Origin of the sequence: Paenibacillus sp. BSR1-1, assembly GCF_030403775.1 — a bacterium.
Lineage (GTDB): Bacteria > Bacillota > Bacilli > Bacillales > Cytobacillaceae > Neobacillus.
The window spans coordinates 288,357-403,699 of record NZ_JAQMWQ010000004.1; the positions used below are offsets into that span (position 1 = coordinate 288,357).

Sequence of the window (115,343 nt, forward strand, 5' to 3'; positions counted from 1 at the left end):
ATTTGGGAAATGACTACGATTATCAAAGTACGTTTATATAATTGCTTTTGCTTTTCGGGAGAATCTAAGTAACTTTGTAACCAGGCCGGGTGACTCTCTAAAGCTTTGGATTCATCAGAATATTGATTCATCACTTGTCCTCCTTTCTTAGGAATTCTTTATTCACTTACCTCCTATTATATTACATTAAAAGAGGAGAAAATAAGTTTTTGAATGGTCTTTTTATTTTTAGAAATAGGCCTTGGATCGGCGGTGTTGTTATACAACAAAAAATATCTGTAATATATCAAGTCAAAAATATTATCGTAACCAAATCTTTACTAAATACTTATAACGCCAACGAAATGACCATTATTACACCATGCAATTTTTCCATAGTAAAAAACTGTTGTAACTGTTTTTATAACCTGTTACAATAAAAGTTGTAATTTATTGAAAATTTTTAAAATTCTAATTGTTAATTCGGTTTACACAGATGGGAGGAATATTATTGTCAAAATTGCCGAAAATCAATGAATTAGGCTTCTTTGAAATCCGCCTCGAATCCATTGGAGGCTTAGGAGCTAATTTGGCGGGAAAAATGCTATCCGAGGACGGCGTTGTTGGAAACGGACTGAATGGAGTCGGTTTTTCATCATACGGATCTGAGAAAAAAGGCTCCCCTGTCAAAGCACACATTCGTTTTTGTGACCCTGATACCAATATTCGTGACACCACTCCCATAGAACGACCTCATGTTGTTGGCATTTTCCATGATGCCCTTTTTAAAACCATCGATTGCACGAGCGGGATCTATCCCGACAGCACCATCTTAGTGAATTCTCAAAAATCCCCTTACGAACTAAAAAAGCTAATGAAAATACCTGGTGGAACCATCGCTATTATAGATGCGACTGGAATCGCTTTGGAGGAACAAACAAAAGCGAACACCGCCATGCTCGGTGCTCTGTACCGGATTCTGGATTTCTTAGACCCAGAGTCCATGAGACAGACCATTCGGCGAACATTCGAGAAGAAGTATCCTCACTTAGTCGAACCAAATATCCGCACCTTTAACAGAGGGTATAATGAAGTCGAATTTAAAACCTATGAACTTGATGAAGGGGCAGAACCAAAACCATTTAAAAGACCGGAACCGCTCCTCGGATATAAGACACAGGCCATTGGCGGGATGATAACAAATCCAGGAAATAGTATTTTAAAGGATTTAAGCATATCACGTGCCGGAATGCTCCCGCATTTTCATGAAGAAAAATGTATTAATTGCGCAGCATGCGATACAGCCTGCCCCGACTTTTGCTTTGTTTGGGAAGAAAAGGAAGATAAACGTGGCCGCGCCCAAATGTTCCTTCAAGGGATTGACTACCAATATTGCAAGGGCTGTTTGAAATGCGTACATGCTTGTCCTGTTGAAGCACTTACTGGAGAAAGGGAATATAATGACGGTTATGCTGATAAGAACCGTGTACCGCATTTGTTTGATTTGGCGATTCGAAATTAAGGAAAGGGCGGGATTTTCATGTCCATTGAAGTAAATCAAGAAAATCTATCTGTTCCAAAAGGGACAGTTGAACAAAGTGTTGTATTTGAATCAGGCAATGAAATGGCCGCCTATGCAGCCCACCAAATTAACTATCATGTAATGGGATACTATCCAATCTCTCCTTCCACTGAGGTTGCCCAATTCCTTGATGGGATGAAAGCCAAAGGGGAACATGATATTGTGCTGATTCCTGCGGATGGAGAGCACGGTTCAGCCGGTATCTGTTACGGGGCTTCAACTGGCGGCGGACGAGTTTTTAACGCCACAAGCGCCAATGGATTTCTATATATGTTAGAACAGCTGCCGGTTCAATCCGGAACCCGTTTTCCAATGGTGTTGAATTTAGTCAACCGCTCAGTTTCCGGGCCGTTAAATATACATGGAGATCATTCTGATTTATATTTCGCTTTGAATACCGGCTGGCCCATCTTGATGGCCCGTGATCCACAAATTGTCTATGACATGAACATTATCGCTATTAAACTAGCGGAAGATCCTGAAGTCAGACTGCCTGTCATCGTTTCATTCGACGGTTATTTCACCTCCCATCAAAAACGGCGGGTGCAAGTTGTAAAAAATAGAGCGGATGTTCAGAAATTTATCGGTGAGACTCCAAGGAATTTTCCTCATGCATTAGATCGGGAAAATCCGGTGACCATTGGTCCATATATGAATGAACCGGACTATATTAATAATTGTTTTCAACAATCTGAAGCGATGTATAATGCGGAACATGTCTTTGAAGTAATTTCAAAAGAATATGCGCAATTAACAGGTCGGGAATATCCAGTCCTTGATTTATATCGTATGGAGGATGCTGAAGTAGCTGTATTTATGTTAAATTCAGCGGCCGAGGTTTGTAAAGATGTAGCCGACAAGCTTCGTCTACAAGGAATCAAAGCCGGGGTCATCTCCCCTAATATGATTCGTCCTTTTCCGCAAAAGAAATTGGCAGAAGCATTGAAAAACGTGAAAGCGGTAACAGTAGGAGACCGTGCCGACTCCTACGGAGCACACGGTGGGAATATGGCACTGGAATTAAGAGCTGCCCTGCAAACAGTTGGAAATGCTCATACAAAAGTGGTTAACCGTGTTTATGGATTAGGAGGCAAAGATTTTTATGCCGATGACGCTGAGCAGTTTTACCAGTTAGCTCTGGACGCAGCTCATAAAGGACATGTGGAAAAGAGTTTTGACTATTTTGGGCACAATCCGGGAGCCGCTGAATTTGCACCGAAACGAGTATTAAATCCAATGAAAAAAGAAGATTTGAATACAGGTTTAATTACCGTTACTCCTGATGAAACGACCGGAGAACTAAAAGTGAAAATTCCGCCGATGCGCAGCCTAACAAAAAAGCCAAAACGATTGGCTTCTGGACATGGAGCCTGCCCTGGCTGCGGAATTTTCTCTGGATTAGAGCTGTTTTTCAAAGGGATTGAAGGAGATATTGTAGCCTTATTCCATACCGGATGTGCCATGGTCGTAACGACTGGTTTTCCTTATAGTTCTCACAAAGCGACTTACATCCATAATTTATTCCAAAATGGTTCTGCTACTCTTTCTGGTCTTGTGGAAATGTTTCATGAACGAAAAAGGCGGGGTGAATTTGCTGAACTCGGCCTGAGTGATGACTTTACCTTTGTAATGGTTACTGGTGACGGTGGAATGGATATTGGCATGGGTCCTGCCATTGGTACAGCCCTAAGAAACCATAAAATGATCATCCTTGAATATGATAATGAAGGCTATATGAACACAGGCAGTCAGCTATCCTACTCAACTCCAATGGGGCATATGACAAGTACCTCAAGTGTAGGCACGTTCCAAAAAGGAAAGCCATTCCATCATAAAGATACCGCCCAAATTATGGCTGCCACTCATATTCCATATGTATTTACCGGAACTGAAGCGTTTGACCGCGACCTATTAAAGAAAGCCGCAAAGGCTCAATGGTATGCCCAAAATGAAGGATTGGTTTACGGCAAAATATTAATAACCTGCCCATTGAATTGGAAGTCTAAGGACGAATTAGGCCAGACAATCGTGGAGGCTGCCGTGAATTCCTGTTTCTTCCCTCTCTATGAAGTGGAACGAGGAATTACAACCATCACTTATGATCCTGAGGCTAAAAATAAACGGTTAGACGTTAGCGAATGGTTGAAGCTGATGGGAAAAACGAAACATATGTTATCAGAGGACAGCAAAGACATGCTACAAATGTTTGATGATGAGGTCGAGCGCCGCTGGATGAGGCTCAAAGCTAAACACGAAAGTCCTTATCTTTAATTCTATTAATAAAAGCTGAAGTCAAACCGGGCTTCAGCTTTTATTTACATTTCTATAATTTTCAATCCATTCTCTAAACATTTCATTTAAAGCTCCCTTTTTTTGACTTTTCAACCATTCCACTTGGTCGATTGGGAGTTTTAATTTTAAACTAACTTCTTCAATCGGCATTTCAACTTTCCTGATTTCTTCTAAAGTAATTCCTTCTTCTATATTTGGAAACCAAGCATCATTTTCGTTCACCTTATTGAAATCTTCATATTCATAAATGTCATCGAGCTCACAAAATAAATTAAGCTGCGGTAGACCTCCTGAAAAGACTTTTACATGCATAATGGAATTTATGATTCTACCATCCTCCAACTCTATTTCCATAATAAGGTTCTCCATCTTTTTATATTTTTTCACAGTAACCTCACTGACAATCAGATCTAATTCTAAAGTGATTCCTGTGCTTGATTCAAAAAGATAAATGGCACTTTTAAACACATGAATACTTTCACCATCGATTATTACTGTTTTTACACTCACCATAAACTGTTCCCCCACACAGATGTTTCAACGGATTTATATTAGATACTATTATGTATTATAAATTAAAAATAGCTATCATTCGATGACTAAGTGATTATTTTTAAAGCTTAATTCTTTCAGATCCAATGGAACACAGACGTTCACATGTTTATGCTCCACCGGAAAAATATTTTTAACATTTTTTACAAAATATCGTCTGCCGCCCCTCTTTTTCAATTTCTTCAAAAAAGACTACCTTCCAATCGCAAAATTCTGCTAACAATTCTTTTGATTCAAGCTTATATTGATTGGATACTCTCTGATTTTCATCCAGAGGAGACTGATAATAGGTTTCCATAAAAAAATAACCATCTTCTCTTATGAGGTTCTTAACAATAGGGAATAAGGAGCGATCTAGGTAATAAGAAATTACTATTAAATCATAAGGGCTGTTAGGCCATTTTAAATTAGTCAAATCCGTTAGATTGGTCACTTTGGGCTGTAACTTAAGATTATTTTTTACAGAATAATTGTGAATATAGTTGATAGCGACATCCGAAATATCCATTGCCTCAACGGAATAATTCATTCGCGCAAGGAAGAAACTGTTACCACCTAAACCACAAGCTAAATCAAGTGCAGTGCCCCCTGAAAGATTGGGAGACAGGTTCTTTAATCTTGGATTAGGGCCAGGCTCTTTCAGCTGTTCAATTCTTTCTTTATGCTTCAAATTCCATTTTGTTTTTGTGTCCATTTGTAAGCTCCTATTATAGGATAAGTATAAAAAACTTTTTTTGGTCACGTATCTTTTGCGTGACCATTTTTTCTGTTCCCTCCTTTCCGCGGCCACAAAATATCTATTAATTAAAACGTTTACAGGTTGGTCTAAATCTCCTTCTTATTCAATATTTATAAGGAGAAGTTAATTTCCTATAAAAAATCCGAATAATAAAGGAGAGTTCAAAGGTGGTTGTTATTCATTTTTTAGAAAATAAATCTATCGTTTTAAGTCAACTGCGATCAACGATTCCTTCGGTCGATGAGCCGATAAAAATAAAAGGAAAAAAAGGAAAAGTTGTCGATATTAAGAAAATTGATGAAAGAGTCATTCATGTATACGTAGAATTTGAAAAAATTGTGGTTAAAAATCAATCTGCTGCAAAAGAAGTCAAAAACAAAAAAAGATAAATTAGTTAAGCCAGCGAGTTCAAACACGCTGGCTTTACTTAAGATTCAATACCAAAATGGTCCTTAACTAATTCTTTAAATCTATTTTTATCAATTTCCTGTTTAGTAACTTTTCCATTATCCCATTCTGTAAAAGAAGTATCCGTTAGAATCATATTCCCTCTATCCGTAATCCTTGTAATTAATGGTTTTTTGTTAAAAGGGGATTCCGGGTGCTCTATGATGATTTTTTGTACTTCATTTAAATTAGATACATCTTTTATTACATCTGTTGAATCAAAAGTATATCCTAAATTCCAATCTTTGTCTTTATGCTTTAATTTCATAAATAAAACATAATCTCCGTGATCATTATTAAATTTCTCAATTCTAAATTCGCCATTACCAGAGGTGACAACCTCACCTGTCAATGGTACAGGTTTTAAGGGTAAGTTGCCTCCAAAACCAGTATCAATTAGAAATTGTTCCCCATTGCAGGTGATGACAATGGCCACGTGTGTCCTCCCAAATGTATTCCATCTCTGACCAATTTGGTCATATACCACTCCACGAACAATGTTTGCCTTAAAACCATTTTCAACTAAAAATAAGTAAAGGATGGAATTTAGGTCATAGCAAAGCCCGCCTTCGTTTTTATCGATTATTTTGCTTATTAAATTCTCTTTTGTAATTTCAGTTGTCTTTTTCCCGATGACACACAGATTTTCAAAAGGGATTGATTTAGCAGTCTTTTCTAAGACAAGATCCAATTTTTCAAAAGTAATGACTTCCTTCTCTGGCAAACCGATTCTGTTCCGAAATTGAAGATTAAAATCACTCATTTGCTGATCTCTCCCTAAAAATCAATATTGGGGCTTAATAAATTTCCCGTTGCATACAAATATTTTAATTTATCTAAAGGTATAGCTTCAACTTTATGAACTTTTTTAGCTATAATATAGGGGGTTGAACGATCCTCCAAAAAAAATTTAAAATTTTTTTCAAAAATCTTCACTTTAAAAAGCATAAAATTCAAAAAACATGTTATATTCAAGTAAATTAAAAATTGGAGTGTGAAAAATGAAACTACAAGTTAATCGTACTTATAATTTTAATGCAGGTCCATCCGCTCTGCCAATTTCCGTTTTAGAAAAAGCTCAACAGGAATTGATTGATTTTAGAGGAACAGGAATGTCTGTAATGGAGCTCAGCCACCGCAGCAAACCTTATGAGGAGGTACATAATCAGGCAATCAACAGTTTACGAGAGTTATTGTCGATTCCGGAAAATTATGAAGTACTTTTCCTGCAAGGAGGAGCAAGCCTTCAATTTTCAATGATTCCTATGAATTTTTTATCTGCAGGAAAACAAGCCGCATATGTCATGACAGGATCGTGGTCTGAGAAAGCATACACAGAGGCAAAATTATTTGGTGAAGTTTACCATGCAGCTTCAACGAAAGAAGGCAACTACCGAAGCATTCCAAAGGTTGATGAATTGCAGTATAATCATGACGATGCTTATTTGCATATTACATCTAACAATACTATTTACGGCACACAATGGAAGGAATATCCAACAACAGGAGAAGTTCCATTAATCGCAGACATGTCGAGTGATATTCTTTCAAAGCCAATCGATGTCAGCAAGTTTGCCCTCATATATGCTGGTGCACAGAAAAACTTAGGCCCGTCTGGTGTGACCGTCGTCATTATTCGCAAGGATTTGCTTGCTCAAGCAAACACAAACATCCCAACCATGTTAAAGTACGGCACGCATGCAAAGAACAATTCCTTGTATAACACACCACCAACCTTTGGCATTTACATGCTTGGAGAAGTCTTAAACTGGGCTAAGGAGTTAGGCGGATTAAAGGCTATTTCTGAACTGAATGACAAAAAAGCGAAACTAATTTATGATGCAATCGACTTTAGTGATGGTTTTTATATTGGTCATGCTGAAAAAGACAGCCGTTCTCTCATGAACATAACATTTAATTTAAAAACCGAAGAATTAGAAAAGCGTTTCTTAGCTCAGGCAAAACAAGAAGGATTTGTCGGAGTTAACGGCCATCGCTCCATTGGTGGATGCCGCGTATCAACTTACAATGCCGTGCCATTTGAAGCGTGCCAGGCTTTCAGTGAGTTTATGTTACAATTCCAAAAGGAAAATAATTAGAATAAATGAACGGACCCCATTAGCAGCATTGCTATGGGGTCATTATGTTTACTTTTAAACGAAATTCTTTTCAAATTGACTTTCCAGTAATTTAATCCGGTTATACAATTCGTTATTTACAGGAGTAGATAGTCCGTATTTTACCGCTAATTTTATTACAGTTCCTGAAAACAATTCGACTTCGCTTAGACGTCTGGCTTCAATGTCTTGTGCCATGGATGGTTTTCCATCAGGACTTAGTGTTGCTAAAACGCTTAACCAGTAATCTAAATCTGCTTCAGTTAAATAAATTCCTTCTTTTTCAGATAAAACAATGACCTCCCGCATTGCTGCAATCATCATCTCTCTTGCTTGCCCTTCTCTTTGAATCGTCCCGTAATTGCCTTCGTGAACAGCTACTGTTTGATTAACACCCACATTTAACATAAACTTGCCCCATTGTCTAATAACCATATTGGTATCGACCTCATATGGGAAGCCTGTTTTTTCAAAAAATGCATCCAGTTTCTTGACCTTTTCAGATTTCAAATCTGGTTTACTTTCCCCGAAGCAGAGCATCCCCATATGATCGTAAGTGAGTTGATTGCCCACCTTTACGGCATCCATCCCTTGGGCCACACAATACAAAATTTTATCCATCCCAAAGGCCTCACCAATAATGGCTTCACTTGTAATCCCATTTAAAGCTGATAAAATTATCGTTTCCTCACCAACATGATTCTTCACGGCATGAATGGCATCTTTTAACCCATCATTTTTAACAGTAAAAATAAGCAAATCGGCTGGCTCGGTTACTTCTTCGGGAGTAAGATAAGTGAAATCAAAGCGCTCTCCATTGCAATAAACTCCTTCAGCTTGATATCTCTTTATCCGCTCCTCATCTGCGATGATTCGTAAATCTGCTTTAGGCAGCTTCTTGGCTAAATGATGTCCAAATAAAATCCCTAAAGCACCTAACCCAATAATCGATACTTTATTAATCTCCATACAAACGAAGTCCCCTTCTAACTTTTCTTAGTTTAATAGTAACATAATTATCAGAATCTTATGTTTTAATGAAATTCTTTTTTCCATCATAGGAATGGTACAGGTAAGAATTTTTTTTACTTTGAGTCTTGTAATCTGGGGAGGAAATTAAATGGAATTAGTAAGTAATACGCCAATTGATTCTATAAATCAAGTGATTGATATGATGACTGAAGAACTCGATATTTTTCAAAAATGTGGTGATCACCGGGTGGTCTTTCATCGTGTGTATTTATTAATGACCAAGGAAATGAAACGACGGCTATCATCTGACTTTTTCGAAGACCCCGTTTGGATGGAGCGCGTCTTAGTTGGGTTTGCTCATTATTATTTCAATGCAGTAAATTCATATAAAATAGGACTTCCTTGTCCCCCGGCTTGGGAGCTGGCTTTCCGTCAAGCTTCTAAAAAACAAGGTTTTGTCCTGCAGGACGCGTTACTCGGCATTAATGCTCACATAAATAGCGACCTGCCGATGGTCATGTATAATATATTGAATGAAGAGTGCGCCTGGCCTGATGCTCGGAGGATGCTCCACCGCCGCCAAGATCATGAGCGGATTAACAAGGTTCTGACTGATTTAATGGATCTTGTTCAAGATGAATTGTCGTATTATTATGCACGCTTTATCCGTGTCATTGATTATGTGATGGGCCGCAAAGATGAAACACTCTCCTCGCTGATTATGGCTCACTGTCGATCGAATGTATGGTACAATACGGAACTGCTTCTAAACGCTTCTGATGAAGAACATCGCGATATACAGCGACGCCTTATTGAAAAGGATGCCCTCTCAATCGGCCTTAAAGTTTCTAACGCATTCCCCTTTAAAATAACAAAATTTATCGCACCACTGACAAGAAGAAATCGTTGGTTTTAATTCAATCACTCCCTTTCCATTTCTTTTAGGTGCAGCCTTTTTTTGACATATCCCCTAACTTTTAGCCTGTTTATGATTCAACGAACGAGCTGTTGAATAATAACATAGGTTAAAGGCGGGTGATAACTGTGACGGGAGCCTTCATACTCATCGCTTTTGGGTTATTCTTTCTTCTGTTAGGATGGATTTTTTGGGGAATGGAAGAAGATAATGGAGAAACATTCTGGGAAGCTTTATTAGTGACATTTTCAAATATTTTTTCAGATTTTCTTCTTACAAGTTTTCGAACAGTTGCTTTAATATTTTGGACCATTGGCATTTTAGTAGTGGTACTTGGCCTTATTTCCATAAAACACCCTGAAATCCTAAATACACTCTTACATCGATGAATCTTTGTTAATGTTTGCCTGGCTTCACCTACACTAACTATTTTCGTCGAACTATGCCAATCAACATAACATTCTTTAACGATGATGAAAAAATGCCAAACCCTATTATTGTTAAAAGGCTTGGCATTTTTTATTACCAACTGGCAATGGTTACTTGGCGGGTCGGTCAAATCATATTTGGGGAATCTGTTTGTAAGCTAGCTTTTGAATGACTTCCTGATGCTGCGGATATTTTGCCAAAAGTTCCTCTTGTGTAAAAAGTTCAAAATCCACAAAATCAAAGCCTGGTGAAACCATACAGCCAACCAATGAGTACGAATCATTTTCCTTTATTGAGGAGCCAAAGATTGAATTCTTGGGAACCAAAGCTTGGAGGACTTCTCCTTCCTCTAAATTCAATCCCAATTTAATTTCTTTATATTCACCATTTTCATGAATAACGTGGATGGTCAACGAACTCCCGGTATGAAAATACCACAATTCATCTGATTTCAACCGATGAAAATGGGACACATTTTCAGACGTAAGAAGAAAATAAATGCTAGTATAAAGCTTTCGGTTCCCCTCGAATTGAACAGTTAATTCATGATCGGAAACTTGTTCCCCAGATTCATAAGTACGTTTGTAAAAACCCCCTTCTGGATGAGGTTCGAGTCCCAGCTTTGTTACCCAATAATCAACTCCATGAATTTTCATCGCAAAAGTCCTTTCCTTTTTATGTACAAAAAATAAATCCACCAAAATAAACTATACCAAACATCTCATATTTAAAGGAGCTTGGATGACCAAGCTCCTTTAAATGCTTTTGTAGTTTACATGTTTGTTTGTTCTGCATATTTTTTAAAATTATCTAAGATGGCTTGCCAGCCCTGCTGCTGCATTTCAATTGGATTCATGGTTTCGGCATCAAAGGTTTCAATGATTTCGGTTTCGTTGCCTTGACCTTTAAAAGTGATATTAACTTTTCTCCCATCACCTAGAGTATAGGAAATACTCTCATTTAATTTTACCTCATCATAAGTACCGCCAAAATCAAATCCAAAGCTGCCATCTTTCGCTTCCATTCTGGAAGAGAACTTCCCGCCTGCCCTTAAATCATTTTCAGCCTGTGTCGTATGCCAGTCATCAGAGGCTTGGTTCCATTTTGTAATATGTACTGGTTCTGTCCAATATTCCCATACTTTCTCTACAGGCTTCTTGACCGTTGCTTTTACCGTTACTTTCGCATTATTCGTTGTTTCCAATTCATTTTCCGCCTCTCTGAATATCCTCAAATTCACAATTGCTAGTACCACAAGTTGCATGAATCTATTATACTAACCATCCATTGTAACCGCAAACAATTAATGTCCACCCCACACGAACATTCGAGGAGAATTGTCCATGAACGGTGCCTGACACCATGATGTGACACCAAAAAATATCCCTTCGTCTCGATGAATCTTAAATGATTCCAAAGGCTAAAGAAGGGATATTTTTATTTAGTTCATTTTATCTTGGACTCCTAAATTCTTATTTTCCCTTTTTTGCAAAATACCCATGGGAATATAGGTGATAATACACACCATAAATGCGACAATTTCTAAATTAATATAATACATGATCCCGCTGCCGAAATAGGTTAGGATTGTTTCCGTTTCAGATGGATTCGCAATGAAAAAAAAGTTCGTACCAAGCAATTGATTCAAGAAAAATATAGGTACTGCGATTAGGTTGATGGTTAAAAAGCTTGATAAAATTGCTTTTCTAGGAACTCTGTAACCCTCAAATAGAATAAAATACATAACGGCAAAAGGAATGGCTGAATGACGAAGGAAATATCTTATAAACTCAAAATGGGGAAATTGGTGGACTATGTCTGGTGAAATCATACTTAATATCGGTGGAAGCAGCCCGATAAAAAGTAACAAATTAAATGCTTTTTGGCTTCTTTTGAAATATAGATACAGAGCGAGAAAGGTACTTAGGGAACAGATATGCAATGGAAGATCGCTAAGCTCATATTCATGAACTAAAATTAAATACAATTGAATGGATAACTCACCAAATAGCAACAGCGCAAATACTGTCCATTTTATCATGGCTTGGTAGGGCTTGAGCTTTTTGCTGTAATACACGAAAGCAAAAAATGTAATAAAAAAGATGATTAACGTAACTATATGGGGGATGGAAAACAACGTGAAATCCTGCATTCCAGTAACAGAAAACATGATTTCATCACCTCATTCTGCCAATAAGGGCTGTTTACCTCCATTATATTCGCAACAAAAAATCAAGTTACGATTTTATTTGTTGATAAAAAATAGAGCGGTCACCTAAAAAGGAACCGCCCTAAAAACATTCTATATCTTATTCAAATAAAGGTGTGACTGCTTTTTCATTGTGAACACGGTCAATCGCTTCTACCAGCAATGGCGCAACGGATAAAGCAGTAATTTTATTAATCCTCTTTTCTTCTGGGAGCGCAATCGTATTTGTTACCACTAATTCTTCGATAGGTGAATTTTCTATTCTCTCAATTGCCGGACCGGAGAAAACAGGGTGAGTACAGCAAGCAAAGACCGCTTTTGCCCCCTTTTCCATTAAAGCCTTTGCACCTGAGGTAATGGTTCCGGCTGTGTCAATTAAATCATCAATAATAATCGCATTTTTCCCCTCGATATTTCCAATAATGTTCATGATTTCAGACACATCATGTTCTGGCCGTCTACGATCAATTAAGGCAAGCGGAACATTTAATAGCGTCGCCATTTTTCTCGCTCTTACTACACCGCCATTATGTGGTGCGACAATGACGATATCATCTAATTCTTTTTTCTGAAAATATTCGGTAAGGATAGGAATTCCTGTTAAATGTTCAACCGGGATGTCAAAAAAGCCTTGAGTTTGTACAGCATGAAAGTCTAAGGTAATGACCCTGTTCGCTCCGGTAGTTTCTAAAAGATTGGCAATTAATTTCGCAGTAATCGGCTCACGCGATCTCGCTTTTCGATCCTGACGTGCATAGCTATAGTAAGGCATAACTACGTTAATGGTTCGGGTCGAAGCCCTTTTCAAGGCATCAATCATAATTAGAAGCTCCATAATATGCTCATTATTAGGCTCGGAAGTGGATTGCACAAGAAACACGTCACTTCCTCGCACACTTTCCTCTATGCTTATTTGAATTTCTCCATCAGCAAATCGTTTCACGGAACATTTCCCCAGCTCACAACCCAAAAGTTGTGCCATCTCACTCGCCAATTCACGATTTGAATTTAATGAAAACATTTTAAAACTCTGTTTAAGTTGATAAGACACCTTAAATCCTCCATGCTCGTTATTTATCATTATTAATCTTGTCCATTTATCTATTTTACATGAATGGAGGCCTAAACGACACCATTTATCTCTGCCATTTTTTTAAATTAATGAAAACATAAAAATTATTCAATTTCAAAGAGGATATTCACATATTGTTGTAGAATTCTGAAAAGTAACAACATTTTGTGAGGAGTGGGGAGAGTTGAAAATAAAAGTAGTGATGGATAGTGGAAAAGAATATGTAATTAACGAAAAGGATTTTTCATTAAATGACTTTACCGCTTCTTTTTATACTGAATCCCCAAATGGATCAAGAATTTTGAATAATACGCTTGTTTACTTGGACGGTGAAGAAAAAATCGTCATAAACCCAACGCATATTTCGTCAGTTGAGGTTATTGAAAAGTGATAAGAAATCCCTCTAATCTGATAGAGGATTTTCTAAAGTTACGCGCTTTTTTAAGCATGGCGCATCCTTGTATAAATATAAAAATAAAACGCTAAACTCAATTAAGGATTGAGTTTAGCGTTTTTCGTTTGTTTTATTTGGTAATGAAAAGACAAAATCACATTTTAATATAAAAATATGATGATTGAAAAATGGCACAGTATCAAAAGCAAGTGCCTTTTATTGAGCCTCTTTTCATGTTTTTTATAAACAAGCTGTAAAGTCCCTGCATATCCTAATGTTGAACAACCATTGACAGGGGGTGAATTTCATGGGTCATCATTGTCATTGTAATGGTCATTGTCACTGCAATATTTTTGGCGTTTTCCTTGGATTTTTAACAGGAGTGATATGGCTGCTGTTTGCACTACTGGGGTACATTACTCATTTATGTGAACTAATCGGTCTTGGGGGAGTACTTGGAAATATTTTAAACATCCTAATTGGGTTAATTGGATTCCTTGCTTTTCTTTTCTTTGGTTTATACGTATTTAAAAAAGCCTGGCACTATTGTAAATAACTATTGAATAACAAGAGTTTGGGGAACCCTTTTGTTGCTGACAGTCTCTTCTTAGAGACTGTCTCTTTAAATAAAAAAAGCTGTCATAACAGCTTTTTCTTGCTTACTCTAATTTTTTAACCATGTTATACCAGATTACACCGCCATGTTCCGATCTCGAAACACCCATGTTGATATATCCATATTTCTCATAGAAGCCAATTAGGTCTTCTTTGCAGGTGAGTGTAATTGTTTTACGTTTGTGTGCTCTTGCTTCTTCTTCAATTTTCGCAAGTAACGCTGCTGCCACGCCGCGTGTTTGAAAATGCGGTGTTACTGCTATTCCTAAAACACTTTGATGTCCGCCAGATGGGGGATTTGTCTGAATTTCACTGAATAAGTCATCTGTAATGAATGGTGATTTGATAACGGGACCATTTACAAAACCTACAATAAAACCATCCTTTTCAGCAACAAAGAAACTATCCGGTATGATTTGAATACGCTTTTGAATCGCTTCTTTTGTGGCAGCCTCTTTTTTTGGAAAGCACAGGTTTTCAATGATATTAATTTCAGGTAAATCTTCTATTTTTACGTTTCGTATATGCAACATTGAATACATGCCTCCAAAATAAATTAATAGTTTTATATAATAATTTCCTCTCATACATAATATCACGTGTTTTCCACCATAAAAACAAAAAAAGAGGCATTCTTTAAAAAAGAATAACCTCTTCTACCTTTTGGGTTCATAGGGCTTATAATTTTGCTTGTACTGCCTGAAGCTTCCGTTCCATTGTATTTTCTTTGTCACGGCGATCATCAATTCGAATATTAGTACATACTCTTTGCAAGCCTTTCTGAAATGGAACTTCATGAATTTCCTGAACGACTTCAAGTAATAATTTTAAATCTCCTTCTATCAAAGTGCTCATTGGGGTTAGTTGATACTTTACTCTCCCCTCATATTGACGAAGAACTCTTTGAATTTCAGCTACATACTCACTAACACTTGGTGTCCCTGTACCAACTGGAATCACGGTAATATCAATAATAGCCACACTTTAACCTCCATTACGGAAAATTACTGTTTTGTCTGCTTTCAAAAATATCCTACCACTAGTAGTCCATGAACTCCAGTACCAACCATTATTTAACTGGAGTTAATTGGACAGATTCGTGAGTTTCGATAATATCCCCCTCGTTACAGAAGAATGTATAATCACCAGTTCCAATTCCTCCTGCACTGCCAAGAATTGTATTTACTTTTGCAGAACCGCTGTCCCCATCATAAACAAAGAAGTTAGAGCCGCGTCCTAATGCATGTGCTACATATCTGCCTGCCGGGATATCTTTGCCTACAACATATTGTCCTGAACCTAATTTCTTTGGTGCCCCTTCTGCTTTTTGCAGCTGGCCTGTAGCGGAGGCTAATTTGGCTTTAGTATCTTTAAGCTGTGCCTCTGCATCTGATAGTCCTTTTTTAGCTTCTGCCAGCTTGGCATCGATATCTTTACGGCCGTCAGCCAGTTCCTTATCTAGTGTGCCTTTAATATCCTTTAGTTTCGCTTCTGAGTTTGTCAGTTCTTTTTGTGCTGAATCCTTTTTATCGATGATGGTTTGCGACTCATCCCTATCTTTTTTTAAGGATGAGACATCTTTCTTTAACTTGCTAATTTCTTTATCCAACGCCATAATATCCATTTTTTTATCATGAACCGTTGTCTCTGCTCCGCTTGAGCCTATTCCTGCTCCAATAAAGATTAAGACAAACGCACCTAGGATTATACCGGCTATCTTTAAATACTTTTTCACTGTAAATCCCCCTCGTATATTTTTATCAAATTGCCTTACAAACTGAATTATATAAAAAAGGGTGCACCAAAAACGGCGCACCCTTACGAATATAATTGATTCATTTTCTCAATTTCATCTTTCATCTGCTTTACTAGTGATGGCGGAGATAGGATTTTTGCTTTGCTGCCCCATCCGCGGAGCCAATTGTAAAAGCCTTCTCCGACAATGGCTTTGGTTTTTAGAATAAAGGTATCATCATCAACCTTCTTAATATCCGCGTCCAACCCGAATTTATCGATAATGGGATTAATAAGACCTTTATCTTTAAACTCAATCTCTACCCATTCCCCTTGTCCGGAGAACATATGAAAGTTGATATGCAAGTATTCGTCGATATTATAGTCCTTACTTTTGAAGCGATGTTCCGTTACTTCTACAGCTCTCATTTTATCGACGCGATAATTACTAAGGCCAACCTTATTCTCCTTTTGGCCAATCATATAATAAAAGCCTTGATCCCATATGAGGCCATATGGGTGGTAAATATATTCCTGCCCATTCCGATTTAGCTCAAACGCGCGGTCGATATTGAATTTTCCATATATAAATGTAATCACTCTTTTTTCATCAATGGCTTGATGGATCTTATCAATATACACCTTTGTTAAATGATAAATATGATTCATGGATTTGTTGTATTTGATCGGGCTTGGCAATGTTTTGGCGATATGCTTGCTCGTAAGCTGGCTTAGTTTGCTAATCATATTTTTAGCCTGCTCCTCTGTCACAAAACTGGCCGAAAGAATCGCATCAACCAGCATTCTAAGCTCATACGTTTCGAACAGCCTCGATTGATGACTATAAACAATTTTTCCGTACTTTCCCCCTTCCTGGAGAATTTCAAATCCGCTCTCATTTAAGGATTCGATATATCGTTTAATTCTTTTTTTATCAATTGGATCATTGGCGGCAATAGCAAGCTGCAGTTTATCGATTAAATCCGTCATTGATAATTTGTGTTCTTCATCTGTCTCTTCTAACAGGATTTTTTTAAGAGCCAGTATCTTTGTTGTATTTGGAACATCAGCCATGGGGAATCCTCCCATTAAATTATTTTTCTATTGGTCCAGTTTAATTGGAATAATCATTTCAATAATAGTCCCTTTATCATCGCTCCAAAAATGGACGCAGCCGTTATGATTTTCGATTATTTGCTTGGATATCATAATGCCTAGGCCTGTACCGTTTTCTTTTGTTGTGTAAAAAGGCTCTCCAATCCGTTTTAGAATGTGGTGCGGAATTCCGGCCCCTGTATCCTTAAATAAAATCTTAATATTATTTTCATTATGTGGTTTTATTTCTATAGTAACCATGCCTCCATCGGGCATCGCTTCAATTGCATTTTTTAAGAAATTGATAAAAACCTGTTTTAACTGATTTTTATCACAGTGAATCATCAGATCCCTGCATTCATTTACTATTTTGATTTGGACATTATTTATAATCGCCTGGGTATCAATTAATGTTTTCACATCTTCGATTATGGAGTGCATATTTTCTATTCCAAATTTTAAATCCTGCGGTTTGGCAAGCACCAATAGCTCGCTTAGAATGAATTCAATCCGGTTTATTTCCGATTGAATAATGTCAAAATACGTTTTTTCCTCTAATTGGTTCTCCATTAATTGTAAAAACCCTTTAATTGCAGTGAGTGGATTTCGTACTTCATGAGCAATTCCTGCAGCCAGTTGACCAGCTATTGTTAGTTTTTCTGAATTTAATAAGAGTGCCTGAGTCTTTCTCTTTTCTGTATTATCACGAATAATAACATGCTGTGCCGGCTGGTTTTGAAAAAACGTTGGGATTCCTTTGATTTCCCCTTCAAAGCTCGAACCATCCAATCGAATAATATTGAATGGTTTAAATTCTGTTGTGTTTCCTTTAATAACACTGGCAATCCGTCTTTTTGCTATCTCATGTTCAGCTGGATGAATCAATTCTAAGATAGATTTCGAAATGAAATCTTCAGGTGTTGAAGCACCTAATAGACCTACTCCCGTTTCATTAATAAACAATATTGTTTCATTATTGACGATAATTACGGCATCTGGTGAATGTTCCACTAAATCCCGAAAAGCTTTTTTCCGGCTCCATAATGCTTCCTCCGCTTGTCTTCTTTCTGTTATATCACGAATGACGCTAACGACTTCTAAAATATTTTTTGTGTCAGGGTCAATGATGGGGTTACAAATGGACTCAACCCAAAGGTAACTTCCATCTTTTTTCTGGAAACGGTATGAATTTCTTCCGATTTCAAGACTGCTAATTACCTCTTTACGGTCAAGAATTGCCTTCTCTTTATCTTCTTGATGGAGTAATACAGAAGAATGCTTTCCAATTAAGTCTCCAGATGTATACCCCAGAATATTTTGACAAGAAGGGGAAACATAGATAATTTTCCCTAACATACTTGTGCTCAAGATCATATCTAATACATTGTCGGTCAATACACGGTGAAATTCTTCTATTTTTCTAACCTCTGACTTTTTCCTTTTTATTTGTGTGACATCCTTAGCAATCGTATATAATCCAACAATGGTATCCCTTTTACCTATCGGAATATTCGTAATATTCAAGTCAAGGATTTCCCCATCTTTTGTGGTCATTTTACAATCAAAGTTTTGTACTTCTCCCAAAGTAGCTTTATGAAAATAATGAAAAACTTCATCTAAGCTTTCAATTCTAAAGAACATTTGAAGCTTCATTTGGATGGATTCTTCAGTACTATATCCGGATAATTTCTCAAAAGCTGGATTTACCTGGACGACATTACCATCTAAATCAAAAGCCAAAATGGCATCATTATTGCCAAAAAACAGTGTTTCATTTCTACTAAAATTTTCATTTACATACTCTATTAATAGTTGTCTCTTTTCCGCTTTAATAATTTCAATAGGACTGTTCATCTCTCTCTATCAGTTCCTTTCCCCAAATTTATATATAAAAAAAGCCAAGATGAGGTTAAATCTCATCTTGGCTTGTGTTTAGCTCAATCACATTGTCTAACTCACTACCGCCGCTATTAAGTTGGTGTCAAGACAAGCACAATGGCACTCTTATCGAGACTGAAATCCCAATCCACAAATATATCAATTACTTTTGTATTGAGAATCGCTTCAAAATTATTGCTATTATGTAATAATCTCTTTTCAAGATTTCGTTTAGCCAATTTTAATGTTTCGGAACCTCCCAATCGAATTAATTCCCTTTCGATGGAAACGAGAATTCCTTTTCTTATCACGACTAAAGTTCTTTGATTTAATCGAAAGGATAAAACTTCTTCGGGATCCTTTTGAGCTTGAATACTAATTCTTTTGATTTCCTTGTGAAGATTTTCTCTTCCTTCGAAATCATCGCTCTTCATTTCATTCGTTTCCGAAGAAGAAGAACTAATGCCAACGAAGACACCGCTTTTATTTTGAAGGCTCCAATCATAGTAAAATTCTTTAATTTCCATCCCTGTTAATATTTTTATATAGGCCTTAAACTCGGGAATTAGGTTTTGCATTAACATATCCCTCGTTTTATGAACAATGGACTCTTGATTTTGCCCTAATAGGACAACTTCAGACGGAGTGATAAAGTTTCGTAAATAAACAGACATAATGGACTGATTATAGGAAACAAACACCGATTCAGGTCCTTTTCCAAAATTTTCACGAAGTGTTCGGCCAATATAACTGGCAAGCTCCATTTGTACTTGTTTGTTTTCCAAAAAAATCATTCCTCTTATTTAAGATAAAAGCATTATTTCTTTTATCCCAATTTATATTCTAAGTTTTTCCATTAAACTTTTCAATATATTTCCTATTAATCACTTGCAATTAGTAACCTTTGTCTAATACATAAGTACTACTTTAAAATTGGAATTTTGTCAAAAAAAAGAAGCAGTCAGCAACTACTTCAATCAGTACTTTCACTAAAATAAGGAGGAAGTACAAATATTATGTTTCTAAATTAGAGAATTTATTCCCAGAAAAGCTTTGAGCCGCTTAAAATTTGCATTTTGGACATGGCTGAAAGTGGTTTTTACTCTTACCACAGTAATGACACTTATCAGATTCCTGGTTTCCATTTTTATTTTTCCATTGATCAAAAGTGATTCGTCCAGAACTTTCATCGTTTAAATACTTTATATAATCTTTTCCATAAATATGAATCAACTGTATCACCTCCAAGTGCTCACTATAAATGTATGCGCTTACATGGTTTGGAAACACTGACTTTCATAAAAAATATTTACCGAAGGAAGACATCTATATTGTAGTTTCGACCATTGAGAATAATGATGTTATAACAGATTAATATCAAATAAAACCACGGTGATAACTATGTTTTATTTATCTATAATGATTTTTCTTTTTGTTTGCATTATTTTGTTTTACATTTTTAAAAAAATCTATATTAGAACTTCCACTATGGCCATTGTTATGGCAATTGGGATTGTTACCCAAGGAATTCTATTAAATTACTTTGGGACCCAGTTTTTCCAGCATATTTTTGGAAAAATTCTAACCATTATAAACCTTTCTTTATGGTTTGCTTTCATTTTATCTTTCGTCATTGCCTACTGGATGGTAGATTTGGAGTCTGGGTCGTTATGGCTCTTCTAATGTTTGAGGTAATACTGAGTTTTCGTGATGCTTTATTAACTTATAAGAAATCTACTAGAGAAATAGGTAAAGAAAAATGAAGTAACCTCCCCATTTTGATATGGGGAGGTTTTTTTAATACTTATTACACATTTTTTAGCGCTTATGTCGTATTTTTGGACACTAATTACCTATTTTATTGAATTTTCGACATTTACTGGATTTTACATGGTAATCCTAGTTTTTACTGACTTTAGATCATTCTATTAAAAAACCATTACCTGAGAAAGGTAATGGCTTTAATAAAATTATATAGCTTCAGAAAACTTATTTAGTGTTTTTGACTTTCGCTCAGATTGACCTTTTTTCAAACTTAACATGGCCATAAATGAGATACAATAAAGAACGGCAAGATAGCTCATGGCAATGGTTACATTCGCATGTTCTAAAATGAATCCAACTAAAATGGGAGATAATCCTCCAAGCGCTCTTCCAAAGTTAAAAATGGTGTTCGTGGCTGTGCTGCGAATATCAATTGGATAATGGTAACTGATTAGTGCACCATAGCCGGCAAACATTCCATTTGAAAAAAATCCAACGATGGCACCGCCAATTAATACCCCTGCGCTGCCGGACGCATACGAATAGAAAAACACTGCTACTGCTGAGGCCAGTAGGAAGATTCCATATGTTCTCTTCATACCTAGACGATCCATAAATTGACCAAAGGTTAACATTCCTACTATCATTCCAACTGCCGTGCTGATGGTCCATAGAGCCGAACCGGAAACTGATAATCCTTGTGATTGCTGCAGCATCGATGGCAGCCAGATCATCAAACCATTATAGCCTGCAATTTGCACTGTCGCCATAATGGCTAGGGAAATGGTGGTTGCTGCAGTTTTTCGATTTGCAAATAATTGCTTCAACTTTCCTTGCTTATCAATGTTCTGATTCACTTTTTTGGATTCCAGCCACTCAGGAGATTCATCTAAATTCTTACGCACGATAAAGGCAAAGATAACTGGAATTACTCCAATGAAAAACAATCCTCTCCACCCCCACGCAGGAAGAATAATTGCGCTTAATAGAGCAGCAAGGATGACACCAAATTGAGCACCGACACTGACATATGATGAGGCACGTCCTTGTTTATTCTTTGGCCATGCTTCTGCGACAAGAGTCATGCCGATTCCGTATTCCCCTCCGGCACCTATTCCAGCAATGAACCTAAAAATGTATACTTGTTCAATATTGGTCGCCAAACCGGTTAAAGCCGTTCCAATGGCAAACAAAATTATTGTATAAGTAAAAACTTTTACTCTACCAAACTTATCCGCAAGGATTCCGAAAATCATTCCTCCAAAAAGCATTCCTAAATTAGTAATAGAAGAAATAAGTCCGCCAGTTGCCATGCCAATATGAAATTGTCCAATAATCATCGACATAGCGAAGGATATAAACATAATATCCATTCCTTCAAGGGTTAAACCTGCTACTGATGCTACGACTGTTTTTTTCTGATAATTCACTTCTGCATTCTCCTTCCAAGCCTCTCTGGACTATGATTAAAAGATACTTTTGCAAAATAAAATACCCTTCCGTCCAAAAAGACAAAAGGGTATCATATATCAAAAATTATATACGATGTTAACTTTCGCCTTTTTGGCCTCTCTGGACCAAGTTAAAGGGAATTTATTTTTTCTAATACTAACATGATAATAACCAATTTGACAATAAATACTCCATTAATTTTCTTTTTTCGATATTAAGACAAAAAAATTTACATAAAATTTAAATGGTCTTCATATATTGCAATGGATAAGAAAAGTAGAATGTGGATGAAAGGTGGAGTTTACATGGAGAACAATGCTCATGTTTTTTATAATGGGAAGAAATATATAATTCTATATAAGTACACTTCTGGATACTGCGAAATAAAGGAAATTGGAAGTTTTTTTAATATTGAATTGGTTCATTCATCTGAGTTAGAAAATATAAACTAAAATCTACGCAAAAATTTAATTACAAAGGGGGAAGCTTAAAATATGGAAATTTGTTAAAAAACATTTAATATGTTTTGGAGATGTTCTATGGAGAAGACTCAAGACAGCATGTCACAGAATATTGCACTATCCTATTTGAGAAAGTATGTAAATATAAGTATGTCAAAGATTCCACGAATCACTCCAGAATCCATTGGTTTAGGCATATTACTCGCTTTAGTGGGAGGGTTTTTGGATGCTTACACCTATGTCAGCAGGGACGGTGTTTTTGCCACTTCCCAAACAGGGAACATTGTATTATTGGGCGTGGAAATAGCTCAAGGTCATTGGAGACAGGGATTAAAGCACCTTCCCCCGATTTTAGCATTTGTTATAGGGGTGATTGTCGCCGAGGGACTAAAGCATCCTCAAATAACGAGAATTTTTCCCTATCCGGCCCGCTCCGTTCTCTTTTTAGAGGGCCTTGTCCTAGTCATAGTTGGAACCTGGCCGCCACAATTCCCAGATATGATTGTAACAGTTACGATTGCCTTCGTCTCATCTGTACAAATTTCATCTTTTCGGACATTGGTGAAATGGCAATTTAATTCAGCCATGGTCACAGGGAATTTGCGAACAGCAGCAGAAGCAGCCTACACGGCACTTGTACTGCAAGACCCGCAAAGTGTCATTCGATTTATTGACTTCACAATCATCGTTATTTCTTTTCTGGCTGGCGCCTTCATTGGTGCTATATCCACTCTTCATTTTGGAATTAAAGCGATATGGATTGTCTCAGCTATTCTCATTTGTGCCATGCTTATTTTAAACGCCAATCCTAAAACCTTACTGAACAAAGGTTGATTTTTTACATTAAATAGCGGTTCCTTCTAATCTATTTAAAAGGAACCGCTATTATATTTAGGAGCCTTCCCCAAGGTATCGATCAAAAAACGTTACCATCGCCTTATAGGCAGTAATTTTATTTTTTTGTTTTTCGATCGAGTGGCCTTCATCTTCAAAGCGGATAAAATCTACAGGGTGTTGTCTATCCTTTAGTTTCGTAACGATTTGTTCAGATTCTTGGATGTGGACACGGGGATCCGATTCTCCGTGAATTACCAAGAGTGGAGAAGAAATTCGTTCTGAATGATGCAAGGGATCAATTTTATTAAAAAATTCTCCGTCACTTTCTATGGTTCCGTATTCAAATTCCCTATGCTTTTTACGCCAAGGACTTGTCGTTTGAAGGAAAGTTCTTAGACTGGACATTCCAACAATATCAATTCCAGCCGACCAAATCTCTGGATAGTGACTAATGGCAGCAAGAACGAGAAAGCCCCCATAACTCCCCCCCATGATCCCAATTTTTTGGGGATCGATATTTCGATTCACCTTTAGCCATTCCACTAAAAATATCAAATCCTTAACCGCGTCCATTCTATTTTGGACATCATCCAAATGGGTGAAATTTTTTCCATATCCCGTACTTCCCCTCACATTAGGGGTACATACAGCATAACCCTGGTTTAGGAAATATTGCAGAACTGGGTTATAGACTGCACGCGATTGGCTTTCGGGCCCGCCATGAAGATAAATGACAATTGGATATTTTTCTGCTTTTTTTTGCGGCATATAATAAAAAGCTGGAATTTCCAAGCCATCAAATGAACGGAAGGATATGTGTTCCGGCTCTACTAATTTTTTATCCAGTACTGGCGAACGAGAAACATACGTGAGCCTTTCCGCTTTTATGGTATTTAGGTCAAGCTCCCAAATATCAGAAGGATAGGCTGGGCCCTTAAAGGTATAAGCTAATTTTTGGCTATCTGGTGAAAATTTCAGATTGGATATAACCCCTATTGGTGTCTTCCACGTATAAAGGTAACTCCGGTTAATGTCTAAAAGAACCCCTTTGGATATGCCAGCCTCATTAATTGTGTAGGCTGCCATATTTTTATCTTTATTCATAGACAACCCCTCAAAATCCCATTGCCCCCGTTCGAGCCACACGAAATGTTTGGTTTTTATATTTATGAGAGCAAGCCCGTAGAATTCCCTGTCTTTATTTGATAGTACATAAAGATGATCTCCATCCTTATTAAAGTGAGCATCTTTAAAGCTAGCCTCACCCTTATGTTCGGTTAACCAGTTCGTAACCCCGGTTGATAGGTCGAGGATTCCCAAATCATTATCTAACGGGGAATTTATCTTCTGAACCAATAACGATTTACCATCCGGCGACCATTTTACTGCAGAAAATATTCCTTCTCCAGCGAATATTAGCTTAATCTTCAATGTTTCTAGATTTTGGATATAAATGTCAAAAAAGGCAGGATTTCGACGATTACTTGACCATACTATCCATTTACCATCAGGTGAGGAACCTCCAAAGCGGTGAATATGATCGGGAGATTTTGTCAGCTCTTTTAGTTTTCCATCGTTCCCAAGTAAATACAATTGCTGCTTCTCATTTCCACCCGAATCCATTCCGATGATTTTATTTGAGGTGCCTGTTACATAACTTACAAACGTAATTCTTTCGCTGGTATAGGAAGTTTGGACTGGCCACTCATCCCCTAGATTGATTTCCCATACTTGCTGGATACCCGTATAGTCGGCTATAAAGCTTAGTTTGTGACAAGTCGGATCGTACTCGGGATATTTAGCTGAGCGAACATGCATGTATGGTTCTATCCCAATGACAGACATAATCCTCCCCCTATTTAATTTTTTACTCTCATGTAAGTTATGAAAACGGCCCTTTTGAAGTGTTTATAAAAAAAAAATACAAAATTTTTCTTATAATCTTATTTGTTGATAACCAGATACAACTCATAAAAAAAGCCAGAAGCACTATGCCTCTGGCTTTAACACTATTAAAATTATGCTAAATCATAGTGTCCCATAGAACGTTCATTTACAACGCCGGAACCTTCATACAGCTTCTAATAAATTCAACAAATAAATTATTCATCGCTGGGTTTGTACTTGCCATTGATTCCGGATGCCACTGAACACCCATTGTAAATGTTGGTGAATGAATATACTCAACTGCTTCAACGATACCATCTGCTGACCGAGCAGCTACGCTTAAATCACTGGCAACCTTATCAATTGCCTGATGGTGAAGACTGTTGACTCTGACAATCTCAGAATCCAAAACCTCAAATAGCTTACTATCTTTTGAGATGGTCACCCAATGTGTATCACGGCTTCTGTCAATTTTCTGCGTATGCTGGATTGGTTTATTAACTTGACTGGGGATATCCTGAATTAATGTACCGCCAAGGGCCACATTTAATATTTGCACCCCTCTGCAAATCGCCAGGATGGGAATATTATTCTGAATTGCATACTGTACAATGGCCATCTCAGCCAAATCCCGTTCCGGAATGGTTGGTCCTAATTCCGGATGGGGATCTTGACCATAAAATTGGGGATCTACGTCTTCTCCCCCACTTAGAATAATACCGTCGCATAATCCAATTGTTTCTAAAGCTGTTTCAGGATTAAGAAATGGCAGGATAATCGGGATTCCGCCATTGGCTGCAACACTTTTATGATAATCATGATGAACATATACGCCTTCCATGTAATCGTTATGGTTCACATAGGCACCGGAAATGCCTATAATTGGTTTCTTTTTCAACGTAATTCCCCCTAAAATTGTTCCTGGCCTAAACTCTATTAATCTTTTTTTATTTTATCATTATTTAGATCAGTACTTACTTAATAAAAACACTTTTTCAAAAAAATTAATATTGAAAATTACACTTTAATTAAATTTTAAAAAATTATATCTTTATCCCACTTTTGTTAGGAATCGTAGCATTTTGCATGGGCTTAAGTTTTGCAGCTGCCGGTTTAATCTTAGGATCTATGATAAGCTTTATGGTCGCAGGGACCATGTTTATTTAGTTCTTTTATAAAGGATGTTAGATAGGATATCTAACATCCTTTTTTTATGTCAATATGGGGTATTTCTTTCGTAAGCTTTTTAATTTAAACATGTTATAATGTGCTAAAGGTAATTTTGCTTTACAAGGTAAAACACAGCATCCTAGGAGTGTGATTTTTTGAACTATAAAGTTGTCATCTTTGATATAGACGGAACGATCCTGCCACATGGAAAAACTCTTAGCAATGCCACTAAGGATGCGATCCAGCGGTTAAAAGAGAAAAATATGAAAGTGGTCATTGCTACGGGAAGAGCCCCTTATTTTTCTGAATCGATTATGGAGGAGACCGGTGTCGACTCAATGATCTTTTTTAATGGTTCGTATGTTTTTCATGAGGGAAAAGAATTATACAAGAACACGATTGAGAAGCAAGTATTAAATAAAGTGCATATGTTGTCAAATGATAATCAACATGCACTTACATTTTTAGCAGGAAAGAGTTTCAAAGTAACTGATTTAAGTCATCCTTTCGTCAAGGAAGCGTACATGAATGATTCTTGGGTGCCAGAACTTGCTCCGCCACAATTTTGGATGAATCAGGATATTTATCAGTTGTTCCTTCATTGTGACCTTGAAGAAGAGTTATCCTACCAAACCAAAATTCCGGAATTGGATTTCAGAAGATGGAGTTCAGGGGCAAAGACGTGTGATGTGAATTTGACCAATTCCAACAAAGCAGTGGGCATTACTAAACTGTTAGAGAGAATCGGCATTGCACCTGACGAAGCGGTTGCGTTTGGGGATGGTTTAAACGACATTGAAATGCTTTCCCTAGTAGGAATGGGTGTCGCGATGGGGAATGCCCGTGATGAAGTAAAACAAGCTGCCAATATGGTAACCCTCTCCTCCGAGGAAGACGGAGTCCGCTACGGATTGGAACGGCTTGAATTAATTTAACCATTGGTTTATTAAAGGTGTGAAAGATATGAATATAACATATGAAGTGATTCCTGAAGAACAAATCGAATACTGCCGGGATTTATGCAATGAGCTAATGACCTTTCAAAAGTCAAAAGCATACATTAAACCGGAATTGTTTGACTCAATGAATTTTGAAACTCGGATGATTCCTTCGATAAAAAGGGCAATCCACAACTTTATAGTGGTCGTTAAAGACGAAGATAAAATCGTAGGTTATGTCTATTCCAATATCTCTCCAAAAGAAGCATATTCCAATGATTTCGCTACTTTTTTTGACCTTTCGACGGTAAGTAAAAAAAATGTGGGCTGTTTATCGCAATTTTTTATTAAAGAAGAGTACCGGCAATACGGCGTTGGTTCCAAACTTTTTAATATGTCCTTGCAATGGCTGCAGCAATTTGAGGATGTCGAAGATTATTTTATCTATGTCTCAAATGGCAATGATGATGCTTTAGCGTTCTACAAACGAAAAGGCTTTTCTGTCAGTCATGAAATATTGGATGGTTTTATTACCGTTTTACGTAATAAAAGGGCTTAGAGTTTTCCTCTGGGCCCTTTTAAATAGAGAATAACAATAATTAAAATGATAAATGCAATTATGAATAGTGGACCGACTCCTGACCTAAAAACGATGTAAATGGTTGTGTGGCGAATGGCATAACTAACAAGATATATGAGTAAAGAAATAGATAAAAAAATGATCAGAGGCATATTATTATTTCGTTTCAAAACAGCCAGCCCCTTTAAAAATCGTTTACCCCACACTATGCTGAATCATCTTGAATCATTCTTTTCAAGAAATTTTTTTCTCCCAAAAAGAAGCCAAACCGTATTGAGATTCAGCTTCTCTTTTTTCATATATTATTCTTTTGTAAGGTTTAAAGATTTATGACCCATTTCCTTTTCCAACTGTGCAATCCGATCATCTATACTGCTTTGATTAAAGGCTCTTTTAATCTTATGTTCTAATCCGTCAAGATAGTTATCAATGTCCTTGAATTTTGAATAGGAATGGCTTTGAGAAGAATTTGCATCTAAGACCTGATTCATTCCAATATTGGCGCGCGTTACATTTTCCCGGCCCATTAATTCCATTCTGCGAAGATGCATATCCTTTAACTTATGCTTCATTTCTTCGTATTTTCTTTTTAATTCACTCAATTGCTCATTCGCTTCTGTAAGTGAAGAGCTTAGACGCTTGGAACGCTCGACAAATTGCTGATGCTCTGCTGCGGCAAATTGATATAGCTCTGTTTCCCCCGCATTTGACGCGATTTCCGCTTGGTGCTTCCTTTTTTCAGCCAACTCTGCTGCCAAATTATACTCTTTTAAAAATTCATCCTTTAAACGAGCATGTCGTTCAACAAGCTTACCTACCTTTTCTGTTTCCTGCTCACATTGGCGCAGGTATTGATTGAGTTTACTTATTGGATTTTGTGTTTCCTTTTGGTGAAGAGTTTCATTCAAATCAGCAACAATGAGATCTTTTATTTTTGTAAATAAGTTTGACATGTTTATTATTCTCCCTTGAAATTAATATTTTTTTAATTCATTCCATTGTTTATCAAAATTAGCGAATGGATCATCGTTTTTTGGAGGAGCTTTTTTGTTCCAATTTTTATAGACAAGATATAGGACATAAGCTGCACCTGCACCAATCAGGGCTGGTATATTGTGGATAGTTGATGCAAGTACCACTAACCCAAAGATAATTAATGCAATCTTCCATCCGATGGAGTCCACTTTCAAAAACTGTTTGTAAATGAAGTAAAGAATCACGAAACTCACTAGTAATGCCACCATTGGACCAATCGTATTGAGTAAGATGATGGCAGCCGCGCCTCCTGCTAAAAACAAGCCAAATTTTTTCACTTTTTCTTCCTCCTTTGTTTTGCCTCTTTATGTATTCATCTTACCTTTTTTCTAATGGTTCCATAATTGCGCTTGAGCTTGATTTTACTATCGGTCCTAAGACTTAGGTGATGTCGGACTATTTTACATAAAGGCTCTTTTAAACTTAGTTGTTGATTTGCGCTCCAGGAGCTTCGCTTTCCGCGGGCGTGCCGGGAAGCCTCCTCGGCGCTTTGGCGCCTGCGGGGTCTCCCCTGCCCCGTACTCCCGCAGGAGTCTTCGCTCCTTCCGCTCCAATCAACAGTGTTAAAAATCAACAATGCTATTTAACATAGCCTACATAAAAAAGCTCACATTCTACCTTGCTGTTCAAGTGAATGTGAGCTTTCTTTTTTAAAACAAATGGCCAATTTTCCATTCAAAGGTAATATAGATATTTATAAGGGGGCTGATTTGATGAATGTAATTGGGAATTTTAAAATCTTAACGGTTTCTAAAGACATCCAAGGTCCTTATCTTAAAATGAAAGTTACCCTCTCGGACGGTACCTCAACCATTCGAATTGGTTTGGATGAACCTACTTATGAAAATATTAAAGAAATCGTTTCAAAAAATTATTTTGATTCGCTTGCCAAAGGCTACCGATTCGAATTATTGCCTTATTATGCAACGTACCAAGATATTGATAACAGCCAGCCTGTCTTTATGGGGTCAATTAGATGTATTCAGGACCATAGGGCTAAAAATATTCAGTTTACATGTACCGAAAGATTTGCGGGAAATTTAGAATGGTTTAAACATGCCGTTTACAGTACTGAGGATATAAAACATTTGACCTTAGACGGTCATGAGGGACGTTTTTGAAAGGATTCTAAAGCAATGTCCTTCAAAAGCAAAAGGTTTATGAAGGACATTTTTGCTTAAGGAAAATATATTTCTAATCTATTTGTGTTGCTCCTCAATATGTAATAGTTTTGAAAATCATTGTTATCACTCCCTTTCTATATTAATTGGAACATAGAAAGGAAGTGGTGATTTATATCACGGTATTGGAACTTTTGGTCTTAATTCACTCTTTTAGGACCTGTCCAGTACATTTCCCTTAAACGGTATTTTTGTAGTTTTCCAGTAGCTGTTTTAGGTAAAGCCTCCACAAATTCGACCGATTTTGGTGCTTTAAAGTGTGCGATATTCGAGCGGCAAAATTGAATGATTTCTTCCCCTGTTACTTCAGCATTCGGTTGAAGAACTATAATGGCCTTTGGCACCTCACCCCATTTTTCATCAGGAACAGCGATTACTGCACATTCTAATACAGATGGATGTTTATATAGAACACCCTCTACTTCTGTTGATGAAATATTTTCCCCGCCTGAGATAATCAAATCCTTAGACCGGTCACGGATCTCAATAAAGCCATCTGGATGAGTAACTGCTAAATCACCGGTATGGAACCAGCCATCCTTAATAGCTGCAGCTGTCGTAACAGGATCCTTATAATAACCTGCCATAACCACGTTACCGCGAGTAATGATTTCACCTAATTCCTTACCATTCCAAGCCACTTCTTCCCCGTCTGGATGAACAACCTTCGTTTCACCATTAAAAGCAAGTTCAATACCTTGCCGTGCTTTGATGACTGCTTGTTCATCTGCCGACCTTGAATCAAATTCTTTTTTCCATTCACAGTATAGAATGAATGGTGATGTTTCAGTAAGCCCATAAACATGGATCATGTTTAAGCCCAGGATATCTTGTGCTTTGTGAATAAGTGCGGCCGCAGGAGGCGCACCAGCTGTTGCCATGCGAGGATTCGTTTTTATTTTAATTTCTTTGGCCTTTGGATCATTCACCAGCATATTAACGACGGTTGGCGCCCCGCATAAAAGTGATATTTTTTTTGATTCAAATAATTCCAGAATTAGAGGCGGGTCCACTTTTCGTAAACACACATGTGTAGCCCCTGCACCAGTAATCCCCCAAACACCGCCCCAGCCATTTGCGTGGAACATTGGCAGTGTATGCAGGTAGACATCATCGTGATTTACACCTAGATGGTACATAAAATTAGCGGCATTTAAATAATTTCCCCGATGGGTTAGCATGACACCTTTGGGTTTTGAAGTCGTGCCGCTCGTATAATTTAGGGTTAGCAATTGATTTTCTTCTATTTCAACCTCAGGAGGTCCAGCTGATTCAGGTGCATGTTCTAGAAAAGCCTCATAATCAATGCCTGTTAATGAAGTTTCATGACCTGGAACCCGTACAATCACAATTTGTTCGAGTGCAAGATTATTGATGATTTTTTCTATTGGAGCACAAAATTCCTCATCGACGATTAGCATTCGCGCATCACTATGGCGGATAATATATTCCAAGTCACTTGCAGAAAGGCGGTAGTTTAAAGGAACCATGACAGCTCCAAGCTGGCAGATTCCATAAAAGCACTCCAACATATAATGGGTGTTCGGCAGCATAACCGCAACATGGTCACCTTTTCCAATTCCTGCTTGTTCTAATGCTGCGGATAACCGATCAACACGTTGTCCGAATTCCAGATATGTAAATTCCTTTTCTTCATCAATGACAGCGATTTTATTTGGATAATACTTCACCGCTCTCCGTTTCCAGTCTAATGGTGTTAATGGGGCAAACATAAAACCAACTCCTCTATTATATTAATGGGAGTGATGGATAATATTCGTAAATAATTCCCTTTGATGTTTACATCACAATTTTAATCTATTTCAAAAAATAGGAATTTGTCAATCCTTAATTCGAATTTTCTGAATTTACCTTCAACCAAATAAAAAAAGAAAAGCACCAAGGCTTTTCTTATCTTAAATCATTATAAATCTTACTTATTAACACTTTATTTGGATCCTGGCTTAGCTCCCACATCATCGCTCCGCCCAGCCCCATGGACTTAATAAAAGATGTTTTATAACCAATCGATTCGGGATCATCATAGCTTATAAATTGCGAACCATTAAACAGCCAAGGCACCTTAGAATCAGGCTCCCAGTAACGGATAAACCCGTTTTTATTAAGGTAACTTGCTTCAAGTTGACCATAACTTAAAGCAGAACCCCCGCCAGTAAAAGATTGATATAAACCGTTATTCACGTTGTTTACTTGGTTATATACTCTACCGTAAAATGGAATACCCATAACGAGTTTAGCAGCTGGTACTCCACTATTAATATAAGTTTGGACGGCATCCTGGACACTAAACTCCGCAAATTTAGATTCCGGATCGCGATATAATGGAGAATTCATTCCAGTTAAAGTGTCCCAAGAACCATGAAAATCATACGTCATAAGCTGAATGTAATCTAAATACTGTTGAAGTAAGCTTAGTTCCGTATTGGCAACATAGCCTTTGTTAGCGCCGCCAGCTATCGTTAATAAGTATTTTTTTCCATCGATTGCACTTTGAGCATCTAACGTTTCTCTAATTTTTTTAACCAAAAGGGTGAAATTTTGTTTATCTTCAGGGCGATGAATATTACCTGCTTCTCCCCCAGATACTGGATACTCCCAATCCAAATCGATTCCATCAAATCCATATTTTAAAATAAATTGCAAACAGCTATCCGCAAAGATTGTTCTGGATTGATCAGTTAAGGCTACATCTGAAAAACGTTCTGACCATGACCAGCCGCCTACAGAGATTAACGTTTTTAACTGTGGATATTGTTGCTTTAGTTTCGTTAATTGATAGAAATTACCTTTATATGGCTGATCCGCGGTATCACCCGGAAATGTTTTTTCTATATCCACCGAAGGGTCGCCCACTTCTATCTTTCCATCGGCATTAATATTGGCAAATGCATAATTCAAATGTGTAAGTTTACTAGCATCAATATCGGAAACCTGATAATTCGAGTAAGATGCCCAGCCTGCGAAATAGCCTACTCTTTTATAATTTGATTGAACTGGAGTTGTTTGTGGTAAGGTTACAACGTTTAGTGTACTACTAGCCGCTGATATATTTCCACGTGCATCCCTTGCTTTGATATAAAAACTATAGGATGTATTTGGGGTCAGATTGTTAGCCACATATTGCGTGGACGACACATTCCCTATCAAACTATTATTTTGGTAAATGTCATAACCCGTAACTCCAACATTATCGGTTGAACTATTCCATGCCAATGATACGGTTGTTTCCGTTATGGAAGTCGTATGAAGGTTGGTTGGTGAAGTGGGTGCTGTACGATCTGGCTTTGCCGCCAGTGCTGCCTGTCCATTTGGCAGGAAACTTAATAAAACTAAAAAAACAAGAATAATGTACGATAGTTTCTTCTTCAAAAAGTACCTCTCCTTACTAATCTTTTATTCTCATTTTAATATAAAAATTAGTTAGGAATATAGGGACAAAAGACATGTAAATTAAGGAAAATGGTGCCTTGTGGATTAGGCACCATTAGAGTCATTGAATTCTATTTTTCATTTTATTATCCAGTAGGTTAAATGCGTATATTAATTTATCCCGCGGAACCGTCCCATACAGATCGCCAATGCTAATTTCGAAATAACTGGTCTCTTCACTTACATCCCTAACGTAACCTGATAGGCCAATTCCAGATTCCGTGTAAACTTCAGCTAAAATAATCTCCATTTCCTCTTTTGGAGCTTGAAAATGGACATGAAACATATTGGAGACTGGCACATCCGGAATGGTTGAAACACCATTACATTGATTATAAAAACCCGCTAATTCTTTGGCCTCCTCATAGTATTGCTCCATTTTGCCAATCCTCTTATCAAAATAATGGTCTGCACTTAGGAAATATGGATAAAGACTAATTAAATCTCCCCCATGACGCCTCTTCCATACTTTTGATTTCTCGATTAAATCTGTGTCACCTGCTAGAATAGCACCAGCAACACCGCCAATACCTTTGTAAAAAGAAACATAAACACTATCAAATAGACTGCAAATTTCGGCAGCTGACTTTTCATAATATGGGGTAATCTCAAAAAGTCTTGCTCCATCTAAATGCAATTTGATCCCTCTTTCCTTACAAAAAGCGGAAATCGCCTCCAGCGTTCTATAGTCGGGCAGCTGGCCGCCAATCTCCCGCTGTGGCAATTCAAGTAAAAGACAGGCAATTTTCTCCTCGATGCCTGCCACATCCTCGAACTCAATTACTCTAGTTTTATCTGCTAAAAGAATTGATTCAATCTGATGCAGTTCTTTCAAGCCATCTTCCTCATGAATTTCCAAATGGCTTAATGGATGATAGGCTACTTTATTTATCTCTTTTTGATCACACCAAATTCGTAATGCGATTTGCTGGGCCATAGTGCCGCTGGGGAAAAATACCGCCTTTTCTTTACCTAAATATTCGGCCATTTTTTCCTGAAACTCTTCTATTATCGTTCCCTTTCCATATATGTCACTTTCTAATTCTTCATTCAAGTCTTGAAATGCCTCTTTCAGAACTTGAATGTTTCTCGTTCCATGACCTGGTACTTTAAATTGGCTTCGTTTAAACGCCTCTTGTAAAAAATTATTATCATTCATGCTTCCAGTCCCTTTCTCTCTATGTCTATATAACTACTATACTAGAAAATTATTGAAATCCCAGAACTGGATGAGGGATATATGGTTCTTCCATAAATGAAATTTCATCAGAGGTTAAATTAACAGAAAGAGAAGCTACCGCATCGTCCAGATGATGCATTTTCGTCGCACCAATTATTGGTGCTGATACCGGTTCCTTTTGCAGCACCCAGGCAAGAGCGATCTGAGCACGCGGTACTCCACGTTTCTCTGCCACTTTTACAACACGTTCAACCACTTTTCGGTCTGCCTCGACCGTTGCAGAATAGAGCTTTTTGCCGAATTCGTCGGTTTCCGAACGAGCGGTTCCTTCTTCCCAATCCCGAGTCAGTTTTCCTCTAGCCATTGGGCTCCATGGAATAACACCTATTTTTTCTTCTTTACATAGCGGTAGCATCTCTCGTTCTTCTTCCCTGTAGAGGAGATTCAGATGGTTTTGCATGGAGACAAACCGAGTCCACCCATTTCTTTCGGCAATATGTAATGCCTTAAGGAATTGCCACGCATACATAGAGGATGCACCAATATATCTGGCTTTCCCTGCCTTCACGACATCATGCAAGGCCTCCATCGTTTCTTCAATCGGTGTATGGTAATCCCAGCGGTGGATTTGATAAAGATCCACATAATCGGTTCCAAGCCTCTTTAAGCTGTTATCAATTTCAGCCATGATGGCTTTCCTTGAAAGGCCTGCTCCATTAGGACCTTTATGCATTCGCCCGTGCACCTTTGTCGCAATTACAATTTCATTGCGGTTTGCATATTCTTTTAAAATTCGTCCGACAATTTCTTCACTGGTACCATCTGAGTAGACATTGGCTGTGTCAAAGAAGTTAATCCCATATTCAAGAGCCTTCTTTATTATTGGACGGCTTTCGTCCTCGTTTAGAACCCATTGGTGTGCCCCGCGTTCAGGTATGCCAAAACTCATGCAACCTAGGCAAAGTCGTGATACATCCAATCCGGTATTACCAAGTTTCACATACTTCATTTTTAAACCCTCTTTCTGTATAAAATCGATGACTTTGACATAACATTTCCAATTATATTGTACAACTTATTTTTAGATTACTGTCATTTTCTGCATTTCAATGATTTTTTTCAAATATTCATATTCTTTTTGCTCCAGGATATCAATTTCATTGTTTGTAGCAAGTAATATTTGGTCCCTGCACTTGGAGATTCTTTGGATCATCGGGTGTATCGTTAAACTTGAGAGATTCACAAAGTCGTATAGGTCGTTCAAGCTCACCGGCAATTTATAGCCTTTATTGCTGCTGGCTATTAAAAGCCCACTATCCCGAAGCTTAGAAACAATATTTGAACGAAAATTATGAGGATTCATTTTGATGTCTCGAATAGCATTGAGATTTTCTAAGATTTCTTCCGTATACACGTATTCATCTGGATTTTCTTTTAAGTTAAATAAAAGAAACTTAAGAAAATCGATTCGAAGCTTTTCATCCTCTTCTTCACTTTTTCGATGTTTCTCTATATATTTGTAGGCTAAATTTACAGCTTGTTTGATAATTATCTCGTCATGTTTGAAGTTTTGGCGGTCTGATTTGTAGTCATAAAGAAAGTTTTTATAGTCTAGGGGTAATAGGTTGATAGCTGCTATTTTATTTTTAATTATTTTGATATAAGAGTGGTATTTTGCAGTATTCTGGGTTCGTTCATAACCTTTTGCTATTGTCGCAGCGATTAGGTCCGCTAAAAGAAGGATGCTGACTGACTGGTTATTATTGAATCCAAAAGTTGAATAATTAAAGAGGTCGGGAATAGTCTTTGTCCCGATGTAATTTTTAAATTCATTCAAAAATGGTTTTGTTTCTTGCTTATCAGCGGTTAAGTCAAGCTGTTCAAAGGTTCTATTTAAATCATCATATATCATCCGATTTAAATATTTAATAAACGGCGTTTTATGCATAATGCCAAAGTCTTCTCTAATTTTTTGCTTATCAAACACATAGGCATAAACACTGAAAGGTAAATCCTTTATTTCATTTAATATTGGGACTTTGTCTAATTCCATCTTATGAAAGGATTTGACCAACTCCGCTTCCAGCCATTCCTTATTAGTACTTTTTACTAGAATTGCAACAAGAATAAAGTGGGTTGAAACATCGTTTTTATCAAAAGAAAAACTATAATCGCCGCATTCATTCAAAAATGCAAATTGAATATCGTCCACCCTGCCCACCTCACTAAAAAATTTTTATATCTATAATTTCAACAAAATTTAATCTAAACCTCTTAAGAATTCCTTTTTTTAGACAAATAAAAAAGGTTAACCAATTGGTCAACCCTCTATTTCTCCAGCATTAATTTTAAGATGAGTTCATCTGTTTGGCGTGTTCCTTCATTTCCAAGCTTACAGAAGCTTTCAATACTTTTTTCCACATCATCGTGTATAAAGCCGTCCGTCGATTGGATTTCTTGATGATTCAATGCCAACAATGCAGACTGTACGGCGACGTTTGAACAGGTAGAAACTTTCATAGCACAGCCTGCTTTGGCCCCGTCGCAAATCATTCCTGATACGTTTCCGATTGTATTTTGAATTGCCGCTTTTATTTGCTGAAGCCCGCCATCAAGCAGGTAAACAATGGCTCCACTCGCGCCCATTCCGGCAGCTGTTACCCCGCATAATGCAGAGAGGCGGCCGAATTTCGATTTGATATGAATGGTAATAAGGTGGCTCAGTGCAACAGCCCGAATCATTTTATCCTCTGAAACCTTCAGTTTTTCTGCCGCTGCAACAACTGGAAGTGTCACGGCAATTCCCTGATTGCCGCTCCCTGTATTTGCCATTACTGGAAGGGTTGAACCTGCCATTCTGGCATCTGACCCTGCAGCCGCTAGAGACATAGCGGCAGTAGCAATATCATCCGAAAGGATTCCTTTTTTTACATTTTGTTTAATGGTTTTCCCTACTTTTAATCCATAATCACCTGAAAGCCCTTCATTTCCAATATAACGGTTTAATTCGATACTCTTTTTAACCAACGTTAAGTCCTTAAGATCCGCCTCTAACACCCATTCATATATTTCATCAATGGTTAATGCTTCTAATTGCTCTTCATCTGTTTGGATGCCGATATTTTCACATCCTCCAAGGAACACCGTATGACCATCTACTTCGATTAAGGTGATATTGCTATGATTATCAGAAATGACCACTTTTGCTGTCTGTTGATCTGTTTCTACGATGACTTCGATATATAGTCTTTTTGGAGTTTCAGCTTGTCTGGCTAGTACTTTTCCTTCCTCAAGGAGCTTTAATGCTAAGCGCTCATCCTCAATTGTGAGACCTTCTAAAATTTCTAGGTTTTTATCTGGATTGCCCGCTGCCGCTCCAAGGGCTGCTGCAAATTCAAGGCCTTTTGACGACATCCCTGGAATTCCAACAGATTTTGCATTTTTAATAATATTTCCGCTTGCTTTTACGGTAATTGCCTGTATTTCACCGTTTGAATGGCTCTTGGCTGTGGCCGCAGCCAGGGCAATCGCTACTGGCTCTGTACATCCAAGGGCAACAACTAGTTCTTTCTCTAAAACAGCTAATATTTTATGCTTTCCCATATTGTCCCCCTACTAAGCTCACTTTTCTAATATTCTACCATAATAGTCCAAAAGTTTTTTAATCACTTTCTTCCAATAATAATGTACATAGGAATACCGAAATAAAAAATGCCTTAGTCTCATTTGGTATGAAGACAAGGCATTACTTTTACTAGAGCTTTGTTAAAATACAATCGTTTTATTTTGATGAACAATAATTCGGTCTTCTACGTGCCATTTTATGGCACGGGCCAAAACGCTTCGTTCTATGGAGCGGCCAATTTTCTTTAAGGTATCGACATTAGCACGGTGGTCAACACGCGCAATATCCTGTTCGATAATCGGACCCTCGTCCAAATCATTTGTAACATAATGTGATGTTGCACCAATTAATTTTACTCCGCGGCCATATGCTCGTTCATAGGGTCTTGCTCCAATGAAGGCAGGTAAGAAAGAATGGTGAATGTTAATTATTTTATTTGGATTTGCTGCCACAAAATTTGGTGTTAGAATCTGCATATAACGTGCTAGAACGATTAAATCGACATCATATTCCTCTAGCAGCTGAAGCTGCTTTTCTTCGACCTGTTGACGAATATCTTTGTTGGCAGGAATATAGTGGAATGGTATCTTTAGCCCTTCTACCACATCCCTTGCCACTTCATGGTTACTAATAACCAGAGCAATCTCTGTCATTAAATCGCCGCTTTGCCATTCCCATAGAAGCTCTTGTAGACAGTGCAATTCCTTTGATACAAATATCGCAGCTTTCTTCACTTTATAAACCGGTGTTAGCCGCCAGTCCATTGAAAACTTTTCCGCTATTTCGATAAACTGCTGTTCCATACTGGCGGCTTTTTCTTTTAAGCCTGGGCATTCAAACTCAATTCGAATGAAAAATATGCCGCCCTCTGGATTGGTTGAGTACTGACTCGACTCAAGAATATTAGCATTATGTGAAAATAAAAATTGTGAGATGGCGGAAACAATTCCCGGCTGATCTGGACAGCTGACTAATAAACGTCCGCGATTTTGATTCTGGTTTTTAAATTGTTCAATTTGATCTTTAAAAGAAGTGTTCATGATAAAAACCTTTCCGATTAATTATTGAAAATCATTATACCCTAGGTTCTCCTTAATGTTAAGAATTTTCTTAAAAATTTCTTATTTGTTTACATAATGTAATTATGAATACCTTTAGCTAAAATCAACACAAAAAAAACATATGCCTCAAATGAAGCATATGTATTCTAACTTATTCCTGCATTTTGAACCTTACTTTCTGACGTCTTTTTCCTCCCATTTCATTCTCGGATTGTCGCTCCTTTTTTATAAAAAAGGATAGGATCAGCGCAATTAATGTAAGAATTGACACAACCATGAAAGCAATATTGGCTCCATACATATCAGGATAAGTAATGTCTGGCCGATGCTTTGCTTTTTCCGCAGTTGTGGTCATCACGGTTACAAGGATTGCTGTCCCGACAGAAGCGGCAATCATTTTCATCGTATTATCCATTGCCGCCCCATGGGGAATTAAACGTTTGGGCAATTGGTTTAATGCAGCCGTAGCCACCGGCATCATTGTCATCGAAAGACCCAACATTCTAATACTATATAGTATCGTAATGTAGTCCATAGAAGTGGTTGGACCTAGATTAGTAAACGCAAATGAAGCAGCTGTCATAATGGTTAGCCCGATTATGACCAGCCATCTTGCCCCGATTTTATCAAAGACTCGCCCAATAATAGGAGCCATCAGTCCACTGACAAGGGCACCAGGCAACAGGGTCAGACCTGCATCGAAGGCAGAAAAATCCCTCATATTCTGCATAAATAAAGGAATAATGGTCTCTGCACCAATTAACCCCATAAAGCCAATCATTCCTATGATAATTGCAAATGGGAAAATAGAATACTTAAAAACACCAAATTCTAGCATCGGGTGCTTCAATCGGACCTGTCTTGCGATAAACAAAATTAATGCAACTCCGCCAATTCCTAATGAAATTAATGTAATAGTGTTCAACCAGCCATAATTTCCTGCACTGGTAAACCCATATAGGAGTCCACCGAACCCAAATGAAGATAAAATAATCGAATGCACATCGACCTTCGGTTTAGAAATCTCGGTTACATTTTTTAAAGCCAAAAATGCGACTACAATATCTACAAGAGCAATTGGCAAAATAATAAAAAACAAAATCCGCCATGAGAAATGGGAGGTTACCCACCCTGATAATGCCGGGCCAATGGCTGGGGCAAATGAAATAACCAGTCCGACCAATCCCATAGCTGATCCTCGTTTATTTACAGGAAAAATCATTAAAAATACCGTTTGCATCAAGGGAAGCATGACTCCTGCCCCCATCGACTGGATAACCCTTCCAAGTAAAAGAAATTCAAAATTGGGAGCAACACCGCTTACTAGTGTCCCAAAAGCAAAAATGCTCATCGCAGAAATAAACAGCTGCCTGGTTGTAAACCTTTCTAATAAAAAGGCACTAATGGGAATCATAATCCCATTTACCAACATAAAAACAGTTGTCAACCATTGTGCACTATTTGCGGTTACGTTCATTTCTTTCATAATCGGAGGAATTGCTGTAATCATTAATGTCTGATTTAATATCGCAATGAAAGTTCCTGCAAGTAAAAGCGCCACAATTGTGGAATGCTTATTTTCCGATATCGACATACATCCATCCCCCTAGTTTTAAAATTATACTTTTATAGATTAACGGATTTTCCCTTTTTGTTCCAATTTATTGCTTTCTTTTAAACGAATAACTTTAATAAAAAACAGACTGATCAGCAAAAGAAACCCAAAGAAAACCAATAATGAAATAGGGTAATACTGAATTTGCCTTTGACAAACACTCTTAACAATAAAAAATATTTTAGAATAACATCAAAAACCCCAGTCGCTTACAGAACTGGGGCTGTTTATTTTATATATCAACTACTTACCCATAATAAAATTGATACCAATAATGACAATGGACATGACAAAAAATACAGAATTCACGGCTAATCCAATGGGTTCATATACTTCATACTGAATTTGGTCTGGTTCTTGATCGTCCATTATTGTCACCTCCACTTCATGCAACTTTGTAAAAACATTATATGAAGATGATAATAATTTCGTATAGGACAACTATATAATTCTTTAAAAAACCCAAATAATTTTTAATACCCTCTTCTACAATCAACTTTATTAGGTAACGGCTTATTTTCTTCTAGGTTTTTTAACGTTTCAAGAAAACATGCGACACCCTCCTCTGGTGTGGTAACTGCCGAGATATGGGGTGTGACATAAACCCTTGGATGATTCCATAAAGGGTTATCCTTTGGAAGCGGCTCTTGTGTGAAAACATCAAGAACTGCGAAGCTGACATGGTTATCTTCTATTGCTTTAAGGAGCGCCTCCTCACTTATTGATGCCCCTCTACCTACATTAATAAAACCTGTTTTGGACAATTGTTTAAAAATAGGTTCATTAAAGAATAAGGCCGTTTGTTCTGTCAAAGGCAGAGTATTGATGATATAATCCATCCCCATAAGGAGTGGAAAATGGGAATCAACTGTCAGGACCTCTTTGAAATCTTCTTTAGCTCTTCCACTTAAGGAAACGCCATATACTTCCATACCTAATCCAGATAATATCCTCGCTGCTGCCTGCCCAATCTCACCAGTTCCATAGATCATGACTTTTTGTTCATTTAATAATTTTGGCGTCTTTGGCAGCCACTTTTTTTGCTGCTTTAATACTTGAAATTCATCGTGAAACTGCAAATCTTTTAAAATATAGCTCAAACAATATTCAGCAATTCTTTGCCCGAATGAACAAATCGTCCTTGTTAACAATACCTCTTCATTCCAGTCTTTTTGATATAAAAACCGGTCGACCCCCGCCCCAAGGGAGTGGACCCATTTTACATGACTGTAATCATATTCTGATTTTAAATTAAAAGTTACCAAAGCATCCGCCCAGCCTATATCGTCCTGTGACATCTCTTCCTCAGATTTAAAACGAAAATTATTATGTAGGTTTTCTTTTTCTATTAACGTCTTCAGCTCTATAAACATCGGGCTGACGACTAGTATATTGTTTATGTTCATTTTCGCACCTCTCTTTTTTTGTATTGTACCATTATTTTCTGTAAAACTTTACAATCTCCTTGCTGATTAATCTGGTATAGTAATTTTAAAAACAGTAGAAAGGAACATATTGAAATATGAAATGTATATCCATAGATTTAGATGGTACTTTGTTAAACTCTGAACATGAAATTTCTGATGAAAATGTGGAAACTTTAAACGAATTGCAGCAACAGGGACACTGCGTCATTTTAAACACTGGCCGGGCATATGCTGATGTCATCAAATTAAAAGCCGTGCAAAATATGGAGGTGCCTATTTTTTGCATCAATGGCTCGAATATATATTCTAGTAAGAGAGAATTACTTTATGAAGCAACCCTTTCGATTACCGTTTATAAAGAACTATTTTCGATTTTAAAGGAATTGGGCGTAGGAATTCTTGTGTATACGAATTACGGTGGATTCCCTTCCACTCTCCCACCCTTACATGGTAAATCGAAAACAGAACTTGATGTTCTTTTTCAAGAATTCAATTATGATGAAATCTTTGAAAAAGATAATTTAAAAATCTATAAAGTTATCGCTTTAACCCACTTTGATCAATTGGAAAAAGTAGAAGAGGTAAGAAAAGCCTTAACCGGAAAATTTGATATATCAATGGCCTCGTCTTTTCCTAATAATGTCGAAATAACCTCAAGTGAAGCACATAAAGGAAAAGCTCTGTTGCGATACCAAAAATTGATGAATCTTTCATTTGATGAAATTATTGCGTTTGGAGACGGAGGCAATGACCTCGCTCAATTTGAAGTCGCTGGCACATCGGTTGCGATGGCCAACGCCCCGCTTCATGTTCAGCAAAAAGCAGATATTGTCACAAAGACAAATGATGAAGATGGCTTTGCCTATGCTGTTCGCCATCTACTAAAAATAATAGACGCTTCTAAAATCAGTTCGTCTAAATAATAATGAAAAGCCTTCACTTATTATGGCAGTGAAGGCTTTAATTTGGCTAACATTCTTCCACTGTTGCAATATAGGGTAAATTCCGATACATTTGCGCATAATCTATCCCATAGCCAACAATGAATTCATCGGGAATGACAAAGCCGACATAATCTACCGGCAAATCAACTCTTCTCCGTTCGGGCTTATCTAACAGAGTACAAATCTTAATTTGTTTTGGCTTATGAGTTTTCAAATGGTCTCTGAGGAAATTTAATGTCAGTCCGCTGTCAATAATATCCTCCACAACCACAACATTCTGGTTCGTGATATTTGCGTCCAGATCCTTCAAAAGTCTTACCTTTCCTGTGGTTGCCGTCTCATCTCCGTAACTTGAAACCGAGATAAAATCGACCTTAACATTCCCCTTCAATTCTCGGATCAGATCCGCAGCGAAAACAAACGAACCTTTTAGAACAATGATTAAGACTAACGGTTCATGATTAAAATCTGCTTCAATTTCCTCAGCAAGTTTCTTTACTCTTTTTTTAATGTCTGTTTCCGATATCATCGTGTCTTTTATTTTGTATGCCACAATCCAGCACTTCCTTCTCAATGATCTACTTTCCCTAATTTCACTTAGAGAATAACTCTTCTCTTTGATAATATAAATAATTATTAAAATGAAACATTTCTACCTTAACCTTAATGTCCGTTAAGGAGTTTTTATCCAAATAAAAACCGTCTTGTTTTTCTAAAGCTGAAAATTTTTTCGGACGTTTTCTGTACCATTTTTCTCCTACATTCAATAGATCTGTCTTATTCTCAACTCCATCCAAATAAAGTTTTACCACTTTTCTTTTTATTTCATCTTCAATTAATTTTTTTAACTTTGTTAAATGTACTCGGTCAACTTTTTCCAGCAAATCTCCTTTTATAGATAATTCAATCGAAAACTTGGGGGAGAGTGTTCCTTTCTCGAAGTTCACCTTCATTTTTGGAGCTTCCAGCTTAACTGCCGCAACAAGCCTTCCATTTTCATTAACACTCTCTTCTAGCGAAATCTTCTTTTCTGTCAGCCAACTCATTAAAAGCGCATCATTAAAAGAAAGAGTATTCATAAACTTTTGTTTTTGAAAAATGGCAAGTCCATTATAAAATAAAACAGGGTATTTTTTTCCTGCCTTCCAGCTTTTTTTGTCAATTATCACAATTGGAATTTTCGACACACCCATTGGCTCATAATAATCTCTTAAAAAATTCATTAATAACATTGGCTTTATTGTGTCTTGGTACAATCTTCCATTTTTTCTATACATTACTGTATACACTTCTGGATATTGAAATAATGCTTTTGTATTAAATATATCATTCATTTTATCTTCAGTTACTACTAATCTTAAAGTGTGCCGAAGCGAACGATTCCTCCCAATTTCTGGGACTACTTCATTAAATTTATGAGTGACCAGCTTCTTACTTATCACATATGTAATAACGTGACCAAAAAACAAGGGCGGTTCCGACGTTTTATATAACTTCCTGACAGCTAAATTTAGAGTCTCTCCTGTTGCTGAGGCCACATATGCAGGAACAGGTTCTGTAGGCCTCCCTGCCTCTATCTTTGCTACATTCGCAAAATTCAATGCTTGCAGATAGGCTGTATATTCTCCCTTTTCATCATCATAATCAAGTCCAATTGCCACAATATAGTTTAAATCTTGGATATTTTTCAAACCAGAACACCCAGTAAGAAAGATACAGAAAGCCAAAATAGAAATGACCAACTTCCTTTTCATGATTGATTTTCACCTCTGGTTGAATCTTCAGAGCTTGAAGTGGAAGTTCTCGATTTATAAAATTGACGTGGCAGCATTAAGAATGCCCTGATTATATCTTTTAGTTTTATTGGGGCAACCGAACCAAGATATGGTTCTCCAAAGGAAGTAATTGTTGAAAAGTAAAAAATGGTTAAAATAAAGCCAATAATGACTCCAAATAATCCTAAAAACGTGCTTAACATAAGGATAGTAAATCTTAAAATGGTAATGGCGGTCGATAAAAATTGGTTCACCAATGTAAAAGACGAGACAAAGGTAATCGCTGCCACCACCAGCATGGTTGGTGATGTCAATCCTGCCCGTATAGCGGCATCCCCAACTATCAGTCCACCCAAAACCGCTACCGTTTGCCCAATCGCTCTTGGCAGGCGAACCCCAGCTTCATTAAACATTTCAAACAAAAACAAGATGATAAACATTTCAATGGGCGTAGATAAAGGCAGTCCAAATCGTGAGACGGAAATGGTCGCGACTAGAAGATACGGAATTTGTTCAATATTAAAGGCTGTAAAGGCCACCCATAACCCAGGTAAAAAAGCTGATATGAACAAACTTAACATCCGAAATATTCTTTCTATTGACACATATGCATAGTTAATATATGAATCCTCGGGTGATTTTGTCTGCAATAAAATACTTATAGGAGCATAGGAGGCTGTTGGGTTTCCTTCCACCATGAGAACAAAGCGGCCTTGATTCATTGCTTGAACAATAAAATCCGGTCTTCCAGAATAGTCCATTGTCGGGAAGATGGAGTATGGTCTGTCCCTGACAAATGATTCAAGTTCATAAATACTTGTCAAAATATCAAGATTCACTTTTTCCAGCCTTTTATGGATTTCATTAAGCACTCTCGGATCAATTATATCTTCTATATACATGAGGATTACCTTCGTATTACTTCTTTTACCAATCGTATATTTTTCAAGGCATAAAGACGGAGTGTTAAGTCTTCGGCGAATCAAGGAGATATTTGTCTTAATATCCTCTACAAATCCATCCTTCGGACCTCTTATTGAAGTTTCAATTGCTGATTCTTCGGGGGTACGCTTTGGTAATGAACCTGCTGGAATACACAAAAACGAATGATGAAATAGAAATAGGGCGTACCCATCAAAAAGTAAATTAGATATTTCCTCTATATTTTTCTCCGTAATATCTTCTGCTTGAAATAATGATTTGAGCTTCTCTGCTATAGATACCTCGATAGAAACATCAAGTTTAGGTAAAATATATTGATCTAAGTAATGTCTATCAATTAAAGTTTCAAAATAAATAATTTCAAATGATTCCTTTTCTGAATCGTGTATTTTACATATTAAGTCTTGACTTTTATTAAATTGTTCCTTTAATGTTTTTGCTTTTTCCTTCAGACTTTCATCAAGAACCGGACTTAATCTCATTTTTCTTCTTACCATGTCTTTCATCCCTTTTCTTTATTACAAAAACAATCAAGGCTGTTATTTGAATTTGAATAAGGAAAAAAAGCATACTCATAGGAATAAAGTATTCAATAAGGATTTTACTGAAGATATAAGTCTCCAAATTTATTGTCATTAATCCAAATAAAACAAGATACATGACGCCAACAAGTATTGGGTTCAGTCTATAGTGTTTATCCTTATTGGTAAAAAATGTACCGATAAGATAAATGAAAAGACTTATTCTAATCAAGGCACCACTAAGCCATTGGTATAAAGCTAAAAAGTCTAAATGGGAAATATATTCCCCAATACTCAATATCCGCCATTCCTCAAATGCAGGATATCGCAAAAAGGAGGCCTCCTTTGCTCCAAATTCCATAATCGCTGCCGATAGCGGCCCAAAGATTAATCCGGATAGTATAATAAGTAAAACAAGCAAATGTCTAAATTTTATCGGTTCCTGTGAAAATGGCTGCAGCAAAACAACAATGTATATCTCCAAAAGCCCGGACAAGACATACATTACACCCTTAGCAATTGGGATAATACCATGAGCAAAAACGGGAAATAAATAACTAGGGTCTTTTGAACTAGTATTGGTAATAGCGATAAAGATTCCAAATAGGAAAACTAGCGGCAGTAAAACTCCACAGGAAATCGCCATATGTTTGATTCCTGCTAACGTGATTACAAAACAAATCACAGTCAAGATTAGAGTAATTGTAAAAACTGAATAATCAGCTAAGAAATATGCTTTTAGCCATATCATAAAATCTCTAAAAGTTACATAAGAGCTGCAAAGTAAAAAAAGAATTAAAGGAAAGGAAAAGATTAAAAAGAAAGCCTTTCCAAGCCGTTGCTTAATCATCGGGAAAAAACCTTCATTTGGACTATTTTTTACGATATAAAATATGACCAATAAAAATAATAGAGCAATTGGAAAAGCAATAATGACACATAACCATCCGTCTCTCCCGGCTGACAATAGAATGCCGGGGATAAGCATGACATGGTTAAGTAAACCTGTCGAAAGAACAAGAAGCATTAATAATTGCCGCGGAAGCAAGATTTTCACTAAGTTTTGCAATCAAATCACCACAATAATCATTGATAATTTTATTATCACCTAATACATTCTAAAAAACTCCAATCTTTTACCATTCTCATTGATAAAGGTATTGGGGTTCACTACTCCACAGCTTTTTTATCACAATATAATAAATTTCGACTTGAATAATTAGGAAGATTCTGTTATATTACAATAAATTAAATATTTTCTTACTTCAAACCTTTTGAAGTGAGGATAGAGGTGCAAAGACCATTAGTACACAATTAGAGGATAATGAGGTCCAAAGACAATTGTGGAAAGGGGAATTTGCCGAAGCTTCAAAGAATCTCATTGGACTTGAAGCTGGTTCTGCTATTGAAGAAATACAGAACTGTCATATAGGAGACTATATGGAGGGCTATCTCACGCATAGGAACTTGCTTTTAATTCGTTTCTATTGCAGCATCGAGATTTCCTCGATGCTGCTTTTTTGCGTCGGCCTTACCCCTCAAATTTTTCTAAAAATTTATATAAAGGGTGAGTATGATGAATTTTGGCCAACTATTAACCGCTATGGTTACGCCATTTGATCAAAATGGCGAGGTAGATTATTACGCAACAAAAAATTTAGTAAATTACTTGATTGCTAATGGGTCTGATGGATTAGTCGTTGCGGGGACCACTGGGGAATCCCCCACTTTAACTTCCGAGGAAAAAGTAGAATTATTTAAATTTGTAGTTCGTGAAACTGATGGTAGAGTTCCTGTCATTGCAGGAACAGGATCGAATAATACAAGAGCTTCAATCAGCTTAACAAAGCTTGCGGAGGAAGCAGGTGTGGACGGCATCATGCTTGTTGCACCATATTATAACAAACCCTCTCAAGAAGGGATGTATCAACACTTTAAAGCGATTGCCGAATCTACTTCTTTGCCAGTCATGCTTTACAATATTCCTGGGCGATGTGTTGTCAATATTTCTGTTGAGACGATCGTTCGTCTTTCGGCAATTAAAAATATTGTTGCCGTTAAAGAAGCAAGCGGCAACTTGGATACCATGGCCGAAATTATCAGCCAAACACCGAGTGATTTCACACTATACAGCGGTGATGATGGCTTGACTCTACCAGTATTAGCTATCGGCGGCGCAGGGGTCGTTTCTGTTGCTTCCCATGTTATCGGTAATGAAATGCAAGCCATGATTAATAGTTTTAAAAACGGAGCCTTAGAAGAGGCAGCCTCTGCACATCGTAAGCTTCTGCCGATTATGAAAGCTTTATTTGCGGCACCAAACCCAACCCCAGTAAAAACTGCCTTAAATATGAATGGAGTCCCTGTTGGAGGGGTTCGGTTGCCGTTGGTGCCCTTAAGTGAAGATGAAATGAGCGCCTTACGTAGTGTTTTGCCGGCAACAATATTGAAAGTATAGAATTCCAGAAAAATTGGCTGCCCTTTTAAGTGGGCAGCCTGATTTCATTATGGTATTAATAAAATTTTCCCAGTGCTTCTGCGGCTTTCTAAGAAACGGTGTGCCTCTTGCCCATCACTTAATTCAAAAGTTCTCGGCTCTGAAACCTTTAACTTTCCCTCCTCCATCCAGCGAAAAAGTTCATTTGAGCGATTTACTCTCTCCTTATGGGACTTTAGGACATTCCATAAATCTCCGCCCGTCAGGGTTTTTGATGTATCCATCAGCATTCGTGGGTCAACCGGAGCTGGGTCGCCTCCCGCCATTCCGTAAAAAACAACGGTCCCTCCAATTCTCGTTGCAGCAAAGCTGTCTTGGAGTGTAGAACCGACAGATTCATAGACAACATCCACACCTTTACCATCAGTCTTCTCGAGAACCTTCGATTTCCAATCATCACTGTATAGAAAAACAAAATCCGCACCTGCTTCTTTGGCAGCTTCTGCTTTTTCCAGTGATGAAGTTAAGCCAATTACCGTTCCTCCGAGCAGTTTAACAATTTGAACAAGAAGCTGCCCAACTCCTCCTGCTGCCGCATGGACAAGGGCCATTTCATTCTTTTTTACCGCATAACTGTCACGAGTTAAATAGTGGGCCGTTAAGCCCTGAAGCATCACGGATGCTGCCATATTAAACGAAATCGTTTCCGGCAATGGAATCGCCTTATCTTTAGGTACGGCAACTAGCTCGGCATTCGCATATGAAACATCGGCAAAGGCAATCCGCTCCCCTATGTTAATTCCCTGGACATTTTCGCCGATCCTTTCAACAATTCCCGCACCTTCATATCCTAAAATGTATGGAGGTTTACCAGAGAGATGATAGTTTCCTTTTCTTCTATAAATATCGGCAAAGTTTAAGCCGATCGCTTTCATCCTTATAAGAATTTCTTCTGGACCAATGACAGGATCATCGACTTCACTATATTCGAGTACCTCAGGTCCGCCAAATGTATTAAATATTAATGCTTTCATAAGTAAACCTCTACTTTATATATTTTTAATTTACTTTTTATATTAAATAGAAACGTAAGGAGAATTGCAAATAACTATTTCTCTAAATTGGTTAAAAAAGTTGCTTTATTATAAAAAAAACGGCAATATTAAAGTACTTCAAAAAGAAATAGCAGGTGATTATTATTATAGAAATTAAAAAATCTCCCTTAAGCGATGGAGAATTCAATCGAGGGGTATTTGCGACGGAAGATATCTCAAAAGGAACGCTTTTTCATGAAGCTCCTGTCATTGCCTATCCCAATAGGGAACATGTTCATATTGAAAAAACATTACTGGCTGATTATGCATTTGAGTATGGTAAAAACCACACAGCCATCCTGTTAGGATATGGTATGCTGTTTAACCATTCCTATACTCCAAATGCCACCTATGATATTAACTTTCAGAACCATACGTTTGATTTCTATGCCTACAAAGATATAAAAGCCGGAGAAGAGATCTTAATCAACTATAATGGTGATGTGGACGACCAAGAGCCGCTTTGGTTCGATAAAGAAAAAGCAGATAGCAAGTAACCTCCCTACTCAATTTGAGTGGGTTTTTTTTATTGCAAAATAAAATTCAGAAAAGTATTTACAAATGATTCATAAAACTCTATAATTCACATATATTTACTCGGATATTGTTGAAAAAGGAGTGAGAACCATGACATTGGGGATTGCATTAATGGGATTGTTGGTTGGTTTTTTAGTCGGTTTAACAGGTGTCGGGGGTGCTGCACTGATCACTCCTGTTCTGATCATGGTTGGCATTCAGCCTTCTATTGCGGTTGGTACGGATTTGGTCTATAACGCCGTTACGAAATTGTTTGGGGTTGCTCAGCACTGGAGACAAAAAACAATAAATTTTAAATTAATGTTATATCTTGCAATAGGGAGTATTCCTAGTGCTGTAATAGCAATCTCCATTTTAAAATATTTTGAAGCTGCCTATCATAATCAGGAACATATTATTAAACACGGACTAGGATACGTCCTCATATTAGTAGCAACTGCAATCCTGATTAAGACCTTTTTTGATAAAAAAATCCGGCCCAATCGCTGGCAGCTAAAACCTATTGAAGAAAAACGCGGTTTAACGATTTTAATTGGTGCTGTATTTGGATTTATTGTCGGCTTTACTTCGATTGGATCAGGCTCTTTATTTGCCCTTGCGATGATGTTTCTTTATCGATTGAAAGGAACTGAATTAGTTGGTACGGATATCGCTCATGCCTTTTTATTAGTAACGGTGGCAGGGCTGCTTCATGCAAATGCAGGCAGTGTAAACTATACGCTGGTTGGGAATCTTCTAATTGGGTCCATTCCTGGTGTTCTAGTGGGAAGTACCTTATCTTCAAAAGTTCCGACTAAACCACTGCGTACGCTTATCTCTACGGTTATCATTATTAGTGCAATTAAGTTGATTTCATAACCATTAGTGATTTTTTCACTAGTGGTTTTTTTATTTTGACAGTATTTTTATTTTAACGAGGCCATTTGTGATATATACTAACATGTAACAGACTTTGTTACGGGAGTATGTAGAAATAGGTATTAAAGGAAGGCGAAGTATATGTCACTCAGTAGTCGATTTGCTGTAGGAATCCACATTTTAACTCTTTTAGAAATAAACAAAAATGGTGTAAATTCCTCCGAGTTTATCGCAAGCAGTGTTAATACCAATCCCGTTGTTATTCGAAAAATCATGGGATTGTTGAAAAACGCCGGCTTAGTGAAAGTACGTCCAGGAGTTGCAGGTGCAGTGCCAGCAAAAGAATTATCTGAAATATCATTGTTTGATGTTTATAAGGCCGTCAATATTGTGCAAGATCAAGAATTGTTTGGTATGCATGAAAATCCAAATCCAGCATGTCCTGTGGGAAGAAATATTCAGGAGACCATTACTCCCCTCTTTTCGGTGGCTCAACTGGCCTTAGAAAAAGCATTGGGGAATGTAACGATACAAGATGTCGTCTTGGGAATATTAGAAAAAGAGCAAATTAAATAACAAAGGCATTAAAGGAAGTGTAAAAATGAAATCACAAAAAGGTAAGATCTTGGTTGGGTTGTCTATTGCTGCCTTTTTAGGGCCGTTCACCCAGACCATTTATACTCCGAGCCTTGCGGAAGTCGGGCATTATTATCAAGTAAGTCAGTTTATGGTGAATTTGACAATCTCCCTTTATACTTTTGTACTGGCTGCGAACCAGTTTTTGGTTGGTCCTTTGTCCGATACGCGCGGGCGGAAGGCAATCCTCATGCCTGGTCTACTCATTTTTATGGCCGGTTCATTGATTTGTTTTCTAGCACAAAATTATTATTTATTCCTTTTTGGCAGAGCCCTTCAGGCTTTTGGCATTACCACGGGCTCAGTGGTGGCAGCGGCTGTTATTGGGGATATTTATTCGCCTTCTGAGCGTGGCAAGGCGATGAGTGTTTACCAGACGATGGTGTTTCTCGGGCCTGTCCTTGGTCCTGTAGTAGGGAGCTTTATCGCGGCTTATGCAGAATGGCACTCGGCATTTGCACTTCTTGTTGTTGGGGCATTAATTGCATACATATATAATCGTTTTACCTTGAAAGAAACACTACCGAAGGATACTGCACCAAAAAAAATTACGTTTGAAACCTTTAAAGGAATTGTAGCAAACCGCGCTGCTTTTTCGATTTTACTTCTCGGTTTTACTCAGTTTTACGGCTATTATATCTTTCTCGTTTTTATCCCAGGTCTGCTTGATGAGCTATTTTCTGTTCCTTTGGTATGGAAAGGACTGTTTTTTATGCCCCTAACAGCGGGAATTGTGCTCGGGACGTTAATTGGCGGCAGACTCCAAACTTATTTGAACCATACCGCAATTCTCATATATACGGCATACGGGACAGGATTAGTGGTTTCTATTTTCTGGGCATTTCTTTATTGGAATCTCTTAACGATTCCTACATTAATCGTATTTTTACTGGGCTTTGGCGTATTGCTTGGCGTAAGCCTGCCTTCTCAAATAACGTCACTGGTTAATTTATTTTCACATGAAAAAGGTACAGCCATGGGCGTCTATAACTTTATTCGATTCACAGGCGCCGCAATTGGGCCGCTGCTTGGATCATCGCTTTATAAAATCGGCGGGGACAACGCTTTATACATTACCTTGTTCTTGTTCCTTCTTGGTGGTGCTTTGGTGATTCATCTAAATAGTCGAGCTCCCTCGGCAAAACTAGGATAAAGATGGAAAACACGGATTACAATTCCGTGTTTTTTTTCTAATGGCTATATTCGCAAAGACTGTTGTTTTTCGTATAGGTTCATCAACCCGTATAACATGATTCTTCGTGGCATCTTTTCGTAAGGGCATTTGCGAAAATTGCCTAGAAACTTTGTAAATGACCTTTTATAAGTTCTAAAAGCAACAAAGTTTACGAAAAGAGCCTTTCTTATTAATAAAACATCCCCACTCAATGTGGAGATGTTTTAGTTATATTGCATTTTCAGTTTTGTTATTTTGATAATTTAAAAGTTCCAAAAAAATGTTAACAAATCTCTCACACCGTTGAACATCATTCGTTTGTGGGGTTAGCTCTACCTTTAACGTAACAGCTAACTCTGTTTGAACGAAAAGCATATTTTTAAACCGATCAACTGCACCACAAAAATTGGGATAACCAGTATCCCCTGTGCCGACGATCCCCGTGATCACCCTCTTTACATCCAGGGCTTCGAATGCATGATAAAGGTCCATCATTTCAGGAGGAATTTCTCCCATCCCCCAAGTATAGGTTCCAACCACTATACCATCAAATTTTATGAGATCGAGAAGAGGAAATTGGTCAATCCGATAAAGAAATAATTCTACCTTTTTCAGTTGAAATATTTTCTTCATTAAATAGATTAACTCTTCTGTATTTCCCGTCTTCGAAGTATAAATGATTGCAATTTTCATAGTTCATCGAAACCGTTCGATTGGGTCACCTTCGCATAGGTTCTCGACTTTTGCTCAAAGAAATCGGATTTTGTACCATTCATCATCTCATCACTAAAAACATGAATCCAGGGCATAGGATTCGATCGTTCAGCGAATAAATTATCTAGCCCCATCTGCCGGAGGCGCTTATTTGCCAAGTATTCCGTGTAAAATTCATACTCCTTTAAATCAATCCCTTTTATATCCTGCAAGATGCTTGATGCCCATTCCTTCTCAAGCTCAACCGCTTGTGCAATCGCGTGATAAGCATACTCAATATTTTTAGCATTATTTAATTCAGGATTTTCCGTTAAAAGAATCCGGATAAACTGAGCAATAAAGTAAGCGTGCTGCATTTCATCCCGCTGGATATAACTAATCATCGTGCTCGTCTTTAGCATTTTTTGCTGACGGGCAAGATGATAGAAAAAGGCAAAACCCGCGTAAAAATAAATTCCTTCTAGATTAATAGAATTCACAGCTAATTGAAACAGATGCTGTGGTGTTGGGTTCTCTCTAAATAGTTCATACGCTTCTAATATAAGCTGATTCCGTTTTTGAACGATAGGATCCTTTTTTGCCTGATTAAACCGCGACTTTTGTTCTGCTACTGGTACCAAGGAACTTAAAATATATGAATAAGATTCATTATGAACAGCTTCCTGCTGAGCAATGACGGCAAATATCGCCTTAAAACTCGAATCAGTCACATAATCCATCACTTGAGTCATTGTTGGTGTTTGCAAGCTGTCTAAGGAGGCAAGCTGGGTATTAATACGAAGGAATACATCTTGTTCAATTGAACTCAGCTGGTCCCATTGCTTAATATCATCCTGCATATTAATCTCTTGCGCCTTCCAAAAATTTGATAAAAGAGTCTGATATAAATCGTACATTTGTGGGTAAGCAATATCATTCCAATTAAGCAGACCTGATGATTGCCCGTTAATAATGCCCGTTGATTTATTAGGATAGTCTGGATTTAACAGTTTTATTTTTTTTAATGGTGAATAAATATTCATCTTTCCTCCTCCAATCAGCTATGGCAAGCTTCACATTCTTCTATTTCTGTTTGTGAGGTGCTTCTTACGTAATACGTTGTTTTTAGCCCCCGCTTCCACGCTTCCATGTGTAGATGCAGCAAATCCCTAGCTTTAATATCATGACGAACATAAAGATTAAAGCTTATCGCTTGGTCGATGTGGCGCTGCCGGGCAGCATTTTGTTTAATACTCCAAACTTGGTCCAATTCATGTCTTGCCCGTCGATAGTAGTTGTAAGTCCAATGATTTAAATCAGGTGCCGTTACCTTAAATTTAAAGTTCTTCTTTTCCTCTGCATATTCAACTGAATAAATCGGATCAATCCCATCCGTAGAGCCTCCTATTTTTGCTGTTGAGGAGTTGGGGGCAATGGCCATTAACCAGCCATTTCGAATTCCGTGTATTGCCACATCCTTTTTTAATTCCTGCCATTTATTTGATTGATATTTCTTCCGTTCAAAATACTTGCCTGTCTGCCACTCTGACCCGCTGAATTGAGAGTACGTTCCCTTCTCTTTTGCCAAATCCATCGAAGCACGTATCGTCAAGTAAGCAATGTTCTCGTATAATTCATCTGCAAATTCAACTGCCTCCTCCGACTCCCAGTGAATCCCTTTTAAAGCGAGCAGATGGTGCCATCCGAACGTACCTAGTCCTATTGCTCTGAATTTTTTATTCGTTGCAAGAGCCTGTCCGACAGATATGGTATTTAAATCAATGACATTATCTAACATTCTGACCTGAATCCGAATTAATCGCTCCAAACCGTTCTTCGGAATAACCCTTGCAAGATTAATAGAAGATAAATTACAGACAACGAAATCGCCGGGCTTTCGCACGATGACGATGTTTCCTTCTTCATCCTGAAATTCTTTGATGATGGCCGTGGCGGACATATTTTGCGTGATTTCTGTACAAAGATTACTGCAATAGATGGAGGTACGGCCCTTACCAGCCAAATGCTTATTGGGGTTTTGCCTATTTACCTCGTCACGATAAAACATATAAGGAGTGCCAGTTTCTAATTGAGCGACCATGATTCGTGCCATAATATCCATCGCACGGTATGTTTTTCTCGGGAGGAGCGGGTTTCTTAGGGCCTCTTCATATTTTTCAGAAAAATATTTACTGTCTGTTTCATCATAAAAATCTTCAAGTCCAAGCGGATTCCCAGACTCATCCAACCAGCCCATGATTTGCTTTACTTGATGGGGGCAAAAAGTATGCCATTCCCCAATGCTTCTTCCTTTCTCGTCTTTCTCTTGCAGCTTTTTCATGAAAAGATCAGGTATCGTTACGCCTGTGAAAATGTCATGGGCTTTGCGGCGTTCATCTCCATTATTTGTTTTCAAGTCAAGAAAGCCATTCATGATATCTTTATGAAATACATCTAAGTAAACAGCAATTGCACCTTGACGCTGGCCTAATTGATCCACACTAACTGCTGTGTTATTCACCAACTTAATCCACGGGACAACTCCTGAAGAGTTTCCTTTATACTTCTTGATATCAGAACCCAGGGCTCGGACTTTTCCGTAGTATATTCCAATTCCTCCTCCATCTTTACTTAAACGGGCAATATCCCAATTGTTTAAATAAATACTATCCAAGGAATCGTCGACAGTATCGATAAAACAAGATGAAAGCTGTCCGAAACTTTTTCCGGCATTCGCTAGTGTTGGAGTTGCTACTGTCATAAATAAATTGCTTAAGGCCCAGTATGCTTCCTTGACAGAATCTAACCGCTTCGACTCTATTTCATTCTTCATAATGGTCATTGCAATAATCATGAACCGCTCTTGAGGCAGTTCAATCACATTTTGCTGATAATCTTTCGCAAGATAACGATCTGCTAGTAAAAATAATCCTATGTAATTAAATAGTCGATCTTTGTCCGGATTTATCTCTTTTGCTAATTCAGCAATTTCCAGTTTGCTATAAATGCCTAATAGATCGCTAGAATATATACCGATATCTGTTAATTGTTGAATTAGGCTGTAAAAATCCCCATACATTTCTGAACGGTCATATCCCCGATTTATGGCTGCTTTTTCATATAATTCATTTAGGTATAAACTGGCAGCCACAAAGCTCCAATCCGGCTGGTCCATTGCTATTTGATTGACAGCATAGCTGAGTGCCTGCTGGTTTGCTTCTTTTTCCTCTAGGTCCTTAATTATATTTATAAGCTCCATAAAATCCAGTTGATATTTTTTGGAAGCTTGATGGATCGTTTCCAATACGTAATTCACTTTGACAGTCATGTTCTCTTCCCCCTAAAAATAAAAAATCCGCTCGGGTGAATTCGAGCGGATGAAACGATAACAATAACAAAAGAGCATAATGGAAAGAAATTAGGACCCTCTGCTGCCACCGTTTCATCTTCTCAATCCCCGAAGAAGCTGAAACATCTTAAGAAAGACAGGTCTCCTGACTTATGCATCTCCCTACTCTGAACCCTTCCCATATAACCGCCTGATATAGTAAGCTTTGTTATACAGTGGTTTGTTCATTTCGTCAGCATTTACAGTTGCGGGGGCAGTTCTGGATTTTCACCAGATTCCCAATTAAGCCGTTGCCGGCATCTCCACTTAAGGCAAACACAATATATAGTTTTATTTTTTTTAAAAAAACAATATGTTGATTTAAAACTAAAATCTATCATAGTATAAACTTGGTAATTTATCAAGTATTATTATTTAATTCTTAACCTTTTCTAAAATAGAAAAAAGCTCTTCAAGGTGCTTAATTTCATATGAAGGAACCACTTCATTCCGATCTTTTTTGTGGCGGTTAATCCAGACTGATTTAATTCCAGCTCGATTGGCACCGAGAATATCTGTCATCAGGTTATCCCCGACCATAATTACTTCATCCTTTTGTAAAGACATACGTTCTAATGCATGTTCAAAAATGGCTGGATCCGGCTTGCCTCTCCCAAAATCTCCAGAAATGACAATATGGTCAAAATAAGGGACAAGCTCTGGGGTAATCGCAAGTTTAGTATTTTGCAAATCCGGTGATCCATTAGTTAACAAAAGAAGCTGGTAATTTTCTTTTAAAACATCCAATATTTTAAAGGTTTCTTCATACACAAATGGCAGGTTTCTGCGCTCTTGAGGGAATCTCTCAGCTAACTCATGACCAAAATCAGGGTCCTCTATCCCCATTGCCTTTAATCCCAATGTCCAGGCATCCTTACGATAAGCTGGAACCGTTTCTTTCATTTTTTTAAACTCATCCTGTTCATCAATAAAATTGCCCCAAAGTCCTTCAAAGGGATTGATTCCAATCATCTGGGTAAATGGATAGAATTCATAGGACGAGTAAAGATTTCTAGCGGCCTCGCGGACGGCTTCTTCAAATTGCTTCGGGTCAAGTCCATGCTTTTCCTGAGCTGCTTTACAGGTGGCAGCAAAAGCTTCCTTTATACTTTTTTGATCCCATAAAAGGGTATCATCTAAATCAAAAAAAATGGCTTTAATCATATCGTTCCTCACTTATTAAAAAGATTTTTTATTAGTTTACCATTTTTACATAAAATTCGTAATATTTTTATTCATTATTCAAAACAAAAAAAGAACCGCTGGGGAAGGCGGTCCTTATTAATCTATTTTAATTAAACGCTTTCTTTAGTGCCCTGCCTGATTTTTCAAGGGCACGTTTTCCTTGGTCTATCAAGGCAGCCATGCTGACAAATCCATGGATTGTTCCGTCGTAGCGAATACATTCCACTTCCACTCCGGCTTCAGCAAGTTTTTTTGCGTATTCCTCACCTTCATCTCTAAGAGGATCAAATTCAGCCGTAATCACAAGTGCTGGCGGAAGGTCTTTAAAATCTTCATACAGAATTGGCGATAAAAGCGGGTTATGCTTATCTTCTTCACTATTTAAATAACAAGCCCGAAACCATTCCATCGTTCCTTTTGTTAAGAAATATCCTTCTGCATTTTCCCTCATCGAAACAGTTGGTTCTCCTCCAACGTTTGTACTAGGATAGATTAATAGTTGGAAACATATAGATGGATGGTTATTATCCTTAGACAAATTTGCAACGACTGCCGCCAAATTACCACCGGCACTATCCCCACCAACGGCAATCCGAGTACGGTCAACTTGAAAAGCTTCTGCATTTTCGTAAACATACTGAACTGCCGCAAACGAATCTTCCACTGCAGCAGGGAATTTATGCTCAGGGGCTAGACGATAATCAACTGAAATAGTCACACAATTCGCTAGATTCGTTAATGCCCGGCATACATTATCATGAGTTTCAATGTTTCCGATAACCCATCCGCCGCCATGATAAAAGACCAGTGCGGGATAGTTCGTTTGACTTCCCTTAGGATAATAGACTCGAACAGGAATATCCGTTACTGGACCAGGGATTGTCCGATCTTCTATTTTACCTACTTCCTCAACTTCACCCTGTGGCATTACAAACGCGTGTCTTGCTTGCTCTGGGGTTAATGTTTCCATTGGAGGACCTCCAGCAGCAGCTAACTGATCTAAAACTAATTTTGTTTGTGGATCAAGTGACATGAATTCGCCTTCCTTCTGTTAGAATATTCTTACATTCATTCAATTCGAGATAAGACATTTATTTCCTTCTATCGGAAATTATTTGTTAATAATAGAATAAATGACGAAATAAACGGCGGCTATTGTGTGCGAATAAGTTGCTCTTAATTTAAAATTAAATGGAATACAAGTTGTAAAACAACAATTTTTGCGAACAAAGTCTTTATCTAAAATCTTTCCAGGTAAAATCGACACTAAGCATGCCGACAAATTCTTCAGTTAATGGTTCTGGTTCTTTTGTTGCTGCAGCTGGATTCCGGAAACAAACGAGATGTTTATAATAGCCAAACTTTCGGCAAGTATCAGGCCTCGCTGCATGAATTCCACATCGATCTTTCTCAAGGTCGTAGAATATACAAGTTCCATAGTATCTTTTTTGATTTTGAAGATTAAGACGTATTTTAGCTGGCATAGTTTTGATCTTTGTTTTTATTCGTTTTAATTCCTTTGATGTAACTGGCACAGGGCCGCAGCATAGACCTTTGCAGCCATGACATGGAAGACTATTCATATACCTCTCCCTTTACTAGCTATTTATTAATCTCATAAAAGTAAGGTCGCCCAATTTTTCTGAAAATCCCCATTTATGATAAAAAGGGACCATTTCAGGGCGGCAATATAATAATCTTTCTAACTGGATCGTTTGATTGTTGGAAAGCTGATTTACAATATTAAAATCCATCTAGTTTCACCTTTCAATTTAATATCTAGTAAGTCTTTTCATAATTTCTCTTTTTCTATCCCTATCTTTAATTCTTGTTAAATCAAGGGCATACTCATGTCCTTTATGCTTTGCTCTTAAAATTTCTCTAATCGCCTGTTTTACACTGTCTTCATCATCTATTACAACAATTACATTTCTAAGCATCGTTTCCCCTTCCCTTCTATGTAGGGTTTCAATTGCCCGGCTTAGTCTTATTATAAATCAATGCACTAACGCATTTATTTTTTTACAAAATTCTTCAAGTTCCGTACTAAATAGACGTAAGTTTGATAAAAGATGTTTCAGAAAATTTTTTCTTTTATAGAAGAAACCTTTTATTTCTAATTCCGTCAAAATATTGAAAATTGTTTTTTGAAGGGAATGGAGCGCATGATAAAAAAAATATTATATCTTCCAGTGAGGCTGATCGCTATATTAGCGGGCTTTGTATGCGTAGTCAATATACCGATACTTTTTGTTTTCAATTCCGCCAATAAAAAGGTTGAATTTCATTTCAGTTCGTATAAGTACTATGTCCTAGACAACTTAGCCTTGTTTTTGCACTATGATGACTATTCTTACATATTTCATTATTTTAAAGGTGAAGGGATGGAGAAGTATACCTATACGATGACCATCTTATCTATTTCTCTGCTATTAGTCGTGTTTATCGGCGTGATTACGGCTACCGCGATTATGATGCTTCCTCATACCTTTTGAAAACGAATAAGCAGTTTTATTGATTTCACGATTACCGCACCAGATCTGCTTATTATTTTTCTGCTTCAATATATGGTTATTTATATTTATAAGACGTTCGATGTAAAACTTTTTTAGCTATATGGCGGAAATCATACAGAACCCTATTTCATGCCTATAATCATTTCGATTTTTGTTCCTGCCATTTTTTTAATACAGTTCCTTTTAAAAGAAATGGCCGGCGAGGAGCAGCAGGATTATGTTCTTTTCTTGAGAGCAAAGGGGCTTCCTAAAAGCGTCATTTATGTTAAACATATTATTCGTAATATTTTTCCATTATTATTGATTCATTTACGAACAATCATATGGTTCTTGTTATCAAATATTATCGTAGTAGAATACTTGTTTAATATTCATGGTTTTGCAGAGGTGCTGCGCTCTATGTATGGTCAAAGAGCAGAAGCTTTTATTCTTGGATTCCTTTTATTTGCGGTTCCCATAATCATGGCCGATCTTATTGCCTACATAGTTCTCAAGTTGAGGAAAAGAAAGGAAAAGATCAGCGTATGAAAGCTCTTCACTATAAAAATACGATTATCGGTTTATCCATTCTCGGGATAGTACTCATCCTTAGCTTACTTTACCCGCTTTATGGACCTGAAGATTTTAATAAAGTTATGTATTTATATGACAAAAAGGGAAATTTGATAGGGGTCCCACCAATTCCGCCCTCCTCCCATTACTTTTTGGGTTCTGACCGGAACGGAGCAGATATTCTTCTCATGATGATATATGGGGCTAAATTTACTTTACTATCAGCCTTTGGAGTGACCTTCATTCGCGTTTTGATTGGGGGAGCATTAGGAATTATCTTTTCCTTATGGCTGAAACGACTTCTGCCTATTTTAAAGGATTTTCTATTAGTGTTCAATTTAGTTCCGCCGATTATCATTACTTTAGTTCTTATGTTTCCTGTATCCACAACATATATAGAAGATTCGGTTTATAGTATACTATTTTATCAAATTATCATTTTAATTATTATGGGCGTTCCTTCTGTTCTAATTATGACCACAGAAATCATCGATGAAATGAAAGGAAAATCCTTTATTCAATGCTCCTATTTAATGGGGGGCAATCATTTTCATGTATTGAAGACTCATTTGAAGCCGTTTTTGACTTCATACGGCTTTTTAATGGCAATCCAGCACCTGCTTAATACTTTAGTATTAATCATGTATCTGGGAGCCTTTCAGGTATATTTGGGTGGTGTTTCAAGAGAAGAAGTACGAGGTCTGCCCATTTTAAATTCAATATCCAAAGAATGGGCTGGCCTAATTGGGCAAAATTATCGAGAGTTTTTCATGTCCCCATGGGTTGTGCTCATCCCGCTTACTTGTTATTTTCTCCTAATCATCATTATTAATATGATTAAAAAAGAAATTGAAGTGTCCTTGGACATCAATTCACACGGAATGACTTTTAAAAGGAGAAAGAAGAAGAAACAAAATGATGCGGTTAGAAAAATTATATAGCAATAAAATCAGATTTTACTTTTCAAAAAATGTCCAAAAATTAACAACGGGGTGTCAGGAGTGACACCCTAATTTAATTTTGCTAGTTTTCTTTGTAAATATTTTCTTCTTTCTTCAATATATATCGAAATGATCCCTAGTTCTTGATCAAATTGGTCAATGTCTTGTTTTTTATATGGATCTTGCAATACAAAGGGGCGAATCTTCTGGAGGAGGTTTTCTGCTTTTGGAATCATATAGTCTTTTGTAAACTGCTGCTCCATAATGTCCTCGAGCAGGTTTCGATAGCGCCTTCGGAAACTGTCAACATGTAACAATCGTGCTGTCAATGTATTAAATCCTTCAATCGGCACATAATTTGCCTTCATTACTTTACCGTTTACATCCCTCCCCCATGTTGCATCGTAATCCCAGGGAATGACTTCAAATAACCCTGTTTCTCCATTTCGGTATAAAGCATAATTATGAACAAACCCATCATAATTGGAAGTAAAGATGATCCCTGCTATCCACCGGAGATATTTGTCAACATCGAGGTATTTTGATATTTCCCGTTCAAACTCAGGTATCGGAATCGTGTTAATTTTAATGATGAATTCCTGCAGCTTGTATTCATCAGACTCCGGCCCACACTTTCTTTTATAGCCCAATTCCAATGATTTCTTTATTTCTTTATCCAAGTCACTCATCAAAGAAAAATTAGCATCCCCATCAACAGCATAGAAAATGCTCCCAGATGGGAGGTTTCTTCGTTTTAAAAAGTGTTGATCCACCGATTCTATTTCTAAATAAACCCCTTCCGCTTTCCCATTAAGAGTTAAAAAAACATGCTGTGAACGTGGAGATAGAACACCAAGCTCCGAAAAGAAGTCAAAGGACAATTTGTTACGAATTAATGATGGGTCCTTGAATTCGGCGTTTAAATGAATCTGTTTTGAACCTTTAAAGGTATTTGGTTTAAAAAAAGTAATTTGATAAGACTTTTTTAAAAAATCACGAATATGGGAACCACGGTAGCTCAAATCAATTTCCAGTCTTTTTCCTTCTAATTTTAATTGAGCAGGAATTGGGTCGTCTATCCAAATGTCTCTTTTAAGCTCCTTTAAATCAAGCGGGTTAATAAAAAGCTTATATTGTGAAATTTTAGCGGCATCGTCCATGAACTTTTCCTCCCTCCATTATTCGTATGAATAAGAATGACTAGAGGTCACGACAAGGTGCATTTTTTCCTATGTTAGGCTTTTGTCCCAAACAAAAGTACCCCTACATACGTAAATTGTAAAAAGAAGAGTGAGTTTTATAGACAAACTTTGTCAATCAGTTTCGTACTCCCTTTTCTATTTTAAAAGGAGGTGCAAAAATGAGCGAATTTTCATCAGGAGATATTCAAAGTGCAGCAGACGAAGCTAGACGAGGCGGTTTATGGGATTTCATGTTCAGAGACCCTGGTCATAATCGGGGAACATCGAGAAGGAGAACAACTAGAAACCGAAATACTTCAAGAAGAAACACTTCAAGAAGGAATACTTCAAGAAGAAACACTTCAAGAAGGAATACTTCAAGAAGAAATACTTCAAGAAGGAATACTTCAAGAAGAAATACTTCAAGAAGGAATACTTCAAGAAGAAATACTTCTAGAAGAAACACTTCCAATATGAATACTTCCCGCCGCAACACTTCAAGAAGAAACACTTCTAGACGGCGTACATCTAGACGCTGTACATCTAGAAAAAGATGTCACACTACTTGCCACCGCAATTGGGAGATAAAAAAATGCTGGGATAGAAGTAATAATCAGAATTATTTCAGAAAAAGAAACTGTAGATAATATTCTGAAACCGTTCTGAAAAAAAGGGAAAGGAGCCAAGGCCCCCTTTCCCATCTTTATTTTTTATTATTTTTTCTCAGGAATCACGCAGCTGCCATCTTCGCAGCTTACATCATCATCTGTAGACAAATCCTGCAGCACTGGTGAAGCTGATTCTTCCTCCCATACCTTTTGGAGCGCACCGTTAAAGGTTTCAATAGGCTGGGCACCGGAAATGGCGTATTTTTGGTTAAGAACAAAATATGGGACACCGCGAACACCATATTGCTGTGCTAGGGACTCGTCAAATCTTACATCTTGTGCAAATGAGTTTTTATCTGCTAATACGTTCATAACCTCTTGACGATCAAGGCCTGCCTCTACTGCGATTTCTACTAGGGTTCCATGCTCTCCAATATGCTTTGAATCCGTGAAATAAGCTTTAAGAAGTTTTTCCGAAATTACCGCTTCTTTCCCTTTTGTTTTAGCAAATTTCGCTAACCGATGGGCATCAAATGTATTAGTCGGCTTCATCTCATCAAAGTTAAAGGTCAAACCAACCGTTGATGCCTGCTGACCGACATTTTGATTAGCCTGCTTTGCCTGCTCAATACTCATACCATATTTTTTGGCAAGAACCTCATGAATATTTTGGCCAATATTCTTTGGGGAATTAGGATCAAGCTCGAAGCTTTTAAATTCAACTTCAACCTGCTCCTTATGTGGAAACTGCGATAGCGCCTCTTCTAACCTGCGTTTTCCTATATAACAAAATGGACATACATAATCAGACCATACTTCAATTTTCATATTCAGCACCTCATTTTTATCTTGGGTTGGTTTTATAGTAACACATCCTAAACCAAATCCAATTAAAATGCTCATATGAAAAAAGCAATATTATTAATTCAGACTTGACGTTTTCAGTATTAAAGAACAATAGTGCCCTTCATTTTGAAGGGCACTTTTTACATTGAAATTAATCATTTTCACGTTCAAACTCATCTTCCAATCTTCTAATCTCATCAATTGATTTTTCAAGGGCTGCCTGTGGGCCTTTAAAGTTCTTTTTATAATAGCCAAAATCCATGATCAGCAATAGAATAAACATTCCTCCGAGTGCGTATGCCGCCATTTGATTTGGCGGAATCACCATGATGATACAAATAAACACAATCCAAATCAAGCTGATAATATTAATTGGCTTGCTCCATTTACCAAGGCTCCAAGGACCATAATGCTTCGGTAAAAAGATTCCCTTCGCCTCTGCTCTAAGCTTTAAATATATCGGGATTCCATAGGCGACATATAACCCCACCACACTAACCGCAGTTAAAAAGGCAATCGTTGAGTACCCGACGTCAGGGTTAATCAGCTTTGTAATGTAGTCAATCAATGCTAAAACAAAGGAAAGAATAACCGAAAGCCAAATGGCTTTTGCCGGAGTACGATATTTGCGGCTGATTTCTGCCCAATGGCGGCTTAGCGGCATTCCATTGTCTCGCGAAAAGGCATACATCATCCGTGAGAACGACGTAATGGAAGATAATCCGCAAAAAAACATGGCAAAGGTGACGAGCCAAAGGACGACATTGCCAAACGTACCGCCTAATGCATGGCTGATGACATAAATAAAGGCATTATCAGAGTTGACCGCACCGCTGGCATCATGGATAGAAAGCGTAACGAAGGAAAGCATTATAAAACCAAACACAAACGAAAAGGCAACCGAGTTAAAAATCCCCCATGGGGCCCGAACCCGAGGGTGCACCGTTTCCTCAATCGTATGAGCAGATGCATCGTAGCCAGTAAACGTCCATTGTGCTTGTAATAATCCAATTAAGAAAGCAAGAAAATAGGGTTTATCGGAAAAAGTCTGCCCGACTTTAAACAAATAATCAATCGGCTGTAATCCATTTTTTGTAAAAAATGCCAAACTGACAACTAAGATAGCTACCACTATCATATGGTACCAGGCAGAAAAATCATTAAGTTTTGCAACGATTTTGATTCCGACATGATTGAGGATTCCATGTAAAAGGAGAACTGCGCCAAAGACAATTAGAGTGGTAGTATCGGTAGAAGAATAGTGGAAGATTCCTGCCAGGAGAGGATCGGCGAATAAGGCTACAGAGTAGTCAATTCCAGCGACAATGCCAATTTGACCAATTAAGTTAATCCATGCGGTGTACCAGCCAATCCTTGTTCCTTTCAAGGAAGCAGCCCAATGATACAAAGCACCTGCAGTCGGAATGGCTGATGCCAGCTCTGAAAGGGAGGCAGCGATGAGTAGTACGAAAAAAGCGACGATTGTCCAGCCAAATCCCATCATCCCAGGACCGCCATAAAGCAGCCCATGTCCATAAAGAGAGACAGCACCGGTTAAAATAGAAATGATAGAAAAAGAAATTGCAAAGTTCGAAAACCCACCCATATCACGCAGCAATTCTTGGGCATAGCCATAACGATTGAGATGTTTTCGATCCTCCAACAATTGTTGGTCTTTATTTTTCATTCCCTTCGCTCCCTTCTATTTGTCATCCCTGCCAACAAAAATTTCATGTTCTTCGTCATTAAAGGCTCTGACATTTTTATTTGCCCTCACACCAATGGCTGTACCAGCTGCCAGTGTTAACAACACTAAAGCAAATCCAATCACAACCCCCATTCTTTCCCCTCCTTCCCTTTCAATTTCCAATGACAGACCAACACTATAACTCTAGTTTCACACCGCTCACCTTTTGTTCAATCATTCTTCTTAGAACGGTTCCTATGTGAGCGCCTGCCTCTATTGGCGGGGTACCAAGCGGATGGATATTCGAGATGACGTTGCGGTCTGATTCGATAATCCCCTTTCGCGGCCGGTAACACATATACGCACTCATTGAGCTTGCTGATACAAGCCCAGGACGTTCGCCGATTAAAAGCACGAGGACCTCTGGCTCGAGGATATCACCTATATGGTCCATACAGGCAACCCTTCCCCCTTTGACAAAAAAAGACGTTCCAAATGAAAGATTGTTTATTTTCAAAGAATCTATCAGGGCAGGGTAAACATCTTTAAGGTTTGTCTCAACAGCACTTGCACTCAGTCCATCGGAAACAACAATTTGAACTTGAGGCCGCTTTTGGCAGCGGCTGCTGATCGTGTCAACGGCATCGTCCGTAAGCACCCGCCCTTTATCTGGCCTTTTCAGGTAAACCTCTTTATTTTCATAGCAGGTCTCAACTGTAAATAAATTGAATTCCTCTAAGTATTTTTCAAGGACCTCACTGCTAACCGCATCGATGGCAGCGGCATGATCGAACTGCAGCTTTAACATCGTTTTCGTTAAGGGCCGGGTGCCTGTTCGCCAGACTCCAATTCGTGCTGGGGTCGAGGCGGTCAACTCTGCCACTCCTTCCTTAAAGGCAGGCTGTGGAATCGATGTCTTCCAATCCTGCTCTCTAAAAACTAAACCTTTTTCGATAATTTCTTTTACATTCTCCCTGGCAATATTATGGTCGGGTGTAAACCTCTTTTGCAGCTGTTCCATTACTTTTTGAACAATTAATTCAATTTGACCTTCATTCATTCTTGAACCCTCCTTTCTACATAAATATCGTCGGATCTCCTGCACGCTCGGTTAATTTGCCGTTTTCCATAATTCCCATTTTCTCCAGCCACTTCTCAAAATAAGGAGCCGGACGTAAACCCAGAACGCTTCTTACCGAAGCAATATCATGAAAGCTCGTGGATTGATAATTGAGCATGCAGTCATCAGCCATTGGCACACCAATAAGGAAATTGACCCCTGCAGAACCAAGGAGAATCGCAAGGTTTTCCATATCATTTTGATCCGCTTTCATATGATTCGTATAACAAACATCGACCCCCATTGGTAGTCCCTGCAGCTTTCCCATAAAATGATCCTCTAGTCCTGCCCTAATTACCTGCTTGCTGTTATAAAGGTACTCTGGACCAATGAATCCGACAACTGTGTTGACGATAAAGGGGTGATACTTTTTAGCGAGTCCATAACATCTCGCTTCAAGTGTTACTTGGTCAATGCCATGATGGGCATCCGATGATAACTCCGAACCCTGTCCTGTTTCAAAGTACCAGAGATTCGGCCCAGCTGACGTTCCTTCTTTTTGAATTAAATCATTCGCCTCATCTAACAATTCAACACTTATTCCAAAAGCCTTGTTACCTGACTCCGTTCCTGCTAAGCTTTGAAACAGCAAATCGGACGGTGCCCCGTTTTTAATCGCTCGCATTTGTGTGGTGACATGGGCCAACACACAGTTTTGCGTGGGGATTATAAAGCGGTCCATTTCCTCTTTCGTCATTTGTAAAATTTGCTTTACACTTTCTGCATTATCAATCACGGGATTGATGCCAATGACAGCATCACCGATTCCATAGCTCAATGCTTCATAAAGCGATGCTTTGATGCCTTGAATGGAATCAGTTGGATGGTTTGGCTGCGCCCTGCCGGAAAGGGTTCCTTTATATCCTATCGGAAAATTGCACTGAGTTATGACTTCTATTTTCGATGCTGCCTGAATTAAATCTAAATTGGACATTATTTTCGTAACGGCAGCGACCATTTCACTAGTAAGGCCCTTCCTAAGGCGAGTGATTTCTATATCGGTTGTGGTATCGGAAAGAAGGGTTTCACGCAAGTCACTAACGGTCCAGTTGGCAATTGATTGATAGTTTTTTTCATTGATTGAATTCTCTATTACTCTCGAAACCTCGTCCTCTTCGGGGGCAAGGACTGGATTATTTCGTATATCGTTTAGGGTTAAGTCAGCCAAGAGGTGCCGTGCGGCAAGCCGTTCCTGGGCATCCTTTGCTGCGATGCCTGCAAGCTGATCGCCAGACTTTTCTTCATTAGCTTTTGCGAGGATTTCTTTTAAATTACTAAATTGATACGTTTTATTAAGCAAAGTTATTTTTGTTTTCATTGCTTTCACCTCTAAATGCCAGCGTTTTGACGACAACCGGCACTATAGTTTCCGTTAACGGTTCGCCAATATCAATGTAATCACCATGTCCAATATTGATTTGATCAATACAAATAACATCGAAGGCAAATTGGAGCTGTAGTGCCTGCCCTAAGGCCTTTGCCATATCATTTTCACAGACGATTACTAGAATCTCACTACGGGGAAAATATTTATGGTAAAGAGTTCCGATGACAAGGGAAAGATCTTTCATTTTTTCATAGGTTAAATATACTGACCCGGATAAACCAATAGCAAAAGGCAACCGTTCATTACTACCAAACATTTCCTTTCCTATTAAAAGGTTTCGTTCAATCTCCTCGACTGAAAGAGATATTTTTATAACGGGAATGTTTCGCAACGGCAAACGATTCGCTTGGATTGAAATTGTTGCCCCACTAATCTTGGTCGTTTGCATCCCTGCACCGATGACAGTTGCCCTTGAGGTTTGCAAAGGCTTGATGACCTGGAAATGGTAATCTATTAATTTTTGATTTATGCTGGTTGCCAGCAAGGGGCCAAAGTCATTATATTTCGCTGCCTCTTCTATGGAAGATGGAGGTCCTGCTAAGGTGAGCTGACCTACCCCTCCGGATATCATTACTTCATCAATCCTTGGCAATGCCTCACAAGATGAACTGTGAACCAATAAATCTAGTGAATGGATGGATCTTTTACCAGCTAAACAATCAAGCATATCGACTGCCAGTGCGGTACTAATTTTTGTTAAGTCGGTTAGCGATAATAATCTGCCTTTTTCTAGTTGAAGATTTTTCGAAAAAAGCCAAGGTCTTATGGAGGGTGAGATGGATAAGACTTTGCCTGACGGATTGATTTCTATTAATCTGCCTCCAACATGAAACGTAATTGTTTCAAGTATTTTTCCTTGCTGAAAAAGAACCACGTTGGCCGTACCGCCGCCAATGTCAATATTAGCCACTATCCCTTTACTCTTCATGGAATGTTCATAGGAGCCTGAACCTCTTCCTGCTAAAACCGCTTCTAAGCTGGCACCCGCAATCGCAACCACAAAGTCCCCCGCTCGTTCGGATAAATAATGAATCAAGGCATCGGCATTCTTTTTAATTGCGGTTTCACCCGTAATAATGACAGCCCCAGATTGTATATCCGAAATGGTTAAGCCCGCTTGAAGATATTCTTTTTCTAGCCAAGCAACTAATTGTGTTAGGTCGATTTCCTCTTCATTTATCAGTGGTGTTGAAATGATTTCACTTACATAGGTGACCTTTCGCTCGATAATATCAAAATGCGGTAGTGCAAACTGACTTGACACCCGTCCGAGTGTTAAGTCGCTCATCATCAATTTGGTCGTACTCGTGCCGATATCGATTCCTACACTTTTTATCACTTTATTGTTCAAGCCGGGTCACCTCCTGATTCGCTCTTGTTTCGTACCATATTATCCCAATTGTTTTAACTATATTCAGAATTGAGTTGATTGACATCTCATCATTTTCGGTTAATTTTTGGAATAAAATGTCTAATTGTCCAAACCTTTATTAAAAATGTCCAAACATCTACGAAAAATGTCCAAAACACCAAAAAAATTGTCCAAAGCATCCTTAAAATTGTCCAAAACACTAAAAAAAATGTCCAATCCTAATTTTCGCTGTTAAAAATACCCCAAAATCGCCGCACGAAGCTCCGATATTCCCGCCAAAGTTACCGATGATACCCGAAAAATAGCTTGGAAAGGCAGAACTTGCCTTAAAATCTGCTCGGCCTTCATCAAATCGGCATCAGGATGATCAATTTTTGTAATCACACCCAACGCCACAATAGGAAATCCCCCAGAAAAATTTGGTGGAAGTACTTGAAAATGTTTGGTTGCATCCTGTACCACCAGCAATACGCGTGCTTCCAATGACGTTGCCATTAAGGAGCGATAAAACATTGGATTTTCACTGTATTCACCCGGTGTATCAATAATCCAATCCCTATAGTTAAGGGACTGTGTCTTCAAGACCGGAGATGACTCCTCCAATAATCGCGCTGTTAACGTGGATTTTCCTGAACCAATCGGACCAATCAGCATAACCTTTCCTTTTTTCATGACCGAGTAATCTCCGCAGGTTCAAATTTTAAATGCCTGCTTAAAAAGTGATTAATTGCCTGTATGGCCGTTTCAACATTTGACACCGTTCCACATATGACTAACGATCCAGTAAAACGGTCTAAGTACCCTATCTCGATATCCGCAGCTTTCGTCGCTATGTCGGCCGCTATAATGGCTGTTTCAACAGGGGTCAATGTTAAAATTCCGATCGCTCCAGCCTGTCCGATACCCAGCTTTGTATACAAAGCCTCATCTGGGTTGGCTATAATGTGAGCTAATGTAAGTTGTTTTCCAGGAACATATTCTTGAATGACGCGCTGCTTTTTCTCCGTCATTGAATTCAACACCTTTTTAAAAACTAATGTTGTTATAATTTTCCTACCCTATTAAAATGTTAGGTGAGGAGTTTTTGCAATTTTCTTAATTATATCAGCGAATGCTTCCGCAGCGGCCGTACAAGAAGATTGGCTTCCCGTTAACAGACCGCCTCCAAAATTCGTTTCAGTCGGCGGACCATAAAAAACACAAAGCCTTACATCTGCAGCTTTCAAGGCGGCATCCAAACCGACCATGGCTTCCAGCGGCGGCGCGATTAAATACGCCAATGGCTCTCCTGGATTGATTCCTGCCATTTTGGATAGATAGTTTCCTGTTCTTGAAATCGTGTGGGCAAAATAGGCATGTTCTCCTGATTCGTCCATTGCATAAAACGCAGGCCCCTCGTTTATCATTTGAATCGCAATTTCAAGACCGCTCTTTACTTCAGAGGGAGTTGCTGCACCTAAAATCCCCAAAAACTCACCTGATAATGGACCAGAAGCATGAGCAGCCCCTGCGTAAAAGGACTTTGCATAGACGACCTCGACAGCAGATTTCTTTGTCGCTTCGTCTAATGCAGTATAACCCACATCATCACTAGTACTAGTAACGAAGGCAAGACTCTTAATATGATCTGGAAGCTTAAGAGAATCTCTTAATCCATTATCTACATTCGGGATAATTCGGCTTGCCAGAGCAAGAGCGGGCACTTTTGTTACTTCCAAGAAATCACCTCCTGTAACTAAGAAGTGCTCTGAAAACAGTGGTAGACTGAATTCATGGCACCAAATCCAGCATCTATTTTCTTATATATATATATCTGCTTCTTACAATCTATGACTTTTTAAGTCGGAATGTTGTCCTTGCTTTCTAAAGACTTACTTTTAACAGATGATTTTTTATTTTTCAAAAGGGTTTCTATTTTTAAAAATAGAAGTATTAATTAAAAAATAACAGAGGTGATGTTTGTTGAAGGAATGGACAAGAGAAATTGAAATCGATGCGCCCATTGACTATATATGGGATTTATTAGAAGGACCCTTGGAAAAAATGCAAAAAATTATGCCACAGGTGGTAGACCACCAGCCAGTTAAACTGACGGAAGAATCCGTAGGAAGTATTTACCGACAAAAATATAAGGAAGGGAAACGAATTGAAGAGTATGATGTAGAAACACTAGACTACCTAAATACCTCTGAAAAAAAGAAATTAAAGGTTGGATTTACTCTTGCTAAAATGTTCGAGATTACAGCTTTGTATGAACTCAACTCACTCAACGAAAACAAAACTCTCTTCAAATACACCTGTACCAATCGTCCATTAAAATCATTCCTCAAATTATTCATGTTTTTTGCAAGTGATCGCATTGTTGTCCAATTTTGTGAGAGAGTTAAGGAAGCAGCAGAAGATGAGTTCGAAAACTCAAAGTTCATTTTAAAGTAGGTTTACCTAATAGAAAGGTGATATTTATGACTATTGGTTATCGTTTTTCGCATCGTTTAAAGGTTCGTTATTCTGAAATTGACGGACAAAAGATTGTGTTTAATGCCCATTATCTGACTTATATCGATGTGGCCGTAACGGAATATTTTCAAGAAGGGTTAAAACTGGAATTGGGACAATCAGATTTTGATTTTGTCCTGGCAAAATCCACTTTAGAATATAAAAAATCCGCCCAATTAAATGACTGGTTAACGATTTGGTGCAAAATGAGTAAAGTCGGCAAAACAAGTATGGCAATGAATTGTATGATTACAAGAGAGGGAGAAGAAGACCCCATCCTCTTAGCAGAAATTATTTACGTCAGCTATAATGAAGAAACGAAATCCTCTCAGCCTGTTCCTGATTTTGTCCGCGCCCGAATCGAAGCATTTGAAAATGGCAGCTAATCTATGAGCTGAATCTCACAACCTTTACTTATCACCATTTTGTGGATATAATTTAACTAGAATTTCATATACTAAAAAAGAGCCCCGGCTGGCGGGCCGGAAGCTCTTTGTACAGCATGCTGCAAGATGTGCAGCGGCCTAGAGGAGAATAACTCACCCAACTTAAGCCTTGAGCGGGGTGGGTTATTTCTTTTGTTGAGAAGAAATAACAACTGCTATAACTGCCACAATTAAACTTCCAAAACCAATCATCAGACTGATTACCTCGTAAACAGTTAGCATCAAGCGTCACCCCCCTTCTAAAAAGGAGTGCCGCTGCCACCCGGCTTTTTGCTGTACCTTTTTATTATAATATTCGCTCCTGCAATTGTCTAACTACTAGAGGGCCGCCAATCGATTTGGCGCAAGGAAATAGAGGTATACTTCCACTACCTTTTCTCCGGTTAAACCTTCCCAGGCATGCTTATAGAAGTTAAGCTGACTAGTATAGAAAACCTGCAGCTTTTCATAGTCCTCGAGCTGCTTAGCTCGGTCCGTTTTGTAGTCAATGATCCTCCAGGTCCCATTCTTTTTGTAGATAAGGTCAATGATTCCATTAACATAATATGGATGAGTCTCATCAGGATCCTGTGTAATAAGTGAATAGAGCTTTTGACTCTTTTCTACTTTAAATGTAAACGGCACTTCGGTTAGTATTTCTTCAGCCGCCTGTAATTCGTTCCATAGTAGAGTCGACCTAAAATTATCCAAATAACGTTTTACTTCCTCTTCTCTTGCCACTGGGAGTTTAAATTTATTTAAAGACATTTTAATATAATGTGACACGTCCATTCCCTGGACTACTTTATCAAAAATATCATGAATGAGTGTTCCCCACTGTTTTCCGCCTCCAGACTCCCGCTCTATCGTAATTTCTGAATAGTCCTTGTCCTTTGTCGGTGTCCAATGGTCATAGGTTTTTAGCTTGCTTTGCTCGAGCCAAGCATTTTTGCTGCGCGTTTTTGCTTGGTAATCACTTAGTTTAATCTCAGAGGATACATCACCCCTTTCCAACCTATCTGGGTCAGGAATTTCAAGCTCCTTCATGTCTCCTATTTCAAAAAGGATGCTCCAAGGATTCTTTTTGTTTCCTCCGTTTGAACTAATGATTAACACCTTCTCTGCCCGAGTTGCCGCTACGTAAAGAATCCGCAGTTCTTCTTCTGTTAAATACTTTAGTTCCTCAGCCTTATGAAGCTCCCACTCTAGTGGAATCGCCACCTCTTTATTGCCATATCCATTTTCTATTGAAAAAGTAAAATACCCATTTGATTGTTGGTCTTCCCGTTTAATATGTTGTGATAAAAAAGATTCCGGACTAACTGCCTTAATCGGATGGGCTAAAAAGACAATCGGCGCCTCCAGTCCCTTTGCCTTATGAACATTCATTAGTCGTACGGCATCCGCCTCTTCCTCCATATTGGCAACGGCCGTTTTTTCAAATAGCATATCGGTTAAAGCATCCACAACTTGTTTATAGGTGGTATTTCCTACTGCTTCTTGTTTCCTTAAGGCTTCAATCATTTGCAGCAGACTTTTATACGTCCGTTTGCTGTGTCCATTTCTTAAGAGTAATGGATAAAATCCGATTTCTTCGATTATTTTTTCGATTGCTGCAGTAGGAGCTAGTTGACGAATAAACCTTTGACAAAGCTGCAATTTCGCCAAAGCATATTCAAACTTTGCTTTTGTTTCTGGAGTTAAACCAAGTGGTACATTCGCATAAATGGAAAAGCGGCCCTTGTTCAATCGCCACTGATACAATTCCTCATCGCTAATGCCAAAGAATATCCCCCTTAAAACGGCCACAAGGCTGACTTCGTCGGTTGGGTCCAAGAATGATTTCAAGAGAATCCACAAATCTTGGAACTCTCTTGTCTCACCAATAATGACTTCACCGCTTATACTGACTGGAATACCAAGGTCTTCCATCATTTTTGCATAAACAGCGACTCCATCGTTGTACCTGGTCAGCACCATGAAGTCTTTTGCCTTATGCCCCTGAGCCATTAGTTGATAAATAGTAGATGCAATGTTTTCGGCATCCTTTAGGATTACTTCTTCCTTCTTCTTGAAATCTGCAGGCACTGAAAGTCTTTTGATTCCAGAAAATCCATTCCCGAAATCTTCGTGATAAGAGATTAATGGACGGTAAGCTGCTTGATAATCGGTTTCAAATTCGGGTAAGTGGTTTTCAAAAACTTTATTTAATTCTTTCGTAACCGTATCTATGGTTCGGAAGTTGGTGGTCAGCTGGAGCACTTCCCCGTCATGCTCCTCTATAAGCTGTTTAACGCGATTGTAAGTATCAATATCTGCCCGGCGGAATCGGTAAATGGCCTGTTTAGGGTCGCCGACAACAAATAAGGAGCCTGGTTTGGGCCTGCAGTTAGTCCAGGTTGTTTCATAGATATTATCACCTGTCAAAAAGAACATAATTTCTGCTTGAATCGGGTCGGTGTCCTGATATTCATCGACCAGCAGAAATTGATATTTTTCCTGGAAATAACCACGAACTTCAGGATTTACCTTTAGAAGTTTTGAAGTATGCATCATTAAATCCTGAAAGTTTAACAAAGACCTCTGCTTTTTAAGCGTCTCATAAGTATGGAAGGCTTCCTTTATAAAACTTACAATCTTAGGATGACAGTATTCCTTCCAAGCTTTTAGAAGCGGCTTGATTTTACTTTCGAATTCTGCACCAATTTTGTCAAAATAAAAATTTGCATCTTCTTTTGAATGCCAGCGGTTGTAGGTCGGTTTTAAGTTTTTATCAAATAGGTTGAAAATGCTGATGATATCCCTCTCTTTTGGATTATCGAAAAACCGACTTTTTTGCAAAGCCGTAACTATGGACTTTTGCAGGGCATCGTACCCCTTATCAGGCTCCTTGTCAGGAACGCATTTTTTTGCCTCTTTAATAAGGGTAATAAAAGTCTGGTATTCCGAGTGTAACTCAGGTTTTTGAACAAAATCTGTTATCCATTCCACTTCAGAATAATCCTTTAAACGCTTTAACCATGGAAGAAGCTGGTCCACAGTCATTCCGATTTCATCTATTTGCTCAAAATGGCGTGGGGACTCATTCATCAGGGTTTGTAAATAGAGCTGCCAGGCTTCTTCTAATACGTCCAAATCATCCGCTTCCTCCAGCTCTTTAAAGGTCAAATCAAGCTGGGCTTCAATTGGACGCTCACGAAGGAGTTTTGCACAAAAGGCATGGACTGTCCCTAAAAAGCAGCGTTCCAAATTTTGCAAGGCTTCACTTAAGCGGAATACGGCATCAAGGTCGGTTTCCTTCTTCCATACTTCCTCTAACTTTGCTTGAAAACGGACCTTTAACTCGTCTGCTGCCTTTCGAGTAAAAGTAATCGCGACAATTTCCTGAATTTCGGCCGTACCTGTATAGATCAGGTTAACCATACGGTCTACCAAACTGGTTGTTTTTCCAGAACCGGCACCGGCCTCAACAAGAAAATTCGTTCCAAGTTCAAACTTAATTTTATCGCGTGCTTCTTGGTCAGGAATCCTTTTAGTCATAAGCTCTAACCCCCTTTAATTTTTGATTGGACTGCTTTAATTCCAGGGTTTCTTTTGGATAAAAATGGCGCCGGCACACAAGCTTGTACTCACAGAACTTACAATCATTTTCGTCATCGGTCATTTCAAAATAACCATGTTTGATTACATCAATTAATTTTTCTAAAATGTCTAAACCCTTTGTTCTGAGGGTAATGTCCTGCTTTCGGGAAAACCGCTCCGCCATACCCTTCACGGTCGGAAAATAATAGGCGCTTTCTTCAACTGCACCTTCACCAAGATTTAAATGCTGTTCAATGGCTAAGGCATAAATCAAATGCTGCAGCTGCCGTCCGCCCTTGAATGCGCCATTTTTCACATAACCATAGGTGCTTCCTGTTTTATAGTCAATGATATGGTATTTACCATCCTTCGATTTATCAACGCGGTCGATGATTCCGGAGATTTTAAGCTCGCCTGAAGGAAGAGTGACAATTGCTGGTTCCTGATCGCCAATCCCAAATGAATATTCAAAATGAAGCGGATCGTAATTTTCACCATACTGCTCCTCTTCTTTTAAAAAGATTTCACAGCATGCTAAAATATCCTTTACTTCACGTCGGTAGACTCTTTCATTGGGAGGAGGCAGAAACTCTTTTTGCTGCTTAATCAAGTTTGCTGCAATATCCTGAATCAATTTCAAATGTTTAGCAACTGAAGGTTTTATGTTGTCCTTCGTCAATGTTTTATAAAAAGTTTCAAAAATACTGTGCAGCAAGCTTCCGCGGGTTGCGGCATCGAGCCATTTATTGGCGTCATATGAAACATCCTCAACAGGTCTTACCTTTAATACGTCTTTTAAGAAGTAGGAATATGGACATTTCGCCAGTGTTTCCAGCTTTCCTGCACTCATGGTTTTTTCTTGATTTTGAAGCGGGTCAAATTGTGCTGCATCGATTTTTACAAGCCCGTCGTATTCTGAATAGCCACTTGAATGACGAGCTTTTTCGGCATTTAAACCATTTATGACATTAGGAAAGTGCTGCAAAACCCCATCGGTCATATGACCTGTTACATCTTCCGTTAATTTTCTATTCCAATAATCTTTATCTTCAAAAATATCATCAGCAATGATGGAGGAAGGCAGTTTTTTTAGCTCTTTGAATTCGGCCTCTTTATTGCCGGTCATCAAGCGATAGCATTGCAGCACAACAAAAGCTGGATTGATGGCCCGATTATCGTTGATAACAAAATTGCAATAGCTGACCGTTACTCGCCCTGCCGATTGAGCTAAAACCTGAAGCAGTGTATATAAACTTTCTTGCCCTTTTTCACGAAGCAACCGTATATTGTTTCCAAGCCTTATTCTTTCTGTATCTAAAAGCATTGGGTCCTCGCTTGAATTTCCAGGAAACTTCTTATTATCCAAACCAACTACAAAAACATTTGACCGGCTGCAATAAATTCCATCCGGATAGGAAGATGCATGTAGATGGCCCGGTTTTGGACGAGATTGATTAACCCGTATAGATAGCAGGAGATCTCTTACCTTCTCAATAACTTCATACGTAGACAAGCTTTCATCCGCAAAAGGGAGGATCCTTTCAATCGCCTCTAATAGCGCAGATTTTGATAATTCATCCAGGGCCGATCCCGTATTACCATTATTTTCAAGAATAAACTTAATCCCTGTTAAGCATTTTTTATAGTTTATGATCGATTCAAGCGGAGGAAGGTTTTTAAAAATGGTTTTGAAACTGCTCCATATCCAATAATGTTCTTTAATATAGTTTTCCAGTGAAGTATTTTTTGTATCTTTGAGAAATTCTTCACTCAATCGATTGATTTCATTTCCAAATTGCTTATCATAACGTTCAGGTGACCATCCTATTTGAAGTCCCCTAAGGATCTTTGCTATTTTCGCTTTGGAAACAACCATATTATTCAGATCAAAAAATCCTGAATTTATAAATGGGACATTCTTTCCCAGATCAATTAAACCTTCATTCAACATATCCAGAAAGACTTGTACACTATAATTTGACTGAATCCACTCCAAAAGCACTAAAGTCAGCCGGCCTGGACGACTAAAAGTAATAGGAAGACCCTCTCCAAAAGTAATTGGTAGTTCCATCTTTTGTGAAAGTTGATAAAGCATAGTAATGTAGGCATCGCCGCTTGTATAATAAATGACACTTTCATCTAATGGTTCATCTGTCAGTTTTATTTTTTCTAAAACTTGTTTTATTTCCAGCTCTTCTGTTTTTGCCGTAAACAGATGCAAATCCGCTTTCCCGCTAGCATCATCCTGTTGGTAAAGATAGCTGAGAGGAGTTGGGTCAGCCCAGCGAATGGAACTAAGACTTGTCCCTTCAGGGATATTGATACCAAATACAGGGGCGAGCGGAAGTTTATAATGCATTTCAGGTAATATTTTACTTAAGAGTATTTCTTCCAGGTACGAAAGCCTAAGATTCGACTGTAAAATAAATACCACTTGATTATTTATTTTTACATATTTGCTTGCCATTTTTAAAAGAGCAGCTCTGTCGATAAGTTCCAGACTGTTTATCCTTTCTTCATATGCTGCAAGAATTTTGTCCATATCCTCCGCTTTGACAGGAGTGATAAAGGCATCCTTCTCTACCGTATCTTTTGTATAACCTGAAAGACGAAGGAGTTGTATGGTGTTGTAAATGCAATGGCTAAAAGAAGGAGTAATTTCCATTCCTTCAAAGTATCGAAGTTTCCCTTGTTCCTTTAACTCATGCAGCATGGTGTATGTTAATTGAACCCCAATGGAATGGTCCAAAAGCTTGATCTCCTCGTCAGAATTCAATTCGACTAGATTATGCGCAAGGTCGTTCACCGTTTTATACTTTAGATTAATGGCCTGATGGTCTTTTTTTACGAACGCTTCATTGATTTGCTCTCCAATTGAGTGAGAATCGACAATGACGATTTTTTCATTAAAAATATATTTGCTACAAATTTGGTTTAATTCGTTTACTAGAGTTATCAAGCGATCACCACCATATTTTATCTATTAATTTATTATCCCACATTTTTTTCCAATAGCATTACCAAAAATGGGAAAGGCTTTGGAAAAATATATTGAGGGCTGATTTTTTCAGCCATTTATCTCAACATATATTTTAACTTATTGGAAATAATAACCTCGATGAACTTTGAGAGGATGCGATGACGGATGTCGTTAGAATGGTTTGACAGAGTTTGCGGGGAATTGCAGGACCATCTAGAGTCTATTTGTGAAGAATATGATCAAGTCGGCCAAATGGCAATTGAAAGAGCCGCCAAACATCCGAGGATAGAATTTTTCGTCGAGACAGCGGATACCGAAACTGATGAACTTGATCGTGAATATTTTTGCTCTCTTTTCTTTGATCCGCAAAACGAAGAGTTTTATATTGATTCCTTTGATGTTGACAGCGGTCACACAGCAAAAATCATCCTTTCTGATATCGAGGAGATTATCGAGGAAGTTCACGAAAGTCTTCATGATTACATGAATGGTGAGGATCATTATACGGATGATGGGGTTTTTCTTCAGACAGATGAGGTCTTTGATAATGAAGAAGATTGTGAAACCGTTGATGATGACGACGAGTATTACCAGGCTGAACAAGTGAACAGCGATGACATTTTTGAGGAAATTGATGTCGATTGGTCCACACCAGAGGTTACGGCTTTCAAGCACGAGGATGAAGTCGAAATTACCTATCAATTTGGGGTCGTTCAAGCAACTGGGGACGGTGTCATCAAGCGGGTGAACCGGATTTGGACAACTGAGGATGAGTTAATCAAAGATGAATCTCATTTTATTTTTAGCAGAGAAGAAGCAAGTACGATTATTGCAATGATTGCAAGTCATATGGATCAATTAAGTGAATTTAATTTTGATGATTATCAATAAAAGGAGGGAGCATGCCATTTATCTGCATGCTCCCTCTTATTATTCACTCCATTATTGTCTGGCTAATATAGAGACAATCTTATCCTCAATTTTCTTGCCCTTCGACTCATCTAAAAGGTTGTTTAATAAGATCGAAAAAATCAATGTTTTTCCACTTTTGGTGTGTACATACCCTGACAATGAGCTTACGGTTGAAATTGTACCAGTTTTGGCTCTTACTCTTCCTTGAGTGTCCGGATTTTTCATCCTATTTCTCAGTGAGCCGCCTACCATTTTGTCATGGATACCTGATAATGGCAGTGCATTAAGATAGGAGGAATACCATTTTTTCTTTTGTACATTCCATAACAGCAGTGATAATTGATTGGATGATATCAAATCCACATGGGAAATCCCAGAACCATCTCGTATTACCATTGTGCTCGGGTTAACACCTAAGTTTGTCATCTCTGTCTTTAGTACGGCCAATCCCTTCTCCCAGCTTCCCTCCCCTTTCACTACCTTCCCCATTTCCTTAACCAATCCTTCAGCATGAACATTGTTGCTCAATTTTAGAAAAGGAACTAATAGCTTTGAAAGTGGCATGGAATGATGAATGTATAATTTTCTTGCGTTTTCAGGAACCCTGCCAGTTTTTATTTTTCCGGTCAATGTAATTCCATGGTTTGCAAGAGACTGTTGAAAAAGTGTAACCGCGTAACGAGTAGGGTTCCACACACCAACCCATTCTTTTTCAACTTTCGCCTTCATTGGAATCGTTCCTTCAATCGTAATGGTATTTGTCGCATGCTCCCGCTCGACGGTAAGTTTCTTTCTGCCATCCTCTTGCACCGTAATTGCCTTGTTTACTATTTTCACATAATCCGTTCTCGGGGTGATTTTCACTATGGGTTTGTCCCATCTATGGATTCCGGGCTGAATTTCCACTTTAATAGATCCTGTATCATAGTCCGTTGTTGGTGAGGCAGTTAAAGCTGATACTTGTGCGCCGTAATAGGCGGTTTCGTCACTCCAGGGCAGATCGAGTGAATAACGAACATCATCGTACCAAGAATCATCGCCCATTAAATCCCCCTTTATTTTTTTAATTCCTAGCTTTTGAATCTCTTCCGCCATCTTATCGAAATCTGTTTTTAAAAGTGTCGGATCACCTTTTCCTTTTAAAAAAAGATTTCCTTTAAGTGTTTGCTTTTTCACTTGACCTTCAGCATATATTTCCGTCGAAAAAGTATGGGTTTCACCCAAAACGCTGAGTGCAGCTGCAGCTGTTAATAGCTTCATATTGGAGGCCGGCCGCAGCCTTAGATCGCCTTGATTCTGATAAATTATATTCCCATCTGCAGCAGAGCGAATGCTGATTCCAGCCATCGCCCCTTGTAATGCAGATTCACTTGATAGTACCTGATTAAGTTGGTTTCTCAAAGAAGAAGTGTTTTCATTTGCAAAAACAGTCTGATTATCAGCAACAGATACGGATATCACCATACATAAAATTACCAAGCCTTTTTTAAGCAAACTTTTTCCAGCCTTTCCCTTTTTCTTTAAGTTTGTCCAAAATGTCCCAAAAGATTAAAAATTGATTAATAAGTGGATAATTTAGTGTTTTTCTCCTATATTTAGTAAGAAAGATATTTTTTGTGAGGTGACTTATCATGGCCGTACATACGGAATGGAAAACTTTTAATGGAAAAAACAGCAAATGCAGGGCATATTGTGCTTCAATCGGGCCAGCACTTGAGTTACGTCCTGCAGTGATTATCATTCAGGAAATATGGGGAGTTAACAAACATATTCAGGAAGTAGCAGAAAGGTTTGCCGCAGCCGGTTATGTAGCCATTGCTCCAGATTTATTTGCAATTGATGGTGATCGTCCAGAAGAACTAAGTCCAGAACGATTAGATGATGCCAAAGAATTTTTACATTCTATCCCCCATTCTTCCTGGTTCAATCCGGATGAGCGGGAAAACGAAATCCTAAAGCAGCCCTCATCACGACAGGAAAACCTCAGATCGACATTAAATGGATTGTTCGGCTTGCTTAATCCGTCGAAATCCAAGTCACTAGCAGGAATTTTAACAGACACAGCTGATTATGCCAGAACGACATTCGAAAAATCTAAAGGTATGCCTGTCACTTCTGTAGGTTTTTGTATGGGTGGGGCCCTTTCAGCGGTATTAGCGACTTTAGATCAACAACACTCTGGTTCGATTGTATTTTATGGGCGGCCGCCTCAGCAGGGAATAGCGAATATTAATTGCCCAATACTTGGTTTTTATGGCGGGGAGGACCCAAATATTACGAATTTAGTGCCAGATTTTGAGGAAGAAATGAAAAAGAATGGAAAATCATTCGAAGCTGTCATCTATTCGGATGCAAAACACGCATTCTTCAATGATACGAACCCAACTTATCACGTTACACATGCCCGCGATGCCTTTGCACGAACATTAAACTTTTTAAACCTTGTTACTAAATAAGTATTTAGAAGAAAGCATCGGTTTTTAAAGACCGATGCTCTTTATTCCTTATAATCTAGGGTCAATCGGCTCTGCTTCCAGTGCCAATACCCCTAACACACATTCATGATATCGTTCCAGTGATTCTCTTTTTATAAATCTGTTTACTGCTTCAATACCCAGTGAGAATTCCTTCAAAGCATTACGCTGCTTTTTACTGGCATTGCGCTTTTTTAACCTAGACAAATTCTCAGGCTCCAAGTAATCGATTCCGTATATGATATGCAAGTATTTCCTTCCCCTGACTTTGATGGCCGGCTGCAAAAGCTTCCCTTTGTTGCGCACCACAAACGACTCCGGTTTTACCACAAAGCCTTCATGACCATTTTCTGTCATTTCCTCCCACCACTGAATCGCAGCCTTTTTGGAATCGTCATCCGTTACTACACGATACTCCGTTTCCATAAACAAAGAAGATAACTCACTAAATTCTTTATTTTTCTCCATATGCCAGGTGTGCGCTTTATTGAAAAAGGTCTCGGTGCTGTGGGCTAATGTATGGAAGGGTGCAATTTGAATTCCTTCCAGTCCTTCCGTTTCCCAGCAGTATTTTTGATAAACCTCATTAAAAACAACTGCATTATCAATCTTTTCCTCTGTTTCTCTCAGCCAGTCACCAACGTTTTGACCATTTTCATATGCTTTTTGCAGTCCGGCCCTTAATTTATTTCTATCAATCAGTGCCATTTCACCAACATGTGCATATTGGTTCATGATTAGCTCTTTTGCTTTTAAATTCCACGGGAGGATTTCTGCATCAAGTAAAACGAAGTCGGTGTTGTATTTTTCGAAATAGCCAGCCAGGTCTTTATTTAATACCTCAAGAATTTGTGTCTCCAGTTCCTTTTGAAAAAAAGCCCTTCCTGTTCTTGTATAAATAGCGCCTAGAGACTCTCTGCCGATTAACTCCTTGGCTGCTTCCTTATTTTTAAATAGAAACAAAATCCCCCGGCTGCCCATATGTTTTTTCTCCACAACCATGGTATCCACGCCATTGGCCTGATAGTATTCAAAGGCTTCCATCGGATGCTCCATGTAGCCTTCTAAACTCGATGGTTTTGGTGTCGGGCTCATCGTCGGCGGCAGATAAATAATTTCCTCAAGTGGTAATGTGTAATGGGAAAAATCATCCAGGGCCGATTTAATCCCCTCTTTGTAAATGGCTACCTCCCCTATTTGCTCAGTTAACACGGAAAAGCCATTGATAAATTTTCCTAGGTTCGGCGGTGCCAGCCGTTTTCGTTCCCACTCGCGAAGTGGATTGTCCGGAACATTGGCATAATCCCGCTTTGCCTCAACGGAAACGAATTGTTTTTCGGGAAAACGATAAGCAGTTAATCGGCCCCCAAACACCACACCTTGGTCGATATTCAGGGTATTATTGACAAGCAGGGGCTGTGGTTTTGGATCATGGCCCCAGATAATTAATTGACTAGATTGATGCTCGATGGTCCAATCTTTACGGATTGGTTTACCATGTTCATCGAGACCATCAGAATCACCATACCTGCAAAAATCAGAAATCCGCTGTGATTGTTTGCCAATATAATGATCTCTTATGCCAGCGTGTGTGGCGACTGCAACCTTTACACCATTTTTTTCAATGATTAAATGCGATTTGGCTGCTAATAGTAATTCTTTGAATTCATTCTTTAATTGGTTAGATGCTTCATGTCCATACAAATTTTCATATTCTTCAAATTCAGCCGCAAGCTTTTCATCTCCATGTGCGAGATTTACACTGCGGCCATCGAGCCAACGGGCAATCTTCCAGCCATGGTTACTGTCAATCATATAGGCGTGCCCCATTCCCACGTGTTTTTTAAAAAATTGCAAGGTCTCCAATGAACGTGGTCCGCGGCTCATAACATCACCTAAAGATAATATTTTTCGTCCCTCAGGGTGCACATAATACCCTTCTATATTTTCCTTATAACCCAGTTTTTCTAATAGCTCCATAAATTCCTCAAAGCAGCCGTGAATATCTCCGATAAAATCAATGCCATTGCCAAGGTTTACAAGCAAAGAATCCTGTTGACGTCCCATTTCCAGATTCTTAAGTTCTTCTTCATTTAAGATATATGTGCGATGAAAACCTTCTTTTTTTATAAACCTTATGGTCCGTTTGAATTGCTGGTATTGCTGCTTAATACGATTCTTTCCACGTGGGTAATCACGATGCTCATCACGTGTTAGAAGCTCTTTTTCTGGAATATTGAAAACAATCGATACTACGGGAACATGATATTTCTTGCCCATACGAATATAGCGTTCACGATCGTCTTCTTTTAAATGGGTAGCATCAATAATTGTTAATTTATTTAAACGGCACCGCTTCCCGATTAAGAAGTCCATTGTATCGAAAGCTTCGTTTGAGACGCGGAAATACTCATCATAGAGTACATCTGATTCGTCCTTTGGCCGCTGATTCCAATTAATAAATTCAACATCGCTGACGAGCACACGAAATTGATCTGAGCTTATCACCTCGGAGGAAAGAATGCTTTTTTCATTCACTAACCTGTTTAATAATGTCGTCTTGCCGCTATTTGATGGTCCGACTAATAAGACGATGCCTGCATATGGCAAATATATCTTTGTCATGAGTGACTATCCCCCTTTCTGGTGAAAATCGCCATTTGTGTTGGGTGGCCATAGATTGGATGCTCCTCACCTATTCCTTGATAACTCAATTGGTATGGAAATGGACTCGACCAATTTTCACAATTTCTCTTAAACTCTTTTCTAGTCCACTCAAAACGATGGTCAGCGTGTCTCATTTCTTCCTTCATTTCATAAACGGCATTGTATTCCTGATTAGGAGTTGTCACTATCAGTACACCTGGCCGATAATCTTTAAGGATGGTTTCAAATATTTTAGGCAGCCGAGGTTCATTGATGTGCTCGATTACTTCACATAAAATCATAACATCCTTATTTCTAAGGCGATCATCGAAATAAAATAATGAGCCTGTAACTGAAATTGGCTCCAAAAATCCATGTTTTCCTTTTGCCAGTTCAAACCTATCGAGCGCCCTTAAACGTGCTTTATTGGATGGCTCCACAGAAATGATCTCTTTTATTCCATCCAAAAATCCTAGTTGAACCGAAAGCTTTCCTTCACCTGCCCCCAGGTCGACAATGGATTCTTTTTTTGCTAAGGCTTTGACATAATTAATGATTGCTTCATACCGAAGATCATTTAACCGAATTTTTGATGGTTCATCTATTTTTACAGAATTCGTTTCTTTTTCATAGAATTTAGATTGGGAAATCATGTTTTGAAAGCGTAATGAGCGCTTTAATATCATCGCTTTTAATGGATGTGATTCTAACCAGCCTTCCCCATAGCGGTCCAGCTTTTCAATTTCCCTTTCATCGATAAAATAATGTTTATAGTTATCCATCACCGGAATGAGAATGGAAACATGTCTTAATGCCATTTGCACGGTTTGATTACCCTTTAATTTAACAAACCTTGCGGAACTTTTTTCACGAATAAAGCTTTGACTACGTTCAATCTCTACCTGATAACCGATTGGCATAAATAATGCTTCAATTTCCTGGTCGCGTAAGTCAGTAGCAATCGGACCAAATGACAGTTCCATTTCGAACAAATGGCCTACCCATGCATTGAATTCTTCTTTTGGCTTCCCATTTAACGCTGTTCCTAAGGCCTTGCGGATGGAGGAGACAAAAATACTGCTTGCTGCGAATTCGCGATCATTTATGTAATGGGTGATATCGTAAAGGTCAGGTGAATTTTTCACTAATTCAATTGGGTCTGGCTTAACATAGATTAACACTTGAACCTCTTCTGACGAAAATTTAGGATAAACAAGGCGAACGGTCAGTCCTTTTTCACCACGCTCATAAAGATTGTTGGGATTTTTCGCCAACAAATGGGACACCACTTCAGCATTGGTGCCCATTACTGTTAATAATAGCTGCATTTTTCACACATCACTTTCCTAAAAAAACATTCATAGACTTATTTTATCAATTATTTCATGAATAAGGAATTAATGGTAAAAGTCAAATTCCGAAACAAACAAAAAAATCCACACACTAATGTGGATTTTTAATTTTAAAATTCTTCTTCATTCCGATATTTTTTAAATCTTGCCCGATAGCAAGCATCACAGGTCGGAAATGAATGATCCCATGGAAGTTTCTTACCGCAGTTTTTACATTTTTTGACGAATTTTTTGATGTCGGTTTTAAGACGTTCCTGTACCTTATCGCTTATTTCTTCACGCAGCCTTTCCCAGTACATTGCCTCGGTCCGTTCACCCAATCGATAAAGGAATAACAAATGCAGGCCAATTGCTTTATAGCTGAGTTCTAATTCCTCTAAACTTCGTTCTTTTACAATGGGCTCAGGCATTTGGCTCCCACGGATAATCGCATACATGGTATCTTCCCACTGCTGGGTAAGTAAAGGTTCATTTTTGGCAAAGGGCAGGTGTAAAAAGCCATATAAATCCGTCAACGAAAGACGTGCTTCAATTTCTGTACCGGCAATTTTTTCATATAGTATTCGTTCTTCAGACAATGAGGCCTTTTTGGTCCCCTTTGGACTTTCAAATTTCCCCCATAGTTCAAAAAAGGTGCCTAGGTCCCGATAATAGCGCAAAAATCGCTCAAATACTGAATTAGTCGGGGCAATAGCAAAGGAATGAACAGGCGTATCCTCCTGCAATAATAAATTCCTCATTTTTTTAATATCGCTGGTAAATGCAACCTTTCCGACATTATAGATGCCTTTACGGCCGGCACGCCCGGCAATTTGCTTCACTTCTTGAGAATTCAAAAGACGCCTTCTTGTGCCGTCAAACTTTTCATTTTCTAAAAAAACAATCCTGCGAATCGGAAGGTTTAACCCCATACCTATGGCATCTGTTGCCACAATCACTTTTGTTTTTCCTTTATTAAATTGCTCAATTTGTTTTTTTCTTGTTTCGGGCGGCATGCTGCCATAAATCATACTTACCGAATGACCATCATTTTGCAGTCGTGAGGCCATCTCCAAAACACGTCTTCTAGAAAAACAAATAAGTGCATCCCCTTTTTTAACATGTTTAATATGGAATTCTTTCGATTCGACATCTAGAGGTGTATCCCGCGTGTATTCATGAATTTCCATTTCAGAATCGCCTAAAAGTTCAAGCAGCATATTTTTTGAATTTCTGCTGCCGATAATATGTACTACTTCTGCATTTGCCTTCGTAATCGCTTTATACCAAGCAAATCCCCGGTCCTTATCCGTAATCATTTGTGCTTCATCAATGACCACCACTTCATAAAATTCCTTTTCATGAAACATTTCTACCGTACAGGAAATATGGCTGGCATTTGGATGGATTTTTTCTTCCTCACCCGTCTTCAATGAACATGGAGTTCCTTCGGCATTTAACTTGTCATATACTTCTAATGCTAATAATCTCAATGGTGCCAAATATAAACCGCTATTAGCCTCTTTCATTTTTTCCAAAGCATGATGGGTTTTGCCTGTATTTGTTTCCCCAATATGCAGCACATAGCGGGATTGTCTTTGTAAGGAAGGATCATATTCAGCTCCAAAAATATCCTTCATGATCCTTTCTTCTTCTGCTTTTTTCCGCTCCACCTCTGCTTGTTCTTCCGCTTGCTTCCGTTCTCGTTCTTGAAGATCCTGTTCAAACCTTTCTTGATGCACAGACAAGTCAAATGGAATCTCCGCCAGTTTTAATAAATCAGAAAGGTATTCAGCCTGAATATCCTCAATAAAATATCCCTCTACATCATAAAGAAGTTCTGTTATACTTCCCTTCACAAAAGAGGGCGTTAATTTTTCATGAAAAGTTTCAAAAAACTCTTCCAACAGAACAGGAGGCAGCCCTTCCAATACTTTTTGAGGAATCAGTTCTGAAATGTAATCTGAAATAAGACCTTCATAAACATAGAAGTAAGTCTGATACTCAAAGTAGCTTCTTCCCCAATTTAGCGTTTTATGGATATCCCCAGTTAATTCCTCAAAAAAAGTCCCGACGGTCGTATATGCCGAAGGGTTAAACGCACCTTCATCCTCTAATTTTTCTTCAAGAGCAAACGTATCTACAGATTTAAACTTCACATTGTTTGTTATATCAGCAGCTAGCTGCTTTGCAACAAAATGTCGGACATATAAATAGAAAATCTGATATTTCTCTTCCAAAATTAGAGCTGCTTCTTCCTCAATTTGATTCTGAATATTTATCTTTTGTTCTTCAAACTGCTGTTTCTCTTCTCTTTTAATAAAATTCTCCTTCGCTATCTGATATCGTTTTGTCCATTCCTCTTCTTGATTCTGAAAGCTTTCTTTTAACCATGAAATAACGTTAAAAGGCTGATAGGTTCTCATTTCATCGCGAAAAAGCTTGTTGATGAGTTTACGGTCCACTCCTTGAACTTCAAAACCTTTTTCACTTAAAAACTGCTTTTTTTCATTTTTGGGAACATCATTCGTAGATTTATTAAGCCAGACATTAATCCAAAGCTGTTCCAGATAGTGGCTGCGGTCGGCTAGATACTGCTCGAAGGTCGTCACCGTTTCCTTCGTTTCCAAATATCGATCAATATCTTCATATACTTTCCTTTTTGTATGCTCTATCGCTTGAGGATAAATGGTTTTTAATTTACTCATTTCGTTCTCACCTCAATATTTCTTTTTTCTAAGAAGTTATGTATAATATTAGTATAGATTCTCATATAGTAAAAAAGACCGAGCATGACTAGACGACTCGGTCATGCAATAGCTGTTTCCCTCAGGGAAATCGGCATATAAGGCAGTAATCCACCGCTTATGCTTGCCGGCTCAAGGGTGGATTATTTTTTTTTGTGGAAAGACAGAACCGTGACAATGAGACTAGCAAAGGAAATAGCTAACATCAATGCTTGAAAAACTGTCAAAAGCATCACCTCCTTCCAATCGGAAGTGTGCCGCCCACCCTTGAGAAATTCAATTCTATTGCATTTTTAATTATAGCATTTATCTCCTTATCGAACAAGCGTTCTATTAAATGTTATGTAAATCGCAATATCGGTCTACAAGGTCCTCGATTTGATCTAATTCAGGAAATTTTCCAGAAAACTGAAATTGAATTTCCTCTATGAAATGATCTTTGCTGTAAACATGTATGGCTCCATTTTGTTGAATGATACTATACTCTGGTACAAACCGGTACCCGTTCCGTTCGATTGCCCCCATATCATTACTCCCTTTTCCATGATTTTTTTTAGTATAAGCAGAAAATAAAAGTATAATTCCATTAAAAGAGACGGTACCTATTAAGGTAACCGTCCTAGTTTAGAGTTAAGCAGTTGTATAAACCTCTTCCTTATTTAACTCATGACGAATTGTTGCTTGTGCAGCTGCTAATCTTGCAAGCGGTACGCGGTACGGCGAGCAGCTGACATAATCTAAGCCTGTTCGGTAGCAAAAATCAATTGAACTCTTTTCACCGCCATGTTCACCGCAGATACCTGTTTTTAACGATGGCTTTGTACTGCGGCCAAGGTTAACACCTGTTTCTACAAGCTTACCAACACCATCCTGGTCAAGTACTGCAAAAGGATTTTCTGGGAGTACTTTGTTTTCAATATACGCCTGCAGGAATTTTCCTTCGGCATCATCACGGCTATATCCGAAGGTTGTTTGTGTTAAATCATTCGTTCCAAAAGAGAAGAAATCTGCTTCTTCAGCAATTTGATCAGCCGTCAATGCAGCACGAGGGATTTCAATCATCGTTCCTATTGTATATTGGAATGTTTTCCCTGTTTCCTCTTGAATCTTAACTGCCGCATCAATAACCAGCTGGCGCATCTGTTTTAATTCATTTACATGGCCGACAAGCGGAATCATAATTTCCGGCTGTACTTCCATGCCTTTTTCTGCAAGCTTTGCTGCTGCATAGAAAATTGCCTTCGCTTGCATATCATAAATTTCTGGATGAATCATACCAAGGCGGCAGCCGCGGTGGCCGAGCATTGGATTGAATTCATCTAATTGTCGAACCTTTTTAAGCAATAGTTCTTTTTTCTTCAATTCAGGAGATTGCGGGTCTAAAATTTGCAGCTTTGTCACTTCTACTAAAAGTTCCTCTTTATCCGGTAAAAATTCATGTAATGGCGGATCTAGTAATCGGATGGTTACAGGAAAGCCTTGCATCGCTTCAAAAATCCCTTCAAAATCGCCCTGCTGCATTGGAAGAAGCTCGTCTAATGCTTCCATTCTTTCACTGTAATGCTCTGCTAATATCATTTTTTGGACTATTGGAATCCGCTTCAGGTCCATAAACATATGTTCCGTACGGCAAAGGCCAATTCCCCCTGCCCCAAATTCAAACGCTTTTTTTGCATCCTCTGGATTATCGGCATTAGCTCGAACACCTAATTTTCGTTCTTGGTCGGCCCAATCCAGCAGCAGCTGGAATTCATCTGAAAGCTCAGGGTCGATCATTGGAATTTCTCCTAGCATAATTTCGCCCGTTGAACCGTCGATGGTAATTATGTCGCCGTAGTGAACGACGGTTTCACCAACCATAAATTGTTTGGCTTTTAAGTCAATTTTCAACGCCTCACAACCGCAGATACAAGCTTTCCCCATTCCGCGGGCAACAACTGCTGCGTGGCTGGTCATTCCGCCTCGGCTTGTTAAAATCGCTTGAGAAGCTACGATTCCATGGATATCATCAGGGGTTGTTTCAGGACGAACGAGAATTACTTTTTTCCCATCATTCCCTAAAAGTTCTGCTTCATCGGCATCAAAGACTACTTTACCTGTTGCCGCTCCTGGGGATGCCGGTAAGCCTTTTGCTAAAATTCTTTTTTCAAATTTGTCATCAATGCGGCGGTGCAGCAATTGATTTAATTGATCGGGATCGACGCGAAGCAGCGCCGTTTTCTTATCAATAATGCCTTCTTCTACCATTTCAACGGCAATTCGAATCGCCGCTTGAGCAGTACGCTTGCCGTTGCGGGTTTGCAGAATGAAAAGCTTGCCCCGTTCAACCGTAAATTCAATGTCTTGCATTTCTTTGTAATGCTGCTCAAGTCGTTTGCAGGTATCAGCAAATTGCTTGTAAACCCCAGGCATTTCATCCTTTAAAGTGGCAATCGGCTGCGGTGTACGAATTCCAGCCACTACATCCTCACCTTGGGCATTAATTAAGTATTCACCGTAAAGAAGGTGTTCTCCAGTGGAGGGATTTCTAGTGAACGCAACGCCTGTTCCCGAATCATCTCCCATGTTGCCAAATACCATACTTTGAATATTAACAGCTGTTCCAAGATGATCAGCAATTTTATTGAGACGGCGGTAAACAATCGCCCTTTGGTTATTCCAAGAGTTAAATACGGCATTAATGGCAAGGAAAAGCTGCTCTTTTGGATCCTGTGGGAAGTCTTTCCGCGTATGCTTTTTGACAATTCCTTTGTACCCAGCAATAACCTCCTTCCAGTCCTCTGCGGTCATTTCAGGGTCAGAGGAATAGCCCTTTTGTTCGCGGGTTTCTTCTAAAAACTGTTCGAAGAAATACGTGTCGATTTCAAGAACAACATTACTAAACATTTGAATAAAACGACGGTACGAATCATAGGCAAAACGAGCATTATTCGTTAATTTTGCCATTCCGACAACTGTTTCATCATTCATACCCAGATTCAAAATGGTATCCATCATCCCAGGCATGGAAAAAACTGAACCAGAACGAACAGATACGAGTAAAGGATTTTGCGGGTCACCTAATTTTTTGCCCATTTTTTCTTCTAAACGGGTAAGAGCTTCTAAAGTTTGCTTTTCTACGATTGTTGGGATGGTTTTGCTAGCTTCATAGTAGGCGTTACATGCTTGAGTCGTAATCGTAAAGCCATAAGGGACTGGCAAGCCAATCCGAGTCATTTCTGCTAGATTTGCTCCTTTTCCACCTAGCAATTCTCTCATATCGCCATTACCTTCGTGAAATAAGTAAACGAATTTATCCATGATTACAAGCTCCTCTCTTTTTTCAAAACGTCTAAAATTAACCCCGCAGTTTCTTCTACTGCTTTATTTGAAACGTCAATAATTGGACAGCCAACCCGCTTCATAATTTTTTCTGCATGATCGAGTTCGTCTAAGATTCGCTGGAAGCTTGCGTAATTTGCCTGCGATCCGAGCCCTAAAGCCTTTAAGCGCTCCTTGCGAATTTCGTTTAATTTATCTGGTGATATGATTAAGCCGATACAATTTTTCCGCGGAACTTGAAACAATTCATCTGGCGGCGGTACTTCTGGCACTAAGGGAACGTTTGCTACCTTAAAGCGCTGATGAGCTAAATACATCGACAAAGGTGTTTTGGAGGTCCTTGAGACTCCGATTAGGACTATATCAGCCTTTGTAACCCCTCTTGGATCACGGCCATCATCATATTTCACGGCAAATTCAATCGCTTCAATTTTCTTGAAATATTCTTCATCCAGCTTTCTCATTAACCCAGGGCGATGATGCGGCTGCTTATTGAACCTTGTTACAAATGCATTCATCAAGGGGCTAAGCAAATCAACTGCTAAAATACCCTCTTCGGTAGCACGTTGATCTATATATTCCTTTAAAGAAGGAATAACAATGGTATACGCAATAATGGAGTGACCCCTTTTTGCCAGCATGATGACATCTTCAATATCCTCAAAGTCATCAACATAGGAATTGCGGCGAATTTCAACCTGTCCTCCATTAAATTGTGTTGCCACTGCTTTTACTACAAACTCAGCCGTTTCCCCTACTGAGTCAGAAACTACATAGACAACCTCTTTCTGAACCAAAATGGCAGCCTCTCCCCTTAGTGTGATTTTTCTTCCATAATTTCTAAATAGGCTTTCGTTATCGTCGTTTTTGTAATTCGTCCCACAAGCAAATATGTATTCTTTTGCTCTTCCTTTACAACTGGTAAGGAATCTATGTGGTTATTAATCATTTTTTTCGCTGCTTCAAGCAGAGTTTCATCAGGATGAATGGTGATGATATTCGGCATCCTCGTCATGATCACACTCACCGGTAATTCATGAAGATTCCTGTTTCCTAGTGATGCTCTGAGCAAATCTTTACGGGAAATCACCCCTGCCAAATGTCCTTCTGTATCTACGGCATAAAGAGTACCAACATCTTCTAAAAATAATTGGACGATAGCGTCGTAAACTGAAGTTGATTTTTCAACTACAATTGGATGTGCTTTGTAGTCCGTCACTTTTTGATGGATAAATTCCTTAGCTTGAAGCTTAACTTCGTAATTATCATTAAAAAAATAACCGACCCTTGGTCTTGCATCCAAATTTCCTGACATGGTTAAGATGGCGAGATCTGGCCGTAATGCTGCCCTTGTTAAAGATAATTTCTCTGCAATTTCTTTCCCCGTTATGGGTCCATTCTGTTTCACAATTTCAAGGATCTCATCTTGGCGTTTCGTTAGTTTAATCATTAACACCCCCTCACTTTTCCTTTTGGTGTCCTATTCTATAGGAAAATTTTAAATGTGTTATACTTATTTGTATATAGTATATTACATTTAACACAAAACCGAAACAATAACTTATACTTTTTTTTAACAAAACATGAGACTATCTATTCTAAAGATTCAGATTATTATTTTTAAAAAAATTCCCGCTATTGAATGCGGGACTATTTCTGACAATTAGGACAATAAAAGGTTTTCCTAGACGAAATCATTTCTTCGATGATTGTCCCTCCACACCTTGTACATACCTCACCTTTTCTGTCATAAACTTTGCGTATATTATAAAAGCTTCCAGTTAACTTGTCGCCATTATAAAAAGGATTTTCAAGGTATCCTCCATGTTTTAGGGCATCCTGCAGTACAAATTTCATGGATTGGTATAATTGACTTCGACCCACTTCGATAATGTCATCTATATCTCTAGTTGGTAAAATCTTTGCATGGAAGCATATTTCAGCAGAATAGCAATTGCCAATACCAGCAATGAATTCTTGATCCAGCATCGTCGTTTTCAATCGGCCATGTTTTTTGTTGATTCTTAATAAAAATTCATTTACAGAGAAATCGTTTGAAAGTGGTTCGGGTCCCAAATGAGAAAGCTCCTTTTCGACTTCTGTTTGACTATGGAGATGAAGATATCCTAGTCTTAAACCGATAAAATACAAATGATTTTGCCCAAACGATAATCGAATTTGAACCGTTCGTTTTGGTTTTTCCGCTTCTTTTCCATAAAACATCCAGCCTCCGAGCATTAAGTGTAAGAGAAGGATTTGTCCATTTTGCAGTTGAAAAAGCAAATGCTTACCACGCCTATTTATATTGAGGACTTTTTGCTGCTTAACGGTATTGATGAATAGTGTAGGATTAAGATTAATTGATTTTTCTCTGTTTACTTGAACATCGGTAATAACCTGTCCAGCAATTCTTTCGTTTAACAAGATTTTGTAGTTTTCCATTTCCGGAAGTTCTGGCATCTCATGTACCTCCATTTTAAAGATCCATTCCTCCGAATTATTTTCCCCAAAGACACAAAAAAACCGAACACAATTGTTCGGTTTCACTAAAACAAAATGATGGGCCTAAATGGACTCGAACCATCGACCTCACGCTTATCAGGCGTGCGCTCTAACCAGCTGAGCTATAGGCCCATATGTATGGAGCGGGTGATGGGAATCGAACCCACAACATCAGCTTGGAAGGCTGAGGTTTTACCACTAAACTACACCCGCATATTTAACCTTCAACGACGTATGTAATTATAACAGTAATTTATTTATTTGTCTATATCCAATTAGTATATAATAAATTCATTGATTAACCGAACACCAATTTTATTATGGCATCCGGTTAATCAAATTAACTCATTTTGGAAGTCCGTGGAGTTGATTGGCGATATTTAAATAGAAGTCATTAATTTGTCTAATTCCAATAACATGAGCTTCACTTAATCCAACGAAATCAAAGTGATCCCAAGTATATTGAACAGGAAAATAGTTCCATACTCCCCTTTGAATCGTGCCATCAAAAAGCTTATTTGCCTGTCCGAATGGAAATTTGGAAGATTTAACGTTAACAATTCCATCATTTTGCCACCAAGACTTGTCAATCACAGGTGCAGGGTTTGTTCTTGAATATGATCCGATAAACAGACTTGAATCCCATAATAGAGGCGTCATCGTTGGCAGCGGATAAAAATGACCAGTTAAAAGTCCTATATAGGACGCGTCTCCTGTATAGGAAAAATAGTATACATCTTGCTGGGTTTTCACCCAGTTATTAAGTTCAGCAGCTCCAACAGTGTTTAAATCATACGAACTTATATCTTTACTTGTCCAAACTGAGCTGCTAATGACCCGGTCCATATAAGTAAGGAAGGATTCTTCAGGGCTTCGTTTCAATCCCCATTGGTCCATCTTGAAATCATATACGATGTTGTCTCCGCCTGCCCCTGATAGGGCGGCAAAATCGGTAACCATACTTTTAACAAGCGTTTTTACTCTTTCTGCATCCGCATACGTGGAACCATTATTTGGAGTAGCGAGGGTTGTAACACTATGGACCCAATGCTTCCCCCCTTCAAAAAGTGGAGAAACTCCTTCCTCAGGGTGTGCCTTATAATATTCTTGTTCAGACTCGCTTCCATTTTCCAATAGTTCTGTCAGCGTTCTGATAGTTTGTCCGCCCATACTATGCCCAACAAGATGAATTTTATTTTTACCATTCCATTCGCTATAGAGGCCAGGAAAAGTCTTTCCAAACCTTGCGTGCCCACATTCTTTTGCATGGGCAGCCCCATAGTCAACGGTTCCTCCTTTTATATAGTAATAAAGTTCCACCGCCCTATCCCAGTTACTAGAAATTGGTCCAACCGCAGCAGTATACGTTCTGTGTCCGCTGTTATTCAAATATTGTTCTAGGTCATTCATCCCTCCCCAATATTTGAAGCCAAACAATTCACCTCGTCCCCATCCTGTTAGCCCATGTACCAATACGATTGGATATTCATTACCGGAAGATTCAGCTGTTGAAGACGTTTCAGCACTTGCTGAGAAAGCTGGCATGAGCAAGCTGCAGAAGAATAGTGAAGATAAGATATACCGCATTTTTGATGTCCCCCTTTTACAAATATTTCAATTTTCTGAATTATAGTTATATTTTAAAAGAAAACAAATAAAAAAGGACCCTACAAATGTAGGAATCCTTTTATACTATAAATTTCCATTCATTTATACCTTCTGTTTTCCGGGAACAAAGGACAATCCTTATGGGTCAAAATACCTATTTTTACTTTTATCTACTAGTGAAGCATTTCAAAGTATGAGTTATGATTATCCTTGTTAGAAATTGAACGTTTCGAAATACATTCATTGGAGTTGACATATATTGAATAACCTATTGATGAAAAAGGATTTATCGGCGGAACAACTTGCTATGGTAAATAGTGAAATGAGCAAAAAACAAAAATCAAAGGGAATTGCTTATGCTCTTTGGTTCTTCTTAGGTACTTTTGCTGGACACCGTTTTTATTCAGGAGATATCGGACGAGCAATCCTAATGCTATTATTTGGATGGGCGACATTATTTATTTGGAACTTTGTTGATGTATTCTTTATCGGAAAAAGAATTGAACAAAAAAATGAAGAACTTGAAAACAATATTATTTTGACTGTTAAAGCCCTATCAAACAACAAAAATGCAGCTAGTGCATGATTTTAAACAAAATGTAATGTTATTAGGGTAGTTCCTTATAAGGAACTACCCTTTTTGCATCAGATCTACTTCGTTTTTCCCCGGGCGAACAGGTGGTTTGATTCAGCCTTTTATGTATTTTTCCACCACTTTGAAAGACGGGTTAAATAATTCATTCTTTGGCAGATGGCTGATAGTCTCTTTCTAAATATCCTAAACTCATTTTATCTTAGTACCGTTGACCTTTCGTCTTGATTTCTTCAAGGTCGAGGTTTGGAATTTGCATATCTTTCATGAAGCTTCGTCCATTGATTATCGATAACTTCACCTCTCTTCCCCAATTTTCCTATGTTTTCAGGCTATTATTTTTAATATAGTATTAAGCAGAACAGACAGTCCCACTTCAATATCTTCCTGAGATGCGAATTCATCCGGATGATGACTGAGTCCTTCCTTACAGCGCACAAAAATCATGCCGGTATCTACAATTTTAGCAATAGCCATCGCATCGTGCCCGGCACCGCTTACCAGACGAAGCGGGTCCATGTGATGTTCTTCCAAAACAGATTCAATAATACCGATAAAATGGGATGAACAGTGGACTGCCGGGGATTCAAAAACCAGTTGGAATTCACAAGTCAATTTCCTGCGGTTTGCAATTTGCTGACATTCTTCTTGAATACGTTTTAACGCTACCTCCCTAGTAGTATCATCGATTGAGCGCAGGTCCATCGCTCCTTCCACCAAACCAGGAATAACATTGCTTGCTCCCGGATAAACCTTCAGCTTTCCAACGGTCGCTACCAGTGATTCGTATTGAAGAGCAATCCGTTCCACGGCTTGAATCATTTCTGCAGTCCCCACAAGTGCATCTTGGCGCATTGCAACCGGTACGGTCCCCGCATGGCCAGCCGCCCCTTCCACGCGAAACTCTAGCCGGGATTGACCCGCTATACCACTGACGGCTGAGCACGACTGATTCTTCTTTTCTAATACCGGACCTTGCTCGATGTGAAGTTCCAGATATCCTAGGATTGAATTTGGGTCCCTTGCCGCCAATCGATATAAAGTGGGATCCATTCCAATTTCCCGCATAGCCTTTGCTAATGTAACGCCATCCTTATCCACAGCTTCCAAATCTTTCTGCAGAAAGTTTCCAGCAATCGCCCTGCTTCCGAGAAGTGTTGTATGAAAGCGGGTCCCTTCCTCATCACAAAATCCAATCACTTCGATCGGGTGTTTAGGGCATATCCCATTCTCATGGAGAATTTGCACGGCTTCAATTCCTAAAATCACTCCAAGAATGCCGTCATATTTGCCGGCTTCGACTACCGTATCTAGATGGGAGCCAATCAGAAGAACAGGAGCTTCTTCTTGAGTCCCTTCATATCTTCCTACAACGTTATTCAGAGCATCCCTTCTTACAATCATCCCTGCTTCTTCCATCCAATGGCTAACTAATCGGTTAGCCTCCTCACTTTCTTTAGTAAAGGAAAGACGTGTTACACCCCGCTCGGTTAAACTAATCTTTGACAAATCATCAAGACGTCGAACAATTCGATCTATGTTCCTTATTTGAGATAGGCCTAACATATTCCATTTCTCCTTTACATGAAACTTGACCTAAGCCACTTTTTTGATAGAAAGTATGTTTAATAGATTCTATAGCGCCCCTAGAAATTAATCCAGCCTGTATTGACATACAAGCTGGGAAAGTTTTTATAAGTATGTTACTTATTTTTTTAATAAATCGTAAAGAGTTAACGCTACAATTTTAGTTGCCTTCACCAAGTCCTCAATACGGACGTGCTCATCGGCTCTGTGACCGTTGGCTTCCAGTAAGGTTTTAGGCCCTGCTCCAAACATAACAACGGGTATACCTGCTTCATAAAAATGCCTGGCATCGGCATAAAGAGGAACCCCATGGATTTCAAGTTCTCCATCCATGATTTCTTTCCAATTAGCCCCTAATGTATGAATCAATGGTTCATCCTCCGGAACCGGACCAAAGCTATTTGCTAAAAGAATTCGCTCTACTTCTACTTCAATGCCTTCGTAATCACGAATAGACTGCTCAACCACCTGCTGGATTTCCTTTTCCGCTTGATCTCCGTTCTCTTCCGGAATAAGACGCCGATCCAAACGAATAATACACCGGTCAGGAACCACATTAGTATTAATTCCCCCGGAGATTAACCCTACTACTAACGTTGGAGATTCAATTCCCGAAACGGATGATTTGACTTTGCTAAGTGTCTCGCGATATACATACAAGGAGTGGAGTATTGCGCTCATTGCCTGTATTGCATCAGAACCCGTATGTGGAGCCGCAGCATGAGCTGATTTCCCCTTTACTCGAATTTCCAAGTGCAGACATCCATTATGGGCGTTGACAATGGAGTGGGTGAACCCTGCTGCAATAGCCATATCTGGTTTAATATAACCCCTATCCAGTAACCACTTTGGACCAATTTCTCCGCCTGTCTCTTCATCGAACGTAAAAGCCAAAGATACCTTTCCATTCAATTCTTCTGCTACGGTACGAAGTGCCAATAGGGCATAAGTATAGGTGGCGATATCAGACTTAGACACAGCTGCTCCTCTACCATACAGTTTCCCATCTACAATTTCTCCTCCATATGGGTTATATGTCCATCCCATTCCAGGGGCAACTACATCCCCATGAGCATTCAAGGCAATTTCAGGGCCTTTTCCTTGTCCGAAGGAGGTGTTTGAAATTACATTAGCTACACGGATCATCCCGCTAGTTTTTACTTCTTCCGAATCTACGTTTAAGAATTGGACATCATCGAATTGGAAATCCTTTAACCTCTTATGAAGATGATCAGCTATAGCATAACAATCTCCAGGTGGGTTATCGGACGGGATTGCAACAAGCTCTTGTAGAAATTGAATAATTTGCTTCTGATTGTTTTCTACCCATTGTAGTATTTCTTTTTTGGCTTCATTCAAAGTTATTTCTCCTTTCATAAATGATTAAGTCACAACCATCTTCAAGAGGTGGTTTGATTTAGCTCAGCAGCAAAACGGGTAAGGTACCTGGTAACAGTGCCTATTCTTTCATCAATATCTCCCACTAGGGACAGCGGCGATTCGGATAGAGGCTTTCCTTTCGAAATCCACGTCGCCACCTCAGCAATATCGTTATCAGGATGTGCATCGAACCACCCCTCGTTGAGAAATGGTGTTTCAAGTTCTGCGCGATGGATTTCCCCCCAATACCAGGCATTTGGGTCACTTGCACTGATATGAGTAATCAGGGCCGGCCAGTCAATGCACCCTTTACCGATTGGGCAAAGTAAACGGGAGTAGCCGCGGTTGTTCCACACGAGATGTGCATCGTCAACGTGGACTTGCCAAATTCGACCTGCAAGACGTTCCGCTGCTGCCATCGGATCCTCCATTCGTACGATCAGATTCACGGGATCGAGCGCAACGCCGAATAGATTGGAATCGAGTTCTTCGAGCAGTCGACGAACCTCCCAGGAAGTGATTTCCTCGTGAGTCTTAATAAGCACCCGGGAGCCTAGCGAACGGAGGTCGGGTTCAAGTCCTTTCAAGAAAGAGGAGACCTCTGCCAACTGATCGGACCAAGCCATCGATTGATTAAAGCGATCTTCTTCCATGCCAACAACCAGCATCACATTCGGTTGTCCGAGCTGGAGAGCTGCCTCCGCCAACATAAGCAAACCTTTGGCAAGATCCCCGTTTCCGACTTTCAAAGCATCAGAGGATCTGTCAGGCCGATAGGGATTAAGCATCCCAAGCTGGAGGCCAAGCGTGATTCCTGATTCCTGTGCAACTTGCCGGATGTCCTCCAATTCCCACCGGTCCAATGTCGGACTGGCTTTGAGGGCATTCCCAATGAAGGAACCTTTCAGCTTATGATCGAGTGCCTTTTGAACCGAATCCCTAACATCAAATGATGAACCGCAGAGATCCTTCGCAAATATTCCAACTCTCTCAGGTAAATTATCAAGCATGGGCCCTATCCCCCCTTGTGATACCTAGCTCTAGACAGATATTTTCAATATGTTGTTTTGAATACTCGATACACTGGATGGATTCAGCGTACTCAAAGGTATCTGAGTTATGCTGCTGCCAGGACTTAACATTTCCATTACGGATACGTTCAGTGTAATCACGAACGAGTTCAAAATATGCGGCAAATTCTTCTCGTGAAAGGTCGGGATGTCCCGCGATCCATTCTGGGTTATAAAGTTCTAGAAAGTGCGGCTCACCTTTTACCGCACCCAATCGTGGAGGATCACATTCAATTGTTAAGTTAAGGTCAGGGCGATACTTGTTAAGTTCAGTAAGCACCGCAGTAAAATCGACAAGACCTGATCCGATCATACGTGACTGGTAATATGCACCATCTTCTATAAGTTCAACATAAGCGTCCTTTAGGTGTGTCTGGCGTACGTACGGAGCAATGCGCCTAGCGGCATAGACCGGATGCTCACCCCGAATATGGATATTACCTGTATCAAAGACTATCCCTACAACATCCTGACCGACAGCCTCAATAAGTCGGAGAATTTCAAATGTTGTAATCTCCTCGTGTGTCTCAAGATTCAAGTGGATCCCCAGGTCCAAAGCAATAGGCTTAAGCTTCAACATAAAGCGCCGTGTGGCCTCTAGTTGCTCTTCCCAGGACACATCAGTTCTGAAGCGGTCTGTAGTGAATCTACCTCTATATTGTTGTTTTATCCCAGCAGTGGAAATCCAAAGCTCTCTAATATCGAATTCTGCGCAAGCCTCCATCATTCTACGAAATCCGAGTAAAGTATCCCCATCACCAATATCTCGTATCTCAGGTGTTTCGGGAAGTGCAAAGGGATTTACCTTACCAAGACCTGCTTCAAGATAGAGTCCGAGCTCGTCGGCACGCTGACGGACTTCACGGATCACCGATTTGTCGAGTTTTGGACTTACATCTAGGATGGTTCGGAAAAACACCCCTTCCATTCCAAGACTTTTGGCATGATCGAGAGTGCTTAAAGGTCCTCTCACCTTTGACTCAGGTATTTTTCTACCATCAATTCCAATACGCATAGCTAAAACATCCTTTCCCGATTTCCTTTTTTATATAATATTTAGTAGATTCTGAATATTTTGCGTGGAAATTTGACAATCATGCTGTCCCATTATCTGGACTACTGTGGCGTCACCTGCTCAATTATGTCTCAGTTCTGGCCGTGTAACGATTGGATGATTTTCATACACTTGGTACTTACTGACTTATCGTGGTATTTAGTAACTCATCGGCTCTGCAGCATGAGCAAAAGTGGCTATTTCCAAAATCCTTGAATTCTAAATCTTGACCTACACATTGTGCCTGACTGTACAAACATCGTTTTGCAAACCTGCAGCCAGGTTCAGGATCAATTGGACTTGTCAGTTCTCCAATAAGTTTAACTCGCTGCATCTTTTGGCGTATGTTTGGGGCGGGTATTGCAGAAAGCAATGCTTGTGTATAGGGATGCACAGTCTTTTTAAACAATTCATCTGATTCTGCAATTTCAACAAGCTGCCCAAGATACATAACCGCTATCTTGTCTGAAAAATATTTTACGACTGATAAATCGTGGGTGATAAATAGATAAGTCAACCCATATTCAGCCTGAAGATCCTTAAGCAAATTCAGAACCTGGGCCTGAATCGAAACATCCAAAGAAGATACTGGTTCATCGCAAACAATAAACTGTGGATTCAAGGAAAGTGCCCTTGCAATTCCAACACGCTGCCGCCGTCCCCCATCAAGTTCGTGGGGATAGGAATTGATAAATCTTTTACTTAACCCAACAACATCCATTAAACGTCTGACTTCGGAATCAAGTTCCGCTCGCTTTACTTTTTTATAGATTAAGAGCGGTTCTCCAATAATTTCACCAATGGACATCCTCGGATTTAGTGAGGCAAACGGGTCCTGAAAAATAATTTGCAGATCTTTTCGCAAGTCATGAATCTGCTTCTTATTCATTTTACAGATGTCTTGCCCATTGAAGAGTATTTCCCCGCTTGTCGCTTGATGAAGCCCTAATATTAAGCGTCCTATTGTTGACTTCCCGCAGCCTGATTCGCCTACAAGCCCCAATGTTTGACCGCGCTTAATACTGAAAGAAACATCATCGACTGCATGAAGTGTTCCGTTTTTCGATTTAAAATGCTTTATAAGGTTCTTAACCTCCAGAATATTATCTGACATAATTGACTTCCTCCATTATCTCAGTAGGATCAAGCTTGCCCTCGTGGATAAGACATTTCACTATATGAGTTCCTGCAACATTCGTCATTGCCGGTTTCATTTTCGTACAGACTTCATTCATATGCGGGCAACGCGGATGGAATTTACAACCCGATGGCAAGTTTGTAGGATCCGGCATCTGCCCTGTTATCGGCTTTAATCTATCAACCTTTTCATCCAGCGTAGGAATTGATCTAAAAAGGCCTATTGTATACGGATGTTTTGGATGTTCAAACACTTCTTCAACCGTTCCGGTTTCCACAATCTCACCAGCATACATAATGGCGACTCTGTCACATACCTGAGCAACAACACCGAGGTCATGCGTTATGAGAAGAAGCGAAGTGTTCAACTTAACTTTCAAATCATTCATCAATTCCAGCACCTGTGCTTGAATCGTTACATCAAGCGCTGTCGTTGGCTCATCCGCCAAGATAAGTTTTGGCGAACATGCGATACTCATGGCGATGACAACCCGCTGCTTCATTCCTCCTGAAAATTGATGTGGAAATTCATCATATCGATCCTTAGGAATACCGACCATTTCCAACATATCAGCAGCCTTTTGCTGGGCTTCTGCTTTACTGCATTTCTCATGGAGATAAATTACTTCTGCAATTTGGTCGCCAACGGAATAAACAGGATTAAGGCTGGTCATAGGATCTTGAAAAATCATGGAAATTTTGTTTCCACGGATATGACGCAGAAAATCCCTTTTTGCTTTTAGAAGGTCATCACCCTCAAAAAGAATTTCACCGCTCGTTATCTTGCCCGGGGGGTCAGCAACAAGCTGCAAAATGCTGAGTGCTGTTGTTGATTTACCTGCACCTGTCTCCCCCACAAGACCAAGGCTTTCTCCAGAATGTAAACTTAAATTTAGGGAGTTAACGGCATAAACAATCTCATCATCAGTTCTATACTCAACAGTGAGATCCTTAATTTCAAGTAGTTTGCTACGATTCATAGTTACCTCCTAATTTTTCAATTTAGGGTCCAATGCATCACGCAATCCATCCCCAAGTAGATTGAGAGAAAGAATGGTTAACATAATCGCTATGCCGGGGAAAGCGCAAATCCACCATGCATATCTTATATACTGTCGACCGCCGCTGAGCATAGCGCCCCATTCGGGAGCAGGAGGCTGAATGCCGAGACCGATGAAGCTTAAGGCGGCAATTTCTAATATCGAACCAGCAATACACAAAGTTGCTTGAACGATTACTGGGGCCATAGAATTGGGAATGATGTGTTTAAAAATAATTCGTAAATCATTTGCACCAATCGCTCTAGCCGCTTCAATAAACTCTTCGTTCCGAATGGACAAAACAGAGGCCCTTACGATTCTAGCAAATGGAGGTATATTTGCTATACTTATAGCAATTAACAAATTCCTTAAACTTGGCCCAAGCGCAGCTACAATGGCAATAGATAATAAGATACCGGGGATGGCTAGAAAAATGTCCATAATCCGCATAATAATATTGTCGACCCTTTTACTCCCATAACCGGAAATGGCCCCAATTAAACCACCTACAATCGTTGCAATTAGTATGGTTGTAAACGCGATTGGGATTGAAACTCTCGCTCCATGAACGATTCTTGCTAGAATATCTCTCCCTAATTCATCAGTCCCAAGCCAATGTTTTGCTGATGGCGGCTGCAGCCTATCTGCGGCATTTTGTTGAATTACTACTGTGTTATAATCAAATAAAGCATTAGCAAAAGCAGCCGAAAGAATGATAAAAGTTAATATAACTAAGCCGGCAACTGCCAGTTTATTCTTTCTTAAGCGTTTCCAGATTGAAACCAGCTGGGACTTTTTTTTCTTTTCCGGTATTATTTCAGATCTTTGGTTCTTACTCGGTATTATGGTTGTATTCATTCCCTACACCCTCTTCGCCTTGTACTGTGCTCTAATACGCGGATCAAAAAATGCGTACATGATATCAGTGCCTAGATTAATAACCGTAAACATTCCTGCTTTAATAAGGACAAGCGATAATACAATAGGCGTATCTTTTAATTGTATTGCCTCAACTAGAAGTCGGCCGATTCCAGGCCATGAAAAAACAGTCTCTATAACCACAGCGCCGCTAATAAGGAAACCAAACTGCAACCCCGATATGGTAATGATCGGTATCATCGCATTTCGAAGTGCATGTTTAATAATTACTTTATACTCCTTGAGTCCTTTGGCACGTGCTGTTCTGACATAGTCCTGCCTGATTGTTTCCAAAAGGGAAGAACGTGTCATTCGTGTAATTATGGCAAGCGAGTTTGTACCTAAAGCAATTGCCGGTAGAACCAAGGACTTTACCCCACTGAATTCTGAAGATGGAAACCACCCTAAACCTGCGGCAAATATTATGATTAACATTAACCCAAACCAAAAGTTTGGCATTGAAACTCCTATTAAAGCTGTAAATGTTGACATTGAATCAAATATGGAATTTTGCTTAGCTGCTGAAATAGTTCCCAATATTATACCTACCACAATGGCAAAGATTAATGCAGCGATGGCAAGAACGAGAGTATTAGGGAATCTTGCCAGAATTTCATCAAGTACCGGTTGTTTTGTTGAATAAGAAATACCAAAATCACCTTGAACCGCATTTCCGATATAACTTAAATAACGGACAATAAATGGTTTATCGAGACCGAGCTCCTTCGTCATCTCAGCATGCGCCTCAGGTGTATAGTTATCACCTAAATACATCTCAACAGGATCACCAGGAGTAAGATCCATAATGGAAAATACAATGAAACTTACCCCCAATAATACTGGAATCAGCATGGCAAGCCTGCGTAGAATAAATTTATGCATCTGGCACCCCCTAAAAATCTAATTGACGTACGTGGAAAAATCAGCTTTTTCGAGATTAATAGTTTTTTAAGTTCCATGCCCATAGGATATAGGCATGGAACTTAGAACAAATCTTATTTACCAAAATGCGTCCCATAAATGTAATGCGTTTTTCCAGGGTATAAACCGAAGCCGTTAACTTTTGACTGCATCCCTGCATTTAAATGCTCAATGGCGATTGGGATAACCGGAACTTGGTCAGCTACAATTTTCTGTACCTCTGCATAAAGCTTCTTAGCTTCGTCGGGATCTGTTGTTTGACTTGCTTTATCTAACATTGCATCGACTTCTTTCGTTGCCCAGAACGAACGATTGCCTGAAAGTCCAAAGGCTTCAGAATGATAAATAGCTCTCAGCATACTATCAGGATCGATAGATGTTTTGGTCATAAAGAACAGGTCATGTTCACCCTTTCCTGTAGAAGAATAGAATGTTCCTGACTGCATCAGCTTGATTTCAACATCAATCCCAATCTTACTAAGCTGCCCCTGAACTACTTCCGCAGCACTTTTTAGAACCTGCGTATCAGGAACCCAAAGCGTTGTCTTAAAACCATTTGGGTGCCCAGCTTCAGCGAGCAAGCTTTTCGCCTTGTCTAAATTGTAATCATACTTAATGGTATCGGGCACAGAACCAGAAAGGCTTGGTGGAAGCATGGTATTATGAGCCGGAGTTGCGGTGCCATTAAAAACGATATCAATAATGTCCTTAGTGTTAAGTGCATAGGCGATTGCTTTTCTGACACGAACATCATCAAGGTTAGGCTTTTTGGTATTGAATCCTAGATAATTTACCGTTGTACTGGTAACTTCCTCCAGTTTAAGATTTTTGTTTTTCTTGACTTTATCCAAATCAGTAATTGCCAAATCATAAGCTAAGTCAATTTCACCAGTTTCAAGACCGATAGATCTGTTGATTGCTTCAGGAATATGCTTGAAAATCAATTTCTTAATTTTGGGTTCACCCTTGTAATAATCAGGAAATGCCTCTAAAACCACATCGCCACCTAGATCCCAAGAGACAAACTTATATGGACCGGCACCAATGGGATGCTTATTAAAATCTTTATCACTCGTAGCTGCCTTTTTGCTTATTATTGCAGCTGCATCAAGCGAAAGCCTGTACAATAGAGCATTAAAAGGTTGTTTTGTTACAATCTTAATTGTGTAATCATCAACAATAATGATGTCCTTGATAATGAGGTAATTGTAATTTACGCCCGCACTTGCAATAGCTCTTTCAAGACTAAATTTAACATCTTCAGCTTTCATTTCTTCCCCATTGTGGAACTTGACACCCTTGTGAAGATGGAAGACGGTAGTTGTTTCATTTTCTACTTCCCAAGAATCCGCAAGTGCTGGAACAATTTTCATATCATCATCAAGAGCTACAAGCCTGTCAAAAATCTGTGTTGTTACACGGTATGAAGCAAGGGTAGCTTGAATCTGAGGATCCATATAAACTGGCGCATCTGGAATTCCTATAGTTAGAGTATCCTTTGTACTATTTTTTCCTGTTGTTGTACCATTTCCTGCTTGACTTGAGCAACCGGCCATAACACTGACAATCAGAATAAACACAATAAACAAAAATGAAAATCTTTTAACCATCTTTTCACACTCCTCATTTTTTTGATTGTATCGATAATTGATAGTTTACCGATTTGTCTAGTTTCGGTCTTACAGCTTGGCTGGTACGGTCCCCCCTTCAATTGGCATGGCAAAGAGTGCCTGACGGTTCTCTCACTATTTCCTCAGGCATTTCTCTAACATTAATTCCAATACGCATCGATATACCTACCTCCCTTTCCCCTAATCTTTCCTCTATAGAATTTAATAGACTCTAAATAATCGATAGTTTTCTATCTAATGTAAAATTTACCGTTCTCCCTTTACCATGATTCATCGATATTTTCTACGATGGAACAATATAATTTGAAGATTTTTGGGAAAGAATTAATTGTCCAATAGGTTTTCCTACTATCCCTTCATCTACGTCGTGGACTAAATGTCCCCTAACGAATGTCTTGGTCACCCGGCAATTAATCGTTCTGTTGGTATACGGACTATGCTTGTGTCGATAGTAGTAGTTTTCTGTTTTTACTACATATGATTGATTAGGATCAACCAAGATAATATCTGCGTCTTTATAGATGGCGATTTCACCTTTCGCTCTAAGGTTGAATCTTTCGGCAGGATTAGTTGCAATCATCCGGACAAATTGGGTTACCGGCACATTACGCTTTTGAACCGCTTCATCAAACATCAAATCTACATTGTTCTGGCATCCCGAAATTCCTCCCCAAACTTCAAACATATTGTTTGTTGCACTAAACTTCATTTCGGGTGGACAAGGAGAATGATCTGAGGTTAACATATCAATTTTGGCTTGTTTAAATGCTTCCCACAATTTATCCTGTTCCACCTTACTTCGTAAAGGAGGTGAGCATTTGGCGAGGGGGCCAATAGCCTGAAACTGACGGGCCGTAATTGTAAAATAGTGCGGACATGATTCCAGTGTCACATCCTGTCCTTGATTACGTGCTGTGATAATTTCTCCTACTGCATCTGCACTGCTAATATGCACAAAATGTAATTTACAACCCGTTTCTTTCCCTAATAATAACGCCCGCTTTACTGCATCTACTTCGGTAAAAATAGGGCGGGATGCGACATAATCGGAGGCTGATGTTTTTCCTTGCTTAATCATTTCTAGGGCTAAACGGTCCGTAATCTCTGCATTCTCTGCGTGGATGGCTAAAACATGCTCAAGCTCTGCTAACCTTTTCATCCCCTCATAAAGCGTATAATCATCAATATTTTTAAAATCACCTGGTAAGTCGCTTCCACATGTGGCCATGAAACACTTGTAAGCTACAACGCCAGCATCAGAAAGCTCTTGCAAGTTTTGTAGATTTCCCGGAACCAATCCCCCATACAAAGCATAATCTATGTAGTTCTTCCCTTTAGCTGCCGCAATTTTTAATTCCAATGCTTCCTTTGTAGTTGTTGCCGGTAATGCATTCAAAGGCATATCGATGTAGGATGTGGTACCTCCAGCAGCCAACGCTTTTGAACCGCTTTCAAATCCCTCCCACTCCGTGCGCCCCGGTTCACAAATATGCACATGTGCATCAATCATCCCCGGCATTACATATTGACCTGTTGCATCAATAATCTGATCAGCAGTACCTATTAAGCACTCGGCAATGGCAACTATTTTCCCATTTTTAATGGCTATATCTGCCTTTTTCACGTTTTCCCTGAAAACGATTGTACCGTTTCGAATTATTAAGTCATACCCCATTGCGGAACTCCTCTCTTTAGTAATCCAAGAAACCTTTTGAGAAATAAAGAAGGCATAACAAATTAATTTTGAATACTATGAAATTTACCCACGAAGAAAATCTAGTAAAGCAAAATGAGATTTGCAACCCCATACTTTCAAAAAGCGTCTCTTTTCATTTTTGTATTTTTTTTAGGGTTAATGACAGACTTCCAAAATTATGGAAACAAAAAAATAAAACGTAATTTATTGGGTTTTATATGTGTGATCAATTTATAACTTATTTTTAAAATAAGTCCGACAAAGATGCGGGAATCTTTATTTTTTATCAAAATGGAGGGTATCTTCAATTTCTTTCAGATGTTCTATTACCAATTTTACTGCAAGGTCTTCATCCCGTTGCTGAATGGCGTTGTAGATATGATGATGATGGAGACAGATGCTTTTTTTCCACGGCTGTCTCCATATATGGAGATACTTTCAAAGAGGTCTTTTTTCATCTCTGTATTTTTTTGTGTGGTCAATTTATAACTTATTTTGAAATAAGTCCGACAAAGATGCGGGAATCTGTAAGTTTTCATCAAAATGGAGGGTATCTTCAATTTCTTTGAGATGTTCTATTACCAATTTTACTGCAAGGTCTTCATCCCGTTGCTGAATGGCGTTGTAGATATGATGATGATGGAGACAGGTGCTTTTTTTTCCATGGCTTTCTCCATAAATGGAGATAATAACAGAAGTTTGGGAAATTAAGTCTTCAAGATACAGATGAAAATATGAGTTTCTGGCAAGTTCTGCTATCTTCAAATGAAATTTTCCAGACATTTGAATCGCTTCAATGTAATCAGCATCTTGATAAGTATTAAGTTCGACTTCAACGAGTTTCCCAAATTCACGCAGTTGCTCTTCTGTCGCTAGACGACAGGCATATCGAACTGCATTGGATTCAAGTATTTGTCTCATCTCAAATACTTCCTTTGCTTCATTTACCGAGAACCAGGTCACAAACGCCCCTTTATTCTCAATAATTTTTACCAACCGTTCATATGACAACTTTCGAAGGACATTACGGACTGGAGTACGGCTCACACCAAAAGCTTCAGCGATCTCTTTTTCGACTAGCTGCATATTGGGCCGAAGTTTTTGATGAACGATTGCTTGTTTAATGTTCTTGTAAATTTCAAGTTCTTTCGAATTCATTTGTTTTTCCCTTCCCTTTTTTCCAGCCTCGATGCTGGAATCAGCAATGTATACAATATGTGTAAAAAAGAAAAACCTTCATGTATTTTCCTATTAATACATGATTGTATACAATCTCTTATACAACAAAGTTTACAACATTTTCTCTAAAATAGCAACCTATTTTCTGAAAAATCAGAATACTATTATGATATATCTTTATGGTTGGTAGAATTAATCTCTGATATCAAAATAGGTATTGCTAATATAATAAATCTAACTTTTTGGTCACTTTTTAAACTCTTAGATAAGGATATAACCACAAAAAAGCACCTCATTTATGGCAGCGCCCGCTATTGGATTTTTTTTAATGTGTTTATACTTGTAAAGTAATCGCACACTACTCCGTGGACATTATTAGAGATTATTTTGTAGTGCGAAAAAAACAAAAAAAAGCTTTACACAATTAAGTGCAAAGCTTAATTTGATAGCATTTCAAGATACCGATGGTCGGGGTTGAACTGACACTCCTCACGGAACACGATTTTGAGTCATGCACGTCTGCCAATTCCGCTAAATCTGGTAATATTACAGTTTTTTATTGTCTATACAATGTCAGTTTTCATTTTAATTCGACGAGCAATATAGCTTGCATTCGCCTGTTTTTTTATCTACCTTCATTTGTTACATGTTTTTCCCCTAGAGTTATAGTAAGATATGATAGAAATAAACTATAGAAAGGAAACCTCCAGAATGTCATATAAAATGATTGTACTAGATTTAGATGATACATTATTACAGGACGACCACACAATTTCTTCCCGCACCAAACAAGCATTAATGGATGCACAGGTATCTGGAATAAAGGTTGTGTTAGCATCTGGGCGCCCTACTTCCGCAATGATTCATATTGCTGAAGAATTGCGTTTAAAGGATTATGGTAGTTTTATTTTATCTTTTAATGGTGCAAAAATTATTAACTGCCAAACAGGTGAAGAGCTGTTTAACAGCACCTTATCACCAAAAATGGTCCACCACTTGTATGATGTAAGCCGTAATGAAAATGTATGGATTCACACGTATGTTGGGGACTATATTGTTACTGAAGCGGGGAATCAATATACCGATGTTGAAGCAGCCATTACTGGCCTTGAAATTTTTGAAGTAGATAGCTTTATTGAGTCGGTTAACGAACCGGTGGTCAAAGTGTTAATGCTTGAGGATCCTGAAAAGCTTGCTTTGGTCGAAAAAAAGCTGCAGAAACAATTTACTGGGGAACTTAGTGTCATGCGCTCAAAGCCATTCTTTTTGGAGTTTACTGAGGAAGGTGTCACAAAAGGAACAAGCCTTAATCACTTGATTGGAAAGGTTGGAATTTCGCGTGAAGAAGTAATCGCCATCGGTGATAGCTATAATGACCTAGCAATGATTGAGTTTGCAGGGCTTGGCGTGGCAATGGGCAATGCTCCTGATGATATTAAGGATAAGGCCGACTATGTCACCGACACGAATATGAATGATGGTGTAGCCAAGGTTGTAGAAAAATTTGTGCTGGGAATGCCAGTGGTTGTTTAGGCTAAACACGGTAGTTTTTGCGGATTTTCGGTAATTATTGTCCGTAAATTGACAGAGGTTTTGACCAAAAGGAAGGGGGAAGCTCAAACATGTTTTAGCTTCCCCTGGTACTATAAATCAGCCTCATTGAATTCATCTATTTTAGATACAATTTTGTGTCATTTCGGCCACATTTATATATTATTCTCTACATCTTTCCATAAGCATGAAAAGATTCTACTATCTCCAAGGTGAAATTGGAATCTCACAAAGGTCAAAAGACTCTTACAAACATTGCTGTAACAACATTTGTGAGAGTTTTGCATTTCTAAAATAAACCGATTTGATCTAAAGATACCGATGGTAGTGTTGAAGGCTTCTTCATCGGTGGTTACAAACGTCGTTTTGGCGGCAATTTTCAGCTCGTCTTCAGATAAGAGATTTCTTCGTTCGCTCATGGCACACTACTCCTTGCACACTTTTTGTCGTGTGAAGAAAACAAAAAAAAAGCTTTACACAGAAAAGGTGTAAAGCTTTTTTTGATAACATTTCAAGATACCGATGGTCGGGGTCGAACCGACACTCCTCACGGAACACGATTTTGAGTCGTGCGCGTCTGCCAATTCCGCCACATCGGCAAGTTTATTTAAAAAAACAACAGGGGCAGTAGGAATCGAACCCACACTGAAGGTTTTGGAGACCTTAGTTCTACCTTTAAACTATGCCCCTATGTGATTGAAAGTTATTTTCGCTAACGCGAAAAAACTTTGGTGGAGGGGGACGGATTCGAACCGCCGAACCCTGAGGGAGCGGATTTACAGTCCGCCGCGTTTAGCCACTTCGCTACCCCTCCAAAAAGGATAAAAAATATGGCGGAGGAAGAGGGATTCGAACCCCCGCGCGGTTTAACCCGCCTGTCGGTTTTCAAGACCGATCCCTTCAGCCGGACTTGGGTATTCCTCCGTTATAAAAAAGACATTTTGGTAGCGGCGGAGGGGATCGAACCCCCGACCTTACGGGTATGAACCGTACGCTCTAGCCAGCTGAGCTACACCGCCAATTATATTATTGAAATATGGTGGAGCCTAGCGGGATCGAACCGCTGACCTCCTGCGTGCAAAGCAGGCGCTCTCCCAGCTGAGCTAAGGCCCCATAATTTTAAAAAATTCCGACTGGTCGGGAAGACAGGATTCGAACCTGCGACCCCTTGGTCCCAAACCAAGTGCTCTACCAAGCTGAGCTACTTCCCGTCGAATTAAGTGGTGCCGAGGACCGGAATCGAACCGGTACGGTAGTCACCTACCGCAGGATTTTAAGTCCTGTGCGTCTGCCAGTTCCGCCACCCCGGCACTTTTGGAGCGGAAGACGGGATTCGAACCCGCGACCCCCACCTTGGCAAGGTGGTGTTCTACCACTGAACTACTTCCGCATTATTATTTATAATGGTGCGGGTGAAGGGAGTCGAACCCCCACGCCTTGCGGCGCCAGATCCTAAGTCTGGTGCGTCTGCCAATTCCGCCACA

General features: G+C 38.8%; 108 protein-coding genes, 12 tRNA genes and 2 riboswitches (2 of these 122 cut by a window edge). Of the genes, 27 read left to right on the plus strand and 93 right to left on the minus strand.

The window, feature by feature from the left end; all coding sequences use genetic code 11:
* Positions 1-131 carry the 5' end (the start) of an MFS transporter gene (locus PH210_RS09345; RefSeq protein ID WP_289984837.1) on the minus strand. The gene continues 1,171 nt to the left of window position 1, outside the view, so the window shows 131 of its 1,302 coding nt (coding positions 1-131); the start codon lies at positions 129-131; its stop codon lies off the left edge, out of view.
* Positions 132-490: 359 nt separating this feature from the next.
* Here PH210_RS09345 and PH210_RS09350 point away from each other — a divergent pair, with 359 nt between their 5' ends.
* The gene (locus PH210_RS09350; protein WP_289984839.1) at positions 491-1,501 is read left to right on the plus strand and encodes a 2-oxoacid:ferredoxin oxidoreductase subunit gamma family protein; all 1,011 of its coding nucleotides are present in this window, start codon (positions 491-493) and stop codon (positions 1,499-1,501) included.
* An 18-nt stretch (positions 1,502-1,519) separates the two neighbouring features.
* Positions 1,520-3,832, plus strand: coding sequence for a thiamine pyrophosphate-dependent enzyme (locus PH210_RS09355; RefSeq protein ID WP_289984841.1), 2,313 nt, complete (start codon positions 1,520-1,522; stop codon positions 3,830-3,832).
* A 33-nt stretch (positions 3,833-3,865) separates the two neighbouring features.
* Here the strand turns inward: PH210_RS09355 and PH210_RS09360 are convergent, their stop codons facing one another.
* Both PH210_RS09360 and PH210_RS09365 read right to left on the minus strand, forming a co-directional pair.
* Complete coding sequence (locus PH210_RS09360) at positions 3,866-4,366, minus strand: hypothetical protein (protein WP_289984843.1); 501 nt, start codon at positions 4,364-4,366, stop codon at positions 3,866-3,868.
* A 172-nt stretch (positions 4,367-4,538) separates the two neighbouring features.
* A complete protein-coding gene (locus PH210_RS09365; protein WP_289984844.1) occupies positions 4,539-5,099 on the minus strand; it encodes a class I SAM-dependent methyltransferase in 561 nt (186 codons plus the stop codon).
* A 212-nt stretch (positions 5,100-5,311) separates the two neighbouring features.
* On the opposite strand from PH210_RS09365, the gene PH210_RS09370 reads away from it, so the two are divergent.
* Positions 5,312-5,533, plus strand: coding sequence for a hypothetical protein (locus tag PH210_RS09370; protein WP_289984846.1), 222 nt, complete (start codon positions 5,312-5,314; stop codon positions 5,531-5,533).
* 38 nt (positions 5,534-5,571) lie between these two features.
* Here the strand turns inward: PH210_RS09370 and PH210_RS09375 are convergent, their stop codons facing one another.
* On the minus strand, positions 5,572-6,354 hold the full coding sequence (locus PH210_RS09375; RefSeq protein ID WP_289984847.1) for an arylamine N-acetyltransferase family protein: 783 nt from the start codon (positions 6,352-6,354) through the stop codon (positions 5,572-5,574).
* A 238-nt stretch (positions 6,355-6,592) separates the two neighbouring features.
* On the opposite strand from PH210_RS09375, the gene serC reads away from it, so the two are divergent.
* The gene (gene serC, locus PH210_RS09380; protein ID WP_289984849.1) at positions 6,593-7,690 is read left to right on the plus strand and encodes a 3-phosphoserine/phosphohydroxythreonine transaminase; all 1,098 of its coding nucleotides are present in this window, start codon (positions 6,593-6,595) and stop codon (positions 7,688-7,690) included.
* A gap of 54 nt (positions 7,691-7,744) precedes the next feature.
* Here the strand turns inward: serC and PH210_RS09385 are convergent, their stop codons facing one another.
* Positions 7,745-8,677, minus strand: a complete 933-nt coding sequence (locus PH210_RS09385; protein WP_289984850.1) for a ketopantoate reductase family protein — start codon at positions 8,675-8,677, stop codon at positions 7,745-7,747.
* Positions 8,678-8,828: 151 nt separating this feature from the next.
* On the opposite strand from PH210_RS09385, the gene PH210_RS09390 reads away from it, so the two are divergent.
* Positions 8,829-9,596, plus strand: coding sequence for a DUF5995 family protein (locus PH210_RS09390; protein WP_289984851.1), 768 nt, complete (start codon positions 8,829-8,831; stop codon positions 9,594-9,596).
* Between the two features lie 109 nt (positions 9,597-9,705).
* Here PH210_RS09390 and PH210_RS09395 read toward each other — a convergent pair whose 3' ends face one another.
* The 5 genes from PH210_RS09395 to PH210_RS09415 form a co-directional block, all read right to left on the minus strand.
* Positions 9,706-9,945: a hypothetical protein gene (locus PH210_RS09395; RefSeq protein WP_289984852.1), complete on the minus strand. Its 240-nt coding sequence runs from the start codon at positions 9,943-9,945 to the stop codon at positions 9,706-9,708.
* Between the two features lie 211 nt (positions 9,946-10,156).
* Positions 10,157-10,681, minus strand: coding sequence for a cupin domain-containing protein (locus tag PH210_RS09400; RefSeq protein ID WP_289984853.1), 525 nt, complete (start codon positions 10,679-10,681; stop codon positions 10,157-10,159).
* A gap of 116 nt (positions 10,682-10,797) precedes the next feature.
* Positions 10,798-11,229: an SRPBCC family protein gene (locus tag PH210_RS09405; protein WP_289984854.1), complete on the minus strand. Its 432-nt coding sequence runs from the start codon at positions 11,227-11,229 to the stop codon at positions 10,798-10,800.
* A 237-nt stretch (positions 11,230-11,466) separates the two neighbouring features.
* The gene (locus PH210_RS09410; protein ID WP_289984855.1) at positions 11,467-12,195 is read right to left on the minus strand and encodes a YwaF family protein; all 729 of its coding nucleotides are present in this window, start codon (positions 12,193-12,195) and stop codon (positions 11,467-11,469) included.
* 139 nt (positions 12,196-12,334) lie between these two features.
* Complete coding sequence (locus tag PH210_RS09415; RefSeq protein ID WP_289984856.1) at positions 12,335-13,285, minus strand: ribose-phosphate diphosphokinase; 951 nt, start codon at positions 13,283-13,285, stop codon at positions 12,335-12,337.
* Between the two features lie 205 nt (positions 13,286-13,490).
* Between PH210_RS09415 and PH210_RS09420 the strand changes: the two genes are divergently transcribed.
* Both PH210_RS09420 and PH210_RS09425 read left to right on the plus strand, forming a co-directional pair.
* Entirely contained in the window at positions 13,491-13,697 is a 207-nt protein-coding gene (locus tag PH210_RS09420; RefSeq protein WP_223590704.1) for a hypothetical protein, read from the plus strand.
* 310 nt (positions 13,698-14,007) lie between these two features.
* A complete protein-coding gene (locus tag PH210_RS09425; protein ID WP_289984858.1) occupies positions 14,008-14,256 on the plus strand; it encodes an ABC transporter in 249 nt (82 codons plus the stop codon).
* Between the two features lie 103 nt (positions 14,257-14,359).
* Here PH210_RS09425 and PH210_RS09430 read toward each other — a convergent pair whose 3' ends face one another.
* The 7 genes from PH210_RS09430 to PH210_RS09460 all read right to left on the minus strand — a co-directional run bounded on the left by PH210_RS09430 (position 14,360) and on the right by PH210_RS09460 (position 22,216).
* Positions 14,360-14,848 (minus strand): GNAT family N-acetyltransferase, encoded by a 489-nt coding sequence (locus tag PH210_RS09430; RefSeq protein WP_289984859.1) that lies wholly within the window; start codon positions 14,846-14,848, stop codon positions 14,360-14,362.
* A 145-nt stretch (positions 14,849-14,993) separates the two neighbouring features.
* On the minus strand, positions 14,994-15,296 hold the full coding sequence (locus tag PH210_RS09435; RefSeq protein ID WP_289984861.1) for an MTH1187 family thiamine-binding protein: 303 nt from the start codon (positions 15,294-15,296) through the stop codon (positions 14,994-14,996).
* Positions 15,297-15,384: 88 nt separating this feature from the next.
* The gene (locus PH210_RS09440) at positions 15,385-16,050 is read right to left on the minus strand and encodes a hypothetical protein (RefSeq protein WP_289984863.1); all 666 of its coding nucleotides are present in this window, start codon (positions 16,048-16,050) and stop codon (positions 15,385-15,387) included.
* 83 nt (positions 16,051-16,133) lie between these two features.
* Entirely contained in the window at positions 16,134-17,123 is a 990-nt protein-coding gene (locus tag PH210_RS09445) for a helix-turn-helix transcriptional regulator (RefSeq protein ID WP_289984865.1), read from the minus strand.
* A 27-nt stretch (positions 17,124-17,150) separates the two neighbouring features.
* Positions 17,151-18,998 carry a PAS domain S-box protein gene (locus PH210_RS09450; RefSeq protein ID WP_289984867.1) on the minus strand — a complete coding sequence of 616 codons (1,848 nt, stop codon included), beginning with the start codon at positions 18,996-18,998 and terminating at the stop codon, positions 17,151-17,153.
* Between the two features lie 116 nt (positions 18,999-19,114).
* Positions 19,115-19,807: a Na-translocating system protein MpsC family protein gene (locus tag PH210_RS09455; RefSeq protein ID WP_289984868.1), complete on the minus strand. Its 693-nt coding sequence runs from the start codon at positions 19,805-19,807 to the stop codon at positions 19,115-19,117.
* A 1,185-nt stretch (positions 19,808-20,992) separates the two neighbouring features.
* Positions 20,993-22,216: an MFS transporter gene (locus PH210_RS09460; protein WP_289984869.1), complete on the minus strand. Its 1,224-nt coding sequence runs from the start codon at positions 22,214-22,216 to the stop codon at positions 20,993-20,995.
* A 561-nt stretch (positions 22,217-22,777) separates the two neighbouring features.
* Between PH210_RS09460 and PH210_RS09465 the strand changes: the two genes are divergently transcribed.
* On the plus strand, positions 22,778-23,533 hold the full coding sequence (locus PH210_RS09465; protein ID WP_289984871.1) for a YoaK family protein: 756 nt from the start codon (positions 22,778-22,780) through the stop codon (positions 23,531-23,533).
* A gap of 57 nt (positions 23,534-23,590) precedes the next feature.
* On the opposite strand, the gene PH210_RS09470 is transcribed toward PH210_RS09465, so the two are convergent.
* A complete protein-coding gene (locus PH210_RS09470) occupies positions 23,591-25,381 on the minus strand; it encodes a S9 family peptidase (RefSeq protein ID WP_289984872.1) in 1,791 nt (596 codons plus the stop codon).
* Between the two features lie 208 nt (positions 25,382-25,589).
* Positions 25,590-26,321, minus strand: coding sequence for a gamma-glutamyl-gamma-aminobutyrate hydrolase family protein (locus PH210_RS09475; protein ID WP_289984873.1), 732 nt, complete (start codon positions 26,319-26,321; stop codon positions 25,590-25,592).
* 427 nt (positions 26,322-26,748) lie between these two features.
* Here PH210_RS09475 and PH210_RS09480 point away from each other — a divergent pair, with 427 nt between their 5' ends.
* Both PH210_RS09480 and PH210_RS09485 read left to right on the plus strand, forming a co-directional pair.
* Positions 26,749-27,528 (plus strand): Cof-type HAD-IIB family hydrolase, encoded by a 780-nt coding sequence (locus PH210_RS09480; protein WP_289984875.1) that lies wholly within the window; start codon positions 26,749-26,751, stop codon positions 27,526-27,528.
* Positions 27,529-27,556: 28 nt separating this feature from the next.
* The gene (locus tag PH210_RS09485) at positions 27,557-28,090 is read left to right on the plus strand and encodes a GNAT family N-acetyltransferase (protein WP_289984876.1); all 534 of its coding nucleotides are present in this window, start codon (positions 27,557-27,559) and stop codon (positions 28,088-28,090) included.
* A gap of 323 nt (positions 28,091-28,413) precedes the next feature.
* Here PH210_RS09485 and PH210_RS09490 read toward each other — a convergent pair whose 3' ends face one another.
* Both PH210_RS09490 and PH210_RS09495 read right to left on the minus strand, forming a co-directional pair.
* A complete protein-coding gene (locus PH210_RS09490; protein ID WP_289984878.1) occupies positions 28,414-29,064 on the minus strand; it encodes a PspA/IM30 family protein in 651 nt (216 codons plus the stop codon).
* A 21-nt stretch (positions 29,065-29,085) separates the two neighbouring features.
* A complete protein-coding gene (locus PH210_RS09495) occupies positions 29,086-29,424 on the minus strand; it encodes a lmo0954 family membrane protein (RefSeq protein WP_289984880.1) in 339 nt (112 codons plus the stop codon).
* A 435-nt stretch (positions 29,425-29,859) separates the two neighbouring features.
* On the opposite strand from PH210_RS09495, the gene PH210_RS09500 reads away from it, so the two are divergent.
* Complete coding sequence (locus PH210_RS09500) at positions 29,860-30,267, plus strand: hypothetical protein (protein ID WP_289984881.1); 408 nt, start codon at positions 29,860-29,862, stop codon at positions 30,265-30,267.
* Between the two features lie 200 nt (positions 30,268-30,467).
* Here the strand turns inward: PH210_RS09500 and PH210_RS09505 are convergent, their stop codons facing one another.
* The 10 genes from PH210_RS09505 to PH210_RS09550 form a co-directional block, all read right to left on the minus strand.
* Positions 30,468-32,060: a long-chain-fatty-acid--CoA ligase gene (locus PH210_RS09505; protein WP_289984882.1), complete on the minus strand. Its 1,593-nt coding sequence runs from the start codon at positions 32,058-32,060 to the stop codon at positions 30,468-30,470.
* Between the two features lie 178 nt (positions 32,061-32,238).
* The gene (locus PH210_RS09510) at positions 32,239-33,717 is read right to left on the minus strand and encodes a glycoside hydrolase family 18 protein (RefSeq protein WP_289984883.1); all 1,479 of its coding nucleotides are present in this window, start codon (positions 33,715-33,717) and stop codon (positions 32,239-32,241) included.
* Positions 33,718-33,838: 121 nt separating this feature from the next.
* A complete protein-coding gene (locus tag PH210_RS09515; RefSeq protein ID WP_289984885.1) occupies positions 33,839-34,936 on the minus strand; it encodes a threonine aldolase family protein in 1,098 nt (365 codons plus the stop codon).
* A 49-nt stretch (positions 34,937-34,985) separates the two neighbouring features.
* Positions 34,986-35,966, minus strand: coding sequence for an aldo/keto reductase (locus tag PH210_RS09520; RefSeq protein WP_289984887.1), 981 nt, complete (start codon positions 35,964-35,966; stop codon positions 34,986-34,988).
* Positions 35,967-36,038: 72 nt separating this feature from the next.
* Entirely contained in the window at positions 36,039-37,169 is a 1,131-nt protein-coding gene (locus PH210_RS09525) for a hypothetical protein (RefSeq protein ID WP_289984888.1), read from the minus strand.
* A 116-nt stretch (positions 37,170-37,285) separates the two neighbouring features.
* A complete protein-coding gene (locus PH210_RS09530) occupies positions 37,286-38,560 on the minus strand; it encodes an L-cysteine desulfidase family protein (protein WP_289984889.1) in 1,275 nt (424 codons plus the stop codon).
* 162 nt (positions 38,561-38,722) lie between these two features.
* Entirely contained in the window at positions 38,723-39,622 is a 900-nt protein-coding gene (gene purU, locus PH210_RS09535; RefSeq protein ID WP_289984891.1) for a formyltetrahydrofolate deformylase, read from the minus strand.
* Between the two features lie 172 nt (positions 39,623-39,794).
* Positions 39,795-41,237 (minus strand): DHA2 family efflux MFS transporter permease subunit, encoded by a 1,443-nt coding sequence (locus tag PH210_RS09540; RefSeq protein ID WP_289984892.1) that lies wholly within the window; start codon positions 41,235-41,237, stop codon positions 39,795-39,797.
* A gap of 264 nt (positions 41,238-41,501) precedes the next feature.
* Positions 41,502-41,627 carry a hypothetical protein gene (locus PH210_RS09545; protein ID WP_289984893.1) on the minus strand — a complete coding sequence of 42 codons (126 nt, stop codon included), beginning with the start codon at positions 41,625-41,627 and terminating at the stop codon, positions 41,502-41,504.
* Between the two features lie 104 nt (positions 41,628-41,731).
* Positions 41,732-42,664 carry a D-2-hydroxyacid dehydrogenase gene (locus PH210_RS09550; protein WP_289984895.1) on the minus strand — a complete coding sequence of 311 codons (933 nt, stop codon included), beginning with the start codon at positions 42,662-42,664 and terminating at the stop codon, positions 41,732-41,734.
* A gap of 116 nt (positions 42,665-42,780) precedes the next feature.
* On the opposite strand from PH210_RS09550, the gene PH210_RS09555 reads away from it, so the two are divergent.
* Positions 42,781-43,608: an HAD family hydrolase gene (locus PH210_RS09555; protein ID WP_289984896.1), complete on the plus strand. Its 828-nt coding sequence runs from the start codon at positions 42,781-42,783 to the stop codon at positions 43,606-43,608.
* A gap of 46 nt (positions 43,609-43,654) precedes the next feature.
* Here the strand turns inward: PH210_RS09555 and hpt are convergent, their stop codons facing one another.
* From hpt to PH210_RS09575, 4 genes are read right to left on the minus strand one after another with little or no spacing between them, the layout of a single operon-like run.
* Positions 43,655-44,182 carry a hypoxanthine phosphoribosyltransferase gene (hpt, locus tag PH210_RS09560; RefSeq protein WP_289984897.1) on the minus strand — a complete coding sequence of 176 codons (528 nt, stop codon included), beginning with the start codon at positions 44,180-44,182 and terminating at the stop codon, positions 43,655-43,657.
* Between the two features lie 40 nt (positions 44,183-44,222).
* On the minus strand, positions 44,223-45,383 hold the full coding sequence (locus PH210_RS09565; protein WP_289984900.1) for a Ger(x)C family spore germination protein: 1,161 nt from the start codon (positions 45,381-45,383) through the stop codon (positions 44,223-44,225).
* Positions 45,380-46,843, minus strand: a complete 1,464-nt coding sequence (locus PH210_RS09570; RefSeq protein WP_289984902.1) for a spore germination protein — start codon at positions 46,841-46,843, stop codon at positions 45,380-45,382. Before PH210_RS09570 ends, PH210_RS09565 begins: the two co-directional genes overlap by 4 nt.
* A complete protein-coding gene (locus tag PH210_RS09575) occupies positions 46,806-47,936 on the minus strand; it encodes an endospore germination permease (protein WP_289984904.1) in 1,131 nt (376 codons plus the stop codon). Before PH210_RS09575 ends, PH210_RS09570 begins: the two co-directional genes overlap by 38 nt.
* 209 nt (positions 47,937-48,145) lie before the next feature.
* Positions 48,146-48,326, plus strand: a riboswitch (Lysine riboswitch).
* A gap of 117 nt (positions 48,327-48,443) precedes the next feature.
* Here PH210_RS09575 and dapA point away from each other — a divergent pair.
* On the plus strand, positions 48,444-49,325 hold the full coding sequence (gene dapA, locus PH210_RS09580; RefSeq protein ID WP_289984905.1) for a 4-hydroxy-tetrahydrodipicolinate synthase: 882 nt from the start codon (positions 48,444-48,446) through the stop codon (positions 49,323-49,325).
* 47 nt (positions 49,326-49,372) lie between these two features.
* Here dapA and PH210_RS09585 read toward each other — a convergent pair whose 3' ends face one another.
* Positions 49,373-50,338 (minus strand): quinone oxidoreductase family protein, encoded by a 966-nt coding sequence (locus PH210_RS09585; protein WP_289984906.1) that lies wholly within the window; start codon positions 50,336-50,338, stop codon positions 49,373-49,375.
* Between the two features lie 164 nt (positions 50,339-50,502).
* Between PH210_RS09585 and PH210_RS09590 the strand changes: the two genes are divergently transcribed.
* The 4 genes from PH210_RS09590 to PH210_RS09605 all read left to right on the plus strand — a co-directional run bounded on the left by PH210_RS09590 (position 50,503) and on the right by PH210_RS09605 (position 53,582).
* Positions 50,503-50,895 (plus strand): SET domain-containing protein, encoded by a 393-nt coding sequence (locus PH210_RS09590; RefSeq protein WP_483312095.1) that lies wholly within the window; start codon positions 50,503-50,505, stop codon positions 50,893-50,895.
* A gap of 130 nt (positions 50,896-51,025) precedes the next feature.
* Complete coding sequence (locus PH210_RS09595; RefSeq protein ID WP_289984908.1) at positions 51,026-51,793, plus strand: sulfite exporter TauE/SafE family protein; 768 nt, start codon at positions 51,026-51,028, stop codon at positions 51,791-51,793.
* A 141-nt stretch (positions 51,794-51,934) separates the two neighbouring features.
* On the plus strand, positions 51,935-52,369 hold the full coding sequence (locus PH210_RS09600) for an Rrf2 family transcriptional regulator (RefSeq protein WP_289984909.1): 435 nt from the start codon (positions 51,935-51,937) through the stop codon (positions 52,367-52,369).
* A 25-nt stretch (positions 52,370-52,394) separates the two neighbouring features.
* On the plus strand, positions 52,395-53,582 hold the full coding sequence (locus PH210_RS09605) for an MFS transporter (RefSeq protein ID WP_289984910.1): 1,188 nt from the start codon (positions 52,395-52,397) through the stop codon (positions 53,580-53,582).
* A 249-nt stretch (positions 53,583-53,831) separates the two neighbouring features.
* Here PH210_RS09605 and PH210_RS09610 read toward each other — a convergent pair whose 3' ends face one another.
* From PH210_RS09610 to PH210_RS09645, 8 genes are all read right to left on the minus strand, one after another.
* Entirely contained in the window at positions 53,832-54,296 is a 465-nt protein-coding gene (locus tag PH210_RS09610; RefSeq protein WP_289984911.1) for a flavodoxin domain-containing protein, read from the minus strand.
* Positions 54,293-55,339, minus strand: a complete 1,047-nt coding sequence (locus PH210_RS09615) for a ribonucleotide-diphosphate reductase subunit beta (protein ID WP_289984912.1) — start codon at positions 55,337-55,339, stop codon at positions 54,293-54,295. Before PH210_RS09615 ends, PH210_RS09610 begins: the two co-directional genes overlap by 4 nt.
* A gap of 14 nt (positions 55,340-55,353) precedes the next feature.
* Positions 55,354-57,624 carry a ribonucleoside-diphosphate reductase subunit alpha gene (locus PH210_RS09620; protein WP_289984913.1) on the minus strand — a complete coding sequence of 757 codons (2,271 nt, stop codon included), beginning with the start codon at positions 57,622-57,624 and terminating at the stop codon, positions 55,354-55,356.
* A 140-nt stretch (positions 57,625-57,764) separates the two neighbouring features.
* Positions 57,765-57,964, minus strand: a riboswitch (cobalamin riboswitch).
* 95 nt (positions 57,965-58,059) lie between these two features.
* Entirely contained in the window at positions 58,060-58,848 is a 789-nt protein-coding gene (locus PH210_RS09625) for an HAD family hydrolase (RefSeq protein ID WP_289984914.1), read from the minus strand.
* A 127-nt stretch (positions 58,849-58,975) separates the two neighbouring features.
* Positions 58,976-59,902: a LipP1 family hormone-sensitive lipase gene (lipP1, locus tag PH210_RS09630; RefSeq protein WP_289984916.1), complete on the minus strand. Its 927-nt coding sequence runs from the start codon at positions 59,900-59,902 to the stop codon at positions 58,976-58,978.
* Positions 59,903-60,104: 202 nt separating this feature from the next.
* Positions 60,105-60,452 (minus strand): YkgJ family cysteine cluster protein, encoded by a 348-nt coding sequence (locus PH210_RS09635; protein WP_289984917.1) that lies wholly within the window; start codon positions 60,450-60,452, stop codon positions 60,105-60,107.
* A gap of 15 nt (positions 60,453-60,467) precedes the next feature.
* Positions 60,468-60,623, minus strand: a complete 156-nt coding sequence (locus PH210_RS09640) for a hypothetical protein (RefSeq protein WP_289984918.1) — start codon at positions 60,621-60,623, stop codon at positions 60,468-60,470.
* A gap of 18 nt (positions 60,624-60,641) precedes the next feature.
* A complete protein-coding gene (locus tag PH210_RS09645) occupies positions 60,642-60,809 on the minus strand; it encodes a hypothetical protein (protein ID WP_223590803.1) in 168 nt (55 codons plus the stop codon).
* A 225-nt stretch (positions 60,810-61,034) separates the two neighbouring features.
* Here PH210_RS09645 and PH210_RS09650 point away from each other — a divergent pair, with 225 nt between their 5' ends.
* The 3 genes from PH210_RS09650 to PH210_RS09660 all read left to right on the plus strand — a co-directional run bounded on the left by PH210_RS09650 (position 61,035) and on the right by PH210_RS09660 (position 62,878).
* The gene (locus PH210_RS09650) at positions 61,035-61,364 is read left to right on the plus strand and encodes a hypothetical protein (RefSeq protein ID WP_289984921.1); all 330 of its coding nucleotides are present in this window, start codon (positions 61,035-61,037) and stop codon (positions 61,362-61,364) included.
* Positions 61,365-61,514: 150 nt separating this feature from the next.
* Positions 61,515-61,913, plus strand: a complete 399-nt coding sequence (locus PH210_RS09655; RefSeq protein WP_289984922.1) for an ABC transporter permease subunit — start codon at positions 61,515-61,517, stop codon at positions 61,911-61,913.
* Entirely contained in the window at positions 61,910-62,878 is a 969-nt protein-coding gene (locus PH210_RS09660; RefSeq protein ID WP_289984923.1) for a hypothetical protein, read from the plus strand. Before PH210_RS09655 ends, PH210_RS09660 begins: the two co-directional genes overlap by 4 nt.
* A 68-nt stretch (positions 62,879-62,946) precedes the next feature.
* Here the strand turns inward: PH210_RS09660 and PH210_RS09665 are convergent, their stop codons facing one another.
* The gene (locus tag PH210_RS09665) at positions 62,947-64,038 is read right to left on the minus strand and encodes a CotH kinase family protein (RefSeq protein WP_289984924.1); all 1,092 of its coding nucleotides are present in this window, start codon (positions 64,036-64,038) and stop codon (positions 62,947-62,949) included.
* A gap of 200 nt (positions 64,039-64,238) precedes the next feature.
* Between PH210_RS09665 and PH210_RS29915 the strand changes: the two genes are divergently transcribed.
* Positions 64,239-64,706 carry a CotG/ExsB N-terminal domain-containing protein gene (locus PH210_RS29915; protein ID WP_483312094.1) on the plus strand — a complete coding sequence of 156 codons (468 nt, stop codon included), beginning with the start codon at positions 64,239-64,241 and terminating at the stop codon, positions 64,704-64,706.
* Positions 64,707-64,772: 66 nt separating this feature from the next.
* On the opposite strand, the gene PH210_RS09675 is transcribed toward PH210_RS29915, so the two are convergent.
* The 9 genes from PH210_RS09675 to eutL form a co-directional block, all read right to left on the minus strand.
* Positions 64,773-65,495, minus strand: coding sequence for a DsbA family oxidoreductase (locus tag PH210_RS09675; RefSeq protein ID WP_289984927.1), 723 nt, complete (start codon positions 65,493-65,495; stop codon positions 64,773-64,775).
* A 169-nt stretch (positions 65,496-65,664) separates the two neighbouring features.
* On the minus strand, positions 65,665-67,200 hold the full coding sequence (locus PH210_RS09680) for an amino acid permease (protein ID WP_289984929.1): 1,536 nt from the start codon (positions 67,198-67,200) through the stop codon (positions 65,665-65,667).
* A gap of 15 nt (positions 67,201-67,215) precedes the next feature.
* Positions 67,216-67,353 carry a hypothetical protein gene (locus tag PH210_RS09685; protein ID WP_223590821.1) on the minus strand — a complete coding sequence of 46 codons (138 nt, stop codon included), beginning with the start codon at positions 67,351-67,353 and terminating at the stop codon, positions 67,216-67,218.
* 43 nt (positions 67,354-67,396) lie between these two features.
* Positions 67,397-68,260 (minus strand): ethanolamine ammonia-lyase subunit EutC, encoded by an 864-nt coding sequence (gene eutC, locus PH210_RS09690; RefSeq protein WP_289984930.1) that lies wholly within the window; start codon positions 68,258-68,260, stop codon positions 67,397-67,399.
* 16 nt (positions 68,261-68,276) lie between these two features.
* Positions 68,277-69,638: an ethanolamine ammonia-lyase subunit EutB gene (locus PH210_RS09695; protein WP_289984931.1), complete on the minus strand. Its 1,362-nt coding sequence runs from the start codon at positions 69,636-69,638 to the stop codon at positions 68,277-68,279.
* The gene (locus PH210_RS09700) at positions 69,613-71,058 is read right to left on the minus strand and encodes an ethanolamine ammonia-lyase reactivating factor EutA (RefSeq protein WP_289984932.1); all 1,446 of its coding nucleotides are present in this window, start codon (positions 71,056-71,058) and stop codon (positions 69,613-69,615) included. The genes PH210_RS09695 and PH210_RS09700 overlap by 26 nt, the downstream gene beginning before the upstream one ends.
* Before the next feature lie 252 nt (positions 71,059-71,310).
* Positions 71,311-71,751 carry a EutP/PduV family microcompartment system protein gene (locus PH210_RS09705; protein WP_289984933.1) on the minus strand — a complete coding sequence of 147 codons (441 nt, stop codon included), beginning with the start codon at positions 71,749-71,751 and terminating at the stop codon, positions 71,311-71,313.
* Positions 71,748-72,089: an ethanolamine utilization microcompartment protein EutS gene (eutS, locus tag PH210_RS09710; RefSeq protein WP_289984934.1), complete on the minus strand. Its 342-nt coding sequence runs from the start codon at positions 72,087-72,089 to the stop codon at positions 71,748-71,750. Before eutS ends, PH210_RS09705 begins: the two co-directional genes overlap by 4 nt.
* A gap of 51 nt (positions 72,090-72,140) precedes the next feature.
* Positions 72,141-72,797: an ethanolamine utilization microcompartment protein EutL gene (gene eutL, locus PH210_RS09715; RefSeq protein ID WP_289984935.1), complete on the minus strand. Its 657-nt coding sequence runs from the start codon at positions 72,795-72,797 to the stop codon at positions 72,141-72,143.
* A 244-nt stretch (positions 72,798-73,041) separates the two neighbouring features.
* On the opposite strand from eutL, the gene PH210_RS09720 reads away from it, so the two are divergent.
* A complete protein-coding gene (locus PH210_RS09720) occupies positions 73,042-73,515 on the plus strand; it encodes an SRPBCC family protein (protein ID WP_289984937.1) in 474 nt (157 codons plus the stop codon).
* Between the two features lie 26 nt (positions 73,516-73,541).
* Positions 73,542-73,961: an acyl-CoA thioesterase gene (locus PH210_RS09725; protein WP_289984940.1), complete on the plus strand. Its 420-nt coding sequence runs from the start codon at positions 73,542-73,544 to the stop codon at positions 73,959-73,961.
* A gap of 183 nt (positions 73,962-74,144) precedes the next feature.
* On the opposite strand, the gene PH210_RS09730 is transcribed toward PH210_RS09725, so the two are convergent.
* The 3 genes from PH210_RS09730 to PH210_RS09740 form a co-directional block, all read right to left on the minus strand.
* On the minus strand, positions 74,145-74,243 hold the full coding sequence (locus PH210_RS09730) for a putative holin-like toxin (protein WP_223590929.1): 99 nt from the start codon (positions 74,241-74,243) through the stop codon (positions 74,145-74,147).
* 96 nt (positions 74,244-74,339) lie between these two features.
* Positions 74,340-77,540, minus strand: a complete 3,201-nt coding sequence (locus PH210_RS09735; protein ID WP_289984942.1) for a UvrD-helicase domain-containing protein — start codon at positions 77,538-77,540, stop codon at positions 74,340-74,342.
* Positions 77,533-80,541 (minus strand): PD-(D/E)XK nuclease family protein, encoded by a 3,009-nt coding sequence (locus PH210_RS09740; RefSeq protein WP_289984944.1) that lies wholly within the window; start codon positions 80,539-80,541, stop codon positions 77,533-77,535. The genes PH210_RS09735 and PH210_RS09740 overlap by 8 nt, the downstream gene beginning before the upstream one ends.
* Positions 80,542-80,727: 186 nt before the next feature.
* On the opposite strand from PH210_RS09740, the gene PH210_RS09745 reads away from it, so the two are divergent.
* A complete protein-coding gene (locus PH210_RS09745) occupies positions 80,728-81,453 on the plus strand; it encodes a hypothetical protein (protein ID WP_289984945.1) in 726 nt (241 codons plus the stop codon).
* A gap of 51 nt (positions 81,454-81,504) precedes the next feature.
* On the opposite strand, the gene dacB is transcribed toward PH210_RS09745, so the two are convergent.
* On the minus strand, positions 81,505-82,938 hold the full coding sequence (gene dacB, locus PH210_RS09750) for a D-alanyl-D-alanine carboxypeptidase/D-alanyl-D-alanine endopeptidase (RefSeq protein WP_483312096.1): 1,434 nt from the start codon (positions 82,936-82,938) through the stop codon (positions 81,505-81,507).
* Between the two features lie 167 nt (positions 82,939-83,105).
* Between dacB and PH210_RS09755 the strand changes: the two genes are divergently transcribed.
* On the plus strand, positions 83,106-83,930 hold the full coding sequence (locus PH210_RS09755) for a dienelactone hydrolase family protein (protein WP_289984948.1): 825 nt from the start codon (positions 83,106-83,108) through the stop codon (positions 83,928-83,930).
* Positions 83,931-83,978: 48 nt separating this feature from the next.
* Here the strand turns inward: PH210_RS09755 and PH210_RS09760 are convergent, their stop codons facing one another.
* From PH210_RS09760 to PH210_RS09810, 12 genes are all read right to left on the minus strand, one after another.
* Positions 83,979-86,573 (minus strand): polynucleotide kinase-phosphatase, encoded by a 2,595-nt coding sequence (locus PH210_RS09760; RefSeq protein WP_289984949.1) that lies wholly within the window; start codon positions 86,571-86,573, stop codon positions 83,979-83,981.
* On the minus strand, positions 86,570-87,922 hold the full coding sequence (locus PH210_RS09765) for a 3' terminal RNA ribose 2'-O-methyltransferase Hen1 (protein ID WP_289984951.1): 1,353 nt from the start codon (positions 87,920-87,922) through the stop codon (positions 86,570-86,572). Before PH210_RS09765 ends, PH210_RS09760 begins: the two co-directional genes overlap by 4 nt.
* A gap of 134 nt (positions 87,923-88,056) precedes the next feature.
* Positions 88,057-90,633, minus strand: coding sequence for a DEAD/DEAH box helicase (locus PH210_RS09770; RefSeq protein WP_289984953.1), 2,577 nt, complete (start codon positions 90,631-90,633; stop codon positions 88,057-88,059).
* Positions 90,634-90,815: 182 nt separating this feature from the next.
* Positions 90,816-90,905 carry a putative holin-like toxin gene (locus PH210_RS29755; RefSeq protein ID WP_223590865.1) on the minus strand — a complete coding sequence of 30 codons (90 nt, stop codon included), beginning with the start codon at positions 90,903-90,905 and terminating at the stop codon, positions 90,816-90,818.
* Positions 90,906-91,005: 100 nt separating this feature from the next.
* Entirely contained in the window at positions 91,006-91,197 is a 192-nt protein-coding gene (locus tag PH210_RS09775) for a YbxH family protein (protein ID WP_289984955.1), read from the minus strand.
* A gap of 105 nt (positions 91,198-91,302) precedes the next feature.
* Positions 91,303-93,972: a pyruvate, phosphate dikinase gene (gene ppdK / locus PH210_RS09780; protein WP_289984957.1), complete on the minus strand. Its 2,670-nt coding sequence runs from the start codon at positions 93,970-93,972 to the stop codon at positions 91,303-91,305.
* Between the two features lie 2 nt (positions 93,973-93,974).
* Positions 93,975-94,790, minus strand: a complete 816-nt coding sequence (locus PH210_RS09785; RefSeq protein WP_289984958.1) for a pyruvate, water dikinase regulatory protein — start codon at positions 94,788-94,790, stop codon at positions 93,975-93,977.
* A gap of 17 nt (positions 94,791-94,807) precedes the next feature.
* On the minus strand, positions 94,808-95,443 hold the full coding sequence (gene ccpN / locus PH210_RS09790) for a transcriptional regulator CcpN (RefSeq protein ID WP_289984960.1): 636 nt from the start codon (positions 95,441-95,443) through the stop codon (positions 94,808-94,810).
* Positions 95,444-95,643: 200 nt separating this feature from the next.
* Positions 95,644-96,453: an Fpg/Nei family DNA glycosylase gene (locus PH210_RS09795; RefSeq protein WP_289984961.1), complete on the minus strand. Its 810-nt coding sequence runs from the start codon at positions 96,451-96,453 to the stop codon at positions 95,644-95,646.
* Positions 96,454-96,553: 100 nt separating this feature from the next.
* Positions 96,554-96,627: transfer RNA gene (locus PH210_RS09800), tRNA-Ile, on the minus strand.
* Positions 96,628-96,634: 7 nt separating this feature from the next.
* Positions 96,635-96,708, minus strand: a tRNA-Gly gene (locus tag PH210_RS09805).
* A gap of 132 nt (positions 96,709-96,840) precedes the next feature.
* Positions 96,841-98,082, minus strand: a complete 1,242-nt coding sequence (locus tag PH210_RS09810) for an esterase/lipase family protein (protein WP_289984963.1) — start codon at positions 98,080-98,082, stop codon at positions 96,841-96,843.
* Between the two features lie 280 nt (positions 98,083-98,362).
* Here PH210_RS09810 and PH210_RS09815 point away from each other — a divergent pair, with 280 nt between their 5' ends.
* Positions 98,363-98,689, plus strand: coding sequence for a TM2 domain-containing protein (locus PH210_RS09815; RefSeq protein WP_289984964.1), 327 nt, complete (start codon positions 98,363-98,365; stop codon positions 98,687-98,689).
* A 333-nt stretch (positions 98,690-99,022) separates the two neighbouring features.
* Here PH210_RS09815 and PH210_RS09820 read toward each other — a convergent pair whose 3' ends face one another.
* The 12 genes from PH210_RS09820 to PH210_RS09870 form a co-directional block, all read right to left on the minus strand.
* A complete protein-coding gene (locus PH210_RS09820; protein ID WP_289984966.1) occupies positions 99,023-100,261 on the minus strand; it encodes an allantoate amidohydrolase in 1,239 nt (412 codons plus the stop codon).
* A 141-nt stretch (positions 100,262-100,402) separates the two neighbouring features.
* Positions 100,403-101,641 carry an ArgE/DapE family deacylase gene (locus PH210_RS09825; RefSeq protein ID WP_289984970.1) on the minus strand — a complete coding sequence of 413 codons (1,239 nt, stop codon included), beginning with the start codon at positions 101,639-101,641 and terminating at the stop codon, positions 100,403-100,405.
* Between the two features lie 41 nt (positions 101,642-101,682).
* The gene (locus PH210_RS09830) at positions 101,683-102,672 is read right to left on the minus strand and encodes a sugar phosphate isomerase/epimerase family protein (protein ID WP_289984972.1); all 990 of its coding nucleotides are present in this window, start codon (positions 102,670-102,672) and stop codon (positions 101,683-101,685) included.
* Positions 102,665-103,747, minus strand: coding sequence for a sugar phosphate isomerase/epimerase family protein (locus tag PH210_RS09835; RefSeq protein WP_289984974.1), 1,083 nt, complete (start codon positions 103,745-103,747; stop codon positions 102,665-102,667). Before PH210_RS09835 ends, PH210_RS09830 begins: the two co-directional genes overlap by 8 nt.
* Positions 103,748-103,925: 178 nt before the next feature.
* On the minus strand, positions 103,926-104,900 hold the full coding sequence (locus tag PH210_RS09840) for an ABC transporter ATP-binding protein (protein WP_289984976.1): 975 nt from the start codon (positions 104,898-104,900) through the stop codon (positions 103,926-103,928).
* Positions 104,890-105,903, minus strand: coding sequence for an ABC transporter ATP-binding protein (locus tag PH210_RS09845; RefSeq protein WP_289984977.1), 1,014 nt, complete (start codon positions 105,901-105,903; stop codon positions 104,890-104,892). The genes PH210_RS09840 and PH210_RS09845 overlap by 11 nt, the downstream gene beginning before the upstream one ends.
* 9 nt (positions 105,904-105,912) lie before the next feature.
* Positions 105,913-106,821 (minus strand): ABC transporter permease, encoded by a 909-nt coding sequence (locus PH210_RS09850; protein WP_289984978.1) that lies wholly within the window; start codon positions 106,819-106,821, stop codon positions 105,913-105,915.
* A gap of 3 nt (positions 106,822-106,824) precedes the next feature.
* Complete coding sequence (nikB, locus tag PH210_RS09855; RefSeq protein ID WP_289984980.1) at positions 106,825-107,763, minus strand: nickel ABC transporter permease; 939 nt, start codon at positions 107,761-107,763, stop codon at positions 106,825-106,827.
* A gap of 113 nt (positions 107,764-107,876) precedes the next feature.
* Positions 107,877-109,412, minus strand: coding sequence for an ABC transporter substrate-binding protein (locus tag PH210_RS09860; RefSeq protein WP_289984982.1), 1,536 nt, complete (start codon positions 109,410-109,412; stop codon positions 107,877-107,879).
* 304 nt (positions 109,413-109,716) lie between these two features.
* Positions 109,717-111,108, minus strand: a complete 1,392-nt coding sequence (allB, locus tag PH210_RS09865) for an allantoinase AllB (protein WP_289984984.1) — start codon at positions 111,106-111,108, stop codon at positions 109,717-109,719.
* A gap of 297 nt (positions 111,109-111,405) precedes the next feature.
* Positions 111,406-111,555, minus strand: coding sequence for an FCD domain-containing protein (locus PH210_RS29760; protein WP_354669974.1), 150 nt, complete (start codon positions 111,553-111,555; stop codon positions 111,406-111,408).
* Between the two features lie 57 nt (positions 111,556-111,612).
* Complete coding sequence (locus PH210_RS09870) at positions 111,613-112,287, minus strand: GntR family transcriptional regulator (protein WP_289984985.1); 675 nt, start codon at positions 112,285-112,287, stop codon at positions 111,613-111,615.
* A 732-nt stretch (positions 112,288-113,019) separates the two neighbouring features.
* Between PH210_RS09870 and PH210_RS09875 the strand changes: the two genes are divergently transcribed.
* Positions 113,020-113,841 carry a Cof-type HAD-IIB family hydrolase gene (locus PH210_RS09875; protein WP_289984986.1) on the plus strand — a complete coding sequence of 274 codons (822 nt, stop codon included), beginning with the start codon at positions 113,020-113,022 and terminating at the stop codon, positions 113,839-113,841.
* Positions 113,842-114,014: 173 nt separating this feature from the next.
* Here PH210_RS09875 and PH210_RS09880 read toward each other — a convergent pair whose 3' ends face one another.
* The 11 genes from PH210_RS09880 to PH210_RS09930 all read right to left on the minus strand — a co-directional run.
* Positions 114,015-114,278 carry a hypothetical protein gene (locus PH210_RS09880; RefSeq protein WP_289984989.1) on the minus strand — a complete coding sequence of 88 codons (264 nt, stop codon included), beginning with the start codon at positions 114,276-114,278 and terminating at the stop codon, positions 114,015-114,017.
* A 98-nt stretch (positions 114,279-114,376) separates the two neighbouring features.
* Positions 114,377-114,458: transfer RNA gene (locus tag PH210_RS09885), tRNA-Leu, on the minus strand.
* Positions 114,459-114,478: 20 nt separating this feature from the next.
* A tRNA-Trp gene (locus PH210_RS09890) sits at positions 114,479-114,549 on the minus strand.
* Between the two features lie 39 nt (positions 114,550-114,588).
* A tRNA-Tyr gene (locus tag PH210_RS09895) sits at positions 114,589-114,673 on the minus strand.
* A 17-nt stretch (positions 114,674-114,690) separates the two neighbouring features.
* Positions 114,691-114,783 (minus strand) — tRNA-Ser (locus PH210_RS09900).
* Between the two features lie 18 nt (positions 114,784-114,801).
* Positions 114,802-114,878 (minus strand) — tRNA-Met (locus PH210_RS09905).
* 18 nt (positions 114,879-114,896) lie between these two features.
* A tRNA-Ala gene (locus PH210_RS09910) sits at positions 114,897-114,972 on the minus strand.
* Positions 114,973-114,993: 21 nt separating this feature from the next.
* A tRNA-Pro gene (locus PH210_RS09915) sits at positions 114,994-115,070 on the minus strand.
* Between the two features lie 10 nt (positions 115,071-115,080).
* Positions 115,081-115,169: transfer RNA gene (locus PH210_RS09920), tRNA-Leu, on the minus strand.
* Positions 115,170-115,174: 5 nt separating this feature from the next.
* Positions 115,175-115,249, minus strand: a tRNA-Gly gene (locus PH210_RS09925).
* Positions 115,250-115,263: 14 nt separating this feature from the next.
* A tRNA-Leu gene (locus tag PH210_RS09930) sits at positions 115,264-115,343 on the minus strand; it runs 5 nt beyond the window's last position.

Coding starts and splice junctions, on each gene's coding strand:
- PH210_RS09810 (WP_289984963.1), bottom strand. CDS start 98,082: ATGCGGTATATCTTATCTTCACTATTCTTCTGCAGCTTGCTCATGCCA.
- serC (WP_289984849.1), top strand. CDS start 6,593: ATGAAACTACAAGTTAATCGTACTTATAATTTTAATGCAGGTCCATCC.
- PH210_RS09730 (WP_223590929.1), bottom strand. CDS start 74,243: ATGCTAACTGTTTACGAGGTAATCAGTCTGATGATTGGTTTTGGAAGT.
- PH210_RS09465 (WP_289984871.1), top strand. CDS start 22,778: ATGGAGAAGACTCAAGACAGCATGTCACAGAATATTGCACTATCCTAT.
- PH210_RS09660 (WP_289984923.1), top strand. CDS start 61,910: ATGAAAGCTCTTCACTATAAAAATACGATTATCGGTTTATCCATTCTC.
- PH210_RS09760 (WP_289984949.1), bottom strand. CDS start 86,573: ATGACAAAGATATATTTGCCATATGCAGGCATCGTCTTATTAGTCGGA.
- PH210_RS09875 (WP_289984986.1), top strand. CDS start 113,020: ATGTCATATAAAATGATTGTACTAGATTTAGATGATACATTATTACAG.
- PH210_RS09515 (WP_289984885.1), bottom strand. CDS start 34,936: ATGAATGATAATAATTTTTTACAAGAGGCGTTTAAACGAAGCCAATTT.
- PH210_RS09385 (WP_289984850.1), bottom strand. CDS start 8,677: ATGGAGATTAATAAAGTATCGATTATTGGGTTAGGTGCTTTAGGGATT.
- PH210_RS29755 (WP_223590865.1), bottom strand. CDS start 90,905: ATGCTTTTGACAGTTTTTCAAGCATTGATGTTAGCTATTTCCTTTGCT.
- PH210_RS09490 (WP_289984878.1), bottom strand. CDS start 29,064: ATGTCAAACTTATTTACAAAAATAAAAGATCTCATTGTTGCTGATTTG.
- PH210_RS29915 (WP_483312094.1), top strand. CDS start 64,239: ATGAGCGAATTTTCATCAGGAGATATTCAAAGTGCAGCAGACGAAGCT.
- PH210_RS09470 (WP_289984872.1), bottom strand. CDS start 25,381: ATGTCTGTCATTGGGATAGAACCATACATGCATGTTCGCTCAGCTAAA.
- PH210_RS09450 (WP_289984867.1), bottom strand. CDS start 18,998: ATGAACAGTCCTATTGAAATTATTAAAGCGGAAAAGAGACAACTATTA.
- PH210_RS09520 (WP_289984887.1), bottom strand. CDS start 35,966: ATGAAGTATGTGAAACTTGGTAATACCGGATTGGATGTATCACGACTT.
- nikB (WP_289984980.1), bottom strand. CDS start 107,763: ATGCATAAATTTATTCTACGCAGGCTTGCCATGCTGATTCCAGTATTA.
- PH210_RS09500 (WP_289984881.1), top strand. CDS start 29,860: ATGAATGTAATTGGGAATTTTAAAATCTTAACGGTTTCTAAAGACATC.
- PH210_RS09870 (WP_289984985.1), bottom strand. CDS start 112,287: ATGAATTCGAAAGAACTTGAAATTTACAAGAACATTAAACAAGCAATC.
- PH210_RS09545 (WP_289984893.1), bottom strand. CDS start 41,627: ATGGACGATCAAGAACCAGACCAAATTCAGTATGAAGTATATGAACCC.
- PH210_RS09830 (WP_289984972.1), bottom strand. CDS start 102,672: ATGCTTGATAATTTACCTGAGAGAGTTGGAATATTTGCGAAGGATCTC.
- PH210_RS09610 (WP_289984911.1), bottom strand. CDS start 54,296: ATGAAAATTGCAATCATTTATACTTCGAAGACGGGAAATACAGAAGAG.
- PH210_RS09355 (WP_289984841.1), top strand. CDS start 1,520: ATGTCCATTGAAGTAAATCAAGAAAATCTATCTGTTCCAAAAGGGACA.
- PH210_RS09605 (WP_289984910.1), top strand. CDS start 52,395: ATGAAATCACAAAAAGGTAAGATCTTGGTTGGGTTGTCTATTGCTGCC.
- allB (WP_289984984.1), bottom strand. CDS start 111,108: ATGGGGTATGACTTAATAATTCGAAACGGTACAATCGTTTTCAGGGAA.
- PH210_RS09425 (WP_289984858.1), top strand. CDS start 14,008: ATGGGTCATCATTGTCATTGTAATGGTCATTGTCACTGCAATATTTTT.
- PH210_RS09745 (WP_289984945.1), top strand. CDS start 80,728: ATGTCGTTAGAATGGTTTGACAGAGTTTGCGGGGAATTGCAGGACCAT.
- PH210_RS09485 (WP_289984876.1), top strand. CDS start 27,557: ATGAATATAACATATGAAGTGATTCCTGAAGAACAAATCGAATACTGC.
- PH210_RS09645 (WP_223590803.1), bottom strand. CDS start 60,809: ATGCTTAGAAATGTAATTGTTGTAATAGATGATGAAGACAGTGTAAAA.
- PH210_RS09655 (WP_289984922.1), top strand. CDS start 61,515: ATGCCTATAATCATTTCGATTTTTGTTCCTGCCATTTTTTTAATACAG.
- PH210_RS09375 (WP_289984847.1), bottom strand. CDS start 6,354: ATGAGTGATTTTAATCTTCAATTTCGGAACAGAATCGGTTTGCCAGAG.
- PH210_RS09530 (WP_289984889.1), bottom strand. CDS start 38,560: ATGGGAAAGCATAAAATATTAGCTGTTTTAGAGAAAGAACTAGTTGTT.
- PH210_RS09860 (WP_289984982.1), bottom strand. CDS start 109,412: ATGGTTAAAAGATTTTCATTTTTGTTTATTGTGTTTATTCTGATTGTC.
- PH210_RS09615 (WP_289984912.1), bottom strand. CDS start 55,339: ATGAATATTTATTCACCATTAAAAAAAATAAAACTGTTAAATCCAGAC.
- ppdK (WP_289984957.1), bottom strand. CDS start 93,972: ATGGATAAATTCGTTTACTTATTTCACGAAGGTAATGGCGATATGAGA.
- PH210_RS09820 (WP_289984966.1), bottom strand. CDS start 100,261: ATGTTAGGCCTATCTCAAATAAGGAACATAGATCGAATTGTTCGACGT.
- PH210_RS09765 (WP_289984951.1), bottom strand. CDS start 87,922: ATGCAGCTATTATTAACAGTAATGGGCACCAATGCTGAAGTGGTGTCC.
- PH210_RS09695 (WP_289984931.1), bottom strand. CDS start 69,638: ATGAAAACAAAAATAACTTTGCTTAATAAAACGTATCAATTTAGTAAT.
- PH210_RS09360 (WP_289984843.1), bottom strand. CDS start 4,366: ATGGTGAGTGTAAAAACAGTAATAATCGATGGTGAAAGTATTCATGTG.
- PH210_RS09410 (WP_289984855.1), bottom strand. CDS start 12,195: ATGTTTTCTGTTACTGGAATGCAGGATTTCACGTTGTTTTCCATCCCC.
- PH210_RS09365 (WP_289984844.1), bottom strand. CDS start 5,099: ATGGACACAAAAACAAAATGGAATTTGAAGCATAAAGAAAGAATTGAA.
- PH210_RS09445 (WP_289984865.1), bottom strand. CDS start 17,123: ATGGCTGATGTTCCAAATACAACAAAGATACTGGCTCTTAAAAAAATC.
- PH210_RS09775 (WP_289984955.1), bottom strand. CDS start 91,197: ATGGGGGCAATCGAACGGAACGGGTACCGGTTTGTACCAGAGTATAGT.
- PH210_RS09565 (WP_289984900.1), bottom strand. CDS start 45,383: ATGAAAAGGAAGTTGGTCATTTCTATTTTGGCTTTCTGTATCTTTCTT.
- PH210_RS09725 (WP_289984940.1), top strand. CDS start 73,542: ATGACTATTGGTTATCGTTTTTCGCATCGTTTAAAGGTTCGTTATTCT.
- lipP1 (WP_289984916.1), bottom strand. CDS start 59,902: ATGTCACTTGATCCACAAACAAAATTAGTTTTAGATCAGTTAGCTGCT.
- PH210_RS09540 (WP_289984892.1), bottom strand. CDS start 41,237: ATGTCGATATCGGAAAATAAGCATTCCACAATTGTGGCGCTTTTACTT.
- eutS (WP_289984934.1), bottom strand. CDS start 72,089: ATGACGGAGAAAAAGCAGCGCGTCATTCAAGAATATGTTCCTGGAAAA.
- PH210_RS09755 (WP_289984948.1), top strand. CDS start 83,106: ATGGCCGTACATACGGAATGGAAAACTTTTAATGGAAAAAACAGCAAA.
- PH210_RS09390 (WP_289984851.1), top strand. CDS start 8,829: ATGGAATTAGTAAGTAATACGCCAATTGATTCTATAAATCAAGTGATT.
- PH210_RS09735 (WP_289984942.1), bottom strand. CDS start 77,540: ATGACTAAAAGGATTCCTGACCAAGAAGCACGCGATAAAATTAAGTTT.
- PH210_RS09840 (WP_289984976.1), bottom strand. CDS start 104,900: ATGTCAGATAATATTCTGGAGGTTAAGAACCTTATAAAGCATTTTAAA.
- PH210_RS09555 (WP_289984896.1), top strand. CDS start 42,781: ATGAAATGTATATCCATAGATTTAGATGGTACTTTGTTAAACTCTGAA.
- dacB (WP_483312096.1), bottom strand. CDS start 82,938: ATGGTGATATCCGTATCTGTTGCTGATAATCAGACTGTTTTTGCAAAT.
- PH210_RS09620 (WP_289984913.1), bottom strand. CDS start 57,624: ATGACTGTCAAAGTGAATTACGTATTGGAAACGATCCATCAAGCTTCC.
- ccpN (WP_289984960.1), bottom strand. CDS start 95,443: ATGATTAAACTAACGAAACGCCAAGATGAGATCCTTGAAATTGTGAAA.
- PH210_RS09600 (WP_289984909.1), top strand. CDS start 51,935: ATGTCACTCAGTAGTCGATTTGCTGTAGGAATCCACATTTTAACTCTT.
- PH210_RS09505 (WP_289984882.1), bottom strand. CDS start 32,060: ATGTTTGCCCCATTAACACCATTAGACTGGAAACGGAGAGCGGTGAAG.
- dapA (WP_289984905.1), top strand. CDS start 48,444: ATGAATTTTGGCCAACTATTAACCGCTATGGTTACGCCATTTGATCAA.
- PH210_RS09400 (WP_289984853.1), bottom strand. CDS start 10,681: ATGAAAATTCATGGAGTTGATTATTGGGTAACAAAGCTGGGACTCGAA.
- PH210_RS09685 (WP_223590821.1), bottom strand. CDS start 67,353: ATGGGGGTTGTGATTGGATTTGCTTTAGTGTTGTTAACACTGGCAGCT.
- PH210_RS09625 (WP_289984914.1), bottom strand. CDS start 58,848: ATGATTAAAGCCATTTTTTTTGATTTAGATGATACCCTTTTATGGGAT.
- PH210_RS09640 (WP_289984918.1), bottom strand. CDS start 60,623: ATGGATTTTAATATTGTAAATCAGCTTTCCAACAATCAAACGATCCAG.
- PH210_RS09675 (WP_289984927.1), bottom strand. CDS start 65,495: ATGAAAATTGAAGTATGGTCTGATTATGTATGTCCATTTTGTTATATA.
- PH210_RS09880 (WP_289984989.1), bottom strand. CDS start 114,278: ATGAGCGAACGAAGAAATCTCTTATCTGAAGACGAGCTGAAAATTGCC.
- PH210_RS09845 (WP_289984977.1), bottom strand. CDS start 105,903: ATGAATCGTAGCAAACTACTTGAAATTAAGGATCTCACTGTTGAGTAT.
- PH210_RS09595 (WP_289984908.1), top strand. CDS start 51,026: ATGACATTGGGGATTGCATTAATGGGATTGTTGGTTGGTTTTTTAGTC.
- PH210_RS09395 (WP_289984852.1), bottom strand. CDS start 9,945: ATGGAAATAAGGCCAAGTACCACTACTAAAATGCCAATGGTCCAAAAT.
- PH210_RS09795 (WP_289984961.1), bottom strand. CDS start 96,453: ATGCCAGAACTTCCGGAAATGGAAAACTACAAAATCTTGTTAAACGAA.
- PH210_RS09680 (WP_289984929.1), bottom strand. CDS start 67,200: ATGAAAAATAAAGACCAACAATTGTTGGAGGATCGAAAACATCTCAAT.
- PH210_RS09850 (WP_289984978.1), bottom strand. CDS start 106,821: ATGAATACAACCATAATACCGAGTAAGAACCAAAGATCTGAAATAATA.
- PH210_RS09570 (WP_289984902.1), bottom strand. CDS start 46,843: ATGGTAAGAAGAAAAATGAGATTAAGTCCGGTTCTTGATGAAAGTCTG.
- PH210_RS09705 (WP_289984933.1), bottom strand. CDS start 71,751: ATGAAAAAAGGAAAGGTTATGCTGATTGGTCCGATTGGTTCAGGAAAA.
- PH210_RS09665 (WP_289984924.1), bottom strand. CDS start 64,038: ATGGACGATGCCGCTAAAATTTCACAATATAAGCTTTTTATTAACCCG.
- purU (WP_289984891.1), bottom strand. CDS start 39,622: ATGAACACTTCTTTTAAAGATCAAATTGAACAATTTAAAAACCAGAAT.
- PH210_RS09770 (WP_289984953.1), bottom strand. CDS start 90,633: ATGAGTAAATTAAAAACCATTTATCCTCAAGCGATAGAGCATACAAAA.
- eutC (WP_289984930.1), bottom strand. CDS start 68,260: ATGAATGAAGGTCAAATTGAATTAATTGTTCAAAAAGTAATGGAACAG.
- PH210_RS09635 (WP_289984917.1), bottom strand. CDS start 60,452: ATGAATAGTCTTCCATGTCATGGCTGCAAAGGTCTATGCTGCGGCCCT.
- PH210_RS09550 (WP_289984895.1), bottom strand. CDS start 42,664: ATGAACATAAACAATATACTAGTCGTCAGCCCGATGTTTATAGAGCTG.
- PH210_RS09835 (WP_289984974.1), bottom strand. CDS start 103,747: ATGCGTATTGGAATTGATGGTAGAAAAATACCTGAGTCAAAGGTGAGA.
- PH210_RS09430 (WP_289984859.1), bottom strand. CDS start 14,848: ATGTTGCATATACGAAACGTAAAAATAGAAGATTTACCTGAAATTAAT.
- PH210_RS09650 (WP_289984921.1), top strand. CDS start 61,035: ATGATAAAAAAAATATTATATCTTCCAGTGAGGCTGATCGCTATATTA.
- PH210_RS09585 (WP_289984906.1), bottom strand. CDS start 50,338: ATGAAAGCATTAATATTTAATACATTTGGCGGACCTGAGGTACTCGAA.